Below are 115,343 nucleotides of genomic sequence, written 5' to 3'. Positions count from 1 at the left end.
AGAGCGTGAAATAAAGTGCGCTGTTCTTGCCCAGCCAGCAGACCCGGTCACCTTCTTTCAAACCGGAGCCTGTGAAGGCCCGCGCATAGTCGGAGACAATCCGGTCAAGCTCCGCATAGGTCACCACCCCCTCGGCATCATCCAGCGCGATATTATCTGGCAGGCGCTCTGCCCAATAGGCGATGGATGATCCCATGCACCGGCGAATTTCTGGCGTTTCGTTTGACATGCCCACTCCTTGGTCTCTTTTGGCAGACGTTAAGCGGTCGCTTAAATCAAGGCAAGAGCGTTGACGTTACGGCAACAGGGTCAGTCGCGTCGATAAATTAGCGACAGGTTATTGGCTGGCATTTCAACGAGGTCGGTACGCGTAAACCCGTTTTTCGTGGCCAGCGTATCCATGTCAGCGACTTCGCGGATACCCCAGCGCAAATTGCGGCTTTTGAGACTGCGGTCAAAGTCGAGATTGCCTTGCGCCGTTGGCGCATCACCGCGAAAATAAGGCCCATAGAGATAGAAGCTGCTGCCTGGCTCCAGCAGGAGGGCTGCCTTCTCAAACAGCCCGATGGACGCCTCCCACGGTGCGATATGAACCATGTTGATGCACAAGATCGCAGAAGGTTTTTCAATGTCCCAACGGAGAGCCAGCGCGTCGAGTTGTAGTGGTGGCAGGACATTGCCTACCCCTGCCCGCTTCGTCCAGCCGGCAATAGAACGGCAACCATCCGGATCGGGATCGCTAGGCTGCCATGTCAGGTCCGGGAATTTCTCACCGAAATAGACCGCATGCTCGCCCGTACCGCTGGCAACTTCCAGCACGGTGCCACTATCCGGCAAGACTTCCTGCAGCACCGCAATGATCGCATCGCGGTTGCGCAGAGTGGCGGGGGCGTGCTTTTCATCCTCCGGGCCAGCCTGATCGCGGAACCATGGGGTGGAATCGCCATCATTTGTCATCAAAGCGCTCCTCGATAGGTTGCCGCCGCCAGATCGCGGCAAGAAAACTGCCAATGACCACATGATAGACCGCTGAGATCGCGCTGGGAACCGGCGCGAGAGCCGCTTGCATAGGATTTGCAAATTGCGCGGCGAAGGCGGACGTCGATGCAAGACTGGAACCCAGACCGCTATTTTGCATACCGACCTCAATACTGATTGTCCGTCGTTCTCCGACACCAAAGCCCAAAGCCCGGGTCAGCATATAACCCAGACCGAACCCGAAAACATGAAGCAGCAGCACGGCCAGCATCAGGATGCCGAAATGTTCCTGTATCAGGGCTTTAGAATTGGCGATGATGGCACCTACGATTAATACGATCACGATGACCGATGCGAGCGGAGAGACTATTGCGATTTTCGCCGTCGCTTTGGGAAAATAGCGATTGAGCAACACGCCGGCGATCACCGGCAACAGCACGATCGAGACCATGTTGATGAACAGGTTCCACTGGTCAATCTCGACAAATTTTCCCGCTAGCCAGCCAGTGAGCAGCGGTGTGGCAACAACGGCAATCAATGTGGAGGCCATGGTCATCGTCACGGACAGCGCGAGATTGGCGTTGGCAAGATAGGCCACAACATTAGATGCCGTACCGCCCGGACAGCAGGATACAAGGATCAGTCCAACCGCCAGTCCGGTTTCCAGGTCCGCCAGCATCGCGATGGCAATCCCGGCAAGCGGCATGACCGTGAATTGTAATACAACGCCCGCTCCCACGCATTTGGGAATACGGCCAATGCGTTTGAAATCGTCAAAGGACAGGGTCAGGCCCATACCCAGCATGATAAACCCCAACATGACGCTGATCAGCGGTTGGCCCAGTGGCCGGAAACGCCCGTCAACCACCCAGAGAAAATGCTCCGGTATGAACCACGCCCAAGCGGTGCCTATGACAGTCCACAGCGCAAACAGGTTTGTTAAGCGCTGTATCATATTGCCCCCAAAACCGGCTGTCAGTCAGCCTTTACTCGGCTGCTTCAGCATATTCCTCCGGTTCTTTCCAGACCAAAATCGGTTTGCGGGCAGCTTGCGTCTCGTCCAGCCGTCGGCGCGGAGCAAAATGCGGCGCGGATTTCAGCAGCTCATCACCAGCCTTGGCCCGCTCTGCCACCGACCGCAGAGCGCCGATAAACTGGTCAATCGCAGCTTTGCTCTCGGTTTCTGTCGGCTCGACCAGCATCGCGCCATGAACCACCAACGGGAAATACATGGTCATCGGATGATAGCCCTCGTCGATCAGGCCCTTGGCGAGATCAAGCGTGGTCAGGCCGTTCGCAAAGCCATTGTCGGAGAATAATGCCTCATGCATGCACGGACCTGACTTGGCGAATGGCGCTTCCAGCACATCCTCCATGCTGCGCAGTACATAGTTCGCATTGAGCACCGCATCCTCGGCCACCTGTTTCAGGCCGTCGGCACCATGGCTGAGCATATAGGTCAATGCCCGCGTGAACATACCCATCTGGCCATGAAAGGCGACCATCCGACCAAAGCTGCTTTCGTGATGGTCTTCGGCAGTTTCCTCTTCGACGAGATGGAAATGACCATCTTCGGTTTTCTCAACAAAAGGCAGAGGCGCGAATGGTTCCAGCGCTTCGGAGAATACCACCGGACCAGAACCTGGTCCACCACCGCCATGCGGGGTGGAGAAGGTCTTGTGCAGATTGATATGCATCGCATCAATGCCAAGATCGCCCGGACGCACACGGCCTACGATTGCGTTGAAGTTGGCGCCGTCACAATAAACCAGACCGCCGGCCGCATGCACCGCATCGGAAATCGCTTTCATATCCGGTTCAAACAGCCCGCAAGTATTGGGATTCGTGATCATCACACCGGCCACATCAGGACCGAGGCGTGCCTTGAGGGCGTCAAGATCAACACGGCCATCGGCATTGGCGGGAATATCCTCCACCTTATAACCTGCAAATGCGGCCGTAGCGGGATTGGTGCCATGGGCGCTTTCAGGCACCAATATGACTTCTCGCGCATCACCGCGGGCTTCGAGCGCCGAACGGATAGCGAGAATGCCGCACAGCTCACCATGCGCACCCGCCTTGGGGCTCATCGCCACTGCTGGCATGCCGGTTAGTTTCTTGAGCCACTCGGCGAGCTGGTAAATGGTTTCGAGCGCACCCTGCACACTGTCTACCGGCTGTAGCGGGTGGATATCCGAAAAGCCCTTGAGCCGTGCCATTTTCTCATTGAGGCGCGGATTATGCTTCATCGTGCAGCTACCCAGCGGGAACAGACCGACATCAATGGCATAGTTCTGGCGACTAAGTCGCGTATAATGGCGCACAGCCTCCGCTTCGGACAGCCCGGGAATGCTGATGGGTTCGTCCCGGTCGAGACCGCCCAGACGACTCTCAGCCGCTGGCGCTGCTGGCAAGTCAACGCCGCTGCGGTCGGGCGATCCGGTCTCGAAAATCAATGGCTCATCAACCATTAGCGCACGATTGCCGGTATGGGTCTTTAGCGCACCTGAATCTGGCGCGATGATATTCTCTTCCTGTTTCGTCGGACGGCCTTCGGTGAGCATGCTCATGCCAATTCTCCTTCCAGCGCAGTCGCCAGCATTTCGACATCCTCGTCGCTCGTCGTCTCTGTCACAGCGACAACAAGCCCGTGGGCCAATCCACTTTCATCCGGATAGAGACGGCCGAGAGACACGCCGGCCAGAATTTTCTGATCCGCCAGCTTGCGGACAATTGGCCGTGTATCTTTATCAAGAACCAATGTGAACTCATTGAAAAAGCTATCATTCAAAAGCGAAATACCCTTGATCTGCGTCAGGCGATCGGCGGCGACAACCGCTTTTTTGTGATTGAGCATCGCGAGGTCACGTAAACCTTTTTCGCCAAGCAATGTCATGTGTGCCGTAAAGGCCAGCGCACAAAGCCCGCTATTGGTGCAGATGTTAGATGTCGCTTTCTCACGGCGAATATGCTGCTCGCGCGTCGACAAGGTCAGCACAAAACCGCGCTTGCCTTCTGCATCGACCGTCTCGCCGCAGAGACGCCCCGGCATCTGCCGCACATATTTCTGTTTGCAACCAAACAGCCCCACATAAGGTCCACCAAATTGCAGGCCAACGCCAAGCGACTGACCTTCGCCAACGACGATATCCGCGTCCATCTGACCTGGCGCCTTGATCGCACCCAGGGCGACAGGTTCCGTCACAACAGCGATCAACAACGCTTTATGATTATGGGCTTTTTCAGCCAGTTCGGACATATCAGCGATGCGTCCCAATATATCGGGATATTGCACAACGACACAGCTGGTATCGTCATCAATCTGGTCGAGCAGATCAGCGCCATCGGTCGTCGCTTCCAACGTCGGCGCTTCGCTCACCAACTGGTCTTTCGTAAAGCGCGCCATCGTCTTAGCCACCGACACATAATGCGGATGCAGGCCAGAAGAGAGAACCGCCTTGCCGCGTTTTGTAATCCGCCGCGCCATGACAATCGCTTCCCAGCAAGCCGTGGAGCCATCATACATGGACGCATTGGCAACATCGACGCCAAATAGCCGCGCAACCTGTGTCTGGAACTCGAACAGGGTCTGCAACGTCCCCTGCGCGATTTCTGGTTGATACGGCGTATAAGCCGTCAGAAACTCGCCACGCTGGATGATGTGATCAACGCTAGCGGGCACATGGTGGCGATAGGCCCCGGCCCCCAGGAAGAACGGCATATCACCGGCGGCCGAGTTATTTTTGGCCAGCTTCTTCATATGCGCTTCGACCGCCATTTCCCCAGCATGCATCGGCAGATCACGGATCGGACCTTCCAGCCGCGCATCCTCTGGCACATCGACGAAAAGGTCGTCGATGCTGCTGGCACCAATTGTCGCCAGCATATCCTGACGGTCATTTGGGGTTAGCGGTAAATAACGCATTTTCTATTCCTCAGTTTCTAGAGTCCGTCGACAAAGGCCTTGTAGGCTTTCTCATCCATCAGATCGTCGAGTTCGGATTTGTCAGACAGCGTGACCCGGAAAAACCAGCCATCTTCTTCGGCGGAGCTGTTGACCAGCGCGGGTTCGTCTTCCAGTGCGTCATTCACTTCGACCACCGTTCCGGAAACCGCGGCATAGACATCGGATGCGGCTTTCACGGACTCGACCACTGCGGCATCATCGCCCTGTGCCAGTTCTGCACCGGTTTCAGGCGTTTCGACAAACACGATGTCACCCAATTGCTCTTGCGCATAATCGGTAATGCCGACGGTCGCGGTCTCACCTTCGACGTCCACCCACTCATGCTCATCCGTATAATATCGGCTCATAGTCTCGTCCTTTTCCCTCTTCTAATCGTCTATAATTTCGGTTTGCGGTGATAGTTATGCGGCACAAAGGGCATGTCAGCGACGGTGCAGGATATCGCTTTGCCGCGTTGTTCCACGGTGATTTCGGTTCCCGTTTCGGCTAGTGCTGTCGGCACATAAGCCATGGCGATAGGTTTCTGCAGCGTCGGAGAGAAACCGCCGCTGGTGACTGCGCCAATGCCATTGCCATCGGTATCAACCACGCTGGCACCTTCACGGATGGGCTGGCGGCCATTCACAAAAAGCCCCACGCGCTTTTTATCGGCCTTGTCCGGATATTGCGCCAATACCCGCTCCGCACCGGCAAAATTTCCCTCTTCCCGCCGTGCCTTGGACAGCGCAAAGTTCAAATTCGCTTCCACCGGAAGGACGTGTGCATCCATATCATGGCCATATAGCGGCAATCCCGCTTCCAGCCGTAGGCTATCGCGGGCCCCCAAACCAATAGGCTTAACCTCTTCCAAGGCACATAAAGCCGCTGCCAGTTTCTCCGCATGTTCCGCGGGAACGCTGATCTCGAAGCCATCTTCGCCGGTATAGCCGGAACGGCTGATGCCCAATGGGATATCACCCCACATAAAGGGTCCAGCTTCCATGAAATACAGGTCTGTCGGCACCGGCCAGCCAGGCTGCATGGGGCTTATGTTCAGCTTCGCCAGCGCCTCGCTCGCTTTCGGCCCCTGCAACGCTAACAATGCGCTATCTTCCATATGACTCAGCGTAACATCGGATGGCAGTTGCGCGTTCAAATAAGCGATGTCGTCATGCTTGGTCGCACCATTGACCACCAAATAAAGATTACGGCCGGTATTGGTCACCATCAGATCGTCCAATATGCCGCCATCCTGCGCTAGCAGCAGCGTATAGCGGATTTTGCCTGCACCCAGGGCAGAGATGTTACCAGGAACAATTGCTTCCAGCGCGTCTGCCGCACCTTCACCATCCAATTGCACCTGCCCCATATGACTGACATCAAATAAACCGGCATTGTCGCGAGTCCACAGATGCTCGGCCATCACACCTTCAAACTGCACCGGCATTTCATAGCCCGCAAAAGGTACCATGCGCGCGCCAAGGCCGCGGTGCCAGCTATCGAGCGGCAGTTTCTTCAATGTCTCGGTTTTATCATCACTCATCAAAAATTCCGCCCATGCATAAGGTACAGCTCACAGCAAAAGCCTGCAAAACTGCCCCCTCTGTCACGGAACCTGAGAGTTTCATGGCACTGAATTAGCGGCCATTTACCCCTTCGGTGGCCCGCCATAGCTTTAGCGACGGTGGGCTCTTTCCAGAGTGCTTGTGAAGCTGATGCGGTCCATCGGCCTGAGAGTTTCCGGGGCGGTTGCTCCTTCGGCGGCCAAGCTTTTTATGGAGTTTGGCGCTCTCCCGCATCGCTTCGTGATCTGTGCCTGCAAGGCGGCAATCAAAAGCAGCCGAAAGCGTGACCGAGCAGGCCTTGGGAGTCAATGATTCGATAGGTCGAAGGGCTGTAAAAAGTTTACGCTATTTCGCGATCCGCCCATTTCCATATCTCATCATTTTCGTAGATATTGTCGCCAGCCGCATCTTCGGTGAGGAGAGCCGCAATCGCTGACGCCACTTCCCGCCCGTCAATCGACCGATAACGCCGCAAGGAACCGTGTAGCAGCCGGTCCATCAGCGGACTGGCAATAATCGCCAGACTTTCGCCCAGCCGCGCATCATCAGTCCGCTCCCCGCGCAATAATCCCGGCCTGATAATATCCAACCGATCAAATTGCTGTGCGCGCATCAACTCTTCGGCCTGCCCTTTGACTTTCAGGTAAAATTGCGAGGCCTGGGCATTTGCCATTGTCGAGGATACTGCAATAAACTGCCTTACCCCCGCAGCCTTGGCGGCTTTCGCAACCGCTCCAACAAGATCGCGGTCAACCGCTGCAAAAGCCTCTTTCGAGCCGGCCTTTTTCATCGTGGAACCAAGACAGGAGACTGTTCGCACGGCTTTGGCATCAGCAATAATATCAGACCATTGCTCGGTAGACGCGACATGGATAGTGGCCGCACCATAGTCGCTGTCAAGCGGCTTACGAACCAGCAAGTGAAGCCCGTCATCGCGTCCATCCGCAATGAGCTTTCGGACAAGCAAGTTGCCGATCAGACCAGTTGCTCCAACAATCAAAACGGGCTCGGCCATCATGTGTCCCCAAAAATCTCACTATGGCTGTTGCTAGCATAGCGATCCGTCATACCGGCCATGAAATCGGCAATATGCCGGATACGGTCCGGTTCCGCCGACGGCAACGCGGCCGCCCAGCTTTCAGGCATCAGATCCGGCTTGTCCCGATAAGCACCGACCAGATCAGCGACAACAACCCGTGCATTGTCCGCCGCCGCCATCTGCTCGGGATGGTTATACAAATTGGCATACATGAATTTTTTGAGCGTCCGCTCTTTTGCAGCCATGTCATCCGAAAAACCGCCAATCATCAAGCCGGCACCGCGCACATCATCAGCTGTTTCTATGCCATGCTCCTTGATCCGTGAGACGGTTGTTTCGATCACATTATTTACCATCAGACCAATTTGATCACGGATAAGTTCCGGAACCAGACGATTCCGCTTAACATCCGGAAAGCGCGCGCAGATATCACTCCAGCGTTCCGCGATGAACGGTAGTGTTAGCAACTGGTCTATGCTCAGCAAGCCTGCCCTGATGCCATCGTCAATATCGTGATTGTCATAAGCGATATCATCCGCAACTGCCGCGATTTGCGCCTCTAGCGACGGCCAGCTGTTCAAATCAAGCGCCATTCCGGCATTGGCTTCGGCCATGGCCCAAGTGGGCTGCGTAATCGGACCATTATGCTTGGCCAGACCTTCGAGCATTTCCCATGTCAGGTTCAAGCCATCCCAGCGCGGATAGGGGCGCTCCAACTTGGTCAATGTTCTTATTGTCTGTGCATTATGATCGAAGCCGCCATGATCGGCCAGTGCTTCTTCCAGCGCGTCCTCTCCGGCATGACCAAAGGGCGGATGACCGATATCATGCGCCAGACACAATGCTTCGGTCAGATCTTCATTAAGCCCCAAAGAGCGCGCAATAGTTCGGCCAATCTGCGCCACTTCCAGACTGTGGGTCAGACGGACGCGAAAATGGTCACCATCAGGAGCGACAAAAACCTGTGTTTTGTGGCGCAATCTGCGAAAGGATATCGAGTGGATGATGCGGTCGCGATCCCGTTGAAAATCATCGCGTGGTCCCCGGATGCTGCCGTCATTGTCAGAACGACCTTCATCATGGCGCCTGCCGCGGCTTTGACGCGGGTCGCTGGCATAGCTCGCGGTCTTTAGCATCAGTTCAGCTTGTTCACTTTCGTACCATCGGCACTGACCCAGGCAAAACCATCGCCGCCGCCTTTACGGAAACCCGCTTCAAACTTTTTTGCTGCTTTCAAATCTTCAAACGGACCGACCACCAGCCGCTTCGTTTTCCCCCATGGCGACGTCCATCCATTGGTAGCAGCGAACAGATCAGCATTTTTCTTTGACATCCGGCGATAGTCATATTTCAGCGCGTTGAGATCGGAACCGGTTGCGATCTGTACCCAATAGCGTTTGGGATGCTCGGGGGGTTTTGGCTTGGCTTCCACCTTCTTCTCGACCGGCTTTGGCTTGGCCGGCGTTATCGCAGCCAGATCTACCGGCACAACCGCCGCTTTCTTCTCAGAATCCGGAATCGCTATGGAACCGATAATGTCAGACAAAGGCCGACGTGGCGTGGCCCCGGACGCACTATCGCCGGGTGTTCCCGACACAATCGGCGATGGTCCTGATGATCCTGCCTTTGCAAGGTCAAAGTTCACCAGCTGGACCGGCTTTTTAGACTTTTCTTCACTCGATTTAGCAGGCGCTTTTGTCCCACCGACATCCACTTTTCTGGCGACGGTTTCTGATACCAAAGGTGCTTTTTTTACAGAACCTCCAACAGCCGTCTCAAATCCAGGAGATGGTGATGACTTGTCTTCCTTCGCCGCACTTTTTGTCACGGGATCATTGGGCCGCGCTACCGCGGGCTTCACTAGCGGCCTCGCGCTCTTTGGTGTTGGCAGGGTATTTTGCGCCAGCACAGTTTTGTCGCCTGCGCCTTTGCGATTGGCGTTCTGCGTCGTTTTCTTGTCGCTACTCTTGGAACCAGGGCGGCGGCGCGGCGATGTATCGGGCATCGCCAGCACTTTTGGTTTTTCAACATCTCGCCCCAACGGTTCACCAACAGGAATCAACCCCGCATCAGCACCATCACCGCCCCGCACAGCGTTACGGGATGCGAAGCGCACTGAAGCGACGTCGACACCGATATTTTCACTGGCCGGGAAATGACCGAAATGTACTGCGGCGGCCTTTTGCGCCGCAGTCAGTTTCGGCATGCGATCGAAAAACGGCTTGATCGCTTTCGCCATTTGTTTCTGCATGGTCTGGCGCGCAATTTTGTTGGCCTCTTTTTCCTGACCGTTCATCGCCAGAATGAAAGCCCGGTTACGCCAAGCATCCCGGTCGCTTTTTTGTAGCAGAGGGTTTAACTGAGCCTCAGCGCCTTCGACATCGCCGCTGATCCCCAGCGAGATCGCATAACGTTTCAACAGCTTGTCACTCCGGCCATGACTTAAAGCCAGCTGATAGTCTTTTTGCGCATCGGCATTTCGCCCGATCAGATCATAAGCAAGACCGCGATCAATCGCGATGTCTTTTGCTGCGATACCATTGGCCGTCGCTTCATCAAAATAGCGGATCGCGCCGAAGGGATTTTGCTCAAGCAACAGAGACCGCGCGAGACCAGCTTTTACGCGGCCACTGCGGGGATAAATTTCGTTTGCTCTGGCCAGAAAGCCGATGGCGGCACGCGTATCACCAAGCTCCAGCGCCGCCAATCCGGCATCTGCCAACGCCGAAGAATCGTTGGAATTGCGGGCGATACGGCGCAGCGCGTCCTGCAGATCAGTGTTGCTGGATTGCGCACTTTTCTGGGCCTGGGCCTGAGTTACAGGCAAGGCGAAACCGGCCAGTGGCAAGGCCGCCAGAATCAAATATTTCGAGATCGTTTTCACCGGTGTATTAAACGATTTGACCGCGCTGAAATCAAGCACAGAAAATAGATTGCAAGGCCAGTCGCCCCCACCAAAAGACAAACCAAAAGGCCGGTCAAGAAACCGAGACCATGGGATGAGTTCAAGGCAGTTACGAGCAACACATTGCTGCCGACGCCCTTACTGGTTGTTCTGGCGGTTCAGGAAGCGTGGAATATCGAGCGGATCGCGTGATTCCTCGTCACCTTCTTCGCCTTCTTCATCGGCTTTATTATTTCCGCGTGTCAGGTTGGACATCCGCTCAAATAATGTACCACCGCCGCTGGCTACCCGAGGTGCTGGCTCAGTAGATGCCGGCGTTTCTTCTTCCACCGGCTGCATGGCATCACCCCCAAGGACCAGCTCTTCCTCTTCCGGTTCGTCATCACTGACCATACCGGGCGTCAGGGACGCGAAAGATGGAGCAGCAGCGGTTTCGTCTTCCAGCTCATCATCATCCGAGTAAGTAGCCGTCGGAGCAGGAGCAATCTCTGGTTCTGGCTCCGGTTCTGGAGCGGGCTCTGGTTCAACGACCATTTCCGCCTCAGAAGTCTCAAGGCTTTCTGCCATGTCAAGAACGGGTTCTTCCTGGGCTTCTGCAACCTCTTCAACTTCAGGCTCTTCCTCTTCTGCAGGAATACTGGATGCGAAGGAAGATGCGGCCGGCGCCGGGCTGCTCATTGCAAAAGACGAAGCTGTCGATGGCGCTGCGACAGAACCGTCGCTGTCAATGCCGGTAGCAACCACAGACACACGGATGCGGCCGTCGAGATTCTCGTTAAACGCGCTGCCCCAGATAATATTGGCATCGGGATCGACCAGCTCGCGAATATGATTGGCCGCTTCATCGACTTCCATCAGGCGCATATCTTCGCCGCCAGTGATTGAAACGATGACGCCCTTCGCGCCTTGCATCGAAACACCATCGAGCAGCGGATTGGCAATGGCTTTTTCGGCGGCTTCCAAAGCACGGCCGTCGCCTTCGGCTTCGCCGGTACCCATCATCGCCTTGCCCATTTCGTGCATCACGGAGCGAACGTCAGCAAAATCGAGGTTGATCAGCCCGGGCATAACCATCAGGTCGGTAATGCCGCGAACGCCTTGCTGAAGCACTTCGTCGGCCAGCAAAAACGCTTCTTTGAAAGTCGTGTTGGGATTGGCGACGAGGAACAGGTTCTGATTGGGGATAATGATCAGAGTATCCACGTTTTTCTGCAGCTCTTCGATACCGGCATTGGCCGATTTCATGCGCCGTGTGCCTTCAAACGTGAACGGCTTGGTAACAACGCCCACCGTCAAAATGCCCTTGTCACGCGCCGCCTTGGCAATAACCGGAGCTGCACCGGTGCCGGTGCCGCCGCCCATACCGGCAGCGATGAAGCACATATGTGCTCCGTCCAGAGCCTTCTCGACAAGCTCGAGCGTTTCTTCCGCTGCCGCCCGTCCGACTTCCGGGCGGGAACCAGCACCAAGACCTTGGGTAATCTCAGGCCCAAGCTGAATGCGCTGTTCTGCAGGAGAGCTGTTGAGCGATTGTGCGTCGGTGTTACTGACGATGAAATCAACGCCTTCCACCTTTGCTGCGATCATATTTGCAATGGCATTGCCGCCCGCACCGCCAACGCCAATAACGGCGATCCGTGGTTTCAACTCTTCCACTTCAGGTGGGCCAATATTGATGCTCATTTTACTGTCTCCCCAGACATAAACTCGATGTGTAACATTTGGGTAACGCTTTGCACAAATTTGATGTTGGAATCACCCCAAAAGTTAATTTTTTTCGTAAATTCTTAAAAATTCCCCCGGATTGCCGACATCAGCCGTCCAATTACCGCAGAACCGGCATATTTGTGGACGTTTTGATGGCTGCTGGAAAGCGATCTGAGGTCGACAGGTTCCTGCGCCGCATAAAGCGCCAGACCCGCCAAACCGGCAAAGCCCGGACCGCTATGGGCATCGGGCAAAGCTGTCAGTCCGGTAGGGCGACCGATCCGCACGGTTTGACCCAGCGCTGATTGCGCATAATCCGCAATGCCTTTCAGCTCCGCACCGCCGCCGGTGAGTACAACCTGCCGTCCGACCGGGCCGGTAAACCCCAGCTCCTTGAGCGTCTTGCCAATCTCACCGATAAGATGGTCCAGCCGCTGACGGATAACACCGATCAGCTGCGCCTTGGTGATGCGGCCATCTTCATCGGCTTCCGGCCCGGTCTGATCCAGTTGCAGATCGATGACATCGTGGTTGTCACGCGGGCTGGTCGTGGCCGACCCGTGGAAACATTTGATCCGCTCGGCCTGTGCTCGCCGCAAGCCAAAGGACGATGCGATATCATCGGTAATATCTGCTGCGCCATAAGGCAGCGTGGCAAGACCAACCAGCATCCCGCCGGCAAATAGCGAGACATTGGTAACCTCTGCCCCTAATTCGACCATCGCAACGCCAAGCTCGCGCTCTTCTTTAGACAGACAGGCTGTGCCTGCAGCAATGGGAGACGCGATTATCGATTTCACGTTGAGATGCGCGCCGCGCACGCTCATGTCGATATTGCGCACCGGCGATGCGTCGGCGAGAATTACGTGGATATCCACGCCCAGACGGTCAGCATGCAGACCCTTGGGCTTCTTTACCCCGGCAAGCCCGTCAATCGTATAGAGCGCAGGCTGTGCGTGCAGAACCATCTTGCCCTGCGGATCGATGCTGTTGCGGCCGGCTTTCAGCAGATGATCAATATCTTCCTGCTCAATCCGGTGCCCCCCCAGTTCTGTTTCCACAGACGTGAGCATGCTGGTCAAGCCACCAGCCGAAAAGCTTACCCAGACATCGTCAATATTGGTTCCGGCAATACGCTCGGCCTGTTCAACCGCGTCGCGGACATCGAGTTCAGTCCGTTCGGTATCGGCAATATAACCGCGCTTCACGCCTTTACTGGCGCGCTGCCCAGTTCCCAGCACGGTGATATCACCATTGTCCATCCGACCAGCGATCATCGCTGTAATCTTGGACGACCCGATATCCAAAGCGGTAAAAATCTTTTCTACCCGTGCTGCCATTTGTCTGTTCCCTTATATCCTTTTTGCTGCCTCATGGTGCCCCCAATCGATAGCGTGTTGTTTAACCCTCTGGTTCCGGCGATGTCTCTACCTTCGGCGGCATCCGGAGATAAGCGCGCTCCGTATCGCGCAAGTCAAAATGCACGACCCCGCGTCCCAACAAGCGATTAACCCCGTCCATCCGGGCAAAGTTTAACAGCGCCGCCGCTGCTGTCTCTTCGCCTTCCGGCAAGGCCAATGTTTCTCCGCTCTCAAATTCCAGGTTCCAGCGGCGATTACCGATCCAGGTCGCGCCTGTCACCATCGGACTAAGTGCCGGTGCAACGTCCAGTAGCTTGGTGAGTTCCGGCACGCGTTTATTGGCTTTTTTGCCCACGATCACGGGCAGGTCCGGCATTTCTTCCGGCTGTATCTGTTGCAACGGATATCCGGTCTGGTCGATCAGGGACAATTTGCCATCTCGCTGCCAAACCGCTGCGGGTTCTCTCTCGACAATCTCGACCACCAACGTGTCGGGCAAGCGGCGTGAGATCCGCGCGTCCTTGATCCAGCCATTGCCCATCAAATCGTCGCGTACCTGATCGATATCGACCAGCATCATGGAACGGTCTTTCTGGGCCAGGGTGATTTCGTAAACTTTCAGTTCATCGATCCGGTTGACACCAGTGACTTCAACCCGCTTCACCTCAAATCCTGCGGCACCGACAGAGGTTGCAATCTGACTACTGATCCGCTCGTTGATACCGGTATAGTGAGCGACACTATAGGCGCCCAACACGAACACGCCGACCAATCCCCAGGTCAGACTTTTCTGTACCTGTGCCTCGGTCACCGGCATGGCGCGGAGGATCTTGTCAAAGATCGACACTTGGCGGACTTTTTTCTTGTTCACCTTGCGGGGTTTACCCTTGGACTTTTTATTTGTCCGCCTGACTGATGCTGCTGTCATAGCGCTTCCCTCACAATCATTTCGACCAGTTCTTCATAGCTTATGCTCATTTGCTTGGCCTGTTCCGGCACAAGACTGAGCGGTGTCATCCCGGGCTGGGTATTGGTCTCCAGTACAAACAAGCCGTCCGCACCCAATTCATCATCCCAGCGATAGTCCGTCCGCGACGTTCCCTTGCAACCCAGAACCTGATGCGCGCGCAACGCATAATCGAGACAAAGTTTTTCAATCTCCGTCGGAATCTCTGCCGGACAGATATGTTCAGTCAGGCCTTCGGTATATTTGGCGTCGTAATCGTAAAAACCGGCTTTGGGTTTCAACTCAGTTACGCATAGTGCCTTGCCGCCAACAACCGCGGTTGTCAGCTCGCGTCCCTTGATAAAGGGTTCGGCGAGCAGTTCGTCAAATTCCTGCCACGGGCCGGATACGTCGCGGCCTATCGGATTGCCGTAATTGCCCTGATCGGTGACGATCGCCACGCCCACGGACGAGCCTTCGTTGACAGGTTTCAACACGTAAGGCCGCGGCAATGGATCAGCTTCAAAAATCTCGGCGCTCTTGACCATCTTGCCTTCCGGCATGGGGATACCGGCTGGTACCAGTTGCTGTTTGGTCAATTCCTTGTCGATGGCAATGACGGAGGTTACCCGGCCACTATGCGTGTAGGGAATCTGCATCAGATCGAGCATGCCCTGCACCGTGCCGTCTTCGCCGGGGCAACCATGTAACGCGTTGAACACGACATCTGGTTTTACCGCGTCCAACACCAACGCCAGATTGCGATCCATGTCGATGCGAGTCACCTTATGGCCATTTTTCTCAAGCGCATCGGCCACGCCGTTACCGCTCATCAGCGAAACCTCGCGTTCGGCTGACCAGCCGCCCATCAATACCGCTACATGGAGTTTATCGCTCATGCTTCGTCCCCCACGCGCTGTATCTCCCATTGCAGGTCCACGCCACTATGATCCTTCACCCGTCGCCGTACTTCTTCCCCCAAAGCCTCGATATCTGACGAGGTCGCTCCGCCGAGATTGAGCAGGAAATTGCAGTGTTTTTCCGATACTTGCGCCTGACCGATTTGCAGGCCGCGGCAACCGGCTTCATCGACCAGTTGCCAGGCTTTGTGGCCTTCGGGGTTTTTGAAGGTCGAACCGCCGGTTTTGGAACGCAGTGGCTGTGATGCTTCACGCTCATCGGCAATGCGTTTCATTTCGGCTCCGATTATTTCCGGATCTCCATCGGTTCCTCGAAGTGTTGCGCTGACCACGATGGCCCCTTCCGGCAATTCAGAATGGCGATAGGTATATCCCATGTCCGCCAGCGCAATGGTTTTCAGCTCGCCAGTTCGCAGGACAACGTCCGCGCTTTCCAATATGTCACAGACTTCCCGGCCATAAGCACCGGCGTTCATCCGGACGGCACCGCCAATTGTGCCCGGAATACCGCGCAAGAATTCCATGCCTGCAATGCCATGATCGCGTGCCATACTGGCAGCGGAAATTCCCGGCGCGCCGGCACCGCAGATCAGTGCATTGTCAATTCCGAACCGTCCCTTGCCGACGGTTTCAATCCCGGCAAACGCCTTGCCCAGACGGATAGTCACACCACGTTTTCCACCATCACGAATGATAAGGTTGGATCCTAGCCCCAAGGGCCAGACGGGAATGGCGGGATCGAGGTCGCGGAGAAATTGCTGCAAGTCTTCCACATCTTTGGGCGCGAACAACCACTCTGCGGGACCGCCGCTTTTGAACCAGACTAGCGGTGCCAGCGGCGCTTCGGCCGTCAGCTTGCCGCGTGTGTCGGGAAGGGCTGTCGCGACCGTCATGACCGTGCGGCCTTTATTCCATCGGCCAAACCGGCCGCCCATTTGGTAATATCACCGGCGCCCAGACAGACAATCATGTCCTTGTCTTCCGCCACCTCGGCAAGTCGCCTCGTCAAATCCGCTTCATCTGCAACGGTTTCGGCAACCCTATGTCCGCGTTTGCGCAAGCCCGCGGCAAGAGCTTCGCTATCCACGCCTTCAATCGGTTCTTCACCGGCAACGAAGACCGGCGTGACATAGACCATGTCAGCGTCATTAAACGCTTGCTGAAAATCTTCCATATGATCGCGCAGCCGGGTGAAGCGATGCGGCTGGACCACCGCGATGACGCGGCCCTCTGCGCCTTCGCGAGCTGCGGAGAGCACGGCGCGGATTTCGACCGGGTGATGGCCGTAATCGTCGATGATCGAAACACCGTCCACTTCACCCACTTTGGTAAAGCGCCGTTTCACGCCGCCAAAATGGTCAAAGCCGCTGGCAATCTGTTCGTCGGTCATCCCCATTTCGAGGCCGACTGCGACCGCTGCAATCGCATTCTCGACATTGTGCCGCCCCGGCATGGGGAGCGTGATGCCGTCAATCGTTCGCGTCTCGCCATCGCGGTCGCGAACCATAACGTCAAAACGATTACCGCCCGGGATTGGCGTGACATTGACACCCTTCACATCGGCCTGCGCGGAAAAACCGTAGGTGATCAGCCGCCGGTCGCGAATGCGCGGCAGGATCGCCTGTACTTCGGGATGATCAAGACACAGGATCGCGGCACCATAAAAGGGCACATTCTCGATAAACTCGACAAAGCTGTCCTTGATCTTATCGAAACTGCCATAATGATCGAGATGTTCGGGGTCGATATTGGTAACAACCGCAATCGTCCCATCGAGACGCAGAAAGCTGCCGTCGCTTTCATCAGCCTCAACGACCATCCACTCACTGTCTCCCAGACGCGCGTTGGAACCATAGCTATTGATGATGCCGCCATTGATCACGGTCGGATCAATTCCGCCAGCATCCAGCATCGCCGCGACCATCGAGGTGGTGGTGGTCTTTCCATGCGTGCCAGCAATCGCGATTGTCCGCTTCAGCCGCATCAGTTCCGCGAGCATTTCCGCCCGCCGGACCAACGGAATGCGGTCTTCCAGTGCCTTTTCCACTTCGGGATTGCCGCGTTTCACGGCGGTAGATGTGACCACCACTGCCGTCCCGACGACGTTCTCGCCATTCTGGCCGATCATCACCTTGATACCCTTGGCGCGCAGCCCTTCGACGATATAGCTTTCGGCTATGTCAGAGCCCTGCACCTGATAGCCAAGATTATGCATGACCTCGGCAATGCCGGACATGCCAATCCCGCCAATGCCGACAAAATGGATTGTTCCAATATCTGTACCAACACCTTTCACTGGACGGTCTCTTTCGGCAGGGCGGTGCTGGCCAGTGCGGGACCTGGATTGGGAGCGATCTGCAGCACGTCTTTTTTGACTTTCAGGGTCTTGGAAAGTGGCGATGTACCAATGCTTTCAACGAGATCAGCAAGGTCGCCTACCGCATCGGGTCGACCGCATTTCCGTGCGAAACGCGCCGCATTTTGAAGTGCATCGGGGCCAAGGGCCATTTTCTGCATCTGCTTGGCCAGTTCCTTGGCCGTAAATTGTGGCTGTGCAATCGCACGTGCACCGCCGGCGGCAACCATCTCGCGGACATTTTGGGTCTGATGGTCATCTGTCGCAATCGGCAGCGGGATAAGGATCGCCGGACGTCCTGCAGTTGTCAGCTCGGCGATGGTCGACGCACCTGCGCGCCCGATTACCAGATGCGACCAACCAAGGCGCTGCGGCAGGTCTGGCAGATAAGTAGCCAGTTCGGCCGGAATATCATGTTCGGCATATTTTTCGCGGACCCGCTCGATGTCCTGCTCGCGACATTGCTGGGTAACCTGCAAACGGCGGCGCAAGTGCATAGGCAATAGCGCCAGACCATCTGGCACGACATCCGAAAGAATGGTTGCCCCCTGACTGCCACCGGTGACCAGCACGCGGAAAATACCTTCCTCCGTAAGTGGTGGATAGGGCTCCTCGCGCAGCGCGATAACCTCTTCACGTACCGGGTTTCCGACCAGATGGACCTTTTCCTCATATTTCGGTTTCAGCTTCAGGATATCGGGATAGGACGTGGCAATCGCATTAACCGAGCGCGCCGCCAACCGATTGACCCGGCCCAGCACGGCATTTTGTTCATGGATGATTGTAGGGATGTTCTTGCGGTTTGCCGCCAACAGCGCCGGAAAGGCCGGATAGCCACCAAAGCCGATAACGGCGGACGGCTCAAACGTATCATAAAGCTGCATCGCCATCTTGCGACCCTTCAGGATCGCGCGCGCGCCCGATAGCCAACCGCGCGGGTCTTTGGTGATCCGACCCGCGGGCAGCACATGCACCTGACCGTCATCAACCATGCCTGGAATTTTCTCGCCGCGCTCATCAGTGATCAGCGCCACACGATGGCCACGCTGGACCAGTTCCTTGCCCAGTGCATAGGCGGGAATCATGTGGCCGCCCGTACCGCCGGCGGCGAGAACATAATGTTTCGTAAAGCTCATTTGGTCACCATCCCATTTGTGACATAAAGTGAGCGATCTAAATAGGGATTTCTGCGTGTAAAGGCCAGCAGCAGTCCAACGCCGAGCGACAGGGCCAGAAAAGAGGAGCCGCCATAGCTGATCAGCGGCAATGTCATACCCTTGGAAGGAAAAAGCTGCAGGTTCACCGCCATATTGATCAGTGCTTGCCCACCAAATTGCGCCGTCAGACCGGCGACGGCGAGGATGATGAAATTATCCTCCTCATCGAGCAGGCGCAGGAATACCCGTACCACAATGGCAAGATAGACCAGCGCGATCGCAACGCACGCGAGCAACCCGAATTCTTCGCCAATGACCGAGAAAATATAATCGGTATGCGCTTCCGGCAGTTTGAACTTCGCGGTACCAAGACCGGGGCCTGTGCCCAGCAGGCCGCCACCGGTCAGTGCCTTGTGCGCCAGCATCACCTGATCAAATTCATCGCCCCCGAAGAGCCAGGTATTGATCCGCTGTGTCGCCACCGGATAGAGAAAATAGGCCCCGACCAATCCGCCGATCCCGCCCATACTGATCGCCGCAATCAGACGCGCCGAGAGGCCTGAGATCATCATCAATACAAACCAGATACCGCAAAAAATCAGTGTTTGGCCAAGATTTGGCTGCATCATCAAGAGCAGGGCAATCACCCCGGTTAGCACGAAAGACAGCGATATTACCGGAAGTGAAGGATCCTTGACCCGCAAGGAAAGCAGCCAGGCCAGCGAAACGGCATAAAAAGGTTTGAGAAACTCTCCCGGCTGGACCGTGGCGAAACCATAGCCGATCCAGCGCTGTGCACCGTTAACCGTCTTTCCGAAAACCGGCACCAGAAACAGCAGAGCAAAGGCGGCCACCCCTGCGATAATCGCAAAGCGCCGCGCCTGTTCCTTGGGTAGCATTGACACCACGAGCATTATGGGAACACCCACTATTACCCAACCGAGCTGACGATAGAAATAGTAAAGCGGGTCAAGCGAAACCGCCGAGGTGCTGTGCTTCAACGCAGATACCGGCGATGCTGCCGCGACGGCGATCAGGCCAATGGCTATCAGCGTCAACATCAACGCCAGCAACACCCGGTCCAGTTCCCAGAACCAGATTGCCAATGGCGAACGGTCACTACGCCCCAGACGTGATTCCAGTTGGAAACGTTTCTTTTTCAGGCCTGCCGCAATTTCCGGCAACGGACCCTTAGAGGTTGTTCCATCGGTCATTCTATACTGCCCCCAGCCGCTGTTCCGATTAGATTATTTTCGATGACACTCTCTACCGCGTTGCGGAAACACTCGCCGCGCGCTTCAAAATCCTTGAACTGGTCGAACGAGGCACAGGCCGGTGATAGCAAAACCACTTCGCCCGGTTTGGCATTGGCTGCTGCATGCTGCACGGCGGTCAGGATCATCTCGCAAGGATCAACGGGCATATGCGGCGCAAGCAATTCACCAAACATCGGCCCGGCATCACCAATTGTGTAAGCCTGGACCACGTTACCAAAATAGGATTCGCACTCTTCAAGACTATCACTCTTGGGCAATCCACCGACGATCCAGTGGATTTTAGGATAGGCGCCAAGTGCCGGGCCGGTAGAAGCCGGGTTGGTTGCCTTGCTGTCATTTACAAACAGCACGCCTTCGGCCTCGGCCATCCGTTCCATCCGGTGCGGCAGGCCCTTGAAACTCGCCAGCGCGGGACGCCATTGGTGTTCCTTTATGCCCAGCACTTCTGCGGCGACCACTGCTGCGACCGCATTTTCCAAATTATGCGGCCCCTGTAAGGATGGCCAGTTCTCCTGCCCTTCCAGAAAGAAAGCACTGCTATCCATAATGTTTTTCACCCGGCCTTCAGCACGAATGAGCTGCAGGGCAAGCTGTGTTTTTTCATCTGTACTGCCGAAAATAGCAACATGGTCCGGGTCCATCATGTCGAACAGGCGCACCTTGGCCGCGGCATAGGCATCATAACTGTCATAGCGATCAAGATGGTCCGGACTGATGTTGAGCAACATCGCCACATCGCAATCCAGGCTGTGTGTCAGATCAATCTGATAGCTGGACAGTTCCAGCACATAGACACCGCCCGCCGCCAAGGGTTCCTGTGAAAGGATCGGTACACCAATATTCCCACCCATATGCGTCGGCAGGGCTGCGCTCTGGATGATATGATGCAAAAGCGCGGTCGTCGTGGACTTCCCGTTAGTGCCTGTAATCCCGACGACACGATGTGGCGGCAGAGACCGCCGTGCCTGCGCGAATAATTCGATATCACCGATAATCTGCACACCGTCATCGGCGGCCTTGTCACGGATCGGGTGGGTGTTCAGCGGCACACCGGGTGACACGACTATCGCATCATAGTCGCTGAGGTCCGCTTCCATAGGATCGGCGATAATGGCCTTGTCATTCGCCGCTTCGCGCAATTCTTCCCGCGCGTCCCATGCCAATATTCTCGCACCGCTGGCGTGCAGTGCGTCAAGTGTCGCCATGCCGGATCGTGCCAGGCCCAAAATGGCATAGCTTTTGTTGGCAAAGGCGGACGAACGCATCATCTGAGTTTGAGTGTTGCGAGGCCGGCCAACGCCAGAACCAGACTGATGATCCAGAAACGGATCACGACAGTGGATTCAGACCAGCCAAGCTGTTCGAAATGGTGATGAATCGGCGCCATGCGAAAAACCCGCTTACCGGTCCGTTTGAAGAAGAAGACCTGAACGATGACCGAGACCGCCTCGAGTACAAAAAGTCCACCGACAATGGCGAGGACAATTTCATGATGGATTGAAACAGCAATCGCACCGAGCGCCCCGCCAAGGGCCAGGCTGCCGGTATCGCCCATAAACACGGCAGCTGGCGGTGCGTTAAACCAGAGAAACGCCAGACAGGCTCCGATGATACAGGCACAGAAAATGGCGAGCTCACCCGCACCTGCTACAAAAGGAATACCGAGATATTCCGAGAAAACCGCGTTGCCCGACATGTATACGAGAATCAAAAAGGTCGCACTTGCAATCGCCACCGGCATCGTCGCCAGACCATCAAGCCCGTCGGTCAGATTCACCGCATTGCCCGAGCCGACGATGACAAACATGGCAAAGGGGAAATAGAACCACCCGAGATTGACCTGCACATCGTTGAAAAACGGAACATAGAGATTGGTGCCAACCTGTTGAACAATGATCCAGGTTGCAAAACCGGCAACGACGAATTCCATCAACAACCGGACTCGCCCGGGAACACCTTTGTGACTGGCTTTGCTGACTTTGTCGTAGTCATCCATGAAGCCTATCGCTCCGAAACCCAGCGTCACAAAGATACAGACCCAGACAAAAATATTGCTCAGGTCCATCCAAAGCAAAGTGGAGATAACTACCGAAAGCAAAATCATCAGGCCGCCCATGGTCGGCGTGCCTGCTTTTTTGAGATGCGTAATCGGCCCGTCCTCACGGATAGGCTGACCCTTGCCCTGTTTCATCCGCAGCATGTTGATGAATCTTGGTCCAATCAGCATGCCAATGAACAGCGCGGTTGCAACCGCTGCGCCTGAACGGAAACTCAAATAGCGAAAGACATTGAATAGGCCTTCAAATTCAAGCCATTGTGCCAATAGATAAAACATTAAAACTCCCCGCTCACCAAAGCCGATACGACCTTGGAAAGCCCCAGATAATTTGACCCCTTGATAAGAAGGATGTCTTCGTCACTGATTTCCCCTGCGACTGCAGCCAGCGCTTCCGAAGAACCCGCGACATGAGATATTTTGAGAGCGTGATCAAGTTTTTCCGACGATAATTGTTCCAGCCGAGCTTGCGCATGGGCCATCTCGTCGCCAACCAATATGACGGCCTGTGCACCAGAGGCGATGATGTCTTCGGCCAGCGCCTCGTGATATGCTTGCGCTTTGTCTCCCAGCTCGCCCATTGCGCCCAGAATGATGATTTTTTTGCCACCACAATTTTCGCGCGCCAACTGCCCCAAAGTGGCTTTCATCGACACGGGATTCGCATTGTAACTTTCGTCAATCAACAGCGCTCGCCCGCCATTTTTAAGTTCAATCTGATGGCGTCTGCCGCGACCATCAAGGCCCTGTAGCTCTGCCAGTGCCAGACCAGCCGCCGCCAGATCGCCGCCGACTGCACGAACCGCTGCCAATATGGCGAGCGCATTGGACACCCAGTGCTTGCCCGGTTCTGCAACCGTGAAACACAGGCTGCGATCCCCGTCACCATCGTCGCGAAAACTGGCTGTTACCAGCGAGCCGCCGCCTTGGGCCGGGACAACATCTATGGCTCGCACATCGGACTGTTCATCAAAGCCAAAAGTCACGATCTTCTTGGTGCAACGCAGGGCAGCTTTACGAAGCCGCTCATAATGATCGCTATCGCGGGGAATGACGGCAGTCCCCTCGTGGGTCAAACCCTGGAAAATTTCGGCCTTGGCATCGGCTATCGCTTCCACACCGGAAAAGTGCCCAATATGGGCTGGCGCAATCGCGGTGATGATCGCAACATCGGGCCGCACCAAACGCGTGAGCTGCGACAGTTCACCCGCATGGTTCATACCCATTTCAAAAACTCCATATTGGCATTCCGCCGGCATACGCGACAGGCTCAGCGGAACGCCAACATGGTTATTGTAGCTTTTCACCGACCGATGGGACTTTCCCATGGACGCACGGTTCAAGGCTGCAAAAAGGGCTTCTTTGGTGCCGGTCTTGCCGACCGACCCCGTAACTCCAATAATCTTCGCATCGGTGCGGGCCCGCGATGCGATGGCCAGATCGTTTAGCGCCTTCGTGGTGTCTGGTACCAATATGTGAGGGCCGTCGACCGGCTGACTGACGACCGCGCCCGCTCCGCCAGCCGCATAGATATCGTCAACATAAAGATGCCCGTCACTCTGCTCGCCTTTCAGCGCAAAGAACAGGTCGCCCGGCCCAATTTCACGGGAATCAAATGCCACGCCGTTGACTTCAAAATCAGCGCTAGCCTGTCCGCCGATCGCTTCGGCAATAGCAGAAGATTTCCACAGGGTGGTCATGCCGTCGCCTCCGATTGCGGCGCGCCATTGCCTTCATTGCTGTCTTCGCGGGCACATTCCCGGGCGACTTCGACATCATCAAACGGAATGACGCGATCGCCAATGATCTGACCCTGTTCGTGTCCCTTGCCAGCCAATAATATGATATCATCGGCTCCCGCTAGCCCAATGGCATGTGCGATGGCTGCACGCCGGTCGCCTACTTCCTGGGCACCCGGTGCACCCGCCATGATATCAGCCCGGATGGTGGCGGGATCCTCACCACGCGGATTATCATCAGTCACGATGGCAATCTCGGACAGTTCCGCTGCCACCTCACCCATTTCAGGCCGCTTTCCTTTGTCTCGATCACCGCCAGCCCCGAAAATCGTAATCAACTTCCCTTTGACATGGGGCCGCAGTGCATCAATTGCGGCACGCAAACCATCAGGCGTGTGAGCATAATCAACGTAAACAGGTGCACCGATTTTCGTAATGACAGCGCGTTCCAGCCGGCCCCGCACTGGCTGAACCCGCTGGAGATGGTCAACCACATCGTCTATTGTTCCACCGGTGGACAGAATGACACCTGCGGCGCACAACACATTGGCCGCTTGATAGGCACCGATCAGTGGCAGCGATATGCGGTGTGTATTTCCCTGCGCCTTCACCATCAACACCTGGCCCAATTGGGTTGGCGTGCGTGACAAGAGGCGCAGCGATGTGCCTTGTTCGCCAACGGTGAAGAGGTTCAGCCCGCGATCCATAGCACGCTTGATAACCGGAGCTGACCACTCATCATCCGCCCAGATAACTGCCGTACCAGCGTCCTGCACGACCTCGTCAAACAGCCGCATCTTGGCTTCGAAATAACTATCCATATCGCCATGATAGTCTAGGTGATCGCGGCTGAGATTAGTGAACACGCCGACATGCACAGGCAAACCTTCGGTGCGATATTGTGACAGGCCATGACTGGACGCTTCGAATATCGCATGACTAACACCCTCGCGGGCCAGGCCGGACATGTTGGACAGAAAAGTCACGATGTCGGGCGTCGTCAGCCCGGTCTTGACCTGTTCATCAGCTGTCGTGACCCCCAGCGTGCCGATCGACGCACTGTTCAAACCGGCCATACGCCATAGCTGACGGGTCATTTCCGCAGTAGATGTCTTGCCGTTCGTCCCGGTGACCGCTGCAACATATTGCGGTGTCGGGGTAAAGTAACGGGCCGCAATCAATGCAAAAACACGTCGCGGTTCTTCTGCAGCAATATGGACAGCGCCTTCAACCTGAGCATCAGGATGCGCCACAATGGCTAGCGCACCGGCAGAGACTGCATCTTCGATAAAATCCTCGCCGTTGACCTTGGTGCCTTGAAAGGCCCCGAATATATTTCCCGGCGCAATCTTGCGATGGTCAATCGCAAAACCGGTGACATGAGCCTCACCTTCTTCGCTTTCCAATGCCGCGTCATTCAGCCCGGCGATAAGAGCAGATAATTTCATCGCCTATCCTTTCGGCGACCAGAGAAGCGGTGTTAGCTCCGATACATCAACATCGCGGTGTTCATCCGGGACGACGCCCAGCATTGGCCCAATTCGTGGAACGACCTTGCGTACAACGGGCGCTGCGGTCCAGCCAGCAGTTCGCTGGAACCCGGTTTCTGCATTACCCTTGGGTTCATCCAGCATGGCAATCACGACATAGCGCGGATTATCCATCGGGAAGGCGGCCGCAAATGTCGAAACAAGTGATGTCTTGTTGTAGCCGCCGTTGGACGGTTTTTCTGCAGACCCCGTCTTGCCGCCAATCCGGTAACCCGGCGCATCGGCTTTGCGGCCCGTTCCGTTTGACACGATCATCCGCAGCAATTGCCGCATCCGTGCACTGGTCGCCGCCTTGAACACGCGGCGGCCCTCGGCCTCCTCGCCAGGCTCAACTTTCAGCAATGTCGCTGGCCGCCAGATACCGCCATTGACCAGGGCAGCATAGGAACTCGCCAAGTGTAGAGGGGTCACCGCGATACCGTGACCATAGGCCACCGTCATGTTAGTCACCCGTCCCCAACGCTGTGGCCAGAGCGGCTTTCCACGCTCTGCCAGCTCGATATGGGGTCGTTCGTCAAAACCGAGCCGCCGGATCATATGCTCCATGCGCTCCTTACCCAGATTGTCGGCCAGTCGAGCGGTCACGATATTGGAACTATGCACCAACGTTTCGGGGACGTTGAGGTAGCGGTTTTGGCCATGATCATCCTTGATCTTAAAGCCCGCAACCTTAATCGGTTCTGTAGCATTATAACGCACTGCCAAATCGGTGACCGTTCCGGCATCAAGCGCAGCAGCGACCGTCAGTGGTTTGAAAGTCGACCCCAGCTCAAACACGCTCTGTGTCACTTCATTGTTCTGATATTTCATCGTCGCTTTGCGGATCTTGTTCGGATCAAATACCGGCAAGGAAGCAAGCGCCATCACCTCTCCGGTGTGGACATCAAGGACGATACCCGCAGCGCCGCGCGCTTCGTGAGCTGTCATTGCGACCATCAACTCACTTTCGAGAGCCGCCTGAACCCGGCTATCAATCGACAATGCAGCCGGCTTGCCGCGAAGGCTTTCGTCCTTCAAGCGGTCATTAAGCGCACGCTCCATACCCATAACGCCTTCGCTATCGGCATTGACATAACCCAGGACATGAGCCGCCAAGTCCCGCTGAGGATAAAGCCGTTCATTCTCTCGTGGAAATTCGATGCCGATCTCGCCAAGTGCATGAACCTGCCGCACTTCATGGGGCAGCGCGCGGCGGCGAAGGTAAGTCGGCCGAGAGCCCTTTAGCTTGGAAAGAAATTCTGCCGCTGTCGTATCAGGAAACAGATCAGCCAGTTGGCGCGCCAGCAATTCCTTGTCACCCAAAACCCGTTCCGGCACCACGCGGATGGCGTAGCCCTTCATCGTACGGGCCAACGGAACACCGTTGCGATCCACAATATCACCACGCGCCGGAACAAAGGCCGAGCTCGACATGCGTGTCGGTTTGGCGTCCTCCAATATACTAAAGCTGATCAGGCGTCCGACAATGATCGTAAAAATCGCCAGAAATACGAGCAGCAACACCATCAAACGAAAGTGGGCGCTGGCTGCTACCTCCTTACTCTTCCCGGAAAACTGCATCTTTCTGCTGCTTGCCAGAAGAGTGGTCATTGAGCGCGGCTCCCCGCTTGTTCGGTATCCGCCCTTGCCGCCAGCTGTTTGATCAACCCGTCATCGAGCAGCTTGTCCTCCATATCAGCGACGCGCGCGGTTTTTGTCTCGCGCAATTCAGCCGCCGTGGGCTCTTCTCCGATATTGTCATCTTCCCCGTTTATCGCGACGGGTGACGCATCATTGCTCTCGCTATCGCGCACCTTGGCTGATGCCGTTGGAAAGACCGAACCAATTATACCCGCTGGCGGAACCTTGTCCATCGTGCTGATAACGGCCACTTTAACCGGCTTGCGCAAGTCCTTGCCACCCAGATTGGCGAGCGCCCGCTCCCCGTCCAGATATTGCGAGGCGTTGGGAGACACATAACCATATTCCAGTTTGTTCCAGTGCTCCAGCTGCCGCAGATTGGCGCGCGCACTAAACTCCGTTTCCAGATAGCGGATCTCTTTTTTGACCGACACAATCTTGCTGTCGGTCCGCGCAAGATCACTGCGCAAAGTGGCCACGCTGAGAGACAAGGGATAGAGCAGGATCGCGACGAGAAAAACTAGCGCCAGCCACCCGATACCTTCAAGACGTTTCACTGCCAGTTTCATTGAACGCCTCCCGTCTTCGCATGGCTTGGTGCATCGGAACGCACCGCTGATCTGAGGGTGGCGGAGCGGGCTCGGGGATTAGAGACCTGCTCCGCCCCGGCCGGACGCACCAGTTTGGCTGGTTTATGAAAGGTGGGTGCCGGCCGTGTTTCGGAAACTTGGGGTAGATGGCGTGAACCAGCGGATTTTTGACCGCTGCGGTCACGCAGGAAATTTTTAACGATACGATCTTCAAGGCTGTGAAAGGTCACGATGGCAAGACGGCCACCTGGTTTCAGCAGTCGCTCCGCGGCGACCAGGCCATCTTCCAGTTCGCCAAGCTCGCGGTTGATATGGATGCGAATGGCCTGAAAGGTCCGGGTCGCCGGGTCTTTCTTGTCGCCGGGTTTCTGACCCAGAGCCTTGCGAACGACATTGGCCAGCTCGGAAGTGCGGGTCAGTGGGCGCGCATTGACTATCGCCTTGGCAATCTTGCGCGAACGCCGTTCTTCGCCATAGCGATAGATGACATCGGCAATTTCTTCTTCATCCGCTTCGTTCAAAAAGTCTGCAGCGCTAGGGCCATCTTGCGACATGCGCATGTCGAGTGGACCGTCTTTCTGGAAAGAAAATCCGCGCTCTGCCTGATCCAGTTGCATTGACGAGACACCGATGTCCAGTGTGACGCCGTCAATATCTTCGCCTTCCAAGACATCCGCCATTTGCGAATAATAGCCATGGTGCAAAACCAGCTGGCCGTCAGAGGCTTCGACCAATGATGCTCCGCCAGCAATGGCATCAGGATCCTGATCAAAGCCATGTACTTTTGCGCCAGCAGCAATCAGCGCCATGCTGTATCCGCCGGCACCGAACGTGCCATCGACATGCGTTTCGCCCGGGGTAATGGCGAGCGCATCGATGACTTCGTCAAGCAGGACGGGAATATGGGGCTTGGTCTGGGACATCGCTTCATTTGGGGTCATTTCTTTTTCCCCAATTCGCTGAGATGAAATTCCACTAGACGCTTGTCCACTGGCACATCGTTGGTTGTGTCGAGCAGCGCCTGTGGCGCCCAAAGGCAAAATGTTTTGCCGATACCGTGAAAGAGGACATTGTCTTTCAGGCCGCCAATCGCTTGCAACATAGGCGGTAGAACAAAGCGGCCGCTCGCGTCGAAGCTGAGCTCCTGCAGGGTCGAGAATTTACGAGCGCCAGCGGCATCGCGGTCATAAGGTTCAGAACGCGCAATGGCGATTTCTTCTTCCTTGTCGATTTCCGCGAGCATATCGATTTTGCGGCTGAGGCCAAAACCGACCAGACAGTCCCATTTTTCATGTTTGCCAAGACACAGAAAGCGGCCGTCGCTGCTGGCGATCAGGTCTTTGCGCAGGAACGCAGGAACGGACAGGCGACCTTTGTCGTCTATCGTGGAAATTCCCGATCCTGAATAAGCGTAATTGCCTGACACAGCCTCAATCCCTCAACACTATCGAAAGGCAAATCTTTCCCGTGTGGAGAAGCGCGCAGCCAACCACTCCCGAAACACCAGAATTCCGGACAGGAAATTTACCCCGATAACGGAACAGGGTTAACAGGGGAGAGCTAGGGATGGAAGGGGATTTTGCGGGATTTTGCGGGAATTTACGGAGTATTTTCTCTATCTATTTGATTTAATTGATTTTTATTTTACCCCCCTTTCGGTAGACGTCGCAAAAACTCGGATTAGTTGTTGGAAACACGGCAAATAAGTGGACTTCAGAGCAGGTGCCAAGCCAGAATCGAGTCTATTTTTGCAAATCAGCGATCAAACTGTCCGTCAAATCCCGTGCATCGCCCGTGTCGTCCCCGGTTTCATTTGACCACAGGGCATCGTTCAGAAAATCTGCGTCAGCGACGATAATCACTGCCCCCTTGCCGACAGAACAGCGTGCCATCACATTGCCAGCGCTGAACGCACAGTCGGCATGACTGTCTTCACGCTCTGCCGCGGCCTTGAAAGTCCCGATACCGACAGTTGATATTCTGGCATCGGGAAATTCGAGTTCCACGCCGCCCGCTCCATCACCATCAGGTGCCAGCAATTCCAGGCCCCAGTGCCCCAGCAAAGGGGATAGTAAACCGGACGTCAGTGGTCTGCGCCTGTCACCAATGGGAAATTCCGTGTGCCAGACCAGCATGGGATCGGTCAGGATAATCGCCTTGCCACCTGCCCGCACCCAGGCGTCAACCGCAGCGATGTCGGCCGGGTCCATTGCAGGTGGCTGCGCCAGCAAGATCAGATCGGTATCGGAATTTTCCAGCCCGGCAAAACTGTCCACTGCGGTCATATCATGTTGCTGCTGCCAATGCGCATAAATCGGGGCCGGAGACGCTTCGCCGGAAACGATGCTTGTCATGGATGCGCCCTCGCCCCAGACAATCGGCAGACTGGTCATCAGCTGGATCTTGGCGGGGGCAGAATTCTCGTTCTGCAAATTGGTAGCTGCCGGACTACACTGCGAAAACAGCCCCATGATTGCTGCGAGGGCCAAACACAAAGCAGTAACCCGCACCAATGACTATCGCTCCTGGTCCATAGGCGCTTCCAGCTTGGGATCGGGTTCCAGGTCAGGAACGACCTGCGCCCGGGAACCCGGTACGGTCGGCACAGGCTGAACCACCTCGTCTTCCGGCACCGGCGCCGGGGTAATACCCAGTTCCGCCAGTGGTTCGGCCGGAGCAGGTGCCGGCACAGGTGCAACTTCCTGCACTAGTTCCCTTGACCTGTCAGCCGCTTCAGCTTGAATTTCCTCAATTGCGGATTGTTCATCGCTGGCGCGCTGCAAGACAAAATTGGCAACGCTGACAAGCAAAAGGACAGCCACCAAACCTACAACACCCACCTGGATACGCTGAACCGTATCTTGTCGGTTAGCAGTTTCTTTCTGTTCCTCACTCATCATCTTCAAGCCACGGAAAAACCGGCAATCCTTTCTCTCTTAGCCAATTGGCATTGTAGAGCGAGGACAGATAGCGAAAACCGGTGTCGCACAATATCGTGGCGACCTTGCTACCAGGACCAAGCTCTTTGCCAAGGGCAATAGCACCAGCTACATTAATCCCGGATGAGAGACCGAGGCAAAGTCCTTCTTCCTGCAACAGCCGCTCGACCCATTTCATCCCTTCTTCATCGCTGATCCGATATTGCGTATCAATCGGCGCGTCTTCCAGATTGCCTGTGATCCGTCCCTGCCCAATCCCTTCTGCAACACTGCTGCCTTCGGATTTCAATTCACCATGCGCATAATAGTTGTACAGGGCCGCACCGTGTGGATCAGCTAGTCCGATCTTCACTTTCTCATTCTTGGCTTTCAGGCCCATGCCGACACCAGCGATCGTCCCGCCGGTCCCCGCTGCGCAAACAAAGCCATCGACATCGCCATCGAGCTGTTCCCAGATTTCTTCAGCGGTCGTTTCAATATGCGCACGGCGGTTAGCGACATTGTCAAACTGGTTTGCCCAAACCGCGCCTTCTGTTTCTTCGGCAAGGCGGCGACTTGTATGAACAAAATGCCCAGGATTGGCATAAGGCGCCGCAGGCACCAGAACCAACCTGGCTCCCAACGCGCGAAGCGTGTCCATCTTTTCCCGGCTTTGAGTCTCCGGCATGACGATTGTTGTCTTGTAACCTTTGGCATTGGCAACGAGCGCGATTCCAATCCCGGTATTGCCAGCGGTACCTTCCACGATCATGCCACCGGGCTTCAACAGCCCGCGTTCCTCGGCATCCTGCACGATGAACAAAGCGGCACGGTCTTTTACCGACGCGCCGGGGTTGGCGAATTCGCATTTGCCGTAGATGTCGCATCCTGCCTCCGCGCTGGGGCCAGCAAGATGAACGAGCGGAGTGTTACCGATCAGGTCGAGCGTTTCATTCACTATATTCATGCGACCTTCCATAGTCCGCGTTGTCAATGGCGACAAGCGCGGACAATTTGGCATGGCAAAAGAGGAACTTTAAAGGAGCCCTGTTTTCAATCAGGTCGTTCAGCCAGCAAGGCGCGCACCAGCGGCTGCAGATTCTCGTCATAGCGGGCGAGCATCACATGCTCTTCGGCCGTCTCGAAATGACTGACGAGCTGTTTGCCATTCCACCAGTGCAGTGCAATGGCCGGCGGGTCCGCGACAATCATATTGCGACCATCAGGGTTTTCAGGATCAATCGGTTCCAGGTCAAACGCAACCTGCGGTGCGGTGGACGCACAAATCGAAAGACTTGTACCTTCAAAAGACGTCGAAATATTCCGGTGCAGGTGGCCAGTAATCATACCCTTGATCTGGTCATGTCCTGCGATCGTTTTGGCCAGCACCGACACCCATGGCTCACGCGGATCGGTATTCATCCATGCAATGCCCGATTCCACAGGAGGATGATGCATGATGAGCAAAGTCGGTTTGTCCTGTTTCTCGGCCAGTCTTTCGGTCAACCACCGCGCCCGAACTTCGCAAAAGGCGCCCCCGTGACGCCCCTCTTCCAGCGTATCCAGAAACAGCAAACGCAGCGGGCCATCATCAATCTCATATTGGACAAAGCCATCTGCTGAGGGCACGTCGGGAAACTGTTTTTGGAACGGGCCGCGCAGGTCATGATTGCCCAGACACATATAAACAGGAAACGGCAGGTCGGAAAAAGCCTGTTCCAGTCGCATATAGCTATCCTGATCACCGCGATCCACTAGGTCGCCCGTAGCCAATAAAGCGTCAGGTCGCGGTGTCATCTCGCACAGGACCTTGAGCGCCTGATCGAGGCGCTTGCGGTTAAATTCCGACGGATTATCTGGGTCAAAACCGAGATGGATATCCGTTACCTGCGCCAAGATCATGGGCGCTTCCTCTCTGTTATGTCGCCGCTAACGACTGGCAATCTTCTGCTTTCTTATCTTAACTGTCAGCTTGTCGGAAGGCTTAAGCGCCTCATTATCATTCGCCACCTTGTCAGGTTTTTTCCGTTTGTCCTTCTGCTGCTCCTTGATCAGCCAGGGCGCGCCGTCATCGGCATGGTAATCATGACACATGGCGCAGCTCGATGGAACATCGGAGCTTTTCTGGAACTCACCGCCATGACATTCACGGCAGGTTTTGATGCCGGGCAACAGCAGGTCGCGCGCATTGTCCGATGTCGTCGCTGCGTGGCAGGAGGTGCAATCCTCGTCATTATGCGCTTCATGGCTAAACCAGCCCTTGTGCATATAACGATCAGTCTGCGTTACCGGCTTGATACCATAGTCAACCCGTCCGCGCGCCGTCGGTGGCGTGACGCCATGGCAATCGAAACAGGCGCCGCCGCGTGAAAATACCTGCTGGATCGCTAAGTTTGCGCGGCTTGGTCGGAACTGGACAGCACGCGCATAATCGCTTGCCACCCTATTGTCATTTTCTGCACCCGGACGTCGCCGCTTCATACCACCAAGATTAATTGGCCGCGAAGGATCGGTGGACCGGTAATAGGCGCGCAGGTCCGCCCGCACCATATCCGGTTCGCCGTGGCGCAGCGTTCGCACCGTGTTGCCAATCTCCTCGAAGGCAAGACTGTGGCACATCGCGCAGTCTTCCTCCATGTCCACGGGCTCAAACCGAACACCGTTCGAATCAGGCGTATGGCAGTCTGCACAGACCAGCGAATCGCCAAAACCAAATTTCGCCGACAGCCGCCGCCCCATTTGCGCGACCCCGCCGGTTTTTGACATATGCACATCATGCGGGAATTTCAGACCATTATATTCAGTGGGCTTGTCATCGAGTGAAACCCGCATGCGAGGTGGATTTTTGCCGCCAGGCTGGACCAGCAAAGCAGGACGAAACTGCGGGTGTGAAATCCCGAAATCCGACGCATTTTCAAGCTCTGTATCGGTCAAACGCCCGTCCATTCCCTCGTGACAATCCGCGCAGAATTTTTGCGCAGTAGGCTCCATAGCACCTGCCCCTTCATGCTCGGTGTGACATTCGACACACCTGCCGGGTGGTTTGTTAAAGGCCGAGGCAAAAGCCGCGCCGACTTTTTCAAATCCTTCGGGTTCTCCCATGGCAGTGAGCAGGCGGTCTTTCTTGGCATGATCATGCGCATCATCTTCATGGCAGTTGAGACAGGTTTTATCTGTCACCGTCACAAAGGCATCGACGTGGCAGGCCTGGCAATCGCCTTCCAGGCTATGATGCGCGTCACTGAGCGCACCGGATGACCACATCGTGTCAGCATGAAAACCCTCAGGCCGCTCTTCGACGCCGCGATAAGTGGCCCATGTGTAGATTGGCCAGATCAGGAATGCGGCAAGCATAAGTCCTACAAAACCCCACGCGCTGATCCGCTTCCCCGGCAAAAGGCCTTTCAAGGTATATAGCGCGCCCTCTTCCCTCTCTTGTGCGGAATCCGAAAGCGCTTCGACCCGTTTGACGGTCAGGGTCACACCTTCTTCGCCTTGGCTGACCGCTATGACATGGCCGCCAAAACCAATTTCAGCACCGGCACCAGGATCAATGGTTGCCGACATCTGGTCGCGGCCATCAACCGAGAATTTCTGGCCCGAGATACTTTCAATCTCAATCTGGCCGTCTTCAAGCTGGCGAATGACCGCATGGTCTGGGTTGACGGCAAGGTCAGGCAGATGGATCGCATTTGCCGTGTTACGGCCGATCCCGATTTCAGCATCCGTGAACGGATTGGAACGGATAATTTCACGCCCATCAGCGGTGACAGCAATCTGGCGAACGATAAAGGTCATCAGTCTATCTCCCGCCTACCAGTAAAAGAAAACGCTAATGATATGCGCCGATAGCGACGCGATCAGCGCGAAGGTCATGGGCACATGGATGAACAACCAGACCTGCAGCAGCGCTTTCAGCCGAAGATGACGGCGGACGCGGGCGAGCGTCGCTTCCTTTTTCTCAAGCAGCGCATCAACCTTGTCGAGCGGATCATCCCCGCCCATGCGAGGCTGATATGCGCGTTCCCGCCGTAAATCAGCCTGCGCAGCGCGGGTAGCGCAATTGGGATATTTTCCGGAAACCCGTTTCAGAAAACCTCCACCGAAGGGATCCTGCTCCAGCGATTGCAGCACCAGCGCTGCGTGCTCCGCCGACAGGGGCTGGGCCGCTTCATGCAATTGCCGGTCTAGCGAGCGCAGGCTTTCCAGCATCTGCGTCTCGGTCATCTCGTCGCGATTGTTCGACAGCGCCTGCGGGATGGTCGCGTAGAAATAGATACCGACAATACCGGAGATGATCACGATCATCATGAAGGCATAGGCGGCGGTGTGAATGTTCCAGCCAAACTGGAAACCGGTGTGCAATGTGCCGATCACAATCAGGCTGAGGCCGAGATAGATATGCGCCGAGGTCCAGGCCTTGAGCGACCATTTACCCGGCGTCATTGCCCTCTTGCGGACACCAAGCATGGTCAGCCACAGGATCAGTCCGGCTCCGATTGTGCCGAGCGTATAACCATACCAGCTGCCGCCATTATGACGCGGCGAGACGTCGATGAAGAGATAGCTGACAATGGATAGCAGCATGATGAAAGAGGCAATTTTCAGCCATTTATAACCCGCATGTTTAAGGAAGCCGTCATGCATGGCGACTTTCTTTTTCGCGACATCACCGGGAACAGGGACAGAGGCCATTATGCGTCCTCCTGCTCTAGCTTGGCGACGGTGAGGAACTCCTCAGGCGCGACACGGATCGCGGCCCCCGTGGGACAGGCACGGACACAGGCCGGGCCGCCGTTGATGCCGGCGCACATATCGCATTTGATCGCTTTTTTCGGTTTCTCGACTTCGGGATCGCTATTTGCTGCGGCCCATTGCTTGTCGGGCTCACCGGGGCCGGGCCCGCTACCGAAGAACAGCCAGCTCAGCAGGCCCGGTTTCTTGGGCGGCACCTTGTCCATGCGGATCACGCCATAAGGGCAATAGCGCTGGCAATTGCCGCAGCCGATGCAGGTGTCGTCGATAAATACTTCACCGTCCGGACCGCGATGGATCGCATCAGGCGGGCAATCGGACATGCAGTGCGGATGCTCGCAGTGCCGGCAGCTGGTCGGGACGTGCAGATGCGCATAGGTCCGGCCCGCTTCACGGTCGAGGCGGGACAAACCTTCATGGCTGTCGGCGCAGGCCTTTTCACAATTGTCACAGCCGACACAGAGATTCTCGTCGATCAGCAGCACGTCAGTCGCTTCACCGATACCATTGTCGACCAGGAAATTGGCGACGCCGGAATAATAATCCACCACCCCGGAGAAGCTATCCTTCTTGGCTTCGACAAAAGCGTTGATATCCTGCCTTGCGGCCATTTCCTGCTTGGCCTTGCGCATCAGGTCGGGATGCTTGTCGAGCACCTTCTTGAAGGCATCGCCATTGATCTTGATAACTTCCGACTTGATCGCCGCCTTCACCGTTGCGGTCCGCATGCCGCCCGCGATCAGGGTCATCTCCCCGACATAGGAACCAGCCGGCAGGTAAGAGAGGAATACCGGTTTGCCGCCAATTTCCTTTTCCACCACCATCGATCCGACGCGAATGACGTAGATGTCATTGCCCTCGCTGCCTTCCTCGATAATCGCTTCGCCAGCCCTGACATTCATGATCTCGCTGCCCTCGACGACCTCGGAGATATCGTCTTTGGTCAGGCCGGAACCAAACATCTGCAGCAACTGGCGTTCCGTGGAGATCCGCGTGATGGCGCGCTTGGCAGCTGGCACCGAGGCCTGCAATTTCAGTGCCGCCGTGCGGGAAATTTCTACAACGATCAGGTCTTCAGCTGCGTTGACGGTCGCACCGCGGCGGCGACCGGATATCAGGCCAACTTCGCCGAAGATTGATCCTTCCTCAATGGGTACTGTGATCGACGGATCATTGGGATCAATCTCGACCGCGACCGAACCTTCGGCAATGGCGAACAGCGACGAGCCCGGTTCATTTTTCTCGAAAACCACCTCGCCGCGACGATAGCGGCGCGGTTCGCTGTCGAGCATGAATTCGCGCATCTGCAGTGATGATAACTCGTTAAGAATAGTGACCCGCTCACGGAAAAATTCCAGCCACTCGTCGACCGACTTGCCACCGGGCAGGTCTGCAAATTTCTTCTCGAGTATTGGTTCATCCGCCGGCTTCAGGTCCTTGTTACCGTTGATGAATTCAATGACGTCATAGCCCTGGTTCATACAGTGCTTGATCAGCGGATAACCGGCCAGCGCACCGATGACATAAATACCCTTCTTGGTGCTCTCGAATGCGGGCGTCAGCTTGGGATAGGCTTCGCGATCCTCACTGGTAAATTCAATTCCGCACTCCTCGACAAATTTGCGCGGCGGGGCGGAGCCCATGCGCGCGATAATGCGGTCGCACTTGATGGTTTCCTGACCATCACGGGTTTCGAGCACCAACTCGCCATCCTTGACTTCGGCCGGGGTCGTCTCGGTACGGACGTCGACTTTGCCCTGCTCGCCGGCTTCCATCAGCAGCTTCACATTGGCCTTTTTCGCGCGGGCAAATTCCGGCGAGCGATTGAGGATCGTGACGATATTATTCTGCGCCGCATCGGCCGCCAAACCCAGTGCATTTTCAATTCCCGCATCACCGGAACCGATCACGGTGATATGCTCGTCATAATATTCACCCGGGTCATCCAGCTGATATTGCACCAGCTTGTTGTCCCCGCCCGGACAACGCATCAGGTTGGGATTGCCCTGCGTTCCGATCGCCATGACAATGGTCTCGGCCATCACTTTATCACCGTTTTTCAAGGTGATAGTGAAATCACCTTCTTCGCCTTCGATCTTTACCGGCTCGGCATTGTACTGGACATTGACTGCGCAGGCTTCGGTTTGCTTGTCCCAGATCTCCAGGATTGCCTCGCGCTTGCCCGCGTCAAAATCCATATCCGAACGCAACACGAGCTGGCTCGGCGTCGCCATGACGTGCTTGCCTTTTTGATATTTGTAGATGGTGTCGGAAAGATGGTCAGTCTTTTCCAGCAGCACATGCTTCAGCTTCAACTGTGCGGCACGGCCAGCAGCACTCATGCCCGCCGGTCCCGATCCCACGATCACCACTCGAAACTTGTCCGCCACGCGCTTCTTCCCCCTTTTGCCCTTCTTGGCCCAACGCTCCCTCATGCGTTTTAACGGACCAATGCGGCAAGTTTTCCGGCTCTAGCGCGACCCCAAAAGACTTAACTTACCAGCATCTTACCAAAAAGCTTTTGATATGCCAGTGGAAAATATCACAGTTAGAACCGCTTTGGTCACTATCGAAAATCTGAAACAAAATGCTTGTCAAAGCGGTACAGTTTACGACAATGCGAGGCGATCAACTGGGTCGCACCAGTTAAGGAACGGGTTTTAGAGATGAGCGAGCCAGAAGAAACAGCACCATCCGGCAAAAAGGCGACCGGCAATATCAGTCGTGTTGCCCTGATATCTGCCGCCGTCCTGGCAATCGGAGCGGTTGGTGTGCAGGTCTATCGCGGCATGGACACCGCTGGATCAGGCAGCAGCGCGGATACCCAAGCGGCGTCTGGTGAAACCGAAACGGCGCCCAGTGTCGATGAAGTCATCGCCGGCCTTGAAAAAAAGCTTCAGGATGATCCCGAAGATGCTGAAAGCTGGCGCATGCTGGGTTGGAGCTATTTCGAAACCGAAAAATATGCCGAATCCGCCACGGCGATGAAACGCGCAACGACGCTTGATCCCGATAATGCCGAATATTGGTCCATGCTGGGTGAAGCGCTGGTCATGTCCAGCGACGGGCAGCAAGTGCCCGGCGATGCCGCGGATGCGTTCAGAAAGGCGCTGGCTATTGACAAGAGTGATCCGCGCGCGCGCTATTTCCTGGCGGTGCAAAAGGATATTTCGGGTGATCACAAAGGCGCCATCAATGACTGGTTCGCGTTGCTCGAAGACACGCCGGCAGATGCACCTTATGCTGCAGATATTCGCCGCGTGATCGGACAAGTTGCCGAAAAGGAAAATATCGACGTGGCCGCGCGGCTCGCCAAGGTTACACCAGCGGCGCCCACAGGCGGCATCTCCACCGACGGCCCGCAAGTTGCTACCGCAGCGATTCCCGGCCCCAGCCGCCAGCAAATGCAAGAGGCCGCCGCCTTGCCCGCCGGTCAGCAAGAAGCGATGATCGCGAATATGGTGGATGGCCTGGATCAACGGCTGCAATCCAATCCCAACGATGCAAACGGCTGGATCATGCTGATGCGCAGCCGCATGCAACTGGGTCAAACTGCCAAAGCCAAAAAGGCACTAGCCGACGGATTGGCGGCGTTCAAGAATGATGGCGCAGAGGCCAAACGGATTCGCGAGGCGGGAATGGCCTTGGGCGTTGGGGGCTAAGCACCCGCATCGAGTCTGCAAGCAAGCCAATATCAAAAAGATCACGCAAAGATACCAAGCAGCCAAGTTGTCCCTCCTCGGCAACAGGTATCTTCACGTGACCTCTCTCCCGAAACTATAACGCTAGTTCGCCGCTATAGCTTGATACCCAAACCAACACCGACCACGATCGGGTCAAGATTGATCTTCACCCGCTGCGTTCCAGCAGCCGTCGTCCGCAGCGTCGCTGTGGTGTCAACATCGAGATATTTAACATCGACATTGAACGTAAATCGGTCATTGATGGGAATATCGAAACCGGCCTGCAATGCGTAACCGAAGCTGCTTTTCAGGCTGACATCCGTCTCGCCGACCGCTGCCTCCAATGCATCTGTGGCATTTTCGTTGTAGAACATCGTGTAGTTGATGCCGGCCCCGATATAGGGACGGATCGCCGCATCAGGCGCAAAATGATATTGCGCCGTCAGGGTTGGCGGCAACACCCAGGTCGATGCCAGACGCCCGATCCCGCCGGTCGTTCCCGACACACCGCTTGCACTGTGCTTGGTCGTCGCGGCGATCAGCTCAAACCCGATATTGTCGGTCGCCATATAGGTAATATCCACTTCCGGTGCGGGACTGTTATCCACGCTGACCTGCTCACCGGGAAAGGCTGGCAAAATGGAACCGCTTTCCTCACTTGGCATAACGTTAATCGCCCGGACGCGGACTATTATGTCACCCTGTTCAGCAAAGGCCGGCACAGAGCTGATAGCCATGCCCGATACCGCTGCCAGCGCCAAAAATTTCACTGTCTTACGCATTGGAAAAATCCTTCTTACTTAGTCCCCAATGGTGGTTAGGGAGAGCCAGAAGGAGCCGCATTGATCCAACGCAACGAATGTTTTGACCTAGGTCAATGGAATGGATTTATTGCCGATTTTCCTGTCCTACAGGCCAGCATTTATGGCATGTTCTGTACTGGCTCTTTGATAATTGAAGAGATGTTCACACGCCTGAAAGCTGTAGTGAGAATTGTGTGAACTTTGCGATATCATGGCGGAGAGGAGCGACCCCATAGGGATGCGTCAATATTGTAAACTTCACGGAATCGGGCTTGAGAAGCAACGAGTGTGATTTGTGTGAACTTTGGAATATTGTTTCGCACCAAAAACGCTCAAAAAGACTGTGTGCACATCGTAAACTTCGCCAGTTTTCCGATATTCTTCCTCTCCCCTTGAGGGAGAGGACAGATTTGCTTGCGAACTTGTTCGCTAGAAAATCTTGGTGAGGGGTGAGAGAGGGCGCGCGAAGCCATTCCCCCTCTCCAACTCGACTAGGCAGGCAAGCTGCCAAGTCTCCGTTTCCTCTCCCTCAAGGGGGAGAGGATGAATGTGCCTACCGAAAGAGGGGTTCGCCAAAGCTGCGTAATTTGCGGCTATGCAAGGTACCGGCATCTGCCTCTTGGGCCAGTAGATCGATTGTCCGCAAACCAATCGCCAGATGCTGCCCGACCCGCTCCTGGTAGAAAGCATCGGCCATACCCGGGAGTTTGATTTCGCCGTGGAGCGGCTTGTCCGACGCACAAAGCAAAGTCCCGTAAGGCACACGGTAGCGATAGCCATTGGCCGCGACGGTTGCGGATTCCATGTCGATGGCGATGGCGCGCGACTGGTTCAGGCGTTTCGCAATCTGCTCAAAGCGCAGCTCCCAGTTGCGATCGCCGGTGGTAACGACTGTCCCGGTGCGCAAATGCTGTTTGAGTTGCGACTGGTCAATGCCAGTTTCTTCCTGCACCGCTTTGGTCAGTGCGAGCTGCACTTCGGCAATGGTTGGCAATGGAATGCTGGGCGGCAAAACATCATCGAGGACATTGTCATCGCGCAGATAGGCGTGCGCCAGAACGTAGTCGCCCAGTCGCTGCGTTCGGCGCAGCGCGCCGCAGTGACCGATCATCAGCCAGACATGCGGGCGCAAGACGGCCAGATGATCAGTAATCGTCTTCGCATTGGAAGGGCCGACACCCATATTGACCAAAGTGACACCCGGGCGGCCGTCTTTGCGGACCAGATGATAGGCCGGCATTTGCGGTGGTTTTGCAATTGGTGGACAGGATGGTTTGCCATCGGCACCCGTGACACGGTTACCTGGTTCAACCAGCATTTCTGCCTTGCCGGACTTCACCTCTTCCAGACCAAATTCGATAAACTCATCCACGTAGCGCTGATAGTTGGTAAATAATATGAAGGGCTGGAAATATTCCGGATCGGTCGCGCAATAATGGCGGATACGGTGGAGCGAATAGTCCACCCGCTCGGCGGTGAAGAGGGATAGCGCGCTATCGACGTGATCCTGAAAAATCTGGCCGCCATCGACGATCTCGTCATTGGTCTTGACCAGATTGGGTGTGTGGAAATGATTGGGCAACGCATCTTTGCGATCCCGATCGAGCCCGCCAGCGGCATTTTCAATGGCGAAAGCCAATGGGATCGGTGTGTCGGACAGTCCAACATGGATTTTTGCTGTGAACACCCGGTTGATCCGCTCCAGCTGGTCGAGCAAATAGCGACGATAGAGTTTCGGCTGGCTGATCGTCGTGCTGTAGCAATTTATGTCGGAAATCCGGCCAGAAGCCAGATTGCTGGTTTCGGTGGCTTGATCGGCTGGAATTTCGACCGAAATCATAGGGTAAACGCCCTGTTCGCGGTCGCCGTCAGACAAATCGCCTTTCGCATAGCGAGCAAAACGCGCAGTGATCAGATCAATTTGTTCTTGGTAGAGTTTTTCGAGAAGAGCGACGGCCTCTGCTGGGCTGTCGCATAGCGCCAAGGATTGGCGTGGGGAAGAAGTGGTCATGTAGTCTCCGTTTACAGTTACGGGCCTGTAGCGGAAAATTGCGGAAAAGGGAAAAACTAAGTGCGGGAAAGTGCAAGAAATTGGGCCGCAGCCAGAAATTCGGCCTCTTTGATCGCCCGGTTTTGGGTTGCAAGATCGTCATTGCCCCATTGTTCTTCCTGCCAAAGTTCTTCGAGGTTCATCAGCGGCCACAGAGTGTCAGTGTCATATTTCCCTTCCACCAGGCCCAAGACCGCAACCAGTGATCCGGCAAGGCCGACCAGTGACAGCATCGCGGCAAGGGTGAAATCATCTTGCGCCTCGACGGCTTCGGATAGCCGGGTGATCGTTTGCTCAGACTGTGCGTTATGCATTATGCCGCGGGTCAGAACAAAACTGATATCATAGCGGGTCCGTGCCCAATCGAGCAGCGGGTCCCACTTTTCGGCCTGATGATCAGCCAAGGCCTGCTGACTGTCGTCACCGCGATAGTAGAGCATATCGCTATCGGCAAAAGCGGCGATGCGTCCAACGATGCGCTCCCTTTCGTGGGTAACCTGGTCCAGCGCGCCCTGAGCCAGCGCGGTGAGAGGCATGGTGGCGGGGTCAATCTCTTCGCCTTGTGCGTCCCATTCACCCGCAATTGCATCGGCCAGCTGCGGAGTGGGAAGATGAAGCGGGTTGCGCCCCGGAGTTTTAACCGGACGACCGTCCAAATGGATTGCAAAACCACCGTCGACCGCAACGCTAGCAGCCTGCTTATAGAATTTTTTCATCAGCCGCTTCTTTCTCGGCTTGCTCGGCAACCTGCCGTTTGACGAAAGACCGCACCATAACAAATGGAATCACCCAGGTTTGCGCGAGCCCTAGAACGACCAGCACATAGCCGACCGCCGCCGGAATACCCGCCAGTCTGCCCAGTGCGATGACAATACCCAACATCAATATGGCAACACCAAGCAGCCGAATGATACTGACCATGAAATGCAGCGTCTTGGCCTGCTTTTCCTTTTCGGGATCCGCGACATAAATCGGATCGTCATATTTTTCCGGTGGCTTGGTCATTGGCTCAAAGTCTCGTATAGTTCATCCATGGTCTCGGCCACGATATGAGCGCCCGCTGTCAGCAATTCGTGACTGTCATGATAGCCCCAATCAACGCCAATTGGCCGCACGCCAGCGTTAACACCCATTTCCATATCGAAGCTGGTATCGCCAATCATAGCTGTGGTTTCCGCTGCGGCGCCGGCTTCGGATATCGCAAGCTCCACCATGGCAGGGTGCGGTTTGGAAGGATGCCGGTCGGCGGTCTGCAAGGTCACAAACCGGTCCATCAGCCCATGCACTTCCAGAACATGGTTAAGCCCCCGATCGGATTTTCCGGTCGCCACGCCCAACATCCAGCCATCGCTTTCAAGTCGGTCGATCAATCCGATCAGGCCGTCATAAAGCGGTTCCTGTACTGCACCATCCTCACGCATCTTGAAAAAGCCATCGCGGTAAGACTGGGTGATAGCAGCAACCAAGGCATCTTCCTGATCCGGCAATAGCTGACGCACAGCTTCCTGCAAGCTCAAACCAACAATTCGGCGGGTCTTGTGATGGTCCGGTGGGGTCAAACCGTGCGCAAGAAAAGCCTGATCCATCGAAGCACAAATATTCGCCTGGCTATCGACCATTGTGCCATCGCAATCGAACAGGGCCAGCTTGTTCATGCCACTGCTCATTTTGGACTAAACTCCCGCATCATATGCGCAACAGCCCGGCGACCGACAGCGTCCAGCGCATCGGCGGCATTATCGCGGGCCATAACTGGTTTATTCTGGCTAAACTTCGCCGTCGGGCGCCAAGCCACAATTTCCATTTCGAAACCGACAATCGCATCAACCATTTTGTTAAATTTACCTGCATCCATTTTGTCGCGGTGCCACGGCGTCTTCGGGGCCAGTTTTGTTTCATTCTGCTCGGCGAGGTCATCCAACAGAGCCACAAGGCCCTCCCGCTCCATCTCGCGAACCGAGCCTTCCAGTTCCAACGACAGGTAATTCCAGGTCGGAACCTGATCATCCACGCCGTACCAGTCAGGACTGATATAAGCATCTGGCCCATTGATAACGCATAAAGCAGTCATTCCTGACAGGTGTTTGGTCAGCGCATTGCCGCGTGAAAGATGGAATTGCAGTGCCCCGTCGCCGGTTGAAAAAACCGGTACATGGGCCACGCGCGGTCCATCCGGTGTGGTCGCGAAAATCATGCCGAAGCCGATTTGGGCAATCAGCGCCTCGAGCGCAGCCCGTTCATCGGCATCATTGTGGTCATTGCCCGATCTGGGCCATCGAAACGCGGGATCTGGATGCATTAACGGCCCTTTTGTTTGACTTTGGCCTTGTGCGGCATGTTTTTCTTATGTGTGGCTTTTCCGGCGTTGGGACGCTCACGTTTGGTTGGCTTACCTGCCTTTGTTGGCTTGCCGCCGGTCTCACCGCGTCCGCGCCGTTCGCCGCGCTTGTCTTTACGAATTTGCTTGGCATGAGCACGGCCTTGCTTTTTACGCACTGCCTTGCCACCTGGTTTTTTCTCCTCCAGCGGCAGATCACCCAAGCTGAGATCTAAACCCAATCCCTCAATCGTCTCGGCAAAATGGGGTGGCAAGTCAGCTTTAACATCCAGCTTGTGCCCGTCGGGATGATCGATCCGCAGCCGCCGTGCATGCAAATGCATTTTGCGGCTGATAGAACCGGTAAGGAATGCATCCTTACCGCCATATTTGCCATCTCCCAATATCGGGTGACCAATGGCCGCCATGTGGACGCGCAGTTGATGGGTGCGCCCGGTAAATGGCTGCAACTCGACCCAGCAAGCTCGATTTCCCGCGCGTTCGATAATCCGGTAGCGCGATTTCGCCGCCTGTCCGTTTTCTTCATCAACGTGCATTTTTTCACCGCCGGAACCGGGTTGCTTGGATAACGGCAGGTCGATCATGCCATCGACAATTTCCGGCACGCCCATGACTAGGGCCCAATAGACTTTTCGGGCCGTGCGTCCCGAAAACCGCTTGGAGAAGAAAGACGCCGCTCCCGGTGAGCGGGCCAGAAGGATCGCTCCGCTGGTATCCTTGTCGAGCCGATGGACCAGCTTGGGCCGGCTTTTTGCATCATAGGTCAGCGCGTCTAGCAAACCATCGAGATGGGTGGTCGTCTTGCTGCCACCCTGTGTCGCCAACCCCGGAGGTTTGTTGACCACTATGGCAGCCTTGTCCTTGTGAATGACTAGTTCCTGCGCAAAATCAATCTGGTCTTGCGACAGTTCCGTACGCGGTTTGGCAATGCGGCCCGGCCGTTCAATCTCGGCAGGTGGGACTCGGATAACCTGCCCTTCATTGATCCGGTCCCCGGGACTGACCCGTTTGCCGTCCAGCCGCAATTGACCGGTACGCGACCAGCGTGACACGACATTGAACGGCACATCTTCCATATGCCGTTTGAACCAGCGATCGAGCCGGATGTCATCATCATCGGCAGACACCGTAAACTGCCGGACATCGAGAACCTTCAATGCCTGCTTCTGCTCCTTGAGCTTGCCCTGCCCTTGTGGCTTCTCCTCTTCGGAACCGCTATCGGCCGTGGGATCAAAACCGCTCATGCCATTGCCCTCACGGCCATAAGTCCCGCAAAAAGCGCAAGCACCGATCCGGCCACGGATAGCAATGCATAGCCCAGAGCAATGCCCCAATTTCCGCGCTCAATCATATTTAAAACTTCCAAACTAAAAGCCGAAAAGGTCGTAAACCCGCCCAGCAAACCGACACCCAGCAGCAACCGCCACGGTTCATCGACAAAATCACTGCGCGCCAGCACTCCAGCCAGCACACCCATTAACAACCCGCCCAATAGATTGGCGATCAACGTGCCATAAGGCAGGCCCGTTCCACCCCAATGAAAAACTAGTCGCCCCAGATTGTAGCGCGCGGCCGCACCAACCGCGCCGCCAGCCATGACAAGAAGGGTTGCGTTCATGCAGGCAGCCTTAGTCGGCTTGGACAGAATTTCCAAGCACATCATGCGTCAGCCACAAGCGGATTGCTGTCGCCAGCCCCGGTGGCTCGTCCGCATCCAACCGTTGCACATCAATTTGCGCGACCAAAGCATTAATGGGCAGCGCCCGTTTTTCCGATGCCGAGCGGAGCAGCTCCCAGAACAGAGGCTCCAGGGTGATTGATGTCTGGTGCCCCGCAATTGTAATGCTGCGCTTCACCGGCGGATGAAAAATGTCATCCGGCTCTAAATCCATCCGGCCAATTCCCGGCGCATCAGCGTATCGAGTAGATCAATGCCAATAGCGCTGTCATTGAGACAAGGAATATAGGCAAAACACTCACCACCAGCTTCCTGAAAATCTTCCTTGCCGCGGATGGCCAGTTCTTCGCATGTTTCCAGACAGTCACTGGAGAAACCGGGCGCAAAAATCGCGACCTTTTTCTTACCCGCTTTTGCAAGCTCTTCAAGCGTCAGGTCCGTGGCGGGCTCCAACCATTTTGCCGGACCAAAACGCGACTGGAAAGCGATGGTCAGATCCCGCCCCATGGCTTCGGACAGCAAGCGCGCTGTTTTCTGACAGTGGCAATGATAGGGGTCGCCCAATTCCAATGTCCGCTTCGGCATGCCGTGAAAACTTGCAATTACCGCATCCGGCTCAAAATCGAGTGCAGCCAAGCCAGCTTCGACGCTGGATTTTAACGCTTCAATATAAGCGGGATCATCATGATATGGTGGCAGCGTGCGGATAGCCGGATGCCAGCGCATCGATTTGACCGCATCAAACACCGCATCATGCACACTGGCCGTCGTTGCTCCGCTAAATTGCGGATAGAGGGGCGCTATCAGTATGCGATCACAACCTGCATCCTTCATTGCCTGCAACCGACTTGCAATACCGGGATTGCCATAACGCATGGCCCAATCAACATGAACATCATCGCCATATTTCGCAGCCAACGCCTCTGCCTGACGCCGTGTATATACGGCGAGCGGCGATCCTTCATCCGTCCAGACTAGACCATAAGCATGGGCTGATTTTTTGGGGCGGGTGTTCAATATGATCCCACGCAATATCGGCTGCCAGAGGATGTCGGGTATCTCAACCACGCGCTTGTCCGACAAAAATTCCTTCAAATAGCGTTTGACCGCTTTTTTATCAGGCGCATCGGGTGTCCCGAGATTGACCAGCAACAGACCAACTTTTCCGGTGGCGACCGGTGGATGCCCTTCAGGCAAGTGATCAAGATTCTGCATAATTAAGACGCCTCTGAAAAAAGCGGTAGCTGGCGAAAACGAACGCCGGTTGCGGAAAATAAGGCGTTGGCAATGGCTGGAGCCACGGCCGGCACACCGATTTCCTCAACGCCAACGGGCTCCTCTTCGCTGCGAATAAATTCAACCTGTATGGACGGAATTTCCGATAATCTTGGTAGTGCCAGATCGCTCAATCGCCGGGCGCTGGCAATACCGCGATTAAAACGGGTTGACGATCCCAAAGCCATGGCAAGGCCGTAAATAATGCCGCCTTCAATCTGTTGCCTTGCGATTTCAGGGTGAATGATCCGCCCAACATCGACTGTGGCAGAAATCCGGCTGACCCGCAGTCCACCTTCGCCGCGACTGGCACTGACAATGACCGCAATATGGCCGCCACGCATCGAATGACAGGCAAGGCCCATGCCGCTACCATCCAGCCCGCCGTCCCAACCGGCCATAGCGGCCACCCCTGTCAGACAGCGCGCCAGGCGCGGCCGATCCGTCATCATCGGCATCCGGTATGACAACGGCTCGATTCCTGCTTTTGATGCGAGTTCGTCGATGAAGGATTCAACGAAAAAGGCGTTATAGCTATGGGCGTTGCTACGCCAGTCACCCGTCGGTGCCCCGATATAGGCCGGATGATGATCGAGCGAGAAGTTTTCAATGTTGTAGTGCACATCCGCGCCTGCAACAGCTTTGACATCGGCCTCATTGATCGAGGCACGCATTGCGGCAATATCGTCCATGCCGCGAACCACACGTTTGCTTTGCTCTCTGGCTGCTGCAGGAGCTGCAACCTTGATCTGCAGAGCCTGTATCCGCCCCGCCTTGTCGGTCGCGGCGTCAAGCCGGGCATGGGCGGGCGCACGATAATGATCGTGCATCATTTCTTCTGCGCGCGACCACATCAGCTGTACCGGCCGACCCATTTTTTCTGCGATAATAGCCACTTGTGCCGCGATTTTGCTGTCAAGATTACGGCCGAAGGAGCCCCCCGCCAGCATTGGATAGAGTGTTACCCGGTCTGTAGCGATGCCGATCGCCTTGGCAGCGGCCTGCACAGCCGAGGCAGGTGCCTGTGTCGCCAGCCAGAGCTCCAGCCTGCCATCTTTATAATCAGCCGCTGCCGTTCGAGTCTCCATCGGCGCATGCACCGCTGCATCCGCCTGATAGCGCGAGCGAATTGTCTGATATTCATCAAAAGCAGGCTGTGTTTCTCCGCGACTGGCAAACCGGATGCCCGGCCCCTCTTCCAAAGCTTTTTCCAGGGTGGCATCCATTTTGTCGCTGTCTGGCAGCAATCCGGTGGTTTCAAACATCGGGCTCATTTTGTCGAGCGCGTCATTGGCAGCCCACCAGTTTGTTGCAACGGCGGCAATCCATTGATCATGCTCAACCACATCAACCAGACCGATGATCTTGTCGGCCCCCTCACGGTTAAACGACTTGAGGCGCGTCGCTCCAATAGGCCCCTGACGGATAGAGGCAAAGACCATATCGGGTAGTCTCACATCACCCGCAAAATTGGCCGAACCATCAAGTTTTGCCGGCAAATCAAGTCGAGGGATATCTTGACCGACCAGATTGTTGACCGGATCGGAACGCAGCGGTACCGGATCAGGCAAATCCTGTTTGAGCGCACTGGCGACCAGTTCGCCAAAGCGCATCTTATTATCACCATTGGAGATAAATCCATTTTCAGCGATACAGGTTTCCCATTCGACATCCCATTTTTCAGCTGCCGCCTTGCTGAGCAAAATGCGCGCCGCTGCGCCGGCTTCGCGAAAACTGTCGGAATAAGCAGGAACCGAGGAGGAATCAGCCGTTACAATGAAATCATTGCGGGTCGCGATATTCTTGGCAGCCCAGCTTGCTGCTTCTTCCTCAGTTAACTTGGCAGCTCCCGGCGGCAGTAATGTCTCGGCCCATTGCTGAGCCAGGAAGTTGTTGGCGTATAACGGGTTGATCGGCGCCGGTTCGACGGCGATCGTCCGCCAGTCAGCACCCAGTTCATCGGCCAAAATTTGCGGCAAAACCGTGTAGACGCCCTGCCCCATCTCACTTTGAGGTACGACAACTGTGATTTGCCCCTCGTTCGAAATCTTGAGGTAAGCACCAAAGATTTCTTCATTCTCGGCGGCGCTAATATTGGGCTCGTAAGCACGTGGCCAGATGGCCCAGGCGACGATCAGCCCGGCCGCTGTTCCGCCACCGATCAGGAAATTGCGACGCGTAAACACCGCACTGCGCTTTTCCCCTTCGTTCGATTCTGGTTCTGGGTCCTGCTTAACCGCCATCGCCACTCTTCAACAAACCGAGCCGGGGAATTTCTATTTTAGGACAACGATCCATGACAATATCAAGCCCCGCTTCTTCAGCGCGTTCAACCGCAGGCCTGTTGATCACGTTGAGCTGCATCCATACCGATTTGGCGTCCGCCGCTATGGCTTCATCCACGACGCCGCCGGCCGCATTCGAGTTGCGGAAGATATCGACCATATCGATCGGCCCTTCAATGGCGTCCAGCGACGGCGCGACTTCTACCCCGTGCAATTCCTGACCAGCCAGTCCCGGGTTGACCGGCGTGACATCATAGCCCTGGTCGAGAAGGAATTTGAGAATACGATTACTGGCGCGCTCTGGCTTGGCTGATGCGCCAACGAGAGCAATATGTTTGGTTTCGGTCAATAGACGGGCGATGTCTTCATCAGTTTCCAAAAGCATGGCCGGTCTTTCCCTTCGCAGTAAACGACTTATTGTTCATCCAACCATGTCGCGAGCCTTTTTGCAATATCGTGGAAAGCCTTTCCTTGCAGACTGTCAGAATGAGCTGGCGGCGTTCCACCATCGCTGGATTTGCGAATTTCGATGTCCAGAGGCACCCGGCCCATAAACGTCATGCCCATCGTTTTGGCCGCCGCTTCGGCGCCGCCGGCTCCAAAGGGATCGCTAACTTCACCGCAATGCGGACAAATATAACCCGCCATATTTTCAATCATGCCTATGATCGGTATTTTCGCCTGCTCGAACAGGTCCACCGCACGCACCGCATCCATCAACGCAAGATCCTGCGGCGTCGAAACTATCAACGCCCCGACCGGTTTATGGTTTTGCATCATCGATAATTGCACATCTCCGGTGCCCGGCGGCATGTCGACAATCAAAAGCTCGGTATCGCCCCAATGGGCATCAATCAATTGCTCCAGCGCCTTACCCGCCATCGGGCCGCGCCACGCAATCGCCTGACCGGGCTTGGCGAGATGTCCCATAGACAGCACCGGAATACCATATTCATTCGAAACCGGGATCAGCTGCTTGCCTTCGGCTTCGGGTTTGCGGCCTTCGCAATTCAAAAGACGCGGCTGGGACGGCCCGTAAATATCAGCATCAATCATGCCAACTTTGTGCCCCATTGCTTTCAGTGCAATGGCAAGATTCGTGGACAACGTAGACTTACCAACTCCGCCTTTGCCACTACCCACAGCGATCAGACGACGCTGGATTTTCTCGGCCGTCATCACAATGTCGACCTTTTCAACAACATCCAGTTCCAAAAGCTTACCTTTTACGGCAATCTCAATCTGTCCGCGCTGGCGAACGTCAAGCCCGCTGACATTTAATACTAGGGAAACGCGCCCTTCTTCCAGACGAACAGCGCTAAATCTTCCGCTGGCGACCTCTTCAAGGGCCGCTTCGATGTTAGAAATATCGGTCATTTGTTCCGCATAGTTACACTTTTATCCGATTGACACTGTTTTTCTGACACCACGCTACCTATAATGAAAACATGGATAAAAAAATTGACGGGCAAGCGGCCCAAAAAACGTTCTTGGGTTCTATACTGAACATGGCTAGCCCCTGGGGCAACGGCGGCGGAGACGACGGCAAAGGCAGTGGTCCGCGTAATCCGTGGGGTAATCCTTCAGGCGGATCTTCTGGTGGTGGCGGCAAGGGCGGATCCGCTTCGCTCGAGGAACTTTTCAAAAAAGGCACTGGCGGCGGCTTTAAAGGCGGTATCCCGAAACGGCCTGGCGGCCGTCCTTGGTGGCCGATCATCTTGATCGGCTTCATTATTTTGTGGGCTTTATTGACTTCCATCCACCGGGTGAGCCCGCAGGAACGGGGCGTGGTGACGTTTTTCGGTTCCTATTCACGGACCATGCAGCCAGGCTTGCATTTCTCGCTTCCTGCACCGCTGGAGCAAGTGATGAAACTCGATGTGGAAGAAATTCGCACAATCGATATCCCCACCGGAGAATCGGAAAAGCTGATCCTGACCGGTGACCAGAATATCGTCGACCTCGCCTATTCAGTGCGTTGGAACATCAAGTCGCCGGAACTATTTCTGTTCCAGATTGCCGAACAGGAAGAAACGATCAAGGAGGTCGCTGAATCCGCGATGCGAGCAGCAGTCGCCAATTTCACACTCGATGATACTATCGGTTCAGAGCGTACCGAGATTGAACAACAGGTCGAACAGAATATGCAGGCCCTGCTCGATGGTTATGGAGCCGGCGTCGTGATCCGCGGTATTGCCATCAAGAAAGCCGATCCGCCCGCCGCCGTGAACGACGCGTTTAAGGAAGTGTCGGCCGCACAGCAGACCGCACAGACCTATCTCAACGAAGCGCGGGCCTATGCGCAGCAATTAACCGCACAAGCGCAAGGTGAATCGGCGGCCTTTGACAAGGTTTACGAGGAATATCGACTTGCCCCGCGCGTGACGCGGCAACGCATGTATTATGAAACGATGGAGCGCGTATTGTCGCAAGTCGACAAAACCATTATCGAGGCGGATGGCGTGACGCCTTATCTGCCACTCCCGGAAATCAAAAAGCGGGCTCAAGCAGCAGCGCCCCAAGTTGGGGAGGCGAAATAATGGGCAACATCATGAAAAACCCCGTCGCGCTTAGCATCATCGTTTTCGGCTTGATCTTGGTACTGGTCAACACGCTGATCATTGTACCGGAAACCCGTCAGGGCGTTGTCGTCCGCTTTGGCGAGCCTGTACGGATCATCAATCGCTACCAAGACAATACGCCTTTCGGTCAGACCGGCGCAGGACTGCTGCCCAAATTCCCTTTCATCGAACAAGTGGAATGGATCGACAAACGTATTCTCGACGTTGAGATGGAACAGCAACAAGTCCTCTCTACCGACCAGTTGCGTTTGCAGGTCGATGCCTTTGCTCGCTTTCGGATCACCGATCCGTTGCGGATGTTCATTGCTGCTGGCAACGAAGCCCGCGTGGCTGATGAACTGCGTCCGATCCTGGGTTCTGCATTGCGTAACGAGCTGGGCAAACGGCCTTTCGCTGCCCTTCTGAGCCCCGAGCGGGGTCAGGTTATGGACAATATCCGCACCGGCCTGAACCGCGTCGCCCGCCAATATGGAGCGGAAATTGTGGATGTGCGGATAAAACGTGCCGATCTTCCTGATGGCACGCCGCTTGAAAGTGCCTATCAACGGATGCGGACAGCGCGTGAACAGGAAGCCCGCACGATCAAGGCGCAAGGCGCAAAGCAGGCACAGATCATCCGCGCAGAAGCAGATGCGAGTGCCGCCCGGACCTATGCTGAAAGCTTCGGCAAAGATGCAGACTTTTACGATTTCTACCGCGCGATGAAAAGCTATGAAACAACCTTCCGCAGAGGTCAGGAAGGCGATCCCAACTCGTCTTTCGTACTTTCACCGGACAATGAATATCTTCGCCAGTTCCGCGGCAGGTAAACGACTTTGATGTCCAACCGGGATATCGTGAACGCCTATTATGAGGCGCTCGCCCGGTTGGACGTCGACGCGTTTGAAGCGCTTCATCATCCTGATGTTATCTATAATGTGTCCGGCAACACCATTATCTCCGGCCGCTATGACAGTTTCGAGGCACTGAAAACCATATTACCACTGATTTTTGACGCTCTCGATTTCAAACAGTTTCAGTTTGCGGAAAACTGGAAGATCATGAATGACGGACCCGATGGCACCACGGCAATCATGGAAGCCAAGGGCGTTGCAAAAAATGGCAAGCGCTATGATCAACGTTACGCCCATATTTTTACTTTCCGCGATGGCAAGATAGCATCCGTCCACGAATTTTTCGATACACAGTTGGCAAATGAATCGCTGGACTTTATCGGTAAGCCGCCTTGTCAAACCGATGGTGATTTCAGGCTGTGACGGCATTTCATAAGTAGAAATACCGCCAAACCGCAAGCCAACGACTACAATTGTCGTTTTTTTCTGCAGAAAGACGAGGTTTTTCGATAAATTGGCTATTTTTGGCTTGCGAATGCCGTTTGTCACACCCAGATATCTGGGACGGGGTCTAAAATCACCTATCTTATAGGCGATCTTAATGATCGACTGTGGTAACATTCAAATTCGGTTCATAAATTTTGCGCCAATAATTTATGTAACTTGAAGGATTTTGGTATCGAATCTTAATTGTCGATACCGTCAAATTGAGAGGAATATATTGTGCGTTACGCTTACGGAATTTCAGCAGCTTTGCTTTTGGCGGGAGGAGCAGCGGCGTTAACCGGCATCGGGTCAGCCGGTGCCCAGGTCGCTGCCAATGACAGTCAGGTCATCAGAGCCGCTGCGCCGCGCCCAGGCGCGCCGATGAGCTTTGCCGACCTGACCGAGCAATTGCAGCCGGCCGTTGTCAACATTTCCACCACACAGCGCGTGCGGGTAAGAAATAATCCATTTGCCGGCACGCCGTTTGATGGTCTGTTCGGAAACCGCCGCGGTGGTAGCAATGGTGGACAGACCCGCCAGGCCCAATCCCTTGGTTCCGGCTTTATCATTTCCGCTGACGGCTATGTAGTCACAAACAACCACGTGGTCGCTCCCGGAAACCGCAATGCGACGATTGAAACAATCACCGTCATCATGCCGGATCGAACAGAATATGAAGCAACCTTGGTAGGTCGGGATGCAGCATCTGACATCGCCGTTCTGAAAATCAATGCAGACAAAGACCTGCCTTTTGTCAAATTTGGCGATAGTCAAGGCGCTCGTGTCGGCGACTGGGTTATTGCAATCGGCAACCCGTTCGGTCTTGGCGGAACAGTAACCACAGGCATTTTGTCAGCCATTCACCGGAACACCGGACAAGGCGGCGCCTATGACCGTTTCCTGCAGACCGATGCATCCATCAACCGCGGCAATAGCGGCGGGCCGATGTTTGACCTTAACGGCAATGTGATCGGTATCAACAATGCCATTATCTCGCCAACCGGCGGCAATGTTGGTATTGGCTTTGCCATCCCCGCAGAAGTTGCTGTTCCGATTGTTAACACTTTGCGCAAAGGCGAAAAAGTTGAGCGAGGCTACCTCGGGGTACAAATCAGCCCGTTGACCGAAGATCTGGCCGACTCACTGGGTCTTCAGAAGAATCGTGGTGAATTTGTGCAGCGCGTTGAGCCTGGCGAAGGCGCCTCTAAAGCCGGTATTCAGGCGGGCGATGTTATCGTGAAGGTCAATGGTCAGGTTGTTACCCCGGATCAGACGCTGTCCTATCTGGTTGCCAACCTGCCTGTCGGCACGAAAGTTCCGATTGAGTTGCTGCGCGACGGCAAGACGGTGAAAGTCAATGCGACACTTGGTGAAAGACCATCTGAAGAAGAATTGGCGGCGAGCAGCTTTGATCCCGATGCCGAGGATCCGATGGGCACGGACGAAGATGGGGCTAGCGCCGAAGCAACAGCCGAAGCGCTTGGACTGTCGGTCGTCGATCTAACACCTGCCATTGCGCGTCAAATCCGTGTTCCCTCTTCACAAAAAGGTGTTGTTGTCTCAACGGTCGACCCCAATAGCGACGCCGCTCGCAAAGGGATCAGGCGCACCACGGTTATCATCAGTGTAAACCGTCGTCCGGTTAATACCGCATCGGATTTGGACAAAGCGATCAGCGCTGCTAAACGGTCAAACCGTGAAGCCGTATTACTGCAAGTCAGACAAGGCAGCCGTGATCCAAGATTTGTTGGTGTTCGACTGAATGACGAATAACGCAAGTTCAAAATTGTAACATTACCCAAAGGCCAGCGTATCCCGCTGGCCTTTTTGCTGGGTGATGGATATCCTTCCCACTCAGATATTTGAGGGGATTCGCTATGGCTGGTGCAACAGAGATATTTTTAGGATTGGGTGGCGACGAACGCCAAAGCCTGAACCTCAAACGCGCCAATCGCCATGGCCTGATCGCCGGTGCCACCGGAACCGGTAAAACCGTGACCCTGCAGGGCATGGCCGAAAGCTTCTCCGCCAATGGTGTTCCGGTCTTTGTCGCAGATGTGAAAGGCGATCTGGCCGGCGTCTCAATGGCTGGCTCCTCCACCTTCAAACATGCTGACAAGCTGGAAGGGCGGGCCAAGGAATTGGGCATGGATGACTATGCCTATTCCGATAATCCTGCGATTTTCTGGGACCTTTATGGCAAACAGGGTCATCCGATCCGTACGACAATCACAGAAATGGGGCCGTTGTTGCTGGCGCGCCTGATGGACCTCAATGACACGCAGGAAGGCGTGCTCAACATCGTCTTTCGCTTTGCCGATGAAGAAGGCCTGTTGCTGCTCAATCTCGACGACTTGCAGTCTATGCTGGCTTATACCGCCGAAAACGCGAAAGAGCTTTCGGCCAAATATGGCAATGTCAGTAAAGCCAGTGTCGGAGCAATCCAGCGCCAGTTGCTGCAACTTGACAGTCAGGGCGCGGGCCAGTTTTTTGGTGAACCGGCTCTGGAAATTGATGATTTCATCAAATGCGATGATCAAGGTCGCGGTTATATAAATGTCCTGGCCGCCGATCAGTTGATGCGCAGCCCGAAACTCTATGCAACTTTCCTGCTCTGGCTGCTCGCGGAACTGTTCGAAACGCTGCCCGAAGTCGGCGATCCGGAAAAACCGAAACTGGTATTCTTCTTTGACGAAGCGCATCTGCTGTTCGAAGACGCTCCAAAAGCTCTGGAAGACAAGATCGAACAGGTCGTACGATTGATCCGGTCAAAAGGCGTAGGTGTCTATTTTGTCACCCAGAACCCCGTCGACATTCCCGAGGATGTCGCCGGACAGCTGGGCAATCGTGTGCAGCATGCCCTGCGCGCCTTTACCCCTCGGGACAAGAAAGCGATCAAGGCGGCGGCCGATACATTCCGAATCAATCCTGATCTGGATGTCGAGGAAGCGATTACCGAGCTGCGCGTCGGTGAAGCTTTGGTGTCAACTTTGATGGAAGATGGCGCACCGTCTATTGTCCAACGGACATTGATCAAGCCGCCGCGGTCTCGCCTGGGACCGATCACAGCCAAAGAGCGCGCGATCATGCAGTCCATTTCGCCCTATGATGGCAAATATGATGAGGAGATAGACAGGAATAGCGCCGAGGAGATATTGGCTCAAAAAGTCATCGACGCTACCGAAACCGCCAAAGAAGTCGAGGAAAAGGGCGAAGAGGAAGTCCGCAAACAACCGCGCAAGAGCAAGAGTATCTGGGAAAAAGCGCTGAGCCGCGGATCCAAAGTCGCCCTGGGCTCAGCCGCCAGCATTGCCGCCTCCACCATGCTCGGCAAAAAATCACGTGCCAATCCTATGCGATCCGGTGTTACCTCGGCAGTTGGTTCGATTGCGACCGATCTGGCTGGGCCGGTAGCTGGACGGTTTGTTCGCAATCTGATCGGCGGGTTGATGCGCTAAGCGTTCAATTCAGTCTTTGCTGCCAAAAAAATTGGCGGCAATATCCTTGGCGATTCGCATTGGACGCAGTGTATCTGCGTCAACACAGCACCAGCTGGATTGCACCTCAGCGAGTACATCTTCGCCCCGGCGGATAACCGTGCTGTAAAAAGCGCGCGCGCCATGGACTTTTTCCAGCAGCACTTCGGCAATCACATCATCGTCCAAAAAGGCCGGTTTTCTGTAGGTTATCTCATGTTTCAATGCGACCCACAAATGTGTCGCCACCGCCTCTGACGGCGCGATTTTTTCCCAATGGGCGACAACAGCGTCCTGCACCCATTTCAGGTAGTTGGCATTGTTCACATGGCCCATGAAATCGATATCATCAGGTTCTATGGCAATGTTGTAGTGATGGGGGATGCTGCTCATGGTGCTAATAATAATGTTAGCCGCGGGCGATTGATAGGGCAAAAGCAAAAAAGCGACATGACGTTGCATTATGATGCCGGATGGCAACAATTTTTTATGATATGTCGTTGGTGGATGAATCGACGGGGAACATGAAAATGGCCATTAAATATGTACAGTTCCAATCGGGTTTTGGCGTACCGAACCCGAGCCCCTTTTGCATGAAGGGAGAGATTTTTCTGAAGATGGCGGGGGTCGAATATAAGACCGAAATCATGGACGACCCGCGCAAAGCGCCAAAGGGCAAGCTACCTTTCCTGGTCGATAATGGCATCGAAGTTGCCGACACAACATTGATCAGACGCCATCTGGAGGACAAATATGGCGCCGATTTTGATGCCGGTCTCACGGAGGAACAGCGCGCCATTTCCCATGCGATGGCCCGCATGGTCGAAGAACGACTGTATTGGGTGACCCTCTATAGCCGCTGGATTGATGACCATAACTGGCCGATTATCAAGGATTTCTGGTTCGGTAGCATGCCGCCGATCATTCGCAACATCGTGCCGGTTGTTGCACAAAGACAGGTGAAAAATGGACTGCAGGCCCATGGCATAGGGCGACATGCAGAGGAAGACATCTATGCCTTTGGCGCGGCTGACCTGTCGGCTTTATCGGCGCAATTGGGCCAAAACCCATTTATGTTCGGCGACAGGCCGAGCAGCCTGGATGCGATCGCCTATCCGATTATTGCCAACAGCCTGATTGAGAAACTACCCGGACCGATGCTCGATGCTGCAAAATTGCATTCTAACTTTGTACCTTACGTGCAACGTTGCAGCACCTTATGGTTCCCTGATGATCAACATTGAGGCCCGGTTTTACCGACTATGCCAGCGCCAGTTTGAAATTTTCAAACGCCAAGGGTCGTTCCAGTGCAAAAGTCTGAAACCCTTGTGCGCCTTTGATAGAGGATAGAAATTCATCTACAGCCAATCTGTCAGCTGTATCCAATCCCTGATAATAATCCAGTGCGCGTTGCAGCATCCACAAGCTAAACGGCGGCGCGATCCGCTGACCCGTCACATCTTCTACGGTGAAATCCGCCATGCCGACAACGCGGGGTATCTCTGCCCCTTCGTTGGCCTCTGCCCATGCACCAAACATATGGGCGGTGGTTTGCAAAAATGGCATTTGCTCGCCCATCATCCGTTCCAGCACCGGAATCAATGTATCTGGCACCTCATCACCCGGCAAGAATTCCCCAGATAAAGGCGCTTTGACATCAACCATGCGTTCAACCCATACCGCAACCCGCGGCGCCAAGCGTTTCATAATCTCGCCCGATGCCGGATCGCGATAAAGATGCGCATAAAGCGGACCGATTAGACCATAATCCCCAATAGATGGTCGCGATCCCAACAGGTAATCATGTTCCGCAAAATGCCTATCTAGGTCAGCCAATAGCGCTTCATAACTAGCCTCTATGGCGGGTATCGTTGCCGGGTTAATCCCCAAGACCGGACAGAAACCTTTAAAATTGGACCCTACGCCTCGCCCGATAACGAGCTGCTCCTCCTTACTCGCATGGGGCGCTGAAGATGCGCCAAATTCGCCGTAAACCCACTCTTCATTATAGTTCCAACGGTAATGCATCGCCGGGATCACCAGCCATTCATCACCGAAAGTTTCTAGCAACAATGCGATAAGCCGCTGTTTCGGCGTGTCCGGATAAACAGAAGGGCCATCTGCAACGTCTTCAAAATAGTCGATGATACAGGTCGTATCCTGAATGGTCTGGCCATTATCAGTATCCAATACTGGAATTACAGGACGGCCGACTTTCGGAACGATAATATCTTTGTAGACATCGCCCGAAGCAAGCACTTCTTCATAGTCTATGCCCTTCCAGTCAAGATAGGACCGGGCCTTACCGGAATAGAGGGATAGCGGCGCCGCGTATAATTTGTGGGTCATATCAGCCCCTTCCTCTGTAAGATGCAACGCCCTGATCCGGAATCCAGAGCCCTTTGGGTGATTCTCCCGACTGCCAAAAAACATCGATCGGAATACCGCCTCTAGGATACCAGTAACCACCGATACGCAGCCATTTCGGCTTCATTTCAGAGAAAAGCCGCTGGCCAATGCCTACAGTGCAGTCTTCATGAAAGGCCGCGTGATTGCGGAATGATCCCAAGAAAAGCTTCAACGATTTGGATTCGACAATCGTCTTGTCCGGAGCATAATCAATGACCAGATGCGCAAAATCAGGCTGTGCAGTCACCGGACAAAGCGAGGTGAATTCCGGTACCGCAAAGCGTGTGAGATAGAGCTCTCCATCTCGCGGATTTGGGACATAGTCCAAGATCGCTTCCTCGGGAGATGTTGGCAACGCGCTGTCCTGACCCAGGAAACGAGGCGCTACTTCGGGCGTGTCATTATCTGTCATGCAGGTCATCTAATGCACGGGGCGGCTCATGTCATCCCTGCTCGCATATTCATTGATGGTTCAGCGAATGAAGCGGTAAGAATGCCGTTCAGGGTCACGAAGGGCGATGGCAATAAATTTCATGAAACCAATGATGCGCGCAAGATCGCTGGCATTGATGATTGCCGGTGTGCTGGGACTGTCTGCGGCATATGCACCATCTGCACAGGGTCAGGCCATACCCCGGTCATTGCCGCCGGAGCCGCTACCCGAACTCCCTTCCGTTAGCGATTATTCATTGCCGCCGGGCGACAGTCAGACGCCTGCCAGCAATCAGGTCGAGGGGCCGGTCGAAGAGAACGCGGCACCGCCACAGGCTACGCCAAGTCCCGGCATCATTGAACCGAGTGCTCAACCGGTACCCGTCACACCTTTGCCACAGGCCGAAACCACTCCAACAAATAGCAATTCAAATCAGTCAACGCCGCAGGAAAATGCGCGCCCGAGTACACCGGTCAATTCCGCTCCGCCCGTCACATCAACGCAGCAACCAAACAGCAATTCAAATGCTGCCCCGACGCCTCGCGCGCCATCCATAAACGAAAATCAGCCAGAACCCGGTTTCACGACCGATTTACCCGGTCAGCCGCTGCCGTCAGACGAACCAGCTCCGGATATCGCGCCGGAGGCCGATCCATCCGTAACGCCTCCTGCAACAGGTTTTGAATCCAATATCTTCTATTATCTCGCCGGAGGCTTAGCTCTTCTGCTGTTTGGCGGGTTGGGAATATTTTTCTGGCGGCGCAAGGCAGCCATGCCCGTCCAGGAAGAGGAAGTTGTTGACGATCTGCAGCCTGAGCCAGCGGCCCAGCCGGTGCTCGTGCCGACCTCTCGTAAGCCGGTGCCCAAAATCTATTCACTGCCCAATCCAGCGGAACCCGAGAAACCGGCACCAATATCATCGGACGGTTTTATCGTATCTAGTCTGAACACTGCTCCCGAAGCGGCACCCACTGCCCCGCCACCTCCGCCAGCGAACTTAAAACCAACAGGTGGAGCAAAAAAGGCTTCATCCGATCATCTTCAAATAGAGTTTACCGCCAACGGAGCGTCCTCGACGCTGCTGAATGCAGTCCTCAACTATACGATCACCCTCACCAATATGTCAGACGAAGATATGCGGGATGTTTGCCTATCCGGCCTGATGATGCAGGCAGATTCCGAAATTGCCAGAAATCATGATGAGCAAAAGGGCGAGCTGCTTCATAAGACTCAAAGCCTGCCCGCCGGCGAAACTGCAACCCTCGAGGGAGATATACGCCTGCCGCTCAGCGCCATCCGCCCGATCACATTCAAATCACAGGCGTTGTTTATACCTCTCGCCCGATTTGTGGTTCAGTATACCGACCATCAAGATGTCGAGAACGAGCAGTCTGCATCGTTTATTGTAGGCCGGGAATATGAGCCGCCGCGGCCGAAAATGGCTCCCTTCAGACTTGATCTTGGACCGCGAAGTTTCAGTCCTGTTGGACAGCGCGCACTAAACACCTGATAGGCAAAAGTTCCACACTTCTGCACCAAAGCACAGACTGCTTTTTAATCGATACTCTGCCAACAACCCGGCATGTCTAAGAAAACTCTCATCCCCATCCTTGGTGACCAACTGTCCCATGGTATCTCCTCATTGTCTGATCAAGACCCTGATAAATCCATCCTGTTGATGATGGAGGTTGATGCTGAAACCACCTATGTGAAGCATCATAAAGCCAAGATAGTCTATATTTTTTCGGCAATGCGGCACCATGCTGCCGCTCTGCGCGAACGTGGCTGGATAGTCGACTACGTATCCCTGGACGATCCTGAAAATACCGGCAGTTTTACCGGCGAAGTGGCCCGGGCACTGGAACGGCATCCAGTGGAGTCAATCCGCATCACCGAGGCGGGTGAGTGGCGGGTGATGTCGATGATAGAAAACTGGCAGGACCAGTTTAACGTTCCGGTTACCATCTGCCCCGATGACCGCTTCATCGCCACCCATCAGGAATTTGAAGAATGGGCGGAGGGCAAGAAACAGCTGCGGATGGAGTTTTTCTATCGCGAGATGCGCCGTAAAACAGGACTCTTGTTGGATGACGATGGCAAACCGGAAGGCGGAAAATGGAACTATGACGCCGAAAATCGTAAACCAGCACAAAGCGATTTGATGATGCCGCAACCGATCCGGTTTCAACCCGACGAAATCACACAAGATGTGCTGAACCTCGTGGCTGAGAAATTTACCGATCATCCCGGCTCACTCGATCATTTTCACTTTGCTGTAACCCGCAAAGAAGCGCTGCGCCAAAGACGTAAATTTCTGGATCACGCACTAGCTCAATTTGGCGATTATCAAGACGCTATGCTGACGGGTGAACCGTTTCTCTGGCACTCTATCCTGTCACCTTATCTCAATAGCGGCCTACTGGATCCGCTTGACCTCTGCCGGGAGGTCGCAGACCTTTATGCGGATGGCAAAGTACCGCTCAATGCGGCCGAGGGTTTCATCCGCCAGATTATCGGCTGGCGCGAATATGTCCGCGGCATATATTGGCGCGAAGGACCTGATTATGCACAGCGCAATTTTCTGGAGGCTCGGCGCCCCCTGCCCGGCTTTTACTATACCGGCGATACCGACATGTTGTGTTTATCAGAAGCGATCGGGCAAACATTGGACTTTGCTTATGCTCATCACATCCAGAGGCTGATGATAACGGGCAATTTCGCATTAATTGCCGGGATTGATCCACACGCAGTTCATAAGTGGTATCTGGAAGTCTATGCTGATGCTTACGAATGGGTCGAACTGCCCAACACATTGGGGATGAGCCAATTTGGCGATGGCGGGATTATTGCTTCGAAACCATATGCCTCATCTGGCAACTATATAAACAAAATGTCCGATCACTGCGCGTCCTGCCGCTATGATGTAAAAAAACGCGTTGGTGAGAATGCATGTCCATATAATGCGCTTTACTGGGATTTTCTCGCCCGCAACGAGGTCAAGCTGAAGGATAATAACCGTTTGGCCATGCCTTATCGCACGTGGAACAAGATGGACGCCGATGCCCGGAAGCAGCTTCGCGGCAGTGCCAAAAAGTTTCTGGAACAGTTATAAATCAATCATTTGCCGAAAAGCCACATAAGCTGTGGATTCCATCTTCAATGCGTTATAGCCTCGACGGCTTGAACACGAATCGATAAACGTTGATATTTCGAAGCAGAGGCAATTTGATCCTCCGCTTGCATAAGGAGCATAAAATGGAATTGCTGGTAACAACAGACTGGCTTGCAAATGAACTGGGCGCATCGGATTTGCGCATTGTTGATGCCACCAAATTCATGCCCGATGCGGGGCGCGATCCTGCTGCTGAATATGAAGCTGGCCATATTCCAGGCGCTGTTTTCATGGACCTCAGCGAGCTTACAGATACCAGTAACCCTGTCGAAAACATGTTGCCGCCGCCGGAAAAATTTGCCAGCCGCATGCAATCTCTCGGCCTTGGTGACGGTAGTCGCATCGTTCTTTATGACGACAGTCCTCTGAAAAGCGCTGCTCGTGCGTGGTGGATGCTGACCATATTTGGAGCCCATGAAGTCGCCATATTGGACGGCGGCATTGCTAAATGGAAATCCGAAGGCCGTCCGCTTGAAACCGGTAAGGAGGCGTTGCGCCACCGTCATTTCACGGTCTGGAAAGACGACAAGGACATCCGCACCAAAGCCGACATGCTGGCAAATCTGCACAGCAAGGGTGAGCAGGTTATCGACGCGCGCCCCGCGGCGCGTTTCTCCGGCGCAGAAGAAGATCCGCGTCCCGGCATTGTATCCGGCAACATTCCGGGTTCCGTCAACATCCCACATAGCGAATTTTTCAATGCCGATGGCACCTGGAAAAGCGCCGATGAAATGAAAGCTCTTTTTGACGGAGCAGGCGTTGATCTTGCCAAGCCGGTCGTTACGACCTGTGGTTCCGGCATGACAGCTGCGGTGGTATCCTTTGCTGCTGCGGTGGCGGGCGGCGAAAAAGTGGCACTCTACGATGGCAGTTGGGCCGAATGGGGTGCTGACGCGGATACGCCCAAAGCAACCGCCTGATGTTTTTGGAGGCTATTGGAACAGCAATTGACCGATAGCTCGCAAAACTCGAAAAAGCCTGCAACACAGGCAGTCACCAGCGGCAGGCGCAAGGAATGGACCGAGGCGGTGGTCAATCCGCCCGTCTGGCGCGCCAGCACGCATCTCTATGACAGTGTTGCCGATTTAAGAGCAGGCCTCTCATCTAACGCTGACGGTCAGTTTTTCTACGGTCGGCGCGGTTCCCCTACACAATGGTCTCTGGCCGATGCACTCACCGAAATGGAGCCCGGTGCCGCCGGTACCATGCTCTACCCTTCCGGTGTCGCAGCCATTGCCTGCGCGATGTTGGCGGTCGTCAAGCCTGGAGACGAAGTGCTGCTCACAGACAGCAGCTATGATCCAAGCCGCAGCTATGCCGATGCCTTCCTGAAACGCATGGGTATAACGGCGCGCTATTATGATCCGCTGATTGGTGCTGAGATTGGCAGCCTTTTCACTGACAAGACAAAAGCGATATTGCTTGAAAGTCCAGGCAGTCTGACTTTTGAAGTACAAGACGTTCCGGCAATTTGCTCGGCAGCAAAAGAAGCCGGCATTACAAGCCTGTTGGACAATACATGGGCAACGTCCCGCTTTTTTCCGGCTTTGAGTAAAGGTGTTGATATATCCATTGTGGCTGCCACAAAATATATCGTCGGTCATAGCGATGTCATGATGGGGGCTGCGACAACTCATGACAAATATTGGACGCGACTTCGGCGCACAGCGCAGCGACTGGGTCAAGTTGTTTCTCCGGATGATGCCTATCTGGCTGCCAGGGGATTGCGGACTTTGGAAGTCAGGTTGAAACAGCACGAACAATCGGCACTAACCATCGCTCATTGGCTGAAAGAACGGGATGAAGTCGGGCTGGTATTACATCCCGCCCTGCCAGATTGCCCGGGACATGAAATCTGGAAGCGCGACTTTGACGGGGCATCAGGGTTGTTTTCCTTCCAGTTGATCGACGGCGATGAAAAGTCGAGAGCGGTTTTTATAGATTCGCTGGCTCTCTTTGGCATTGGATACAGCTGGGGTGGCTTTGAAAGTCTGGCTCTACCCGTTGATCCCGGCAAATATCGCACCGCCACCGAGTGGACGATGAAGGGTGCGTTGGTGCGACTTCATGTTGGCCTTGAAGATCCCGACGATTTAATCGCCGATCTTGCCAAAGCCTTTGAACACTATAACAATGCCTTATGATGCAAGAAATCGTCCGTTATCTTGAATCCCTCGCGCCAGATACGCCGCGCAATGTCCAATATATAGAAAGCGGTATCGCTGCTGGCCTGGTCGCATTCGCGCTGGTTTGCGGCTGGCTCCTCAGCAAATATATAGGGCCGAAGCTGCGGCATATCTGGGAGACGCGAGCAGGTTACGAAAGCGATCTGGCCGGACGCCGCATCCGCGACATGACGCGGCGAGCGACGACCTTTATATTGTGCGGTTTCTTCCTCGCGATATGGCAATGGCAGCTTATCCCGCAGGTTATCTTTGCTCTGACCATTGCAATTACCATGGGTCTGTTCACAAATGATCTGATCCGCGGGGTCCGGATGCCGGACTGGCTCGGCACCGCCATGGGGCTCACCGTCTTTGTCTCAGCGGCACTCGGCCTTGTCGGGAATATTGACCGCATTACCATCGCGCTGGAGCGAGTTGGCATTGATGTGGGGACCAACCGGATATCACTGCTAGCCGTCGTCACGACCATCATGACAGCAGTCATTCTACTCGCCGTCGCCCGTGTATTGATGAAACTTGTCACTCATGTCATCGGCAATAGCGATCTCGATGGAGCGCAAAAAGTGCTTGGCCAGAAACTGGCAACCGTTGCCATACTGGCCGCCGCTTTCATGCTGGGCCTTGACGTTTTGGGCATCGATCTCACTGCACTGGCGGTCTTTTCAGGTGCATTTGGTCTGGCCATCGGTTTCGGGATGCAGAAAACGATCGGAAACTTGATTGCCGGGATCATCCTGTTGATGGACCGGTCAATCAAGCCCGGTGACGTGATCGCCGTTGGTGACAGTTTTGGCTGGGTCAACAAAATCGGCGTTCGCGCGGTGTCTGTGCTCACCCGAGAAGGAAAAGAACATCTGATTCCCAATGAAAATCTAATGACGCAGGAGGTGGAAAACTGGTCCTATTCGAACAAGAATGTCCGGATCAGCATTCCGGTGGGTGTTTCATACGATAGCGATATGGATCAGGTCATTGAACTGATGAAGCAGGCTTGCGTCGATGTTCCTCGCGTTCTCAATCATCCAAAACCGGTGGTCTGGATGCTCGAATTTGGCGACAATAGTGTGAACTTTGAAATTAGGTGCTGGATAAAGGATCCGGAATCAGGTGTCGGCAATTTCAAGGCAGCCGTGCTCAAAAGGGTCTGGGACCTGTTCAAGGAAAATGACGTAGAAATTCCGTTCCCGCAGCGCGATGTGCACATCAGATCACTTCCGGAGACGGGAGCCGTCCAGATTTCGGCCAAATAGCTGATCTATTTTTGAAGCAGATCCAGGGTTCGGCGTCCGGACATTTGGATTTCCTGCATCAACCTCTGGGCAGCAATATCGACTCTGCCTCGCCCCGTTGAATTCAAGTGCAGCAAAGCCTTCGCCCCTGATTGCGCCATCACAGCCAAATCATCACATCCACGATCAAAACATTTCCGGGTCATCGGCAAGCTATGCCTGTAGGCCGATTCCATGGCCGCAGGGTCAGATAAAACCAATGCATGAGAATCCGACGCATTTGTCATATGCGCTACAAGTCCGACAACCGATTCGACAGCCTGCAGGCGTTCAAAGCTGCCGACAAAGCCGCTGCTACAATTGTCCGCCTTTTCTATAGAATCAATTTTCGACATAGCTGTCTGATAGGTTGCCATAGTTAACAAGCCCTAAACAGAGCGGTTTGCGGCCAATCAGTCGCATGATGCTGATTTGCAACACTATCAAAATATGTCATATTTGCTGTCATTTTTTTGTTGTGCGGCGCAGCAATATGATGCAGCTTTTTCCTGCATGTTTTGAGATTGTCTGTCGTCGGCTCTGTTGACGCAATAAAAAGACAACCGGGACAAATTCCAGGAGGGGCGATACGCATCAACCAGAAAGGGATTTTCATGCGCACGTCCACAAAAGCCAAATTTGGCAAAAAAACTAAATCGGGGATCATTGGTCTTTCGGCTATTTTACTAGCAACCGCAGCATCACCTGCTCTCGCTCAAGAAGTTGAAGGCAGCGGAATTACGATTTCCGGAAATGCTGCTCTCACATCTGATTACCGCTTCCGCGGCCTGTCTTTCTCAGACGGCGACATTGCTGTTCAGGGCGGAATTGATGTCGCTCATGAAAGTGGCTTCTACATCGGTACCTGGGCCTCTTCTATCGAAGATAGCGCAACCTTTGGTCACACAGAGCTTGACCTCTATGGTGGTTGGTCCGGTGATGTCACAGATGGCCTCACGCTTGACGTTGGGCTGCTCTACTATGTTTATCCGAATGGTGAAGGCGGAGCTGCTGGTCCGAGTGACTATTTTGAACCCTATGCTTCTGTTTCGACTACGCTCGGCCCTGTTGAACTGACATCCGGCCTCGCTTACGCCTGGTCGCAGGACAGCCTCGGAAACAGTGACAATATTTACATCTATACTGGCGTTTCTGGCGGCATTCCAAATACGCCGATCACACTAAATGCAAATATTGGTATCAATGATGGCTCATTGGGTAACCCTGTTGGTGTCTTTGGTGATGACAATTACATTGATTGGATGCTTGGTGCCGATTGGGCGATTACCGAGAACCTCACCGCCAGCGTCGCTTACACCGATACAGACGCGCCATCGGTCAATAACTTCACTGACAGCGCAGTCGTATTCACATTAGGCGTATCCTTCTAAAACCCATTGGGTCTGAATTCACACTTAGGTTCGTCATAAAAGGTCGCTCTCGGGGGAGAGCGACCTTTTTTTCGGCCTATGTAGTTCAGCTGGCCGCGACTAGTTTCTGGGTGGATACCGCTTGCGGGTTGCCAATTACAGACTCCATCTCCCCCGTCTCAACAATATGACCTTCTTCAAGCACTACGATCCGATGACAGAGGCGCCGCGCAGAGGCGATGTCATGCGTGATGAAGATAAGGCTGATTTCCTTGCTCCGCTGCAGTTCGGCAAGCAGTTGCAAGATGGATGACCCGACCAGCGGATCAAGAGCAGAGGTTGCTTCATCGAGAACCAGTAGTTCGGGACCGGCTATTATCGCCCGGGCTATAGCCACACGTTGCGCCTGACCGCCGGAAAGGCTTGCCGGTTTACGATCAAGATACTCTTCGCCCAATTTTACATCATATAGCGCTTTGAGCACCATCTCTTCACGAGTTTGCTGGTTGATATCCGGTCGCAGGTTTTTCAGTGGTTCTGAGATGATATCACGCAGTTTCCATTGCGGATCCAGACTCGCAACCGGGTCCTGAAATACGGGCTGAATCAGTGCCCGCATAGCAAGATTCCGGTCGCGACGTTCGGGCAAATGCTCTCCCCGCCAGCTGATCACCCCCGACGTAAGCGGACCAATTCCCGCAATGGCTCTTCCCAAAGTGGATTTGCCAGATCCGGAACCACCGACGATGGCTAGTGCTTCGCCCTTTCTCACGGTCAAGGACGCATCTACGACAGCTTCAATTTTACCGCGTCGCCAGCCCGGTTTTGGAAAAACGATATTTACGTCTTTGGTATCGATCAGGACATGGCCAGTCGCGGGAAGGTCAGGCGCCGGTTCATCCAGTCGCGGCGTCGCCGCCATCAGTCGCTTGGTATAATCTTCTTGCGGGCGCGTGATCAAATCGACCGTGGGGCCACTTTCCACCACCCTGCCCTCTTCCATAACAATCAGATGATCAGCGTGATTCTCTACCGAGGCAAGGTCATGACTGACCAGTAACATCGCAAGCCCCTGCTCTTCGCGTAGCTCATCTAGCAGCGTCATGATCTCTCCGCGCAGGCTGGCGTCAAGCGCACTGGTCGGTTCGTCAGCGACAAGCAATTTAGGCTTGTGAGCAATTGCAGCCGCGATCATGACACGCTGACGTTCCCCTCCCGATAACCGATGAGGAAACTGGTCGAGTCGTTCATCCGCTCGTGACAGACCTACCCGTTCCAGTTTTTGCGCCAGATCGTGCCTGGACAAGGCCGGTGGTCCGGCCTGGGCCGCCGCTTCCTTAAGCTGTGCACCGATGGTCAAATGCGGCGTCAGTGCCGTCAATGGCTGTTGAAATACAAAGCCTGTCAAATGGCTGCGGAGCTTCATTTGTTGATGCGCGTTCGCCTTTAACAGGTCGATGCCGTCCAGCTTGATGGAACCGACCGCTTTACCCGGAGTCAGGCCAAATGGTGTCAGGCAGGAAAGGCTTTTTCCCGAACCGGACGCACCGATAATCGCCGTGCATTTACCGGCTTCGACCGAGATATTGACGCCTTCTACCAGTTGCCTGCCATCAATTTGAATGGCCATGTCACGTATCTCATAAAGGCTCATGAGAAGGTATCTCGCAGGCGTTCGCCCTCAATTGTCAAACAAACCAGAATGATAACCAAAAGTCCGCCGGGTAACAGCAAACCCAAGGGCGTCATATCCATGTCATCGGCGCCTTCCTTGACCAATATGCCCAGCGATGTCAGAGGCTCCTGCACACCCAAACCCAGGAATGAAAGGAAGCTCTCGACCATGACTACCTGCGGTACGGTAAGCATCAAATAGGCCAGCGCAACGCCGGCGATATTGGGCAAGACATGTTTCAGGATAATGGTACGTGGCGGCGTTCCAGCGGCTTCAGCAGCCAATATGAAAGGCCTCTGTTTTAGTGCCATCACCTGTCCACGCACCACACGCGCCATGGTTAGCCACTCAACCAGTCCAATACCAATAAAGACCAGCAAAATCGAGCGGCCGAAAATCACCATCAGCAGAATGACGATGAACATGAACGGCAGCGCATAGAGCGCATCGACAAAACGCATCATCGCTTCATCAACCTTTCCGCCAACCCAACCCGCAGTTGCGCCCCAGGCGATGCCGACGACCAGAGACACCAGAGCGGCCGCTATCGCGACCATTAGCGTGACCTGCGTCCCGGCAGCAAGGCGCGCGAGCCGATCGCGGCCTATCTCATCTGTGCCAAATATATGCGATCCGCTGAAAGCAGGCGCACGCACGGCCTCCCAGTCAATTTGATCATAGGTCCACGGCGATACGAGCGGTAGAATCAACGCCAGAGCGATCAGGACCAGAACCACCCATAGCGGCCAATGAACGCGATTTAGCAACCGCCTCATCCGTCCCGCATCCTTGGATCGAGCCAGCCATAAATCAGGTCAGCAAACAGGTTAAACAGGATAATGAGCGTGGCATAGAGCGTCACCACGCCGAGAACCAAAGGATAATCCCGGTTTAGCGCGCCCTGAACAAAATAGCGGCCCAATCCCGGCAGCCCGAAGACAGTTTCCACCACCACGGCGCCAGTAAGCAAACCCGCTGCAGCCGGTCCTAGGTAGCTGGCCACCGGAACGAGCGCCGGACGCAACCCATGTTTGAACAGGATTTTCGTTTCAGGCAGTCCCCGCGCCCTTGCGGTGCGTATATGGTCCTGTTTCAGCACTGTCGCCAGACCCGCTCTGGTCAGTTTGGCGATGGCCCCAGAAACCGGCAGCGCCAGGGCAACCACCGGCATGATCAGCCAGGACCAACCTTCCCCTGTCCCCGAGACAGGCAACAATCCCAGCCAGAGTCCGAAAAGCAAAGCCAATGCCGGCCCGGTAACAAAGGTCGGCAATGCAGTTGCAACGGTTGCCAGCATCATAATTGTCTTGTCAGCCGCCTTGCCAGCCCGCACCGCTGCAAACAGCCCGGCGGAAACTCCAATCAGCAATGCCAAAGCTATCGCCAGACCGCCGAGAGTCAGTGATATCGGCAATCCCTGTGCCACAAGCTCGGAAACCGTAAAATCGCGATAAACCAGTGATGGTCCAAAATCACCCTGCGCCAGCCGTGAAATATACAGCCAGGCTTGCTCCCAAAGCGGTTTATCAAGGCCATAGGCAGTTTGCAGGGCGGCCTGTGTCTCCGGCGGCAACGGTCGTTCACCGTCAAATGGACCACCCGGGGCCAGCCGCATCAGGAAAAAGGAAGTCAATATGATCGCAAGCAGCGTCGGGATCGCTGTCATCAACCGTCTTGCGACCAGCGCTAGCATGGGGCGTTACAGCTCCATCTGGCCAAAACAGCCGCGCACTTCGTTGATGAACAACTCGGGCACTTCCATTGCAGCGAAATGACCGCCTCTGTCGGCTTCACCCCAATATTGCAGGTTTTTAAACCGTTGTTCTGCCCAGCGACGGGACGGGGCCATAATCTCGTTCGGGAAAATACTGCATCCTGTTGCAAGATCGACGGGATCGACATTGGGATTGCCAAAACTCTCCCGATACAGTCTCGCTGAGGAAGCTCCGGCATTGTTGAGCCAATAGAGCATGATATTATCGAGCAAGCGATCACGATCAAAACTCTCATCGGGCGTCATCGCCCCATCAGACCAACCCTGAAATTTCTCAAGGACCCATGCCATCTGGCCTACGGGAGAATCCGCCAGACCATAGCCCAGTGTCTGCGGCTTGGTGCGCTGAATCTCAGCATAACCACCGCCCTGTGTTTGATATTCAGCGAAGCGCGCTAGCGACGCCTGCTCCTCTGGCGTGGGATTTTTCATCACTTCGTCCGGCGGTGTTCCGACCACGACGAGGTTAATATGGATGCCCCCACAATGACCGATATTCTGCACCCCTATGGCAGATGTTACCAAAGCGCCCCAATCTCCGCCCTGCGCAAAATAGCGGTCATAGCCCAGCCGCGTCATCAACACATCCCAGACGCGCGCGATCTTCTCTGCGCCCCATCCGGTTTCGGTGGGTTTGCCGGAAAAACCATATCCGGGCAGTGAAGGAATGACGAGATGATAGGCGTCCCCCGCATCGCCGCCATGGGCAACCGGATCTGTCAGCGGACCGATAACGTCCATAAATTCGACAATCGATCCTGGCCAACCATGGGTCATGATCAATGGCCGTGCATCCGCTTCGGGCGAGCGAATATGCATGAAATGAATATCGACCCCGTCAATCTCGGTCATATGATGCGAATACTGGTTTAGGGCCGCTTCACAGCGCCGCCAATCATAGCTCTCGCGCCAATAGTCGGTAACTTGCTGAACATAAGCCAGCGGTATGCCCTGAGACCAGTCGTCTACCGGTTCTGGATCAGGCCAACGGACGCTTGCCAACCGAGCTTGCAAATCGTCCAATGCCGATTGCGGAATATCAATCTGAAAATCCCTGATATCATCGCTCATCGCATCGTCTCCATTTCATCCAGCTTACATCGCCATATTATATCGTAGGCGTCGGCACTTCACCCGAATAATCGTAAAAGCCTTTACCGGTTTTTCGGCCAAGCCAACCAGCCTCGACATATTTCAGTAATAGAGGTGCCGGACGATATTTGGGATCGCCAAAATCGTTTTGCAGCACACGCAAGATTTCCAGCAACGTATCAAGCCCAATCATATCCGCCAAGGTAATAGGCCCCATCGGATGACCAAGGCCCAATTGTACGCCGCGATCTATGTCTTCCATAGACGCGGTGCCTTCGCCCAGTGCAAAAAATGCTTCATTGAGCATGGGCAGTAATATTCGGTTGACTACGAAGCACGGCGAATCTTTGGCCAGAACCGCCTGTTTGCCGAGCGCCTTCACATAGTCGTTAGCCATGGCGACGCTGTGGTCGCTTGTTGCCAGGCCGCGAATGACCTCGACCAAGCCCATTAACGGTACGGGATTAAAGAAATGTACGCCAATGAAGCGGGACGGGTCTTTAACAGACTGTGCCAATCGCGTGATGGATATAGACGATGTGTTGGTGGCCATAAGCGATTGATGGCCCAAGACTTCAGAAGCTGCTCCAAAAATCTGGCGCTTGATATCCTCCCGCTCGGTGGCCGCTTCGATAATGATATCCGCGCTTGCCATCGGATCCAGAGAACCGATCGTTTCGATCCGGTCCAGAGTAGTTTGCGCCACCTGTTGCTCAATCTTCTCTTTGTCGACCAATCGCGACAATTGTTTGGCAATCCCGGCCTTGCCCTTCTCGGCTATCTCCTGATTCATATCAGACAAGTAAACATGGTATCCGGCCTGCGCGGAAACCTGCGCAATTCCTGCTCCCATTTGTCCTGATCCAATGATACCGATTGATTTCATTTGCCGTCCTTTTTCCTTATCATGACTGAGCCGTTAATGCTGATGTAACAAGGCACTAGCGATTGTCGAGCAAACTGGCTAGATTGCAAATATGTCCCCTATTATTTCTACCATTGCCCTTATGGCACTTGCGGCGACAACAGCAGCCAGCGATGCGCAGCCGATCCCTAATCCGGGTGAGGTAAAGGTCTTCAAAGATTGGTCGGTAGGCTGTGACAATGGGCGGCGCGTGTCAAGCGATCTCCTTGGTCGATGATGCCAGCCGAGGTTTTGATGATTGGGGTGGCCCGATTACTATTACCCGCACGGCTGGCGCAAATGATGTTTTAACAATCCGGGCGCTGTTAAAAGTCACGGGCATCGGACGTTATGATCTGGTCGTGGACGGCAAAGTCATAGTCACTGGCCCTATGGCCGAGGATGACTACCCTGTCGAAATTACGGGCGAAGAAGCCGAGAAAGCGGCAACTGCTATCGCTCGTGGCCGAAAACTGGAAATCAGAGCCTCAAATGGAGATAGTTTGACGAAGATATCTTTATCAGGCTCTACCGCCGCGCTGCGATATATTGATCAGCAACAGAAACGAGTGCGCACACCGACCGCTTTAATATCCAAAGGTCGCCGTTCATTCAGGCCCGAAAAGAAAGAAGTTCCAGTTGTAGTTGTTGACCAATGGGCACCCGCGAAACGGATTCCTGCAACAACTGAAATCGTTGATCTGGTAGAGAATTCTCCCTGCAAGGATGAAAGATTTGGTGTCGTCGAGGATCAGATATTTCCTTTGGGTCAAAAAGATGGTCGCTATCGTGCGCTCATTTTGATGTCATGTGGTTCTGGTGCCTACAACTTTTCTAGCGCCGCCTATATTGGCGAAATTAAAGGAGATGAGAAAGAGGGCGCCAGTTGGGCATTCCGTCCGGCAACCTATGACCTGCAACCCGCCTGGGGCGGCGAAGATCGACCACCCTTGCTGGTAAACGCCCATTGGGAAGAAAATCGTCAAATCTTGAGCAGCTTGGCAAAAGGTAGAGGCATTGGCGATTGTGGCAATGCCGAGAGCTTCGTCTGGGATGGCGAGCAATTCCGTTTGATCGAAGCCAGTGGTATGCGGGAATGTCGCGGAGCCTATAAGTGGATCACTACCTGGCGCGCAAAATATCAAAAGGCCGAAGAGCTGGCCCAGCAAATACCGGCCGCTGAAGAAGCCGTAGAATAGGTTTTATGGCGCATTCTTAAAGGGGTGCGCTTCAGCCAGGATCAGCGAGAAATAGTCCCGCTCGTCACTCCATTCGCGAACCGGTGACCAGCCGCCTGCACGCAGCATCAAACGCGCATCACGCAAACCATATTTGTGGCTGTTCTCGATATGAATTTTCTGACCCTTATCGATGTCGAACTGGTTGTCACCAATGGTAAAGCGCACATCTGCCTGGACCTCTAGATAGATTTCAATTCGCGCGTAAAGATCATTCCAGATCGCGATGTGGTGGAATTGGTCCACCGGGATTGTACCAGCCATTTCTCGATTAATTCGGTGCAGTAAATTTAGCGAAAACTGCGCAGTTACCCCTGCACTATCGTCATAAGCGGCAACCAGAGTATCTGTATCCTTGATTCGATCAAAGCCGATCAGCAACTGCGATCCCGTGCCTAGCGTCTCTCGCATGAAGCGGAGCAAATCAACGGAGGTACGCGCAATCATATTGCCGATTGTAGAGCCCGGGAAAAAACCCAGCTTGGGCATATTGGCCACTTCGTTCGGCAAGTTTATCCGTCGCATAAAGTCGGCCTCTAAGGGGTAAATCGGAAGCTCAGGAAACTGAGTCTGCAACTGCGCAGCGCTTGCGGCGAGAAACTCTCCGGAAATATCTATCGGGACATAGGCTGCAGGATGGGTAGCGCTCAAAAGATGCGGTGTTTTTGTGGAACTGCCGGAACCGAATTCAACAACAGCACGGTCTGTGCCACTCATTTCTCCGACCTCTGCGCTGTATCGTTCCAGCAAGCTTGTTTCCGTTCGTGTCGGATAATATTCGGGTAGCTCTGTAATCTGTTCAAATAGTTCCGAACCCTGACGGTCATAGAGCCAACGGGCTGGAATTGCGTAGCTCTGCTCTTGAAAACATCGCATAACATCTTTTTCAAAACCCGGGTCTACCCGGCTAACTGTCATATCCATGAGAAAGCCGTCCTTGGCGGCCAAATTTGTCGATCAAAGATCTTTGGCGAGGCGAAGGCCGGTAAACTGCCAACGCTGATGGGGGTAAAAGAAATTGCGATAGCTATCGCGGATATGGCCCGGCGGCGTGGCAACACTGCCACCTTTCAATACAAACTGCCCAGACATGAACTTGCCATTATATTCACCGACTGCGCCCTCTGCAGCTTTAAAACCGGGATAAGGGCGATAGGCGCTGCCAGTCCATTCCCACACGCTGCCGGTGCCTGGCAATCCATTATGCACCGCGACTTCCCACTCGGCCTCAGTTGGAAGCCGGGCATCCGCCCAGCACGCATAGGCGTCGGCTTCATAAAGACTGATATGCCGAACCGGCGCGCACAACACGATTTCACGCCATCCTTGCAAGGTGAATTCTTCCATCACACCATCGCGTGTGCGCCAATGGAGCGGTTTTGTGACCTTTTCTTGCTGTACCCAGGCCCAACCATCGGACAACCAATATCGATGGTCGGCATAACCACCATCGTCCATAAAATTCTGCCACTCGCCATTTGTAACAGGGCGGTCGGCTATAGCATAAGGGTGCAGCAAGACCTGGTGACGCGGCCCTTCACAGTCAAAGGAGAAACTTTCTCCATCATGACCTATGAATTGGGCGCCATTTGCACCTTCAATCCAATGTAATGGCGCTTCGATAATCGCCGGGCGCGGTTTGGGTTCCATGAAAGCGGGACCAAGCGGATTGCGGGAAAACAGGTGCAATATATCCGTAAGCAACAGTTCCTGATGTTGTTGCTCGTGATGCAGTCCCAGCTCGATCAGATCCAGAGCCTCATCGGAAAAGCTTTCCATCGCTTCGATCATTGCTTCATCTACATGTGCGCGATAATCAAGCACCTCTTCTAACGATGGCCGGGTCAGCAGGCCTCGATCCGGCCGCGCATGCCGCGCACCTTCGGCTTCATAGTAGCTATTGAACAAATAAGCATAAGACTCATCAAACACCCGATAGCCATCGACATGATCGCGCAGCAGGAAAGTTTCAAAAAACCAGCTCGTGTGCGCCAGATGCCATTTGGCTGGGGACGCATCGTCCATCGACTGAACGGTTGCATCAGCATCGCTCAAGCCAACGACCAGCGAACTGCTATGTGCACGGACCTTTTGAAAATCTTCTTTCAGAACCGAACGCCGATTGGTTTTTCGGTCGATCTGAGGCGATGTCACGATAGTTTCGGCTTGGCCTGCGATCTTTCCTACTCCATCCGCTTATTGGGCGTATTAAGAACATAGAGCGAACGAGATTAGGGTCAACCGCTTATATTTGCGCCATCAGGTTGCAAATATATATGTTGCGGTGCGTTTACGCGATAAAACGGCCAGCTAGCGAGAGGCTCCAGGAACCCACAAAATGTCAGCTTTGCCGCCATCATTCAGCATTCGCCCAAGCACAAAAAGATAATCCGATAGCCGATTAATGTAGGCGAGAGCCTGCGGATTGATCGCCATAGCCTGTGCGGCACCTACGGCGGTTCGTTCTGTACGCCGAGCAACGGCCCTGGCCAGATGGATGGATGCGGCAGCCTTGCTACCTCCAGGCAATATAAAGCTGGTCAGCGGATCAAGATTGTCATTGACCCTATCAATTTCGCTTTCGAGCCTCTCGACCTGCGACGGCGTAACTCGAAGGACCATGTCTGATGGCGCAAAATCATCTCCCTCGCCAGCGGGCGTTGCCAAATCCGCTCCAAGATCGAACAGATCATTTTGAATCACCTTGAGCGACTGCACCAATGCCGCATCACTAATTTCGCAAATTGCTACACCCAACGCACTATTGAGTTCATCAACGTCGCCAATGGCTGCCATGCATATATCGCTCTTGGCCAAGCGTGATCCATCGACCAGCCCCGTCGTCCCGTCATCGCCCGTCTTCGTGTAGATTTTGTTGAGCTTGACCATACAAGCCTGGCCTTAGCTTTGACCGCCGGCAAGCAACAATAGCAGCGCAACCAGTATGACTGCGATGGCCTGATATTTCACCCGAGCGAACATCATTTCATTCTGTTTTTTGTGCGAAGCCGTCACGCCATCAGCATCAACGTCTTCCGGCTCCATATTAACGAAAGCAATCAAACCGCGGACCAAAGCATAAACAACGGCGCCAGCTGCCAACAAGATTAGTAGGATCAGTATATAGCTCATATTCTCTGATTAGCCCTTTGATAAAGTTATTCCAACCGGGAAAATATTTTTTCGTAATTTGTCAGCTATCATGTAGCCATCCGTGCCTGCTTCTCGCAATACGGCCAAAGATGCAGAGTCTAGGCTTTTCGACAACTTTACCCTTGTCTCATCAAGCAAAACCGGATGATGGACATAGCGGGGAACGGATAAATCCATCAAGGCTTGCAGCAGTCTGTGTATATGGGTCGAGGCAAATAGATCCTCCCCGCGTACGACATGAGTGATTCCGTCGCGCGCATCATCCAATGTCACAGCCAAATGATAGCTGACGGGCGTATCCTTGGGTATCAATACAACGTCTCCCAATACCGCCGGATCAGCAATCTGATCCCCGTGACGCTCGTCATGCCAGCCTATATCACCAATCAAATCGGTCGCCTTTTTAACATCAAGCCGCCAACTATGCGGCTCTCTTTTAAGTCTTTCGGCAACCTCACCCTTGTCGAGACCCCGACAAGTCCCGGGATAAATCGGGCCATCCGGCCCCTCCTCCAATCCTTCTTCTTCCTGGATAGCGCGCATGGACGATCGCGTGCAAAAACAAGGGTAGAGAACTCCCTTTTTCTTCAGCTGTTTGGCCGCGTTAGCGTAACTCTGGAGCCGCTGAGATTGGAAAACTGCATCTCCATCCCAATCGAGACCCAGCCATCGCAGATCAGCAAAAATCGCGTCAATAAATTCGGGCTTGCTGCGGCCAATATCTATATCTTCGATCCGTAACAGTAACTTCCCACCCCTCTCTCGCGCATAATCATGGGCGACACAGGCTGCATAAGCATGCCCCAAATGCAACAATCCGTTGGGGCTTGGCGCAAAGCGCACCACAACATCTTGGCCAATATCCCCTCTTGACGTCATAGGGCAGATAATGTTCTTTGCATGTCAGTTGTAATGACCATGTCATGTTCTTGCGGATAAAGAGCAGTCAGTCAAAGACTAAGGGAGTAGTTAGACTATGTATCATCCCGACCTGTTGCGGCATCCCGAAAGTTGTCCGTCACTGGTGTTGAACGCTGACTATACGCCGCTATCCTATTATCCCTTAAGCTTATGGCCTTGGCAAACCGCAATCAAAGCGGTTTTCCTGGACCGGGTAAACATTGTTTCCAGCTATGAACGCGAAGTCCATAGCCCCAATCTCGACATGAAAATCCCGTCGGTAATTGCGCTGAAAAACTATGTGAAACCTTCTGAATATCCCGCATTTACCCGGTTTAACCTGTTTCTGCGCGACAAGTTCATGTGCCAATATTGTGGCAGCCTCGACAATCTGACGTTCGACCATGTCATTCCGCGTCGCCAGAAAGGCCGTACCACATGGGAAAATGTTGCTACTGCCTGCCTGCCCTGCAACCTGAAAAAAGGTGGCCGAACGCCGAAAGAGGCACACATGCAGCTTTCCAACAGGCCGATCAAACCGACCAATTGGCAGTTGCAGGAACATGGACGCGCCTTCCCGCCGAACTTCCTCCACGATACATGGCATGACTGGTTATACTGGGATATTGAACTAGAAGGGTGAAAAATTTCTAGGTTCTTAAGAGGAATTCCCTCTCGAATTCCAATTTCTACTGATATCTCGACAGAATTTCAGGACTGACATCTTGAAATCCAGCTTATTCATCCTATATTCATGTAAAGGAGAGGTTTTGCGTGATAGAATTTTGGTTGGCGGATGAGAATATCTTTTTTAGCGCCGCCATCCTTCTCATGTTTGCCATCGGATTATTACAGCTTGTTGGATTAAGCGACTTTGGGCCGGATTTCGGCACCGACATGGATCCCGACGCTGATATTGCCGAAGCTGGCGCTCACGGCGCTGGCCAAGGTCTGCTCTCCTTATTGGGATTTGGTCGTCTGCCATTTCTCATGCTGCTTGTGCTTTTTCTGGCCCTGTTCGGTATTATCGGACTGGCGGGTCAGGAATTTTACAGCAATCTGTTCGGATGGCTTCTAACGCCATGGCTCGCCGTTCCAGCGGCGGCTGCCGTTTCCTTACCGCTAACCGGCTTGTTGGCGCGTCCCTTGTCGCGGGTCATTCCCAGCGATGAAACCACCGCAATCGACATTGAAATGTTGGTCGGACGACGCGGGAAAATCGAGATTGGCAAGGCAGAGACTGGTTCGCCAGCTCGCGCAAAGGTGATCGACTCACACGGCCACGGCCATTTCGTGATGGTCGAGCCAGCCAACGAAGGCGAGATTTTTCGCCAGGCGGAAGAGGTTCTGCTCGTTCGCCGGGAGGAAGGTACATTCAAAATCATCTCGCCTGATACCGTCAAGTTTCTGGAATGAACCCGAACTAAATATTCAAACTGAAAACGGTGTTAGCGCAATATCCGCTAGATTGCCCTCTAGCTTGTTCAGCGCGCTGCGCCCCAAAATAGAAAGAAAAATATGACTGAGAATCTCGTTTCCCTCGCCGTCTATGCCGGCGTTATTTTTATCACCCTGCTCATCTTCGGGTTGATCATCACTCGGCTCTATAAACGCGCAACCAAAGAAATTGCCTTCGTTCGGACCGGACTTGGCGGCGAAAAGGTTGTGATGAACGGCGGTGCCATGGTGCTGCCGGTCTTGCATGAAACCATGCCGGTTAACATGAACACAGTGCGGCTGGCAGTGGAGCGCAATAATGTTGATGCGCTGATCACCCTCGATCGCTTGCGGATTGATGTGAAGGCGGAATTTTATGTCCGCGTGCGCCCGGATGCCGGATCATTGGCTATGGCCGCACAGACTTTGGGCCTGCGCACTATGCAGCCCGAGGCGCTAAAGGACCTGGTCGAAGGTAAATTTGTCGATGCGCTGCGCTCGGTTGCTGCGGGCATGACAATGAACGAGCTGCATGAGCAGCGCGCGGACTTTGTCCAGAAAGTGCAGCAAGCCAGCTCTGCCGATCTGGCGATGAACGGTCTCGAACTGGAATCCGTATCACTAACCGGTTTGGATCAGACCAGTATTGAGCATTTCAACGCCAATAACGCCTTTGATGCCGAAGGTCTGACCAAACTTACGGAGCAAATTGAACTGCGTAAGAAAGCACGGAACGACATTGAACAAGATACACGTGTTCAAATTGAGAGCAAAAACCTGGAAGCGGATCAACGCAGCTTCACCATCGAACGGGACAATGAATTTGCGCGGCTCGAACAAGAACGTGAAGTCGAGATGCGGCGTGCCGAACAGGCCTCTGAGGTTGCGAGTGAGCAAGCTGTTCGCAATCGAGAAGCTGAAGAAGCGCGGATTACCGCGAAACAAAAGATCGATTCCACGCAGATTGAAGCCGATCGCGCCGTCAAGGAAGCCTCAATCGCCCAAGAGCAAGCGATTGAAATTGCCCGGCAAGAACAGCAAATCGCTATCCAGAACAAAAGTCGCGAAGAAAGCCAGGCCAAGGCAGAAGCCGATGAAGCGCGCGCCAAAGCAGTGGCAGCCGAAGAGCAAGTCACAACCTCAAGAGAAACCGAGGTTGCTGACCGCGATAAGCGCATTGAACTGATCGAGGCATCAAAACAGGCAGAACGCGAAGCCATTGGTGTCAAGGTGCAGGCAGAGGCCGAAAAAGAAGCCGCTTCAAACCGCGCGGCCGCGATCCGACTGGACGCAGAGGGCGAAGCAGAGGCGGAAAAATTGCGCGCCGAAGCATCTCGCGTCCGCTTTGAAGTAGAGGCCGCTGGTCAACGCGCGGTGAACGAGGCAGCCAATATCCTGTCATCCGATCAGATATCGCTGCAGACCAAATTGGCGCTGCTCAACGTATTGCCTGAAGTGGTGAAGGAATCAGCGAAACCTATGGAAGCCATCGACTCCATCAAGATCGTTCAGGTCGACGGCATCACCCAAAATGGCGGAGGCGGAAACGGCTCTGGCAATGGCGGAGGCGTCAATGGTGGTGGAGGCGGCAATCTTGCTACCGACGCTGTCGCCGCTGCTTTGTCCTACCGCGCACAAGCACCGGTCATTGACGGGCTGATGAAAGAGCTTGGCCTGGACGGGTCATCACTGGACAGCCTAATCGGTGGTGCGACCGAAACTGAAACAGCTCCGCTTGAAGCGCAGGCAAAGCCGAAACCGAAAGTGGCGGCGACACCAGTCAAAGCCCAATCGAAGAAAATAGCGCAACCCGCGGCTACTGCTCCTGTTCCTGCGAAGGCTGAAAAACAGAAAGGTCCTTGGTCAGAGCAAAAGGATGGAAAAAGTCCAAGCTGATTGAACATATGCCGCCAAAGGCCCGTCCTCGAAAAAGGGCGGGCCTTTTCTGTTTGCGTGAACGTGCTTCCGATAACCTTGGTGAAGAAATCTAAATCAGCTGAGATCGTTTCGATTTTTACGATCATCAGGATTTTCTTGACCCTGCCTGCGCTGCAGTGCAGCAAAGCGGCATGACCGATACCCTCCCCAAAGATTCATCGGCAACACCGTCATTGGTTGTTCGCCAAAACCCTGACATTAAATATCTCGGCAAATTGCTGGGCGATGTGATCCGTTCCTATGGCGGAGAGGAACTCTACCGCCGTACCGAATATATCCGCTCGACCAGTGTTGACCGGCATCGCGGACTGGCAGATGCAGACGCGATTGATCCTGGCTTAGATGCACTGTCGCTTGATGAAACCACTGCCTTTGTCCGGGGCTTCATGCTCTTTTCTCTGCTCGCCAATCTTGCCGAGGATCGCCAGGGCGTTGCGGCAGAAGAAGGTGCCAGCGTTGCCGAAGCAGTCAAAAAATTGGCCAATGAAGGTGTGAACGAAAAGGCGATACTAGCACTGCTTGACGACGCTTTGATTGCTCCAGTGCTGACCGCTCACCCCACAGAGGTGCGGCGCAAGAGCATGATCGACCACAAGGCAAGAATTGCAGAGTTGTTGCTGATGAAAGATGCCGGGGCCGACAATACACCCGAAGGCGACGTACTCGATGAAGCGATCATGCGGCAAATCGCATTGCTTTGGCAAACCCGGCCACTTCGTCGCGAACGCCTGTTTGTAACCGACGAGGTACAGATCTCGCAAAGCTACATGCGGGATGTTTTTCTTCCTGTGTTACCCAAACTTTATGGCAAATGGGAAAAGGTGCTGGGCGCCCGCCTTCCCAATTTCCTGAAGCTCGGCAGCTGGATCGGCGGCGACCGCGATGGCAATCCCTTTGTCGACGCCGATGCCATGCGAGAAGCTTTGTCGCGCGCCGCAGAAACGGTTATCGGCTACTATCTTGCGCGCATCCACGCCATGGGCGCAGAACTCAGCATTTCAACAGAACTCGCAGATGTGCCAGATGAAGTAATCACCCTCGCCGAGGCTAGTGGTGATGATGCGCCAAGTCGCAAGGACGAACCCTATCGCCGAGCGCTGTCCGGTATCTATGCCCGTCTGTCCGCCACTCATCTGAAACTCTGCGGTCATGTTCCCGGGCGCCCATCACCCATAGTCGCCAAACCTTATGACAATCCCCAGCAATTGCGCGAGGATCTTGTCACACTGGCTCATGGCCTGCGCTCACGTGGCAAAGGCGTGTTTGCTACATCAGGAGCATTGGGGCGCCTGATCAGAACCGTGGAGCTATTCGGTTTTCACCTCGCCACACTCGACATGCGGCAGAATAGTCGTATTCATGAGCGAGTGGTTGCTGAATTGCTTGCCGAAGCCGGCGTTGAGTCCGACTATCTCTCACTGGACGAAGACAATCGCGTCGACATACTGAGGCAGGAACTTGCAAACAACCGGCCTTTGGTGAGCCCATGGATCACCTATAGCGAAGACACGGCCAAGGAACTTTCCATTTTACGCGCGGCCGCCCAAGCCCATGATCAATATGGCCCGGAAGTCATTGTCAATTACAACATCAGCAACGGCGAAACCGTATCCGACATTCTGGAAGTCTATGTTCTGCTTATGGAGGCCGGCCTTTACCGAGCACCTGAGGATGAAAAGGCGGCACCCACCTGCCCCATCATGGCTGTGCCGTTATTTGAGACTGTAGCCGATCTGGAAAACGCGCCGCAGGTCATGACCGACTTTTTTGCCCTCCCGGAAATGCATGCTCTCACTCGCGCACGAGGTGCACAGGAAGTGATGATCGGTTATTCCGACAGCAACAAGGATGGCGGGTATTTGACCTCTACCTGGAGTCTGTTCAAAGCCAGTCAGGCCCTAACCCCTGTTTTCGAGAATGCTGGCGTGAAGATGCAGCTTTTTCATGGCCGTGGCGGCGCTGTTGGACGTGGCGGCGGCTCAGCCTTTGGCGCGATTAAGGCGCAGCCGAAAGGTACGGTCGATGGTCGCATCCGTATTACCGAACAAGGAGAAGTTATTGCCGCCAAATATGGTACGATGGGCGTCGCCGAGACCAATCTGGAAGCCATGACTTCGGCGGTCTTGCTCCGCTCGCTAGAACCAGATCCTTCGAACCAAAAAGTCCAAACCGGCTTTGCCGATGCGATGAACGAGATTTCGCGGGCCGCCTTCACCGAATATCGTGATCTGGTTTACGGCAATGACAGTTTCCGAACCTTCTTTCGCCAGATGACACCGCTCACTGAAATTGCGAAACTCAAAATAGGATCGCGCCCCGCCAGTCGAACGAAAAGCGACAAGATAGAGGATTTGCGGGCCATTCCCTGGGTTTTCAGCTGGGCACAAGCTCGCGTGATGCTGCCAGGCTGGTTTGGTGTGGGACAGGCGCTGAATGCCTTTGACGATGTCGAAAAGCTAAAAGAAATGGCGCAAAGCTGGCCATTTTTTCAGGCGAGCCTGTCCAATATGGAAATGGTTCTCGCCAAATCCGACATGGGTATCGCGGCACGTTACGCCGAACTGGTTGAAGACAAATCCATGCGCGAGGGTTATTTCAATCGCATCCGGTCAAGCTGGGAACAAACCCGTGATATATTGCTGGAGATCACTGACCAGCCTCATTTGCTGGCGAAAAACCCATCCCTGTTCAACAGCATCGAACTACGCTTGCCCTATATCGAACCGCTTAACCACCTGCAGATTGAACTCATGAAACGCCTTCGTGCTGGTGAAGATGATCCGCGTATTGGTGAAGGGATACAATTGTCGCTCAATGCTATTGCAACTGCTTTAAGAAATAGCGGTTAAACGGCCATAGCTATAGATCGAGAACTGCGTCTTTTCGTCATCAACCGGACGGACGTCGACAAACAAATCTCCACTTTCGGCGCAAAGCGGAAAAGTGAACTCAAACCGCTCCACCCCGCCAAGTTGGCATCGGAAGCTCGCCCAGCGCCACCGCCACCGCCGACTTGGCCTGCAGCCGCGTGCTATCCAATATTGGCAGTGGCGACACTTCGTCCGTAATTAGAAGCGGGATTTCCGTACAGACGAGTGCGACAGCGTCGCAGCTCGTTTGTTTCAGATCACCAATGATCCGAATAAACTCCGCGCGGGTCTCCGGACGGAAATCGCCGAGGCAAAGTTCGTTGAAAATCGCGTTGTGAATAATCTCGCGGTCCTTGGTAGCCGGGATGGAGCGCTCGAGCGATCTGCGAGCCAGTGCGCCCTTGTACACCGGGCCATCCATCGTCCAATTGGTGCCGAGCACGCCAATATGCCGCCGCCCGTCCGCCTCGGCCTGTGCTGCGACAACCTCGGCGATGTGGAGGCCCGGGATAGAGAAATCCGGGCCTGGCTGTTCTAGTGCAATATGCGCGGTATTGTCAGGTAGGATAAAGAAATCCGCCCCCGCCCCGGCCAACCGCTCAACATCTTCATAGAAAATCTGCCGCAGCGCCGTGAGATCGCCGCGCTCCCAGAGATCAAGCGTCGGTGCCATCGCCCCGCCGCTCATTGTGATCCGCGGATGCTCGTGCGCGCCCATTTTTCGCACGCCTTCCTGCCACACTGTCCGGTAAGACAGTGTCGCGCCTTCCGCGCTGTGGGCCAATATACCGATATGCAGTGGTTCGCTCATTGTGGTGCTGGTTCCAATATATGGTTCACGTCTGAATTCCCGGCATAATCACGGTACCGCCGCAAACGGCACCGGATAGGTCGGCAAATTCATGATCTTCGCCGCCTGCTGCGGCGTAGCAATCGGACGGCCCAACCGCTCTGCCAGTTCGATGACTTCACGCACCAGATCGACATTTTTCGGCGTGCGCGAACCGCCATAGGGTTCTATCCCGACTTGCACATGGCCGCCGCGCACGATTGCGGCTTCCGCCAGACCGCAACCAACACAATCATCGCCAAAGCTCGACACCAGCCACGGCAGGTCGCTGCCTTCGATCATCTCGAGATAGGCATCGAGAGCGGTCGCCGTCGGCGGCAGACCAAAGGGTTGATCATCCGCGCCAAAATAGAATTTCATGATCCCGCCTGGCGGCAATTTTCCGGCGCGTTGCTGTGACATGATGAACTTGACGAAGCCGGGTTCAAAAATTGAAATGCTCATCCCCAGCTTCAGTCGCCGACACGCTTCGACATAATAATAGCTGTCCTGCATGTCATTGCGATAGATCAGATTGGTTGGCGCAAAGGCACCATCCTCGCCCGGAACCGACACATTGAAACTGCCCGGATCACACAGGCCCTGCGCGATCAGGCCTTCCTGCGCCATCGCTTCGATATGGGCATAGCGCTCCTCGACCGACACGCCCTCCTTGCCCGGCATGGTCGGGGTGAGAATGGCATCAGGGCGCAGCTTTAGTAGTTTGCGCCACGGCCGGGCATAATCTTCCGCATCCATCACACCGGTGCCGCCAAAGACCGGATCGCGCGTATGATTATGCACCAGCGCCGCCCCCGCCTCCATACAGGCTACCGCCTGCGCGACAATATCGTCATCCTCGTAAGGAACGTTGGGATTTTGCTCCGGCTTAACCGATCCGTTGAGCGAAACTTCGATGATCAGCGGTGTATCAGATATCTGGGTCATGACGACACCTTAGCAAATATGAACCGGCTTGGGAAAGCGCGTTCCGTCACCTCTTTCATCCTGCAAGCACGGTGTTTTTCCTTCCATTAACAATCTGTTATCCAAAAACTCATATGTCTGTTTCCAATTCATCAGGGGAATGGAATGGCGGACGCCGCTTATCAGGACAGCTATGCCGGCGCACCGGACATTTCCGCTATTGATAAGACGGAAGTTTCGCAGAAACTGCTCATCGATGGGCTGGAGCGGCGGATTGCCGGACAGCTCAGCGTCATCATTCCCGTCGGAGTGATCGGATGGATCGCAAGCCTGACCGATAACCGCGCATTGTGGATATTCCTGAGCCTGCAGATCATAGCGCAATTGGCCATCACCGCCTCATCGCAGTCGCTGCGCCGCGCTGTCGAGACCGGCAAAAATACCGCGATACGCAAAAATCTGTGGATGATGGCCGAGGCATCCAGCGGGATCATATGGGCCGCGATGATGCTCGACGTCGGGACGCTAATCGGCGGGTCGGATGCGGTGCTGACCACCTGGGTCACGATATTGGTGACGATGGTTGTATCCATCCTGCTCGCCGCGCCGATTGCCGGCATTGCCTTTCCGCTGCTCGGCGGATTTACTGCTGCGGGCGTCGCGGGCATATTGCTGTTCGACAAGGATTTTAGCAGCTTTGCCCAGATGGCACTCATCTTCATGTGCGTCGCGCTGTTCATCATTGCCAAGGCGGTCAATTTTCAGGCGCATAACAGTTGCCGAGACGGTATCGAGGTGGAACGACTGAGCCAGCGACTGGCCGAAGAGTTGCGGCGCACGTCCTGGTTATCGCGTCATGACAGCCTGACCAGTTTGTTGAACCGCTCCGCCCTGCAAGATCACATTGGAGAACTTGGAGACATGCAGACGCCGCTGATCCTGCTCGACATTGACCATTTCAAGCAGATCAACGATAGCTATGGCCACGGACAGGGTGACGAAGTGATCGCGGCCGTCAGCGCCTGTATCCGCGAAACACTGGCCGAAACAGCACCCGATGCTTTGGCAGCACGCTGGGGCGGGGAGGAGTTTATTATCGCCCTGCCCGGCTGCGAAACCGGTGCCGATGATATTGCCGAGCGATTATGCGCTGCGGTTGCGAAACTGACGCATCAGGACTGGCCTGCGCGGCTGCGGGTCACCGGCTCGCTGGGCGTCGCGCATGGCCCTGCCAGTGCCTTTTCATCGACATTCAAGAGCGCAGATAACGCGATGTATGAAGCCAAGGAACAGGGCCGCAACCGGGTCGTCTGCGCGCCCGAGGGCGCCGGAAAAGCCCCTCGCGTACCGCGCGCCGCCTAAGCCGCCTATATCTAAGCCGCCTGCCGGGCAATCCGTCCGGTGGTCATGTCTTCCAGCGTGATGGTGGTCAGCGTCTCGCCATCGGGACCGAGAAAATCGGCCAACCTGCCATCGGGCGCATAGAGGTTGAACAGCACCAGCGCGCCCTCCGGCCCGCCATGTTCCATATGGACATCGCCCGGATCCTTCGCGGCATAGTCACCAGCGGCGCGGATGCGTTTCTCTCCGGCAACGCCATTTTCATAATCCACCACATGCAGCTCGCCCGCCAGCACCGTGGAGGTGGTCGCACAGACATGGCGGTGGAAATGGCAATAGCTGTTCGGCTCCCAGCGGTAGAGCAGATCAATATGCCCGCCCGCGCCATCTGCGTCGGGCCGCACGGACAGCACCGCGCCATGATAAGCGATGGGATAGGCGAAGCGGCCCTCCGTGTCGGTGAAGGGAATCCATTTAAGGGCGGGGTTTTCGAGCAGGTTCATCGTTTTGCCTCTTTCTGACGTGACGCGAGCATATCATGGAATAATATGCACCAAAACCCATATTCATAATGGGCTCACGCGCGGCTAGCTATGCTGCCTTGCAATGGAGACCATCATGAACCTGTCGGCCACCCAAAAGCTCGCGCTCAGCCTGTTACCCTTTGCCCTGATCAGCGCCTGCGCTGGCAAGCCCGGCCCCGTCGGCAATAAAGCGGTGCCAGAGCCCGCCAAGGCGGTGGAACTGGATCGCTATCTCGGCAAATGGTATGAAATGGCCCGCTATGAAGCGCCGTTTCAAAAAGGCTGCGACGGCGTGACCGCCGACTATTCCCTGCGCGATGACGGGAAAATCAAGGTCATCAACAGCTGCACCAAAGAGGGCAAGACCACCACCGCCAAGGGCAAGGCGAAAATCGTCGAGGGCAGCCGCAATGCGAAGCTGAAAGTCTCTTTCTTCGGCCCCTTTTACGGCGATTACTGGGTGCTGGACCGCGCCGAAGACTATAGCTGGGCGATCGTCGGCGAACCCAGCGGACGCTATCTGTGGATGCTCACGCGTCAGGCGCAACCCGAGCCGCAAGTGCGCGCCCAAATTGAGGCGCGGGTGAAAGAGCTGGGTTATGACTGGAATTTGGTGAGGGTAACGGATCAGGGTTGAAGGTGGGTGTTTTTGTTGGTTTTCGTATAGTATCGGGAATTCAATATTCTGTCGCCATAATCCGTAATTCTATTTTTTCTCTTGAAGTTTCCTAAAAAGATACTCAGTTCGAAAAACTATTCGGAAGAAACTGGAGATCGCTTCAATCCCTAGCAGCGCAATAAAAAACGCACCCAAATAGCCAGCAACCAAGTCATATTTTTCCATCAATATTTTATCTGAGAAAATTAAATCAAATATTTTAGGATCATAAGTAAGTAGGTTTATTACAATTATAATCACAGTCGAAGTGAGAACTACGTTGTAGTATTGAATGTTGCTGAACAACTCCTTCGAAAGCGTATTCAATTTATCTTCCAACTGCTTATCTTCAATAACTCCATCCCGCTTTGAGATTTCAAACCTCTTATCAACGAGGAAAAATTGCGCAGTAAATCCAAAGCCAATCAAAATGGAAAACAAACTAATCAACGGACCCAACACATCGTTTGAAAATCGACCTGACACAGCAGAAATCATAAGTGCAGCAACGAAAATACCAGTATTCTTCTTGACTAATGATTTTTGAACATTTGTTTGGAAGTTATAATATGTCGCTTTATCACGGGAGTATATTTCAGCTAATATTTTCATTTTCCAGCATTAAATATTATGTTTTGTTCCAACGCTTTGTAAATCGCTTTCCTCACAGCTTTGGTTTTTGGATGCCCATCACTGTTAAGAGGGACATCCAAATTGTATTTAGTCGCGAAGTTGAGTGGTTCAAAAAGATAAATTGTTTGCTGTCCTCGTCCTTTTTCAATCACCATTTTTCCATCTGTGATTTCGCCTTCTTCAACACTGAACATGCCAAGATCGTTAAGCGTCTTGGCTAGTTCCTTTGCGCGATCTTTTGATTTTGAATTGAATATCGGTAAAATTCGATCTCTAGCGGCTGCTTCAAAGTCGCCTCCTTTTTTGTCTCGCTTCAAAACAATTGCAGTTTTTCTTCCCAAAACCTGATCTCGGTGAATCTCATCACTCGCATTAGAAACATCAATCTGAATCTCTTTCGGTACTACTTTGCTCAAAGCAAGAGAGTCATCTCGAATTGCAAAGTCAATCAAAGAAGAACCATTTTTCATGAAACGCTTTATAGCCAACTTGAGGTCTAAATACGAACCATAGGGGCCCAAATATTGCGAACCGACATAAAGTCGGCCGCTGCCAGACAAATATAGGCAATAGTGAAACTGCCGTTGGTTCACGCTATTTGCTTCTATTTTTCCCTTCTCAGAGTTTTTAAACGAATGCCCTGAATAGGGGGCTTCAAAGGTTCCAAAAACGCAGCGGGCATCCATGCGCTTAAAGTTTGCAAACGGGATGAGAGTCCCAAATCGTAACCGCTCCAAGGTCTTCGGATCAGTCGTATCAGGCTTCGGCTGTTTTTCAATTACGTCGCACAAGCCATCGAAATCAGCCACTGAAATCTCGTCGTATCCGTCAGCCTTTTTATCCTTATTTGGCCTCACCATATAGTGGAAACTGACACTAACATTTTCTTTGCGTTTCTTTGGCATCGAATTCCCTTAAACCGTACTTCGAAACAGGTTCTATAGTTAAATCAGTTTATTACAACCCAACATACTATAACGCTATATTTCTGTTCTACGATATTTCATTTACGGAATATCATTTTGACAAGTCCTACTAAGGATCAGATCAAATTCATATTTGCAATTGATCTACGGTTATAGTGTATTCAACAAACCCAAAACTCCTTCAAATCTCCCACCCCGTCCTGTCGGCATCACCACCTTACCCCTCAAAACCCATCCCGAAATTCCGCATAAGCCGCCAGCACATCCGCTGCGCCCTCGGTCTGCGGATAATGGCCCAGATGGTCCAGCCGCCATGCGGGAACCTCCGGGTTCAGCGCCGCGACGGCGTCGACCAGGTGGCCGCCGGAGACCGGGTCCTGGGTGCCGTTGATCAGGGCGATCGGGCATGGCGGGCTGGTGAGCTGTGCCTGCCAGCGGGGGCCGTGGGTGCGGCGGTCGGCGATATAGTGGAGCAGTTTGTGCTGGAGCTTGTTGCCGCCATTGGTGCAGATGACCGCCCAATAGGCTTCGAGTTCCGCGGCGCCGGGCTGCGTATCCTTGCCGAAAACCTCGCTAAAGCTTTTGCCGAAACGCTCCCGGTTCATCAGGTGCACGAACAGCCAGCCAAAGGGCCCCGTGAGCAGCTTTTGAATGGGCCGCGCGCGATGCTGGGCGGGGTTGAGGAAGGCGCAGCTCAGCACCCTGTGCGCCAGTCCGCCCTCCCCGTGCCGCGCCAGCAATTCCTGCCCCGGGCTGACGCCACAATCATGGACGAGGAGATGAAAATCCTGACCTAAAAAAGTCTCCGCCAGATACGCCGCTATGTCAGTTTGTTCCTGAAGATCGTAATGGTGTCGCTTCGGCTTGTCGGAAAAGCCAAAGCCCAGAAAATCAAACGCCACCACCCGGTAACGCGCGGTGAGCTCCGCCCACATCGGTAGCCAGTCAAGACTGGAGGTCGGAAAACCGTGGAGGAGCAGCAAGGGCGGCGCAGTGTCTTCCCCGCCGGTGCGGACGAAGATTTGATGGCCTTTCCACACGACAAACTGTCCATCTGCGCGCCATTGCTCTGCGCTTTGTGGTGTGATCATGGGTGCAAATTCCTCATCCTCGCCAATGGCTTGCGATAGCAGCCCATTTGCCGCTCTGGCAATCGTGCCCTGCGCGGTTCAGATATCTTTCAACAGATCGTCCAGCTGGCGCACCCGCGCGCGGACCGAGGCGGCACTGTCCCCGGCGGCGGCGCGCGCGGCATCGCGGGCGACTGTGCCATATTCGGGATGCTGAGCGGCGACCCGGCACAGTGCTTCCACCGACCAGGCCCGCAGAAACGGACGATCATGGTGGAGCAGCGGTGTGAGCCAGCGATCCATGGTTGCTGCGCCATCGGCGGAGAAAGTGAGATAGGCCGCGCTCTGACAGACATGCAGCTGCGCCTGCCAGTATCGGATCGCCGGGATTTCATCCCATAAGGCTTCGCTCTGCGCGGCGGAAAGCGCCTCCCCGCGTTCGAGCGCCGCCTTGATCAACCAGGTCGCACCGCTCGACACCGCCTCCTGATCATGCGCGGCGAGCGCGATCACTGCATCGAGATATTCCGCCTCGCCCCGATATTCCGCCTCGACCTCACCCAAGATGCCGACCGCCCGGCCATCAAAGGCCTGAAGACGGGTGAGCAAGGCGGCGGCAGACAGGGCCATGGGATGGGTTTACTCCGCTGGTTCCAATATCCTCGGCGTGGCGACAAAGGGACGGTTTTCTAAAGCACGCAGGCCGTTGGATATCCTTGTACGATCACTGATCAGGCGGACATATTGATAGTCGCATCCTGAAATCGGGTGCGGATATTCGGAGATATCCTGTTGCAGCAATGCCCGTACTTTTTCGAGTTCCTGCCGAGCGGATTCCAACGCCTGTTCATAGGGTTCCTGCATGATGATCTCCTCTATAGTGTCAGTTCATTCTGTCGGTTCTTCTTTACCTTTTGGGTTCCAAGCCCAGCATTCAACCTCGACCCGGGCGTCCAGCACCAGTCCAGCAGTCTGGAAAGCAGAACGCGACGGATAGCGGCCGGGTTTGAAATAGCTTTTATAGACAGCGTTAAAGGCCGCAAAGTCGCCAATATCCAACAGCATCACGGTGCATTTGAACAAGGCATCATGATCCAGACCATATTTGGCCAGCGTGGTGCCGATCCGGTCCATTGTCCGTTTGGTTTCCGGTTCGATACCGCCGGCAACCAGCGCCCGCCCGCTTTCATCGATGCCGAGCTGGCCGGACAGATAGATGATATTCCCAACCTGCACGGCTTCGGACAGCGGAAAGGCGCTGCCATTGCCGAGAAATTCAGGCGGCTTGTCACCGGCCTGTGCTGGCGCGGCGAATAACAGCGCCAAGGGGGCGAGAAATTTTATGGTCATTCCGCTGATTCTTTCCCCTCTGGCGTCAGGCGCGCGGTGATCTTGATCTCTACCAATCCGTCGGGCGTGTAGAGGCGGTCAACGTCAATCGCGGTCCAGGCCGGAAAAGGCGCTTTCACAAAGCGGTTCTTGGCGGCGGCGAGAGGCGGCATCGACTGGTCAATATCGACATGATAGGTGGTGATATCGACCACATCGTCCCAGCTTGACCCGGCGCGCTTCAGTATCGTGCCCAGATAGGTGAAGGTGCGGGCATAGCTTTCCTCGTCAGTCATGCCCTCCGGCGTCGGGCCAGCGATCACGCCGGACAGATAGACTGTGTCGTTGTGGATGACGGCCTGAGAGAAACCGAACTGCTCCATGAAGGCGCGGCCCTGTTCGCTGTCGGGCATGAGGGTCTGCTTGGGCTCCGCCTGCGCGGCGGAAGTGGCCCCGATGATCGCCATCGCAGCGGTGAGTGATGTCATTAAAGTTTTCATGCGTTTTACTCCGCCGGTTCTTCCACCTCGTCGGCCGGCAGGTAAAGCCGATCGCCCTTTTCCTTATATTTCTCAGCCATTTCGCGCATGCCTTCCTCTGCTGCGGCCTTGCTTGCCGCCGCCGTATCAGCGCCCAGTTTTTCCGAGGCGATAAAGCCTTCGGCGCTCTGGTTCTGCTTGCTGGCAAAATCGCGCACTTCCTGGGAAATTTTCATGCTGCAGAATTTCGGCCCGCACATGGAACAGAAATGCGCGGTCTTGGCGCCTTCTGCGGGAAGCGTCTGATCGTGATATTGCATCGCGGTGTCGGGATCGAGCGACAGGTTGAACTGGTCACGCCAGCGGAACTCGAAGCGCGCCTTTGAAAGCGCATCGTCGCGGACCTGCGCCGCCGGGTGGCCCTTGGCAAGATCGGCGGCATGGGCGGCAAGTTTATAGGTCACAACACCAACTTTTACATCGTCGCGATCCGGCAGACCAAGATGCTCCTTGGGCGTGACATAGCAAAGCATGGCGGTGCCATACCAGCCAATCTGCGCCGCGCCGATGCCGCTGGTGATATGGTCATAGCCGGGCGCGATGTCGGTGGTTAGAGGTCCAAGCGTATAGAAAGGGGCCTCGCCGCAGACTTCCAGCTGCTTTTCCATATTCTCCTTGATCTTGTGCATAGGGACATGGCCGGGACCTTCGATCATCACCTGCACATCGGATTTCCACGCGCGGTGGGTGAGTTCGCCCAGCGTGTAAAGCTCGGAGAACTGCGCCTCGTCATTGGCATCGGCAATCGAGCCGGGGCGCAGGCCATCGCCAAGGCTATAGGCGATGTCATAGGCTTTCATGATCTCGGTAATGTCGTCGAAATGTTCGTAGAGGAAGCTTTCCTTGTGATGCGCCAGGCACCATTTCGCCATGATCGAGCCGCCGCGCGAGACGATGCCGGTGACGCGTTTCGCCGCCATCGGGACATAGGGCAGCCGCACACCAGCATGGATGGTGAAATAATCAACACCCTGCTCGGCCTGCTCGATCAGGGTGTCGCGGAAAATTTCCCAGGTCAGGTCTTCGGCGACCCCGCCAACTTTTTCGAGCGCTTGGTAAATGGGTACGGTCCCGATGGGCACGGGTGAGTTGCGGATGATCCACTCGCGCGTATCGTGGATATTCCGGCCGGTGGAGAGATCCATAACGGTGTCCCCGCCCCAGCGGATCGACCAGACCATCTTGTCGACCTCTGTCGCCACGTCCGACGCAACCGCGCTGTTACCGATATTCGCGTTGATCTTCACAAGGAAGTTGCGGCCAATCGCCATCGGCTCGGTTTCCGGGTGGTTGATATTGTTCGGGATAATTGCCCGACCACGCGCCACTTCGTCACGGACAAATTCCGGCGTGACATAATCGGGGATAGACGCGCCAAAGCTTTCGCCATCACGCTTATATTCTTTCAGCCGCTCCCGTCCGAGATTTTCACGCTCGGCGACATATTCCATTTCAGGGGTGATGATACCTTTGCGTGCGTAATGCATCTGCGAGACGTTCATCCCTGCCTTGGCACGCAGAGGCCGCTTGACGACATGCGGGAATTGCGGGACACCGCCACTGCGGTCTGGGCCCAGTTGGCCGTTATCTTCGGGCTTAACCTCGCGGCCATCATAGCTTTCAACATCGCCGCGCGCCTCAATCCATTCGCGGCGCAGTTGCGGCAGACCCGCGTTAATGTCGATCAGCGCATTGGGATCGGTATATGGACCGGACGTATCGTAAACCCGAACAGGCGGTTCGCCGCCTTCAAGATGAATTTCCCGCATCGCTACGCGGATGCCTGAGCCGCTATGCGCGGCCACATGGACTTTTTTGGAACCCGCAATCGGGCCAGTAGTTACGCCAATTTCGGTCTTCGCGGGAATGTCTGCCATAGTCTCTACTCCATTGGTCGGAGTGAAGAGGCGGGATTTTGTCTAACACCGCTCCCTCCCTCCGCCCGGGTTAACGGGATCAGGTTCAACGGGTCGCGGTTTATTCCGCTCTCAACCTGCGTTCACGCACAGGCTCCCCGGGGATGAGTCGCAGGTTAGTGCGCCCATGCCCGAAGGTCCAGTGAAGATTGGTAAGAGTAGCGATAGAAGCTGCGTGACGAAGCGCGAATTTCCTACCAACCAGGGACGAAATATTTTGGTGGAACTGCACAACCCCAATAGAAACCCTGACCGAAATCGGCGCCGAGCAGGCGTGCCTGCGCCAGATGATGTTTGGTTTCGATCCCTTCGATGACCGACCGTGCTTTGCGGCCGCGACAGAATTCCAGCATTGAGGCGAGCAGCGAAATCGGAATATCGCCGTCATAGCAGGCATTGAAAATATTTTTGTCGATTTTCAATTCATCAAACGGGATTTTTGATATCCGGTCGAGATTGGCAAGACCTGTGCCATAATCGTCAATTGAGATGCCCAGTCCATGGCCGCGGAGCGAATGGCACACTGCTGCAAGGCGGTCGACATCGACTACACGGGATTCTTCAGTTATTTCGAGCATCAGCTGGCCGGGCCGAATATCCGCATGTTTCAGCCGGCTGATAAGTGCATCGACAAAGCGCCGGTAAGTCATCATAATCGCGCTACAGTTGAAGGAAACGGGAACCGGACGGCCCCGTTTTGCCAAAGCGGTGGCGAGCTTGATTGATTCATCAACCACCACAAGGGTGGCTTCCACCTCAACCGCGACATCAACCAGATCGGAAAAGATAATGGCGGGGTTTAAAGCACGCCGGGTTTTCACACGGGTCAGCGCTTCGTAACCGACAATCTTGTCATTATCCAGAGACTGTTTGGACTGAAATTCGACCGAAAGATTTGGCAACAACCGGTCCGTTTCGACCAGCGCGCAGACATAATCGAGGTCGTTGACCGCATGGCCGCTGACATCCGCCATCCGTCCGATCAAATTGCACAAAGTCGGGACGGCATAGGGTTTTTGCAATCGCTGGACGACACTGGCGGCATCAAAGGCCAGTTCATCATCGCCGCTATCCTTTGGGTTCGGCGTTAATATGACCGGCATGGAGGACCGTAGTCCGGAAAACCGGTCAAGCAATTCGCTGCCATTCTCTCTCATGGTTTTGGGATCAATCACCAAGGCGTCTGGTCCGAAAACCAGACTGGCTTCCTCATCCAGTTTGGAAAATACGCAAGCGACCGAAATATCATTGGCCTCCAGATCATCTTGCAATGACCTGGAAAGCGCGTTTTCTTCTTCAACAATAATGACTTTGGCCGTCGACATAGTTGGAGGCATTGCGGACGATGTTGTGGAGGACATAGGGGGCACCTTGTTAGATTGGGTTTCGCTATGACGGACCTGGAAATGGGACCGAGCGAAAGAGTGAAATTTTAAAATATAAGGATAACGCGTTCAGGCTTTTGGGCTTGTCGTACCAAGCCTCAGACCTGATTTAAAAGCCGTTCACATATCCTGATTGAAGCTTTGGTCGCGATATTCCTGTAAGTGGGTGATGCGTAAACCAGACATACCAGAACGATGGATCGCCTGCTGCCAGGAAATGAGCTCCTCCAGCGACAGATCATAACGTTCACAGGCTTCATCCGTGGTCAACAGCCCGCCATTCACGGCAGCGACGACCTCGGCTTTACGCCTTATCACCCAGCGGGTTGTATCCGCGGGTGGCAAGTCATGTTCGGCGAGCGCTTCCCCAAGCGGGCCGATGACTCTGGTGGCTTTTGGTATCGTAACATGTTTCATATGGAACCTCATTTCTGCCTTTCGGCGTTGCCCTGTTCCTATGCCCGTGCATAAAAATGCTCTGAGGATGTTAAGTGCGTCTAAATTTCTATGGTTAACAGGGCTTAACATCTGATGCTTGCGACAGACGGTTCTCTGACGGCGTTAGTTGCCCAAAACATCCGGATTCCGAGATCAACAATCATCGAATTTTCCTGCATTTAACCCAATAAAACAAAAGCCTGATTTGAAATCCTCATTCTTTGTGATACTCGGTTGGCCCGCTTGACTTTTGGGCATCACCTTTGCACCACGTCGCCTCTCTTCGTTAACCAAACGGGATTTTGCAGGAGAAAAAAATGTCTGTCATCACCACTGAAAAACATCAGAATATATTGGTCATCATCTCGAACAATCCGCCGGTCAATGCGCTCGGTGCGGCAGTTCGACAGGGACTTGTCGATGGCATTGAAGAGGCCTTGTCCGACGACGAGATTGAGGCCGTGGTCGTTCGCTGTGACGGACGGACATTTTTTGCCGGTGCGGACATTACGGAATTTGGCAAGCCTATGCAGGGGCCGAATCTGGGTGAGGCCATTGACCGGTTGGAAGCCAGCGACAAGCCGGTTGTCGCGGCGATACACGGAACCGCATTGGGCGGAGGCTGTGAAGTTGCCTTGGCGTGCCATTACCGTGTCGCTGTACCATCGGCCAAAATGGGCCTGCCCGAGGTAAAACTGGGCCTGATCCCCGGCGCCGCTGGAACGCAGCGATTGCCACGGGTGGTCGGCGCAGAGGCGGCTTTGCCAATGGTGGTCATCGGCAATCCGATTTCTGCGAAGAAGGCCCATGCTATCGGCCTGGTCGACCAGATTGTCGGCGAAGGCAGTCTGGCCGAGGATGCCATCGCCTTTGCACGCGAACAGATTGGCAAGGAACCGCCGCGTTCCTCGGAAGGCACGGCCAATGAAGATGGGATCAAGAACCCGGCTATATTTGATGAATTTCGTCGGAAAAACGGCCGCAAGATTCGCGGGTTCGACGCCCCGGAGGCGGGCATTCAGGCCGTAAAGGCTGCGGGCGAGCTGTCTTATGCCGATGGTGTCAAGAAAGAGGGCGAGCTTTTCATGAAGCTGATGACCGGCACCCAGTCGGCCGCCATGCGCCACTATTTCTTCGCCGAACGCGCGGCGAACAAGATTGACGGTATTGATCCCAAAATCGACCTGATCCCGATCAAGAAAGTCGGCATATTGGGCGCCGGGACTATGGGCGGCGGCATCGGCATGAACTTTCTGTCTGCCGGTATTCCCGTGACCATTGTCGAGCTGAAAGAGGAGGCGCTGGAACGCGGCGTTGGTGTGATCCGCAAAAATTATGAGAACACAGCGAAACGCGGAAGGATGACCGAAGAACAGGTCGAGGGCGCCATGAGCATTTTGACGCCCAGTCTGTCCTATGACGATCTCGCAGACTGCGATCTGGTGATCGAAGCTGTGTTCGAGAATATGGACGTCAAAAAGGAAGTCTTCGCCAAGCTCGACGGCATTGTAAAGCAGGGTGCGATCCTTGCTAGTAACACCAGCTATCTGAATATTGACGAGATCGCGGCGGTGACGAAGCGGCCTGAATATGTGCTGGGCCTGCACTTTTTCTCTCCCGCCAATATCATGAAATTGCTCGAAATTGTGCGCGGTGAGAAGACAGCGGATAACGTGCTGATGACCGCGATGAAGCTGTCGAAGAGGATTGGCAAGGTGGCCGCTGTCTCTGGCGTTTGCCCCGGCTTTATCGGCAACCGTATGCTCAGCCCGCGTCAGGAACAGGCGAATATCATGATTATGGAAGGCGCCAATTACTGGGACGTGGATGATGTGCTGCTGGACTTCGGCTTTCCGATGGGGCCGTTCCAGATGTCCGACCTCGCCGGGGTCGACATTGGCTGGCACCGTGATCCAGAGCGGATTGAAACATTGCGCGACGCCTTATGTGCCGCCGGTCGCTGGGGACAAAAAGTCGGCAAAGGCTTTTATGACTATAATGAAGCGCGGCAACGCACCCCGGCCGATGAGGTCAAACAGATTATCGCTGAATTTGCTGCCAAGGCGGGCAAAGAGCAGCGCGAAATTTCAAAGGACGAAATACGCGAGCGCCTGCTTTATCCGATGGTCAACGAGGGGGCGAAAATCCTGGAAGAGGGCATGGCACAGCGCGCGAGCGATATAGATGTTGTGTGGATCAATGGCTATGGCTGGCCGCTTTATACCGGCGGTCCGATGTTCTGGGCCGATACGGTCGGGCTCGATAACGTGGTTGCGGGTCTGAAAAAACATGGCCTGCCAGTGGCCAAGCTGCTGGAAGAAAAAGCTGCTGCAGGCGGCAAATTTAACGGATAGGGTCGCGTCTATCGATTAGGAGAATATGTTTGTCAGCTGAAGCTATAGATCCACTGGAAAAGTGGACACCGCCCGCTGGATGGCCCGTACGATCACGCAAAGAGGTAGACGCCTTGCTATGCGCGCCGGGCCAGCCGTTTGAAATGGAGATGGTCGATATTGATGGCGTGGAAACCCGCGTCTGGAAAAATGCCCATCCCACACTCGCGGCGATGGCGGAACATGCGCGCGGCCATGGCGATAGCGAATTTCTGATATTTGAGGACGAGCGCGTAACCTATGCCAATTGGTATCGTGCTGTGGCGGCTCTGGCGGTGGAGCTTCAGAATATTGGAGTCTCCAAAGGCGACCGGGTTTCGCTCGCCATGCGCAATTTGCCGGAATGGCCGGTGATCTTCTTCGCGGCTGCTTCTATCGGGGCTATTGTTGTGCCGCTCAACGCCTGGTGGACGGATCAGGAACTGGTCTTTGGCCTTGCAAATTCAGAGACGAGCGTGCTGCTCTGCGATGCCGAGCGATGGGACCGGATATCTTCGCATCTGAGCGATCTCCCCGATCTGAAACATGTCATTGTGGCGCGGAACCAGAACGCATTGGCCAATCCCGCGCGGGCGCTGGAAGAGATTATCGGGCGGCCCAATGATTATGGCGATCTTCCGGATCAGGATCTGCCAGCCGTAGACATGGCCCCTGATGATCCAGCAACGATATTCTACACCAGCGGTACAACCGGCCAGCCCAAAGGCGCACTCGGCACACATCGCAACCTGACCACCAATGCGATTTCGGTGGGCTATTCAGGCGCGGCAGCTGCCTTGCGGCGGGGCAATGAGCTGCCGGAACCCACGGTTCGGGTCGGCCTGACGGTAGTGCCGATGTTCCACTGCACCGCCTGTTCCGCGATTATGATGCCGACCGTGCATGGCGGCCATAAGATGGTATTCCTGCATAAATGGGATACGGTACGGGCTATGGAGATTATCGAGCGGGAAAAGGTCAATGCCACCGGCGGTGTACCGTTTATCGCTTGGCAATTGATCGAGCATCCGGATCGCGACAAATATGATCTGAGTTCGATCGACGCGATCAGCTATGGCGGCGCGCCGTCCGCGCCGGAATTGGCCCGCAAAATCTACGAGGTTTTTGGCGCCCTGCCCGGCAATGGCTGGGGCATGACCGAAACCATGGCGACGGTTACATCGCATAGCGCCGAGGATTATCTTAATCGCCCGACCAGCTGCGGCCCGCCGGTGGCTGCGGCCGACCTGAAAGTCATGAGCGAGGATGGCGCCCACGAAATGCCAATTGGCGAAGTAGGCGAACTTTGGGCGCGCGGACCGATGGTGGTGAAAGGCTATTGGAACCGGCCGGACGCAACCGCCGAAACCTTCGTCGATGGCTGGGTCCGGACAGGCGATCTGGCGCGTCTAGACGATGAAGGCTTCTGCCATATTGTCGACCGCGCAAAAGACATGATCATTCGCGGAGGTGAGAATATCTACTCATCGGAGGTCGAGAATGTCCTTTATGATCATCCGGCGGTGATGGATGCGGCCTTGATTGGTATAGAGCACAAGACTCTGGGCGAAGAACCGGCGGCGGTCGTGAATCTGGTGCAGGGCCAAAGTGCCACTGAAGCCGAATTGCAGGAATGGGTTCGCGCCCGGCTCGCAAATTTCAAGGTGCCGGTAAAAGTCCTGTTCAGCGCCGAAAGCTTGCCGCGCAACGCCAATGGCAAAATACTGAAACGCGATCTGAAGTCGTTATTCTGACTGTCAGTCGCTTTTCGGCGTAACCCGAACAAGGCCTTCCTGCACGGCGGATGCAACCAGCTTGCCATCCTGCGTATACAGCGAACCGCGATTGAGGCCGCGGGTACCGCCGGTCCAATCGCTGTCCATCACATAGCAAATCCACTGATCCATCCTGAAATCGTCATGGAACCACATCGCATGATCAAGGCTGGTCGAGAATAATCCGGGCGTGGTCCAATGCAATCCGTGCGGAATCATCGACGTAGAAAGCAATCCCATATCGGATGCGAAGGCCAGCGTGGCCCTGTGGGTAAGCGGATCATCGGGCAGCGGCGCAACCGTCTTGAACCATTGATATTGGCGCGCGGTTTCGCTTTTGCCTTCCGGACGAAAGCTTCGGACATCAAAGGGACGCGGCATGCTCATCCGCTCAATATGCTTGTCCGACACTTGCGGGTTGCGGGCGATTTGCTCCATCATACTCATGCATTGGTCGGGCGGCAGGACATCGGGCATCGACACCTGATGATGAAGTCCGTCAGCCGGTTTTTGAAAAGAGGCCGTCAGATTGAATATGACCTTGTCATCCTGACGCACAACAACCCGGCGGTTGGAGATGCTGCGCCCGTCAAAGTCGCGATGCACCCGAAAATGCAGCGGCTTGGTCTCGTCTCCCGCGCGCAAAAAATAGGAATGGAGCGAATGGATGGTCTTCTCTTCATCAACGGTTTGATCGGCAGCGACAATAGCCTGTGCAATCACCTGCCCGCCAAAAATACGCTCGCGTGCCGTCGATGAAAGCGCGGGATAGAGAAACTCGTCATCAGCGCCTGCCGTGAGCTTAAAGGTGCGGAGCAATCCGGCTATCAGCTTGTCCGCGGGCACGGAGGAGCGATTCGCCAAAGCTTCCGAAAGCCGGCGTTCGACTTGTTCGTCCGTTAGTTGATCCAAAACTGCTTCTATTCCTTAAAATGCTGGGGGTGTTCGCTATCTCAAACGTTCAGGGGTAGATTTCGAACAGACCTGCTCCGCCCTGACCACCGCCAATACACATGGTGACCACGCCCCATTTTGCACCGCGACGGCGGCCTTCCTGCAACAAATGCCCGGCGCAGCGCGCGCCAGTCATGCCAAACGGGTGGCCGATGGAAATGGAGCCGCCATTGACGTTATATCTTTCCGGATCAATGCCCAGACGATCGCGGCTGTAGAGACACTGGCTCGCAAAGGCTTCATTGAGTTCCCAGATATCGATATCATCGACCGTCAGGCCTTGTCGTTCGAGAAGCTTCGGCACCGCAAAAACCGGCCCAATGCCCATTTCGTCTGGTTCACACCCGGCGACTGCCCAGGATACGAAACGGCCCAGTGGTTCCAGCCCGCGCCGTTCGGCCTCTTTAGCTTCCATCAACAAAACCGCGGCGGCGCCATCCGACAATTGGCTGGCATTGCCGGCGGTGATATATTTGCCTTCGCCCATAACCGGCTGTAATTTGGCGAGACCTTCGAGGGTCGTTGTCGGACGATTGCATTCATCCCGATCGACCGTGTAATCGACAATGCTTTCTTCCTTGGTTTCCTTGTCGACGACTTTCATCTTCGTCTGCATCGGTACGATTTCATCGGCAAAAAGCCCGGCTTCCTGAGCCTTTGCCATACGCTGCTGTGATTGCAGGGAATATTCATCCTGATATTCGCGGCTGACATTGTAACGCTCCGCGACAATATCCGCTGTATCAATCATCGGCATGAAGATATCCGGTGCAATTTTCAGAATTGCGTTATCAATGCTGCCTTCCGGTGCACGCTGCCCTTGCATTGAAATACTCTCGACCCCGCCAGCGACAACACAATCCGCGCCATCGCCGCGAATATGGTTTGCCGCCATGGCGATGGCTTGCATCCCGGACGAACAGAAACGGTTGATCGTGGCACCCGCTGTGGTTTTGGGAAGCCCTGCAAGAAGCGCGGCATTGCGACCGATATTTGGCGCAGCATGGGCGACATTGCCCATCAGGCTGTCGTCGACAAAGTCACTCTCTACACCCGACTTGGCAACGGCATGTTTGATGGCGTGCGCCGCCATCGTCATTGGTGGCGTGATGTTAAACCCACCTCGTCCGGCTTTAGCAAGTCCGGTACGGGCATAGGATACGACGACAGCTTCACGCATGATAAATCTCCAGTTGTTGGTGACGACCTAAATCGATTTGGGGCCTTGTCAAGCCATGGTCAGGGAATATGGCAGAGCGGCATCGCGGCCAACACAGACCTGCTTAGCTGCTCTTGGGCGGCCTGGGGATCAGGACGGGAACCGATTTACAATATTCAATATAATCCGGATCATCTCCCCACCTTTTCTGTCCCGCAGCCTCCAGTTTGGGCACACCGCTGACCCGCATCAGCAAGGTCGTGACAAAAATCGGAGAGATAATCGTTACCCATTGCCAACCGGACAGAAGCGGCAATGACATGACAGTTATGCCTGTCCAGAGCAGGATTTCCCCAAAGTAGTTGGGATGTCTCGACCAGGCCCACAGGCCCGAAGATATAAAGCGCCCCTTGTTTTCTGGGTTGCTACGAAATGTCCTTTTTTGCCGATCAGCAACCGCTTCGATCACGAAACCGGCAATCCACAAGCCGACGCCGATATAGGCAAAAATATCCAGTGGAAGCCGCGTTGCATTTGTAATGATGACCAAGGCACTGGCTGCCGTCAGCAGAACCCATAGCCCTTGCAAAGTCCAAGTCAGAAAGAAACGCGGTGGTGAAATCTTTATCTGGTCAAACCGCTGATCATGACCATCCGCCTTTATCCGCAAGTACAGAAACGATCCCAGTCGAAGCGCCCAGACCGCTACCATTGAGGCCACAATGATAGCACGAAGATCAACCGGTGCAGACAACGCGCATGCGACGATCATTATTGTAAGATAGGTAATGGAGCCAGTCAGATCATAGAATTTTTCTGTCTGGGCCATGTTGGCAGGGATGAAAGCCAGCCAGTTGATGGCATAGGCCAGGATACCGCACAGCAAAAACACCGGCATAGCGCCAAATATCATTCCGCCCTGACTACCCGCAAACGCAACAGCTACGCCCAGCCCAACTGATATGATAAGACCGATCAGTATTTTTGAATTCACCGCTACCTCCCCCTTAAACTCCGACGACAAAAGAACAATTTGTCGTTCCTGATCCCCCGACATTAAACGTGCCGACGTTTTTTGCGCCTTCAACCTGATAGTCTCCGGCTTTCCCTGTTACCTGCTTTGCCGCATCAAGCATCATCCGGACACCTGTTGCACCAACCGGATGTCCCATTCCGATCAGTCCGCCCGATGGATTGACTGGCAAGCTACCGTCAAAAGCAATCACACCCTCTTCAATCGCTTTCCAGGCTTCGCCGGGTGCGGTGATCCCGAAATGTTCAATGGCCATATATTCGGTCACTGAAAAGCAGTCATGAGTTTCGATGGCATCCAGTTGTGCCGGCCCGGCAATACCTGCACGCCGATACGCGTCAGTGATGGCTTTTCGTGTCCACGGCAGAACATAGTCGTCATTCGCGCTATCCGCCAATTTGGTGCGCATCAACATCGGCGCGGTGCTATGGCCCCATCCTTTAATCTGCGGCAGGCTTTCCAACGCTATACCGCGCGCGTCTGCATATTGTTTTGCGCGCTCTTCGGAAGCCAGAATGACTACGGCAGCACCATCGGACACCTGCCCGCAATCCTGCCTACGCATCCAGCCTTCTATGACCGGATTATACTCATCATCCTGCGTGAAACTTTTATCACCAAACGTCCAGTCTCGGCTCTGCGCATTAGGGTTGCGCCGCGCATTATCGAAATTAGTCTTGGAAATTTCCATCAGATGTTCATGGCGCAGACCATATCTCTTGTCATATTCCTCGGCGAGATCGGAAAACATCGCAGGCCAGATATACTTGGCATCCTGCCCCTCTTCACCGACATAGATCGCCGCTCCCAGATTGTCCGCTGCCTGCGCACCTGACACGTTGCGCATCAGTTCCACGCCGGCCACACAGGCCAGGTCATAACGGCCGCTTTCGATATCGGTCATTGCGCCTAAAATCGCCAGCGATCCGGACGCACAGGCACCTTCGTGCCGGGAGGCTGGCATACCAGCAAAATCTCTATGCACATGGCCGAAAAAACCGCCCAACATACCCTGACCGGTGAACAATTCTGCTACGAAATTGCCGACATGGCCGACTTCTATATCTTTCGGTTCAAGTTTTGTTTTTTCCAATGCCTTAAGAACGGATGTCGAGAACAGATCGAACAGGGACATGTCTTCCCGCGTCCAGTTTTGGGCAAAATCGGTTTGATGACCGCCTAGAACATAGATTTTCCGAGACATAGTAAAACCCCTTAGCGCAGTTCATCCGCATTTGCCCATACGGCATGTGTGCCACTGCAGATCCTGTGCGGCAATATGATCTGACATATTGGTCCCGCTTCCAAATTTTTCGCGTCCATTATCACACATTCCGAACGATCGAGATGCATGTCTGTAATAAAACTGATCAAATAGCCATCATCTTCCGATTTCCCATCTTTGCGTGCAATGAATGGGGCTTCGGAACCATAGCGGCCTGGACCGAATTCATAATGCTGGGTTTCACCGGTTTCCAGATCATGTTTGATCATACCAGTGAACAGGAAATAGCCATCTTCACCAGTTACGCTGTAGACATAGCGATGCTTCTCGCCTGCAACAGCCGGGTTGATTGTACCAAACTCGACAATCTCGTCATCATACAAACGCTCCTCAGCCGTCTCACCGGTTTCCAGATTGAACCGCCAGCGATGCAGATGAGTTTTCAGGGAATGAAGATCGAGATTGGATCCCATGGCTTTATATTCGTCGGGCATGGATTGCAGCGGATCCGGCCGCGGATCTTCCTGAAAATAGCCATCCATGACTAGTTCATGCCCCTCCTCATAGGCATTCATGAAGTGCAGGACGTAGGTTGAATCCGCTTCAAACCATTTTATGTCTTCCGGGTTCCCATGGCGCGGTATCACAGCAAATCGTGACTTCATATTCTTGTCAAAGACAGGGATGTAGAAACCATTATCGATTGCAGCCTGCGGCCAGAACATCGGGAAATCATTCAGGATGGAATAGTTTCTCGAAAAGCACATATCATGCGGCAAACGCGGCGCTGGCAACTCAACAGGAATATAATGCTTCAACTTATTGTCTGCTCCGACAACCCCGTAATGCATATATGGGGCATGTGTGGAATAGTTGAAAAACAGTAGCTCCCCGGTGTTGGTATCCAGTTTGGGATGGGCGGAGATACCATCAATCGGAGCCCAACCTTCGATACCCAGTGTTTCCAATGTCGCCGGGTCTAAACGATAGCCTTCTCCGCATTGCCAGAATGTCGACAATATACTGCCAGCATGAACAACCACATCGGTTGACGAACTGTCCTTGATATGCCCGTGCGCGCCCCAGCCGGTTCGTTCCGATTTTTTGGGGTTGCCCATGCAGCCAATCCACAAGGAACGCCCGGCTTCCTGCTCCGCCTCGAAACCACGGGTGCGGATGAAACGGTTTTTATATTCCGCCTTTCCACCTGAAAGCTGCATCATGTGCAACATCCCGTCACCATCAAAGGGATGGTACCGGCCTATGGCATCATGCACCGGATTTTCCGTGTTGCGTACATATATACCGTCAATATCCGCTGGGATTTCACCAATAATTTCAAGATTATCACTGTCATACTCTTCGAAATTGGGTGTCCATGCGCCGTTGAGATAGGGGTGATCGTTTGGCGACAATGTAGTTTTCACTGCGGTAGCTGACTGGGACAATAGAGGGGACTCCACATTTTTGGTATGTTTATTAAAGTCACTGATCTAAAGAGCATCGCGCTGCGCTCGTCAAGCAATATCCATTCGTTTTCAGAAGAGCGGTATCAGTCGTTCAGGCCGACAATGGCGACATCTTGCGGCGCGACCGTCTTGTCACAACTGCCGCATGAAATTTCCGGAATCAATTGGGCCCCACAACTGGTGTGAGTCAGGATAACCGGCGGCCCTTCTGCGGCACCGTAATATTTGTCTCCCCACAGCATCAACATCATGATCACGGAATAATATTCCAACCCCTTGGTCGTCAGGAAATACTCATTCCTCAAAGGGTGATGATTATAGGGCCTCGCTTTCAGGACATCGATTGCGACAAGATTTTTCAGACGATCAGCAACAATGGCTGGCGAAGCGCCGGTATCAACTTCGATCTCGTCAAAACGCCGTAATGCGGTGAAGACTGCTCGCATGATCAGGGCAGACCAACGATCTCCCAAAATTTCCACCGAACCCCGCAACAAGGAAGGGTGATCCGACTGAAAGGTCACCTGATTGCGCCTTCGGCTATAGGATGCGGGCATCAATCCGACGCCCGGGCCTTCCACGAAAGAAACCTCATGCAAACCGAAAGCTTTGCCGCATGACCGGCAAACCGGAATCGGGTTCAACCGCGATCCGCAGGCTTCATGCTGCAGCTCCAAATTACGCCGGCTATCAGCCGATCCCCATTTTCGTTCCCATACGTACAGCGTCAGGACAGTGGGAAACAGGTCGACCCCTTTCTCGGTCAATCGATATTCCAGATGCTTGGAACCGCCGGCGGCTTGTCCTTTACGAAGCAGGCCGTTTTTGATGAGTCGCTGCAAACGATTTGAAAGCAGAGCTTTTTGCAAACCCGTTCGATTCTTAAGCTCCTTGAACCGCGTTGAACCCAACCACATTGATTCCAAAATGAGCAAAATAGGCGTATCGCCCAGAATTTCCAACGACCGCCAGATGGAGCATGTCTTGATCATTGGAGATTCAATTTGCTTGACGGAGAGGTTCATGAGTCCGGGAATATAGGCACTGATTTTACTGAATAATAGGGCTGACATTAAATGACTTGGGGAACATAATAATGAGATTTCGCAAATATCTGCTTTCCGGAACCAAAATCGCTGGGCGGTCGCAATCGTAGGGTATTAGCGCCGCTAAGGTATCACACAAGGGATGGGTTACGGTTTATGCAACGCTTGCATCACTCCAAATCGACAGCACAATTTCACAAAGCTTGTGTTCAAAGCCCAAATTGCGATACCCCGGAAAATTGAAGGCAAAGCGATATTATCGAATCAGAATATCAGGCAAAAACCTTCACCATTTCTACATTCGAATGCACAGCCCCGAGAGTTCATCCATTAGTTTCCGAGGACACTGATAAACCATGAATATTCTGCTTGATCACCGTGAAAAAATTCGTGCCCATCATCGCGCTGACGAAGCCGAAATTCTGGAATATCTCACATCAACATTTGGTCCTGATGAAAACACGCGCATCCGAATTCGGGAACGGGCTATACAAGTCGTTCAGGAGGTCAGACGCGCATCAGGACCGACACTGACTGAGAGCTTTCTGGGCGAATATGGCCTTTCCTCAGATGAAGGTCTCGCGCTTATGACATTAGCGGAAGCCCTGTTGCGTGTTCCAGATAACGAGACGATTGATGACCTGATTGAGGACAAGATCGGTCCCTCCAACTGGCGAGATCATATCGGTCAGTCAGACAGCGCGCTGGTCAATGCATCGACTTACGCACTCACGATGACACGTAGTGTAATACAGGAACCGGAAAGCCGAGGACCGCTCGAGGCTCTGAGAGGCGCAATTAAGCGGTTGGGCGAGCCTGTGATCCGGGTTGCCGTCCGCCAGGCCATGAAAGAGCTCGGCAATCAATTTGTACTCGGCGAAGACATGACACTGGCATTGAAGCGGGCTGAAAAATGGAAGGCCAAGGGAGCAACCTATTCCTATGATATGCTCGGTGAGGCTGCGATCACACAAGATGATGCGGATCGTTATTTCAAGGCCTATTCTGACGCGATAGAAGAAATAGCCCGCGTCTCGCATTCCGACGATCTGCGTCAAAACCCCGGCCTTTCGATCAAGTTATCCGCCCTTTACCCTCGCTACGAGATGAGTCAGCAGGCAAAAGCGGTTCCTGCTCTTGCGGAACGGGTAGGCGAGCTCGCGCGTATAGCACGCGACGCCAATATTGGTTTGAATATTGATGCCGAAGAGGCTTACCGGCTCGGCCTGTCCATAGATATGATTGAAATGGTGCTAAGCGATCCACGTCTCGCAGGGTGGGACGGCTTTGGCGTTGTGGTGCAGGCGTTTGGCAAGCGGGCCAGCTTTGTCCTTGATTGGCTTTACACACTTGCGACGCAGCTCGACAGGAAGATCATGGTCCGGTTAGTTAAAGGCGCCTACTGGGACAGCGAGATTAAGCGCGCACAAATGGACGGCGTGCCCGATTTTCCCGTATTCACGACCAAATCAGCAACGGATATCAGCTATATCTGCTGCGCGGCGCAGCTTTTGAAAATGACAGATCGCATTTACCCGCAATTTGCAACACATAACGCGCACAGCGTCGCGGCCATTCTTGAGATGGCCGGCAACAGCAAAGACTATGAGTTTCAGAGGCTGCATGGCATGGGTGAAACATTACATGCTGCATTGCTGCGTAACGAAAAAGTCCGATCACGGATTTACGCTCCGGTAGGAAAGCACCGCGAATTGCTAGCTTATCTGGTTCGGCGCTTGTTGGAAAACGGTGCAAACTCATCCTTTGTAAATCAACTGGCCAATCACGCGGTCCCCGCTGAAATGATTGCCACCGATCCTTTCGAGACTCTGGCAACCGATCAGCAGCAAAATCTGTCAAAGATCGTCAAACCTTCGGACTTATATCAACCAGATCGCGTCAATTCCCGCGGCTGGGATCTGGCCAATCGTATGGACATGAACGAATATGTGTCTGAGCGCGCTCCATTTGCTGAAAAACTCTGGCGAGCCGCGCCGATCACCGTCCGACCTGTCACCAGCGATACAACACGCAAGATATTCAATCCCGCCTTGCGCGAAAACGAGGTGGGAGAAGTAATTGAAGCGGATGTATTACAAGCCGCCAACGCTATAGAAGATGCGCATATCTGGGATGCACCGGTCAATGAACGCGCTGCCGTCTTGCGAAGGGCAGCTGATCTTTTTGAGCAGCATCATGGTGAGATTTTCGCGTTGTTGGCAAGAGAGGCTGGCAAAACACAGTTTGATACGATTGCCGAGTTGCGCGAAGCGGTCGATTTTCTGCGCTACTATGCCAAGGAGGCCGAACAGGCGCCGGAAAAAGAACCGCGCGGAATTATCAGTTGTATTTCGCCATGGAACTTCCCGCTGGCCATTTTCACGGGACAGATTGCCGCGGCGCTGGCGGCTGGCAACGCTGTACTAGCAAAACCGGCAGATCAAACGCCTTTGATTGCTGCTCTGGCTACCAATCTGCTGCACGAAGCGGGGGTGCCTCTCGCGTCCCTGCAATTGCTACCGGGTGCAGGGGCGACAGTGGGCGCGGCTATTAGCGGTGACAAACGCATTCAGGGCGTATGCTTTACCGGTTCCACTGCAACGGCACAGACCATCAATCGGAACCTCTCTGAAAATGGGGAAGCTGATGCTCTTTTGATCGCAGAGACCGGCGGTCTTAATTGCATGATTGTGGATTCCACGGCGTTACCGGAACAATCGGTACGCGACATCATCACCTCAGCATTTCAGTCAGCCGGGCAAAGGTGCTCGGCCTTGCGGGTTTTATATCTGCACAAGGATATTGCCACGCCGTTTCTGAAAATGCTGGACGGTGCAATGGATGCGCTGGAGCTGGAAAATCCGTGGTGGCTGTCCACGGATATCGGGCCCGTAATTGACAAGGCGGCTCGCAAGAAAATCACAGCTCATGTAAATCGCGCAAAAGAAGAAGGCAGACTAGTGAAGCAATTGGCCTGTCCTGAAGGTGGTTATTTTGTGGGACCGGCAGTGATCAGGATAAATGGCGTCGATGATCTTGACGAAGAGATATTTGGCCCGGTTTTACATGTCGCGACATTTGAAAACGAGGAGCTGGAAAACGTTGTCAGTGATATCAATAATCGCGGTTACGGATTGACCTTCGGCCTTCAGACCCGGATCGAACGGCGGATCGACAAACTGAGTTCAGCGATGAAGGTTGGCAACATCTATGTGAATCGCAATCAGGTCGGCGCGGTCGTCGGTTCCCAACCGTTTGGTGGAGAAGGTCTGTCAGGCACAGGGCCAAAGGCCGGAGGACCACATTATTTGCCGCGCTTTTTCAGAAGCAACAGCCCGAGAAACTCAATCGTTACGGGGAAAACTCTGGCGCTGGAAAAGGTTCAGACGGCCATCGAAAACCTGCCATCTGTCGATCCCCGACCGCGTAACCATGCAGTGATGCCCGGACCCACCGGGGAGTCCAATGAATTGTTCACTTATGCTCGCGGAACGATATTGTGTCTGGGTCCGTCATCAGCGGACGCGCAGACACAGGCAAAAACGGCGCGTGAGCAAGGGTGTGAAGCGTTGATTGTTACTCCCGAAGCGGTAGGAGAAAATGCGCTGGACGGATTTTTGAGCCGCGAACATCTTGCCCAGCTATCCGGAGTAGATGCAGTCGTATGCTGGAGTGAAGCAGACGATATTCGGGATATCCGCAAGGCACTGGCCAGCCGCGATGGTCCGTTGATTCCGCTCATCACTGAAAAGGATTTTGCCAACCGCTGTCTAGTCGAACGGCACGTCTGTATTGATACAACGGCCGCAGGCGGGAATGTGTCGCTGCTTGCGTAACTAGTCTTCTTCGATCGATAGTTATTGCGCTGGAACCCCTTCAGATATCTGGCAGATATTTCGTGCATAGAGACGGGCAAACGCGTAGTGGATTTCTGGGATCACAGAACAGGCGGGGATGCAGATGAATTTCGGAGAGATGATTTCGCTCGCAGCCTATTTCGTCCTGATGATGGCTATCGGGCTTTATGCCTGGCGCAAGTCGACCAGCAACGTTTCTGAATATATGCTTGGAGGGCGCAATTTGCATCCAGCCGTCGGTGCACTTTCGGCGGGTGCATCGGATATGAGCGGCTGGATGTTGATGGGACTGCCCGGAGCTATCTATCTGTCAGGGCTCAGTGCTGCATGGATCGCCATAGGCCTGATCATCGGTGCGTATCTAAACTACCTGCTGGTCGCACCGCGGTTGCGGGTGTTTACCGAAATGGCTGATGACGCGATCACCATACCGGACTATTTTGAGAAACGATTTCAGGACAAGTCCCACTCGCTGCGCATCATTTCCTCTTTGGTCATCGTTATATTTTTCACACTGTACACATCGGCAGGGATTGTCGCGGGCGGTAAGCTGTTCGAGGCTTCATTTGGCTTTGATTACGAGCTGGGGCTTTTCATTACCGCTGGCGTGGTCATCGCCTATACGCTTTTCGGTGGATTTCTGGCCGTTAGCCTGACCGATTTCGTGCAAGGTTGCATCATGTTTTTGGCACTGGTCGTAGTCCCAGTTGTCACCCTGCAGGTTCTGGGAGGCTGGGGTCCGACTGAGGTAGCGATAAATTCCGTCAACACAGACGCTTTGACCTGGTTCGAGGGTGCTACCATATTGGGTATCATATCAAGTCTGGCTTGGGGCTTAGGATATTTCGGGCAGCCTCACATCATTGTTCGCTTCATGGCGATCCGATCCCTCAAAGACATTGCCGTAGCCAGATGGATAGGCATGACCTGGATGATCATTACGGTCATCGGTGCGGTTCTGGTCGGCCTTTTCGGGTTGGCCTATGTCACGTCTGAAGGTCTGACTCTTGATGATCCGGAAACAATTTTCATTCTGCTCTCCCAGGTTCTTTTCCACCCGCTTATCTCCGGCTTTCTTTTGGCTGCCATCCTGGCGGCTATCATGAGTACGATTTCTTCACAATTGCTGGTCTCCTCAAGCTCATTGACCGAAGACTTCTACAAGATATTCATCCGTAAATCCGCATCCCAAAAAGAACTGGTACTTATCGGCCGACTTTCGGTTCTGGCTGTATCGCTAGTGGCGATCGGACTGGCCTTTGACCGTGACAGCAATGTGCTTTCCCTGGTCAGCAATGCCTGGGCCGGATTTGGAGCTGCGTTTGGCCCGATCATATTATTGAGCTTATACTGGAATGGGCTAACACGCGATGGCGCACTTGCCGGAATGGTGATTGGCGCGGGCACCGTATTGTTCTGGCTATACGCACCTTTGACCATTGCTGGTGGTTCCCTGTCCGACTGGGTTTACGAAATTGTCCCCGGTTTCATTCTGGGAATGCTGGCCTCGGTGATTGTCAGCCTGATGGGACGGAAACAAAATCCGGCAGTCGGCAATCTGTTTCGTGAGATGGCCGGCGCGATGAAACCACAGAAGTGATTATTTACCGCTGATATCCGCTCCGCGCTGCCGCTATGCCACTATGCTGGTAAGAGACGGATCCAAACCGACACCAACTGTGTCTCCGGCCTTTATCCCTGATGCTGTGGGCACTCTCGCCTGCCAGGTCTCTCCGGAAGGAGCCTGAACCCCAATTGCAGTCGTGGCGCCAAGGGAATGGGCTTCCATCACGGCAAATCCGCCGTCAGAAGCCTTACTATCCAGGATCACGCCCTCTGGTCGCACTAACAACGTCGCTTCGAGGGCATTGCCGAAATGATCGGCATTCACCGTCCCAAAAGGACTGTGCAGAACGCCATCAGAAACGGGACCGGTCCAGATATTAACATCCCCAAGCAAACGAGCCGCAGATAATGACACAGGCCGCAGATACACGTCCGAAGGTGTCCCGGACTGAACAATCACACCGTCAACCATGAGAACCAGTTCGTCGGCCATGAAGAGCGCTTCTTCCGCATCATGCGTCACGACAAGGACAGCGGCGCCGGATTTCTTCAGTTCGTGCACCGCCATATCCCGCAGTTCCGACCGCAAACGCGCATCAAGCCCGGAAAAGGCTTCATCTAGCAAGACAATTTCCGGCTCCGGTGCCAAAGCGCGAGCAAGAGCAACACGTTGTTGTTCTCCGCCAGATAACGTGTGCGGATAGGCCCCTGCCTTGTCATCCATTTGCACCGCCGCAAGCTGGGCCATAGCAGTTTCCCGGCGCAAAGAAGCGGAGCCCGACCGCAAACCGAACATGACGTTATCCAAGGCCGTAAGATGTGGAAAAAGCGAAAAGTCCTGGAATACTAAGCCAACGCTGCGTTTTTCCGGCGGAACAATCACGTGGCCGTCAGTAAGCCGTCTTCCCGATCCTGCAACTTGTCCTGAATCAACATCCTCAAGACCCGCCATCACTCGCAGCAAAGTCGATTTCCCGGCTCCTGACGGGCCAAGAATTGCGGTAATACATCCCTGCTTCAATTCTATATCGACATTGTCGAGTACGCGTCGTCCCCTATGGGATTTCACCAGTCCCTGACCGGCCATCACAATATCCGTCATGTCCCGACACTTTCGGTTTGGCGGCGCGATACCAGCCAGCTGACGGTCATCATGATCGGCAGACCGATAGCAACAAGCATCAGCGATGGCAGGGCCGCCTGGGACAATCGCTCGTCCGAAGCATAATGATGCGCGCTGACAGCCAGTGTTTCAAAATCCAGCGGACGCAAAATCATTGTGGCAGGAAGCTCTTTCATTACTTCCACAAACACCAACAAAGCCGCTGTGGCAATACCGCTGAAGGCCAATGGAAAATGAATGCGGCCGATAACCATCCATGGGCTGGCTCCCAGTGACCGGGCCGCTTGATCCATTGACGGTGTGATGCGAACCAATGCGCTTTCGCATGGACCGATAGCGGCCGCTGCAAACCGTGCCTGATAAGCGAACAGCAAGGCAACCAACCCTCCGCCCGCGATCATCGGTGCCGCCGATCCCGAAACCGTATCGAGCAAATTCTGTGACGCGGCAAGCAGCGCTATAACGCCAAGCGCTGCAACCGCGCCAGGAACAGCATAGCCCGTGTGGGCCGCACGAACCGAAGCATTTGCAAACCAACCGCCTGTACGCGCCGCGT

105 protein-coding genes and 2 riboswitches (2 of these 107 cut by a window edge) are annotated in these 115,343 nt (G+C 54.4%); of the genes, 24 read left to right on the top strand and 81 right to left on the bottom strand.

The window, feature by feature from the left end:
• The 33 genes from AC6I9Z_RS08115 to AC6I9Z_RS07955 all read right to left on the bottom strand — a co-directional run.
• Positions 1-229, bottom strand: the beginning of a protein-coding gene (locus AC6I9Z_RS08115) for a long-chain-fatty-acid--CoA ligase (RefSeq protein ID WP_461455070.1). 1,358 nt of this gene lie to the left of the window's left edge; the window shows 229 of its 1,587 coding nt (coding positions 1-229); its start codon is at positions 227-229; its stop codon lies beyond the left edge, outside the window.
• 80 nt (positions 230-309) lie between these two features.
• Positions 310-957 carry a DUF938 domain-containing protein gene (locus tag AC6I9Z_RS08110; protein ID WP_461455068.1) on the bottom strand — a complete coding sequence of 216 codons (648 nt, stop codon included), beginning with the start codon at positions 955-957 and terminating at the stop codon, positions 310-312.
• Entirely contained in the window at positions 947-1,933 is a 987-nt protein-coding gene (locus AC6I9Z_RS08105; RefSeq protein ID WP_461455066.1) for a bile acid:sodium symporter family protein, read from the bottom strand. The genes AC6I9Z_RS08110 and AC6I9Z_RS08105 overlap by 11 nt, the downstream gene beginning before the upstream one ends.
• Positions 1,934-1,964: 31 nt before the next feature.
• Entirely contained in the window at positions 1,965-3,548 is a 1,584-nt protein-coding gene (gene gcvPB / locus AC6I9Z_RS08100; protein WP_461455064.1) for an aminomethyl-transferring glycine dehydrogenase subunit GcvPB, read from the bottom strand.
• On the bottom strand, positions 3,545-4,903 hold the full coding sequence (gene gcvPA / locus AC6I9Z_RS08095) for an aminomethyl-transferring glycine dehydrogenase subunit GcvPA (RefSeq protein WP_461455062.1): 1,359 nt from the start codon (positions 4,901-4,903) through the stop codon (positions 3,545-3,547). Before gcvPA ends, gcvPB begins: the two co-directional genes overlap by 4 nt.
• A 17-nt stretch (positions 4,904-4,920) precedes the next feature.
• Positions 4,921-5,292: a glycine cleavage system protein GcvH gene (gcvH, locus tag AC6I9Z_RS08090; RefSeq protein WP_109357559.1), complete on the bottom strand. Its 372-nt coding sequence runs from the start codon at positions 5,290-5,292 to the stop codon at positions 4,921-4,923.
• A gap of 29 nt (positions 5,293-5,321) precedes the next feature.
• Positions 5,322-6,467, bottom strand: coding sequence for a glycine cleavage system aminomethyltransferase GcvT (gcvT, locus tag AC6I9Z_RS08085; RefSeq protein ID WP_461455060.1), 1,146 nt, complete (start codon positions 6,465-6,467; stop codon positions 5,322-5,324).
• 165 nt (positions 6,468-6,632) lie between these two features.
• A riboswitch (glycine riboswitch) is annotated at positions 6,633-6,730 on the bottom strand.
• A gap of 99 nt (positions 6,731-6,829) precedes the next feature.
• A complete protein-coding gene (locus tag AC6I9Z_RS08080; RefSeq protein ID WP_497811338.1) occupies positions 6,830-7,507 on the bottom strand; it encodes an NAD(P)H-binding protein in 678 nt (225 codons plus the stop codon).
• A complete protein-coding gene (locus tag AC6I9Z_RS08075) occupies positions 7,504-8,664 on the bottom strand; it encodes a deoxyguanosinetriphosphate triphosphohydrolase (RefSeq protein ID WP_461455056.1) in 1,161 nt (386 codons plus the stop codon). Before AC6I9Z_RS08075 ends, AC6I9Z_RS08080 begins: the two co-directional genes overlap by 4 nt.
• A complete protein-coding gene (locus tag AC6I9Z_RS08070) occupies positions 8,664-10,451 on the bottom strand; it encodes an SPOR domain-containing protein (protein ID WP_461455054.1) in 1,788 nt (595 codons plus the stop codon). The genes AC6I9Z_RS08075 and AC6I9Z_RS08070 overlap by 1 nt, the downstream gene beginning before the upstream one ends.
• Positions 10,452-10,571: 120 nt before the next feature.
• Entirely contained in the window at positions 10,572-12,116 is a 1,545-nt protein-coding gene (ftsZ, locus tag AC6I9Z_RS08065; RefSeq protein ID WP_461455052.1) for a cell division protein FtsZ, read from the bottom strand.
• Between the two features lie 104 nt (positions 12,117-12,220).
• Entirely contained in the window at positions 12,221-13,480 is a 1,260-nt protein-coding gene (ftsA, locus tag AC6I9Z_RS08060) for a cell division protein FtsA (protein WP_109357565.1), read from the bottom strand.
• A gap of 61 nt (positions 13,481-13,541) precedes the next feature.
• Complete coding sequence (locus tag AC6I9Z_RS08055) at positions 13,542-14,429, bottom strand: cell division protein FtsQ/DivIB (RefSeq protein ID WP_461455050.1); 888 nt, start codon at positions 14,427-14,429, stop codon at positions 13,542-13,544.
• Positions 14,426-15,346, bottom strand: a complete 921-nt coding sequence (locus AC6I9Z_RS08050; protein ID WP_461455048.1) for a D-alanine--D-alanine ligase — start codon at positions 15,344-15,346, stop codon at positions 14,426-14,428. Before AC6I9Z_RS08050 ends, AC6I9Z_RS08055 begins: the two co-directional genes overlap by 4 nt.
• On the bottom strand, positions 15,343-16,260 hold the full coding sequence (murB, locus tag AC6I9Z_RS08045) for a UDP-N-acetylmuramate dehydrogenase (RefSeq protein WP_461455046.1): 918 nt from the start codon (positions 16,258-16,260) through the stop codon (positions 15,343-15,345). Before murB ends, AC6I9Z_RS08050 begins: the two co-directional genes overlap by 4 nt.
• The gene (gene murC, locus AC6I9Z_RS08040) at positions 16,257-17,663 is read right to left on the bottom strand and encodes a UDP-N-acetylmuramate--L-alanine ligase (RefSeq protein ID WP_461455044.1); all 1,407 of its coding nucleotides are present in this window, start codon (positions 17,661-17,663) and stop codon (positions 16,257-16,259) included. The genes murB and murC overlap by 4 nt, the downstream gene beginning before the upstream one ends.
• Positions 17,660-18,859, bottom strand: coding sequence for an undecaprenyldiphospho-muramoylpentapeptide beta-N-acetylglucosaminyltransferase (gene murG, locus AC6I9Z_RS08035; protein WP_461455042.1), 1,200 nt, complete (start codon positions 18,857-18,859; stop codon positions 17,660-17,662). Before murG ends, murC begins: the two co-directional genes overlap by 4 nt.
• Positions 18,856-20,094 carry an FtsW/RodA/SpoVE family cell cycle protein gene (locus AC6I9Z_RS08030; RefSeq protein ID WP_461455040.1) on the bottom strand — a complete coding sequence of 413 codons (1,239 nt, stop codon included), beginning with the start codon at positions 20,092-20,094 and terminating at the stop codon, positions 18,856-18,858. Before AC6I9Z_RS08030 ends, murG begins: the two co-directional genes overlap by 4 nt.
• Positions 20,091-21,425, bottom strand: a complete 1,335-nt coding sequence (gene murD / locus AC6I9Z_RS08025) for a UDP-N-acetylmuramoyl-L-alanine--D-glutamate ligase (protein ID WP_461455038.1) — start codon at positions 21,423-21,425, stop codon at positions 20,091-20,093. The genes AC6I9Z_RS08030 and murD overlap by 4 nt, the downstream gene beginning before the upstream one ends.
• A complete protein-coding gene (gene mraY / locus AC6I9Z_RS08020) occupies positions 21,422-22,492 on the bottom strand; it encodes a phospho-N-acetylmuramoyl-pentapeptide-transferase (protein ID WP_109357572.1) in 1,071 nt (356 codons plus the stop codon). Before mraY ends, murD begins: the two co-directional genes overlap by 4 nt.
• A complete protein-coding gene (locus AC6I9Z_RS08015) occupies positions 22,492-23,913 on the bottom strand; it encodes a UDP-N-acetylmuramoyl-tripeptide--D-alanyl-D-alanine ligase (RefSeq protein WP_461455036.1) in 1,422 nt (473 codons plus the stop codon). The genes mraY and AC6I9Z_RS08015 overlap by 1 nt, the downstream gene beginning before the upstream one ends.
• Entirely contained in the window at positions 23,910-25,400 is a 1,491-nt protein-coding gene (locus AC6I9Z_RS08010) for a UDP-N-acetylmuramoyl-L-alanyl-D-glutamate--2,6-diaminopimelate ligase (RefSeq protein ID WP_461455034.1), read from the bottom strand. Before AC6I9Z_RS08010 ends, AC6I9Z_RS08015 begins: the two co-directional genes overlap by 4 nt.
• 3 nt (positions 25,401-25,403) lie before the next feature.
• Positions 25,404-27,092, bottom strand: a complete 1,689-nt coding sequence (locus tag AC6I9Z_RS08005; RefSeq protein ID WP_461455032.1) for a peptidoglycan D,D-transpeptidase FtsI family protein — start codon at positions 27,090-27,092, stop codon at positions 25,404-25,406.
• Positions 27,089-27,691, bottom strand: a complete 603-nt coding sequence (locus AC6I9Z_RS08000; protein WP_461455030.1) for a hypothetical protein — start codon at positions 27,689-27,691, stop codon at positions 27,089-27,091. Before AC6I9Z_RS08000 ends, AC6I9Z_RS08005 begins: the two co-directional genes overlap by 4 nt.
• Positions 27,688-28,653, bottom strand: coding sequence for a 16S rRNA (cytosine(1402)-N(4))-methyltransferase RsmH (gene rsmH, locus AC6I9Z_RS07995; protein ID WP_461455028.1), 966 nt, complete (start codon positions 28,651-28,653; stop codon positions 27,688-27,690). Before rsmH ends, AC6I9Z_RS08000 begins: the two co-directional genes overlap by 4 nt.
• On the bottom strand, positions 28,650-29,138 hold the full coding sequence (locus AC6I9Z_RS07990) for a division/cell wall cluster transcriptional repressor MraZ (protein ID WP_461455026.1): 489 nt from the start codon (positions 29,136-29,138) through the stop codon (positions 28,650-28,652). Before AC6I9Z_RS07990 ends, rsmH begins: the two co-directional genes overlap by 4 nt.
• 316 nt (positions 29,139-29,454) lie before the next feature.
• Positions 29,455-30,105: a Gldg family protein gene (locus tag AC6I9Z_RS07985; RefSeq protein WP_461455024.1), complete on the bottom strand. Its 651-nt coding sequence runs from the start codon at positions 30,103-30,105 to the stop codon at positions 29,455-29,457.
• Positions 30,106-30,228: 123 nt separating this feature from the next.
• Positions 30,229-30,612, bottom strand: a complete 384-nt coding sequence (locus AC6I9Z_RS07980) for a hypothetical protein (RefSeq protein ID WP_162559119.1) — start codon at positions 30,610-30,612, stop codon at positions 30,229-30,231.
• The gene (locus AC6I9Z_RS07975; protein WP_461455022.1) at positions 30,602-31,597 is read right to left on the bottom strand and encodes a cysteine synthase A; all 996 of its coding nucleotides are present in this window, start codon (positions 31,595-31,597) and stop codon (positions 30,602-30,604) included. Before AC6I9Z_RS07975 ends, AC6I9Z_RS07980 begins: the two co-directional genes overlap by 11 nt.
• Positions 31,598-31,683: 86 nt before the next feature.
• Positions 31,684-32,532, bottom strand: a complete 849-nt coding sequence (locus tag AC6I9Z_RS07970; protein ID WP_461455020.1) for a phosphodiesterase — start codon at positions 32,530-32,532, stop codon at positions 31,684-31,686.
• A gap of 27 nt (positions 32,533-32,559) precedes the next feature.
• A complete protein-coding gene (locus AC6I9Z_RS07965) occupies positions 32,560-34,428 on the bottom strand; it encodes a cytochrome c3 family protein (protein ID WP_461455018.1) in 1,869 nt (622 codons plus the stop codon).
• A 15-nt stretch (positions 34,429-34,443) separates the two neighbouring features.
• Positions 34,444-35,325 (bottom strand): hypothetical protein, encoded by an 882-nt coding sequence (locus AC6I9Z_RS07960; RefSeq protein WP_461455016.1) that lies wholly within the window; start codon positions 35,323-35,325, stop codon positions 34,444-34,446.
• Positions 35,325-37,775, bottom strand: a complete 2,451-nt coding sequence (locus AC6I9Z_RS07955; protein WP_461455014.1) for a cyclic nucleotide-binding domain-containing protein — start codon at positions 37,773-37,775, stop codon at positions 35,325-35,327. Before AC6I9Z_RS07955 ends, AC6I9Z_RS07960 begins: the two co-directional genes overlap by 1 nt.
• Before the next feature lie 276 nt (positions 37,776-38,051).
• Here AC6I9Z_RS07955 and AC6I9Z_RS07950 point away from each other — a divergent pair, with 276 nt between their 5' ends.
• Complete coding sequence (locus AC6I9Z_RS07950; protein ID WP_461455012.1) at positions 38,052-39,047, top strand: tetratricopeptide repeat protein; 996 nt, start codon at positions 38,052-38,054, stop codon at positions 39,045-39,047.
• A 134-nt stretch (positions 39,048-39,181) separates the two neighbouring features.
• On the opposite strand, the gene AC6I9Z_RS07945 is transcribed toward AC6I9Z_RS07950, so the two are convergent.
• From AC6I9Z_RS07945 to AC6I9Z_RS07885, 13 genes are all read right to left on the bottom strand, one after another.
• Positions 39,182-39,850 (bottom strand): OmpW/AlkL family protein, encoded by a 669-nt coding sequence (locus AC6I9Z_RS07945; RefSeq protein ID WP_461455010.1) that lies wholly within the window; start codon positions 39,848-39,850, stop codon positions 39,182-39,184.
• A gap of 574 nt (positions 39,851-40,424) precedes the next feature.
• On the bottom strand, positions 40,425-41,882 hold the full coding sequence (locus AC6I9Z_RS07940) for an AMP nucleosidase (protein WP_109357589.1): 1,458 nt from the start codon (positions 41,880-41,882) through the stop codon (positions 40,425-40,427).
• Positions 41,883-41,938: 56 nt separating this feature from the next.
• A complete protein-coding gene (locus AC6I9Z_RS07935; protein ID WP_461455008.1) occupies positions 41,939-42,637 on the bottom strand; it encodes an ATP12 family chaperone protein in 699 nt (232 codons plus the stop codon).
• Entirely contained in the window at positions 42,621-42,926 is a 306-nt protein-coding gene (locus AC6I9Z_RS07930) for a hypothetical protein (RefSeq protein ID WP_461455006.1), read from the bottom strand. The genes AC6I9Z_RS07935 and AC6I9Z_RS07930 overlap by 17 nt, the downstream gene beginning before the upstream one ends.
• A complete protein-coding gene (locus tag AC6I9Z_RS07925; protein WP_461455004.1) occupies positions 42,923-43,588 on the bottom strand; it encodes an HAD-IA family hydrolase in 666 nt (221 codons plus the stop codon). The genes AC6I9Z_RS07930 and AC6I9Z_RS07925 overlap by 4 nt, the downstream gene beginning before the upstream one ends.
• The gene (locus AC6I9Z_RS07920) at positions 43,585-44,220 is read right to left on the bottom strand and encodes an FMN-binding negative transcriptional regulator (RefSeq protein ID WP_461455002.1); all 636 of its coding nucleotides are present in this window, start codon (positions 44,218-44,220) and stop codon (positions 43,585-43,587) included. Before AC6I9Z_RS07920 ends, AC6I9Z_RS07925 begins: the two co-directional genes overlap by 4 nt.
• Positions 44,220-45,503 carry an RluA family pseudouridine synthase gene (locus AC6I9Z_RS07915; protein WP_461455000.1) on the bottom strand — a complete coding sequence of 428 codons (1,284 nt, stop codon included), beginning with the start codon at positions 45,501-45,503 and terminating at the stop codon, positions 44,220-44,222. The genes AC6I9Z_RS07920 and AC6I9Z_RS07915 overlap by 1 nt, the downstream gene beginning before the upstream one ends.
• Positions 45,500-45,877: a fluoride efflux transporter CrcB gene (crcB, locus tag AC6I9Z_RS07910; RefSeq protein ID WP_461454998.1), complete on the bottom strand. Its 378-nt coding sequence runs from the start codon at positions 45,875-45,877 to the stop codon at positions 45,500-45,502. The genes AC6I9Z_RS07915 and crcB overlap by 4 nt, the downstream gene beginning before the upstream one ends.
• A gap of 10 nt (positions 45,878-45,887) precedes the next feature.
• Entirely contained in the window at positions 45,888-46,151 is a 264-nt protein-coding gene (locus AC6I9Z_RS07905) for a ribbon-helix-helix domain-containing protein (protein ID WP_109357595.1), read from the bottom strand.
• Positions 46,142-47,152, bottom strand: a complete 1,011-nt coding sequence (hemH, locus tag AC6I9Z_RS07900; RefSeq protein WP_461454996.1) for a ferrochelatase — start codon at positions 47,150-47,152, stop codon at positions 46,142-46,144. Before hemH ends, AC6I9Z_RS07905 begins: the two co-directional genes overlap by 10 nt.
• A 2-nt stretch (positions 47,153-47,154) precedes the next feature.
• The gene (locus AC6I9Z_RS07895) at positions 47,155-49,455 is read right to left on the bottom strand and encodes a xanthine dehydrogenase family protein molybdopterin-binding subunit (protein WP_461454994.1); all 2,301 of its coding nucleotides are present in this window, start codon (positions 49,453-49,455) and stop codon (positions 47,155-47,157) included.
• Positions 49,445-49,882, bottom strand: a complete 438-nt coding sequence (locus AC6I9Z_RS07890) for a CoA-binding protein (protein ID WP_461454992.1) — start codon at positions 49,880-49,882, stop codon at positions 49,445-49,447. The genes AC6I9Z_RS07895 and AC6I9Z_RS07890 overlap by 11 nt, the downstream gene beginning before the upstream one ends.
• Positions 49,883-49,911: 29 nt before the next feature.
• Complete coding sequence (locus AC6I9Z_RS07885) at positions 49,912-50,874, bottom strand: Mrp/NBP35 family ATP-binding protein (protein WP_461454990.1); 963 nt, start codon at positions 50,872-50,874, stop codon at positions 49,912-49,914.
• Positions 50,875-51,005: 131 nt separating this feature from the next.
• On the opposite strand from AC6I9Z_RS07885, the gene hflK reads away from it, so the two are divergent.
• The 5 genes from hflK (at position 51,006) to AC6I9Z_RS07860 (ending at position 56,856) form a co-directional block, all read left to right on the top strand.
• A complete protein-coding gene (gene hflK / locus AC6I9Z_RS07880) occupies positions 51,006-52,037 on the top strand; it encodes an FtsH protease activity modulator HflK (RefSeq protein ID WP_461454988.1) in 1,032 nt (343 codons plus the stop codon).
• A gap of 11 nt (positions 52,038-52,048) precedes the next feature.
• A complete protein-coding gene (gene hflC, locus AC6I9Z_RS07875) occupies positions 52,049-52,888 on the top strand; it encodes a protease modulator HflC (RefSeq protein WP_461454986.1) in 840 nt (279 codons plus the stop codon).
• 9 nt (positions 52,889-52,897) lie between these two features.
• A complete protein-coding gene (locus tag AC6I9Z_RS07870; RefSeq protein WP_461454984.1) occupies positions 52,898-53,335 on the top strand; it encodes a nuclear transport factor 2 family protein in 438 nt (145 codons plus the stop codon).
• Between the two features lie 300 nt (positions 53,336-53,635).
• Positions 53,636-55,171, top strand: a complete 1,536-nt coding sequence (locus tag AC6I9Z_RS07865) for a Do family serine endopeptidase (RefSeq protein ID WP_461454982.1) — start codon at positions 53,636-53,638, stop codon at positions 55,169-55,171.
• Positions 55,172-55,275: 104 nt separating this feature from the next.
• Positions 55,276-56,856, top strand: coding sequence for a helicase HerA-like domain-containing protein (locus tag AC6I9Z_RS07860; protein WP_461454980.1), 1,581 nt, complete (start codon positions 55,276-55,278; stop codon positions 56,854-56,856).
• Between the two features lie 9 nt (positions 56,857-56,865).
• On the opposite strand, the gene AC6I9Z_RS07855 is transcribed toward AC6I9Z_RS07860, so the two are convergent.
• Positions 56,866-57,267 carry an acyl-CoA thioesterase gene (locus AC6I9Z_RS07855; RefSeq protein WP_461454978.1) on the bottom strand — a complete coding sequence of 134 codons (402 nt, stop codon included), beginning with the start codon at positions 57,265-57,267 and terminating at the stop codon, positions 56,866-56,868.
• Positions 57,268-57,404: 137 nt separating this feature from the next.
• On the opposite strand from AC6I9Z_RS07855, the gene AC6I9Z_RS07850 reads away from it, so the two are divergent.
• Positions 57,405-58,118, top strand: a complete 714-nt coding sequence (locus tag AC6I9Z_RS07850; RefSeq protein ID WP_461454976.1) for a glutathione S-transferase family protein — start codon at positions 57,405-57,407, stop codon at positions 58,116-58,118.
• Between the two features lie 16 nt (positions 58,119-58,134).
• On the opposite strand, the gene AC6I9Z_RS07845 is transcribed toward AC6I9Z_RS07850, so the two are convergent.
• Together AC6I9Z_RS07845 and queF are read right to left on the bottom strand one after the other, a co-directional pair.
• On the bottom strand, positions 58,135-59,223 hold the full coding sequence (locus AC6I9Z_RS07845; RefSeq protein WP_461454974.1) for a glutathione S-transferase family protein: 1,089 nt from the start codon (positions 59,221-59,223) through the stop codon (positions 58,135-58,137).
• Position 59,224: 1 nt separating this feature from the next.
• Positions 59,225-59,695: a preQ(1) synthase gene (gene queF / locus AC6I9Z_RS07840; RefSeq protein WP_461454972.1), complete on the bottom strand. Its 471-nt coding sequence runs from the start codon at positions 59,693-59,695 to the stop codon at positions 59,225-59,227.
• Positions 59,696-59,816: 121 nt separating this feature from the next.
• On the opposite strand from queF, the gene AC6I9Z_RS07835 reads away from it, so the two are divergent.
• The 5 genes from AC6I9Z_RS07835 (at position 59,817) to AC6I9Z_RS07815 (ending at position 66,324) form a co-directional block, all read left to right on the top strand.
• Positions 59,817-61,226 (top strand): LPXTG cell wall anchor domain-containing protein, encoded by a 1,410-nt coding sequence (locus AC6I9Z_RS07835; RefSeq protein ID WP_461454970.1) that lies wholly within the window; start codon positions 59,817-59,819, stop codon positions 61,224-61,226.
• A gap of 72 nt (positions 61,227-61,298) precedes the next feature.
• Positions 61,299-62,828, top strand: a complete 1,530-nt coding sequence (locus AC6I9Z_RS07830; RefSeq protein ID WP_461454968.1) for a cryptochrome/photolyase family protein — start codon at positions 61,299-61,301, stop codon at positions 62,826-62,828.
• Positions 62,829-62,971: 143 nt separating this feature from the next.
• Positions 62,972-63,808: a 3-mercaptopyruvate sulfurtransferase gene (gene sseA / locus AC6I9Z_RS07825; protein WP_109356175.1), complete on the top strand. Its 837-nt coding sequence runs from the start codon at positions 62,972-62,974 to the stop codon at positions 63,806-63,808.
• Between the two features lie 27 nt (positions 63,809-63,835).
• Entirely contained in the window at positions 63,836-65,032 is a 1,197-nt protein-coding gene (metC, locus tag AC6I9Z_RS07820; RefSeq protein ID WP_461454966.1) for a cystathionine beta-lyase, read from the top strand.
• The gene (locus AC6I9Z_RS07815) at positions 65,029-66,324 is read left to right on the top strand and encodes a mechanosensitive ion channel family protein (protein WP_461454964.1); all 1,296 of its coding nucleotides are present in this window, start codon (positions 65,029-65,031) and stop codon (positions 66,322-66,324) included. Before metC ends, AC6I9Z_RS07815 begins: the two co-directional genes overlap by 4 nt.
• Before the next feature lie 397 nt (positions 66,325-66,721).
• Here the strand turns inward: AC6I9Z_RS07815 and AC6I9Z_RS07810 are convergent, their stop codons facing one another.
• Entirely contained in the window at positions 66,722-66,958 is a 237-nt protein-coding gene (locus AC6I9Z_RS07810) for a hypothetical protein (protein WP_461454960.1), read from the bottom strand.
• Here AC6I9Z_RS07810 and AC6I9Z_RS07805 point away from each other — a divergent pair.
• A complete protein-coding gene (locus AC6I9Z_RS07805; protein ID WP_461454958.1) occupies positions 66,957-67,733 on the top strand; it encodes a TorF family putative porin in 777 nt (258 codons plus the stop codon). The genes AC6I9Z_RS07810 and AC6I9Z_RS07805 overlap by 2 nt on opposite strands.
• Before the next feature lie 85 nt (positions 67,734-67,818).
• Here AC6I9Z_RS07805 and AC6I9Z_RS07800 read toward each other — a convergent pair whose 3' ends face one another.
• Genes AC6I9Z_RS07800 through AC6I9Z_RS07780 form a run of 5 tightly spaced genes read right to left on the bottom strand, consistent with a single transcriptional unit; the run spans position 67,819 to position 73,139 of the window.
• Positions 67,819-69,342 carry an ATP-binding cassette domain-containing protein gene (locus AC6I9Z_RS07800; RefSeq protein WP_461454956.1) on the bottom strand — a complete coding sequence of 508 codons (1,524 nt, stop codon included), beginning with the start codon at positions 69,340-69,342 and terminating at the stop codon, positions 67,819-67,821.
• A 20-nt stretch (positions 69,343-69,362) separates the two neighbouring features.
• Entirely contained in the window at positions 69,363-70,163 is an 801-nt protein-coding gene (locus tag AC6I9Z_RS07795; protein WP_461454954.1) for an ABC transporter permease, read from the bottom strand.
• Positions 70,160-71,080 carry an ABC transporter permease gene (locus tag AC6I9Z_RS07790; RefSeq protein ID WP_461454952.1) on the bottom strand — a complete coding sequence of 307 codons (921 nt, stop codon included), beginning with the start codon at positions 71,078-71,080 and terminating at the stop codon, positions 70,160-70,162. The genes AC6I9Z_RS07795 and AC6I9Z_RS07790 overlap by 4 nt, the downstream gene beginning before the upstream one ends.
• A 6-nt stretch (positions 71,081-71,086) precedes the next feature.
• Complete coding sequence (locus AC6I9Z_RS07785; protein ID WP_461454950.1) at positions 71,087-72,232, bottom strand: epoxide hydrolase family protein; 1,146 nt, start codon at positions 72,230-72,232, stop codon at positions 71,087-71,089.
• A 37-nt stretch (positions 72,233-72,269) separates the two neighbouring features.
• Positions 72,270-73,139, bottom strand: a complete 870-nt coding sequence (locus AC6I9Z_RS07780) for a 3-hydroxyacyl-CoA dehydrogenase NAD-binding domain-containing protein (RefSeq protein WP_461454948.1) — start codon at positions 73,137-73,139, stop codon at positions 72,270-72,272.
• Positions 73,140-73,357: 218 nt separating this feature from the next.
• Between AC6I9Z_RS07780 and AC6I9Z_RS07775 the strand changes: the two genes are divergently transcribed.
• Positions 73,358-74,356 carry a DUF1176 domain-containing protein gene (locus AC6I9Z_RS07775; protein WP_497811337.1) on the top strand — a complete coding sequence of 333 codons (999 nt, stop codon included), beginning with the start codon at positions 73,358-73,360 and terminating at the stop codon, positions 74,354-74,356.
• Positions 74,357-74,359: 3 nt separating this feature from the next.
• On the opposite strand, the gene egtD is transcribed toward AC6I9Z_RS07775, so the two are convergent.
• From egtD to gluQRS, 5 genes are all read right to left on the bottom strand, one after another.
• Complete coding sequence (egtD, locus tag AC6I9Z_RS07770) at positions 74,360-75,319, bottom strand: L-histidine N(alpha)-methyltransferase (RefSeq protein WP_461454944.1); 960 nt, start codon at positions 75,317-75,319, stop codon at positions 74,360-74,362.
• A gap of 33 nt (positions 75,320-75,352) precedes the next feature.
• Complete coding sequence (gene egtB, locus AC6I9Z_RS07765; protein WP_461454942.1) at positions 75,353-76,549, bottom strand: ergothioneine biosynthesis protein EgtB; 1,197 nt, start codon at positions 76,547-76,549, stop codon at positions 75,353-75,355.
• Between the two features lie 156 nt (positions 76,550-76,705).
• Positions 76,706-77,284, bottom strand: a complete 579-nt coding sequence (locus AC6I9Z_RS07760; RefSeq protein WP_461454940.1) for a cob(I)yrinic acid a,c-diamide adenosyltransferase — start codon at positions 77,282-77,284, stop codon at positions 76,706-76,708.
• 12 nt (positions 77,285-77,296) lie between these two features.
• A complete protein-coding gene (locus AC6I9Z_RS07755) occupies positions 77,297-77,527 on the bottom strand; it encodes a hypothetical protein (protein ID WP_461454938.1) in 231 nt (76 codons plus the stop codon).
• A gap of 9 nt (positions 77,528-77,536) precedes the next feature.
• Positions 77,537-78,427: a tRNA glutamyl-Q(34) synthetase GluQRS gene (gene gluQRS, locus AC6I9Z_RS07750; RefSeq protein WP_461454936.1), complete on the bottom strand. Its 891-nt coding sequence runs from the start codon at positions 78,425-78,427 to the stop codon at positions 77,537-77,539.
• Positions 78,428-78,524: 97 nt separating this feature from the next.
• Here gluQRS and AC6I9Z_RS07745 point away from each other — a divergent pair, with 97 nt between their 5' ends.
• The 4 genes from AC6I9Z_RS07745 to ppc all read left to right on the top strand — a co-directional run bounded on the left by AC6I9Z_RS07745 (position 78,525) and on the right by ppc (position 84,672).
• Positions 78,525-79,091, top strand: a complete 567-nt coding sequence (locus AC6I9Z_RS07745; RefSeq protein WP_109356161.1) for an HNH endonuclease — start codon at positions 78,525-78,527, stop codon at positions 79,089-79,091.
• 131 nt (positions 79,092-79,222) lie between these two features.
• Positions 79,223-79,864 carry an OB-fold-containig protein gene (locus tag AC6I9Z_RS07740; RefSeq protein ID WP_461454934.1) on the top strand — a complete coding sequence of 214 codons (642 nt, stop codon included), beginning with the start codon at positions 79,223-79,225 and terminating at the stop codon, positions 79,862-79,864.
• Positions 79,865-79,966: 102 nt separating this feature from the next.
• Complete coding sequence (locus AC6I9Z_RS07735; protein WP_461454932.1) at positions 79,967-81,781, top strand: flotillin family protein; 1,815 nt, start codon at positions 79,967-79,969, stop codon at positions 81,779-81,781.
• 173 nt (positions 81,782-81,954) lie between these two features.
• Positions 81,955-84,672, top strand: coding sequence for a phosphoenolpyruvate carboxylase (ppc, locus tag AC6I9Z_RS07730; RefSeq protein WP_461454930.1), 2,718 nt, complete (start codon positions 81,955-81,957; stop codon positions 84,670-84,672).
• A gap of 100 nt (positions 84,673-84,772) precedes the next feature.
• Here the strand turns inward: ppc and AC6I9Z_RS07725 are convergent, their stop codons facing one another.
• Both AC6I9Z_RS07725 and AC6I9Z_RS07720 read right to left on the bottom strand, forming a co-directional pair.
• Positions 84,773-85,504, bottom strand: a complete 732-nt coding sequence (locus tag AC6I9Z_RS07725; RefSeq protein ID WP_461454928.1) for an aspartate/glutamate racemase family protein — start codon at positions 85,502-85,504, stop codon at positions 84,773-84,775.
• Positions 85,505-85,552: 48 nt separating this feature from the next.
• On the bottom strand, positions 85,553-86,470 hold the full coding sequence (locus AC6I9Z_RS07720) for a beta-keto acid cleavage family enzyme (protein ID WP_461454926.1): 918 nt from the start codon (positions 86,468-86,470) through the stop codon (positions 85,553-85,555).
• Between the two features lie 144 nt (positions 86,471-86,614).
• On the opposite strand from AC6I9Z_RS07720, the gene AC6I9Z_RS07715 reads away from it, so the two are divergent.
• Positions 86,615-87,811 (top strand): GGDEF domain-containing protein, encoded by a 1,197-nt coding sequence (locus AC6I9Z_RS07715; RefSeq protein WP_461454924.1) that lies wholly within the window; start codon positions 86,615-86,617, stop codon positions 87,809-87,811.
• 11 nt (positions 87,812-87,822) lie between these two features.
• On the opposite strand, the gene AC6I9Z_RS07710 is transcribed toward AC6I9Z_RS07715, so the two are convergent.
• Positions 87,823-88,293 (bottom strand): hypothetical protein, encoded by a 471-nt coding sequence (locus AC6I9Z_RS07710; protein ID WP_461454922.1) that lies wholly within the window; start codon positions 88,291-88,293, stop codon positions 87,823-87,825.
• Positions 88,294-88,408: 115 nt separating this feature from the next.
• Between AC6I9Z_RS07710 and AC6I9Z_RS07705 the strand changes: the two genes are divergently transcribed.
• Entirely contained in the window at positions 88,409-88,951 is a 543-nt protein-coding gene (locus AC6I9Z_RS07705; protein WP_461454920.1) for a lipocalin family protein, read from the top strand.
• 69 nt (positions 88,952-89,020) lie between these two features.
• Here AC6I9Z_RS07705 and AC6I9Z_RS07700 read toward each other — a convergent pair whose 3' ends face one another.
• The 10 genes from AC6I9Z_RS07700 to sciP form a co-directional block, all read right to left on the bottom strand.
• A complete protein-coding gene (locus AC6I9Z_RS07700) occupies positions 89,021-89,584 on the bottom strand; it encodes a hypothetical protein (protein ID WP_461454918.1) in 564 nt (187 codons plus the stop codon).
• Positions 89,581-90,510 (bottom strand): hypothetical protein, encoded by a 930-nt coding sequence (locus AC6I9Z_RS07695; protein ID WP_461454916.1) that lies wholly within the window; start codon positions 90,508-90,510, stop codon positions 89,581-89,583. Before AC6I9Z_RS07695 ends, AC6I9Z_RS07700 begins: the two co-directional genes overlap by 4 nt.
• Positions 90,511-90,755: 245 nt before the next feature.
• Positions 90,756-91,622, bottom strand: a complete 867-nt coding sequence (locus AC6I9Z_RS07690; protein ID WP_461454914.1) for an alpha/beta fold hydrolase — start codon at positions 91,620-91,622, stop codon at positions 90,756-90,758.
• A 78-nt stretch (positions 91,623-91,700) separates the two neighbouring features.
• Complete coding sequence (locus AC6I9Z_RS07685) at positions 91,701-92,231, bottom strand: hypothetical protein (protein WP_461454912.1); 531 nt, start codon at positions 92,229-92,231, stop codon at positions 91,701-91,703.
• Positions 92,232-92,240: 9 nt separating this feature from the next.
• Positions 92,241-92,465, bottom strand: a complete 225-nt coding sequence (locus AC6I9Z_RS07680; protein ID WP_461454910.1) for a hypothetical protein — start codon at positions 92,463-92,465, stop codon at positions 92,241-92,243.
• 24 nt (positions 92,466-92,489) lie between these two features.
• A complete protein-coding gene (locus tag AC6I9Z_RS07675) occupies positions 92,490-92,951 on the bottom strand; it encodes a RidA family protein (RefSeq protein WP_461454908.1) in 462 nt (153 codons plus the stop codon).
• Positions 92,948-93,430, bottom strand: coding sequence for a RidA family protein (locus tag AC6I9Z_RS07670; protein WP_461454906.1), 483 nt, complete (start codon positions 93,428-93,430; stop codon positions 92,948-92,950). The genes AC6I9Z_RS07675 and AC6I9Z_RS07670 overlap by 4 nt, the downstream gene beginning before the upstream one ends.
• 5 nt (positions 93,431-93,435) lie before the next feature.
• Positions 93,436-95,346 (bottom strand): phosphomethylpyrimidine synthase ThiC, encoded by a 1,911-nt coding sequence (gene thiC, locus AC6I9Z_RS07665; protein ID WP_461454904.1) that lies wholly within the window; start codon positions 95,344-95,346, stop codon positions 93,436-93,438.
• A gap of 39 nt (positions 95,347-95,385) precedes the next feature.
• Positions 95,386-95,496, bottom strand: a riboswitch (TPP riboswitch).
• Positions 95,497-95,579: 83 nt separating this feature from the next.
• On the bottom strand, positions 95,580-96,746 hold the full coding sequence (locus AC6I9Z_RS07660) for an EAL domain-containing protein (protein ID WP_461454902.1): 1,167 nt from the start codon (positions 96,744-96,746) through the stop codon (positions 95,580-95,582).
• 144 nt (positions 96,747-96,890) lie between these two features.
• Entirely contained in the window at positions 96,891-97,187 is a 297-nt protein-coding gene (gene sciP, locus AC6I9Z_RS07655) for a CtrA inhibitor SciP (protein WP_109356146.1), read from the bottom strand.
• Positions 97,188-97,525: 338 nt separating this feature from the next.
• Between sciP and AC6I9Z_RS07650 the strand changes: the two genes are divergently transcribed.
• Together AC6I9Z_RS07650 and AC6I9Z_RS07645 are read left to right on the top strand one after the other, a co-directional pair.
• Positions 97,526-99,562 carry a 3-hydroxyacyl-CoA dehydrogenase NAD-binding domain-containing protein gene (locus tag AC6I9Z_RS07650; RefSeq protein ID WP_461454900.1) on the top strand — a complete coding sequence of 679 codons (2,037 nt, stop codon included), beginning with the start codon at positions 97,526-97,528 and terminating at the stop codon, positions 99,560-99,562.
• A gap of 29 nt (positions 99,563-99,591) precedes the next feature.
• Complete coding sequence (locus tag AC6I9Z_RS07645) at positions 99,592-101,334, top strand: class I adenylate-forming enzyme family protein (RefSeq protein ID WP_461454898.1); 1,743 nt, start codon at positions 99,592-99,594, stop codon at positions 101,332-101,334.
• 3 nt (positions 101,335-101,337) lie between these two features.
• Here AC6I9Z_RS07645 and AC6I9Z_RS07640 read toward each other — a convergent pair whose 3' ends face one another.
• From AC6I9Z_RS07640 to AC6I9Z_RS07615, 6 genes are all read right to left on the bottom strand, one after another.
• Positions 101,338-102,267: an acyl-CoA thioesterase gene (locus AC6I9Z_RS07640; RefSeq protein ID WP_461454896.1), complete on the bottom strand. Its 930-nt coding sequence runs from the start codon at positions 102,265-102,267 to the stop codon at positions 101,338-101,340.
• Positions 102,268-102,316: 49 nt separating this feature from the next.
• A complete protein-coding gene (locus AC6I9Z_RS07635) occupies positions 102,317-103,489 on the bottom strand; it encodes a thiolase family protein (RefSeq protein WP_461454894.1) in 1,173 nt (390 codons plus the stop codon).
• Between the two features lie 103 nt (positions 103,490-103,592).
• On the bottom strand, positions 103,593-104,462 hold the full coding sequence (locus AC6I9Z_RS07630; protein ID WP_461454892.1) for a DUF1295 domain-containing protein: 870 nt from the start codon (positions 104,460-104,462) through the stop codon (positions 103,593-103,595).
• 13 nt (positions 104,463-104,475) lie between these two features.
• Positions 104,476-105,705, bottom strand: coding sequence for an acetyl-CoA acetyltransferase (locus AC6I9Z_RS07625; RefSeq protein WP_461454890.1), 1,230 nt, complete (start codon positions 105,703-105,705; stop codon positions 104,476-104,478).
• An 11-nt stretch (positions 105,706-105,716) separates the two neighbouring features.
• Complete coding sequence (locus AC6I9Z_RS07620) at positions 105,717-107,174, bottom strand: carotenoid oxygenase family protein (RefSeq protein WP_461454888.1); 1,458 nt, start codon at positions 107,172-107,174, stop codon at positions 105,717-105,719.
• 104 nt (positions 107,175-107,278) lie between these two features.
• Positions 107,279-108,187 (bottom strand): winged helix-turn-helix transcriptional regulator, encoded by a 909-nt coding sequence (locus AC6I9Z_RS07615; protein WP_461454886.1) that lies wholly within the window; start codon positions 108,185-108,187, stop codon positions 107,279-107,281.
• A 410-nt stretch (positions 108,188-108,597) separates the two neighbouring features.
• Between AC6I9Z_RS07615 and putA the strand changes: the two genes are divergently transcribed.
• Both putA and putP read left to right on the top strand, forming a co-directional pair.
• Positions 108,598-112,077, top strand: coding sequence for a bifunctional proline dehydrogenase/L-glutamate gamma-semialdehyde dehydrogenase PutA (gene putA, locus AC6I9Z_RS07610; protein WP_461454884.1), 3,480 nt, complete (start codon positions 108,598-108,600; stop codon positions 112,075-112,077).
• A 124-nt stretch (positions 112,078-112,201) separates the two neighbouring features.
• Positions 112,202-113,698: a sodium/proline symporter PutP gene (putP, locus tag AC6I9Z_RS07605; protein WP_461454882.1), complete on the top strand. Its 1,497-nt coding sequence runs from the start codon at positions 112,202-112,204 to the stop codon at positions 113,696-113,698.
• Between the two features lie 33 nt (positions 113,699-113,731).
• On the opposite strand, the gene AC6I9Z_RS07600 is transcribed toward putP, so the two are convergent.
• Positions 113,732-114,766: an ABC transporter ATP-binding protein gene (locus AC6I9Z_RS07600; RefSeq protein WP_461454880.1), complete on the bottom strand. Its 1,035-nt coding sequence runs from the start codon at positions 114,764-114,766 to the stop codon at positions 113,732-113,734.
• A protein-coding gene (locus tag AC6I9Z_RS07595) for an ABC transporter permease (RefSeq protein WP_461454878.1) crosses the window boundary here: on the bottom strand, positions 114,763-115,343 show its 3' end. 901 nt of this gene lie beyond the right edge of the window; only the last 581 of its 1,482 coding nucleotides appear in the window; its start codon lies beyond the right edge, outside the window; it ends in the stop codon at positions 114,763-114,765. The genes AC6I9Z_RS07600 and AC6I9Z_RS07595 overlap by 4 nt, the downstream gene beginning before the upstream one ends.

This window comes from Parasphingorhabdus sp. (assembly GCF_059726685.1).
This window is presented reverse-complemented; position numbering and strand designations above follow the sequence as displayed.

Bases quoted from the DNA above. Each gene is read 5' to 3' on its own strand.
- AC6I9Z_RS08110 (WP_461455068.1), bottom strand. From the start codon at position 957: ATGACAAATGATGGCGATTCCACCCCATGGTTCCGCGATCAGGCTGGC.
- AC6I9Z_RS08105 (WP_461455066.1), bottom strand. From the start codon at position 1,933: ATGATACAGCGCTTAACAAACCTGTTTGCGCTGTGGACTGTCATAGGC.
- gcvPB (WP_461455064.1), bottom strand. From the start codon at position 3,548: ATGAGCATGCTCACCGAAGGCCGTCCGACGAAACAGGAAGAGAATATC.
- gcvPA (WP_461455062.1), bottom strand. From the start codon at position 4,903: ATGCGTTATTTACCGCTAACCCCAAATGACCGTCAGGATATGCTGGCG.
- gcvH (WP_109357559.1), bottom strand. From the start codon at position 5,292: ATGAGCCGATATTATACGGATGAGCATGAGTGGGTGGACGTCGAAGGT.
- gcvT (WP_461455060.1), bottom strand. From the start codon at position 6,467: ATGAGTGATGATAAAACCGAGACATTGAAGAAACTGCCGCTCGATAGC.
- AC6I9Z_RS08080 (WP_497811338.1), bottom strand. From the start codon at position 7,507: ATGATGGCCGAGCCCGTTTTGATTGTTGGAGCAACTGGTCTGATCGGC.
- AC6I9Z_RS08075 (WP_461455056.1), bottom strand. From the start codon at position 8,664: ATGCTAAAGACCGCGAGCTATGCCAGCGACCCGCGTCAAAGCCGCGGC.
- ftsZ (WP_461455052.1), bottom strand. From the start codon at position 12,116: ATGAGCATCAATATTGGCCCACCTGAAGTGGAAGAGTTGAAACCACGG.
- ftsA (WP_109357565.1), bottom strand. From the start codon at position 13,480: ATGGCAGCACGGGTAGAAAAGATTTTTACCGCTTTGGATATCGGGTCG.
- AC6I9Z_RS08055 (WP_461455050.1), bottom strand. From the start codon at position 14,429: ATGACAGCAGCATCAGTCAGGCGGACAAATAAAAAGTCCAAGGGTAAA.
- AC6I9Z_RS08050 (WP_461455048.1), bottom strand. From the start codon at position 15,346: ATGAGCGATAAACTCCATGTAGCGGTATTGATGGGCGGCTGGTCAGCC.
- murB (WP_461455046.1), bottom strand. From the start codon at position 16,260: ATGACGGTCGCGACAGCCCTTCCCGACACACGCGGCAAGCTGACGGCC.
- murG (WP_461455042.1), bottom strand. From the start codon at position 18,859: ATGAGCTTTACGAAACATTATGTTCTCGCCGCCGGCGGTACGGGCGGC.
- AC6I9Z_RS08030 (WP_461455040.1), bottom strand. From the start codon at position 20,094: ATGACCGATGGAACAACCTCTAAGGGTCCGTTGCCGGAAATTGCGGCA.
- murD (WP_461455038.1), bottom strand. From the start codon at position 21,425: ATGATGCGTTCGTCCGCCTTTGCCAACAAAAGCTATGCCATTTTGGGC.
- mraY (WP_109357572.1), bottom strand. From the start codon at position 22,492: ATGTTTTATCTATTGGCACAATGGCTTGAATTTGAAGGCCTATTCAAT.
- AC6I9Z_RS08015 (WP_461455036.1), bottom strand. From the start codon at position 23,913: ATGACCACCCTGTGGAAATCTTCTGCTATTGCCGAAGCGATCGGCGGA.
- AC6I9Z_RS08010 (WP_461455034.1), bottom strand. From the start codon at position 25,400: ATGAAATTATCTGCTCTTATCGCCGGGCTGAATGACGCGGCATTGGAA.
- AC6I9Z_RS08005 (WP_461455032.1), bottom strand. From the start codon at position 27,092: ATGACCACTCTTCTGGCAAGCAGCAGAAAGATGCAGTTTTCCGGGAAG.
- AC6I9Z_RS08000 (WP_461455030.1), bottom strand. From the start codon at position 27,691: ATGAAACTGGCAGTGAAACGTCTTGAAGGTATCGGGTGGCTGGCGCTA.
- rsmH (WP_461455028.1), bottom strand. From the start codon at position 28,653: ATGACCCCAAATGAAGCGATGTCCCAGACCAAGCCCCATATTCCCGTC.
- AC6I9Z_RS07985 (WP_461455024.1), bottom strand. From the start codon at position 30,105: ATGACCAGTCTGCCGATTGTCTGGGGCGAGGGCGCATCCATGACAAGC.
- AC6I9Z_RS07980 (WP_162559119.1), bottom strand. From the start codon at position 30,612: ATGATGAGTGAGGAACAGAAAGAAACTGCTAACCGACAAGATACGGTT.
- AC6I9Z_RS07975 (WP_461455022.1), bottom strand. From the start codon at position 31,597: ATGAATATAGTGAATGAAACGCTCGACCTGATCGGTAACACTCCGCTC.
- AC6I9Z_RS07970 (WP_461455020.1), bottom strand. From the start codon at position 32,532: ATGATCTTGGCGCAGGTAACGGATATCCATCTCGGTTTTGACCCAGAT.
- AC6I9Z_RS07965 (WP_461455018.1), bottom strand. From the start codon at position 34,428: ATGACCTTTATCGTTCGCCAGATTGCTGTCACCGCTGATGGGCGTGAA.
- AC6I9Z_RS07960 (WP_461455016.1), bottom strand. From the start codon at position 35,325: ATGGCCTCTGTCCCTGTTCCCGGTGATGTCGCGAAAAAGAAAGTCGCC.
- AC6I9Z_RS07950 (WP_461455012.1), top strand. From the start codon at position 38,052: ATGAGCGAGCCAGAAGAAACAGCACCATCCGGCAAAAAGGCGACCGGC.
- AC6I9Z_RS07945 (WP_461455010.1), bottom strand. From the start codon at position 39,850: ATGCGTAAGACAGTGAAATTTTTGGCGCTGGCAGCGGTATCGGGCATG.
- AC6I9Z_RS07940 (WP_109357589.1), bottom strand. From the start codon at position 41,882: ATGACCACTTCTTCCCCACGCCAATCCTTGGCGCTATGCGACAGCCCA.
- AC6I9Z_RS07935 (WP_461455008.1), bottom strand. From the start codon at position 42,637: ATGAAAAAATTCTATAAGCAGGCTGCTAGCGTTGCGGTCGACGGTGGT.
- AC6I9Z_RS07930 (WP_461455006.1), bottom strand. From the start codon at position 42,926: ATGACCAAGCCACCGGAAAAATATGACGATCCGATTTATGTCGCGGAT.
- AC6I9Z_RS07925 (WP_461455004.1), bottom strand. From the start codon at position 43,588: ATGAGCAGTGGCATGAACAAGCTGGCCCTGTTCGATTGCGATGGCACA.
- AC6I9Z_RS07920 (WP_461455002.1), bottom strand. From the start codon at position 44,220: ATGCATCCAGATCCCGCGTTTCGATGGCCCAGATCGGGCAATGACCAC.
- AC6I9Z_RS07915 (WP_461455000.1), bottom strand. From the start codon at position 45,503: ATGAGCGGTTTTGATCCCACGGCCGATAGCGGTTCCGAAGAGGAGAAG.
- crcB (WP_461454998.1), bottom strand. From the start codon at position 45,877: ATGAACGCAACCCTTCTTGTCATGGCTGGCGGCGCGGTTGGTGCGGCC.
- AC6I9Z_RS07905 (WP_109357595.1), bottom strand. From the start codon at position 46,151: ATGGATTTAGAGCCGGATGACATTTTTCATCCGCCGGTGAAGCGCAGC.
- hemH (WP_461454996.1), bottom strand. From the start codon at position 47,152: ATGCAGAATCTTGATCACTTGCCTGAAGGGCATCCACCGGTCGCCACC.
- AC6I9Z_RS07895 (WP_461454994.1), bottom strand. From the start codon at position 49,455: ATGGCGGTTAAGCAGGACCCAGAACCAGAATCGAACGAAGGGGAAAAG.
- AC6I9Z_RS07890 (WP_461454992.1), bottom strand. From the start codon at position 49,882: ATGCTTTTGGAAACTGATGAAGACATCGCCCGTCTATTGACCGAAACC.
- AC6I9Z_RS07885 (WP_461454990.1), bottom strand. From the start codon at position 50,874: ATGACCGATATTTCTAACATCGAAGCGGCCCTTGAAGAGGTCGCCAGC.
- hflK (WP_461454988.1), top strand. From the start codon at position 51,006: ATGGCTAGCCCCTGGGGCAACGGCGGCGGAGACGACGGCAAAGGCAGT.
- hflC (WP_461454986.1), top strand. From the start codon at position 52,049: ATGAAAAACCCCGTCGCGCTTAGCATCATCGTTTTCGGCTTGATCTTG.
- AC6I9Z_RS07870 (WP_461454984.1), top strand. From the start codon at position 52,898: ATGTCCAACCGGGATATCGTGAACGCCTATTATGAGGCGCTCGCCCGG.
- AC6I9Z_RS07860 (WP_461454980.1), top strand. From the start codon at position 55,276: ATGGCTGGTGCAACAGAGATATTTTTAGGATTGGGTGGCGACGAACGC.
- AC6I9Z_RS07855 (WP_461454978.1), bottom strand. From the start codon at position 57,267: ATGAGCAGCATCCCCCATCACTACAACATTGCCATAGAACCTGATGAT.
- AC6I9Z_RS07850 (WP_461454976.1), top strand. From the start codon at position 57,405: ATGGCCATTAAATATGTACAGTTCCAATCGGGTTTTGGCGTACCGAAC.
- AC6I9Z_RS07845 (WP_461454974.1), bottom strand. From the start codon at position 59,223: ATGACCCACAAATTATACGCGGCGCCGCTATCCCTCTATTCCGGTAAG.
- queF (WP_461454972.1), bottom strand. From the start codon at position 59,695: ATGACAGATAATGACACGCCCGAAGTAGCGCCTCGTTTCCTGGGTCAG.
- AC6I9Z_RS07835 (WP_461454970.1), top strand. From the start codon at position 59,817: ATGAAACCAATGATGCGCGCAAGATCGCTGGCATTGATGATTGCCGGT.
- AC6I9Z_RS07830 (WP_461454968.1), top strand. From the start codon at position 61,299: ATGTCTAAGAAAACTCTCATCCCCATCCTTGGTGACCAACTGTCCCAT.
- sseA (WP_109356175.1), top strand. From the start codon at position 62,972: ATGGAATTGCTGGTAACAACAGACTGGCTTGCAAATGAACTGGGCGCA.
- AC6I9Z_RS07815 (WP_461454964.1), top strand. From the start codon at position 65,029: ATGATGCAAGAAATCGTCCGTTATCTTGAATCCCTCGCGCCAGATACG.
- AC6I9Z_RS07805 (WP_461454958.1), top strand. From the start codon at position 66,957: ATGCGCACGTCCACAAAAGCCAAATTTGGCAAAAAAACTAAATCGGGG.
- AC6I9Z_RS07810 (WP_461454960.1), bottom strand. From the start codon at position 66,958: ATGAAAATCCCTTTCTGGTTGATGCGTATCGCCCCTCCTGGAATTTGT.
- AC6I9Z_RS07800 (WP_461454956.1), bottom strand. From the start codon at position 69,342: ATGGCCATTCAAATTGATGGCAGGCAACTGGTAGAAGGCGTCAATATC.
- AC6I9Z_RS07795 (WP_461454954.1), bottom strand. From the start codon at position 70,163: ATGAGGCGGTTGCTAAATCGCGTTCATTGGCCGCTATGGGTGGTTCTG.
- AC6I9Z_RS07790 (WP_461454952.1), bottom strand. From the start codon at position 71,080: ATGCTAGCGCTGGTCGCAAGACGGTTGATGACAGCGATCCCGACGCTG.
- AC6I9Z_RS07785 (WP_461454950.1), bottom strand. From the start codon at position 72,232: ATGAGCGATGATATCAGGGATTTTCAGATTGATATTCCGCAATCGGCA.
- AC6I9Z_RS07780 (WP_461454948.1), bottom strand. From the start codon at position 73,139: ATGAAATCAATCGGTATCATTGGATCAGGACAAATGGGAGCAGGAATT.
- AC6I9Z_RS07775 (WP_497811337.1), top strand. From the start codon at position 73,358: ATGGGCGGCGCGTGTCAAGCGATCTCCTTGGTCGATGATGCCAGCCGA.
- egtD (WP_461454944.1), bottom strand. From the start codon at position 75,319: ATGGATATGACAGTTAGCCGGGTAGACCCGGGTTTTGAAAAAGATGTT.
- AC6I9Z_RS07760 (WP_461454940.1), bottom strand. From the start codon at position 77,284: ATGGTCAAGCTCAACAAAATCTACACGAAGACGGGCGATGACGGGACG.
- AC6I9Z_RS07755 (WP_461454938.1), bottom strand. From the start codon at position 77,527: ATGAGCTATATACTGATCCTACTAATCTTGTTGGCAGCTGGCGCCGTT.
- gluQRS (WP_461454936.1), bottom strand. From the start codon at position 78,427: ATGACGTCAAGAGGGGATATTGGCCAAGATGTTGTGGTGCGCTTTGCG.
- AC6I9Z_RS07745 (WP_109356161.1), top strand. From the start codon at position 78,525: ATGTATCATCCCGACCTGTTGCGGCATCCCGAAAGTTGTCCGTCACTG.
- AC6I9Z_RS07735 (WP_461454932.1), top strand. From the start codon at position 79,967: ATGACTGAGAATCTCGTTTCCCTCGCCGTCTATGCCGGCGTTATTTTT.
- ppc (WP_461454930.1), top strand. From the start codon at position 81,955: ATGACCGATACCCTCCCCAAAGATTCATCGGCAACACCGTCATTGGTT.
- AC6I9Z_RS07725 (WP_461454928.1), bottom strand. From the start codon at position 85,504: ATGAGCGAACCACTGCATATCGGTATATTGGCCCACAGCGCGGAAGGC.
- AC6I9Z_RS07720 (WP_461454926.1), bottom strand. From the start codon at position 86,470: ATGACCCAGATATCTGATACACCGCTGATCATCGAAGTTTCGCTCAAC.
- AC6I9Z_RS07715 (WP_461454924.1), top strand. From the start codon at position 86,615: ATGGCGGACGCCGCTTATCAGGACAGCTATGCCGGCGCACCGGACATT.
- AC6I9Z_RS07710 (WP_461454922.1), bottom strand. From the start codon at position 88,293: ATGAACCTGCTCGAAAACCCCGCCCTTAAATGGATTCCCTTCACCGAC.
- AC6I9Z_RS07705 (WP_461454920.1), top strand. From the start codon at position 88,409: ATGAACCTGTCGGCCACCCAAAAGCTCGCGCTCAGCCTGTTACCCTTT.
- AC6I9Z_RS07700 (WP_461454918.1), bottom strand. From the start codon at position 89,584: ATGAAAATATTAGCTGAAATATACTCCCGTGATAAAGCGACATATTAT.
- AC6I9Z_RS07695 (WP_461454916.1), bottom strand. From the start codon at position 90,510: ATGCCAAAGAAACGCAAAGAAAATGTTAGTGTCAGTTTCCACTATATG.
- AC6I9Z_RS07690 (WP_461454914.1), bottom strand. From the start codon at position 91,622: ATGATCACACCACAAAGCGCAGAGCAATGGCGCGCAGATGGACAGTTT.
- AC6I9Z_RS07685 (WP_461454912.1), bottom strand. From the start codon at position 92,231: ATGGCCCTGTCTGCCGCCGCCTTGCTCACCCGTCTTCAGGCCTTTGAT.
- AC6I9Z_RS07680 (WP_461454910.1), bottom strand. From the start codon at position 92,465: ATGCAGGAACCCTATGAACAGGCGTTGGAATCCGCTCGGCAGGAACTC.
- AC6I9Z_RS07675 (WP_461454908.1), bottom strand. From the start codon at position 92,951: ATGACCATAAAATTTCTCGCCCCCTTGGCGCTGTTATTCGCCGCGCCA.
- AC6I9Z_RS07670 (WP_461454906.1), bottom strand. From the start codon at position 93,430: ATGAAAACTTTAATGACATCACTCACCGCTGCGATGGCGATCATCGGG.
- thiC (WP_461454904.1), bottom strand. From the start codon at position 95,346: ATGGCAGACATTCCCGCGAAGACCGAAATTGGCGTAACTACTGGCCCG.
- AC6I9Z_RS07660 (WP_461454902.1), bottom strand. From the start codon at position 96,746: ATGTCCTCCACAACATCGTCCGCAATGCCTCCAACTATGTCGACGGCC.
- sciP (WP_109356146.1), bottom strand. From the start codon at position 97,187: ATGAAACATGTTACGATACCAAAAGCCACCAGAGTCATCGGCCCGCTT.
- AC6I9Z_RS07650 (WP_461454900.1), top strand. From the start codon at position 97,526: ATGTCTGTCATCACCACTGAAAAACATCAGAATATATTGGTCATCATC.
- AC6I9Z_RS07635 (WP_461454894.1), bottom strand. From the start codon at position 103,489: ATGCGTGAAGCTGTCGTCGTATCCTATGCCCGTACCGGACTTGCTAAA.
- AC6I9Z_RS07625 (WP_461454890.1), bottom strand. From the start codon at position 105,705: ATGTCTCGGAAAATCTATGTTCTAGGCGGTCATCAAACCGATTTTGCC.
- AC6I9Z_RS07615 (WP_461454886.1), bottom strand. From the start codon at position 108,187: ATGATCAAGACATGCTCCATCTGGCGGTCGTTGGAAATTCTGGGCGAT.
- putA (WP_461454884.1), top strand. From the start codon at position 108,598: ATGAATATTCTGCTTGATCACCGTGAAAAAATTCGTGCCCATCATCGC.
- putP (WP_461454882.1), top strand. From the start codon at position 112,202: ATGAATTTCGGAGAGATGATTTCGCTCGCAGCCTATTTCGTCCTGATG.
- AC6I9Z_RS07600 (WP_461454880.1), bottom strand. From the start codon at position 114,766: ATGACGGATATTGTGATGGCCGGTCAGGGACTGGTGAAATCCCATAGG.